The sequence below is a fragment of the Saccharothrix sp. DSM 118769 genome (genome assembly GCF_052936295.1).
Window position 1 is genome coordinate 8,580,229 of sequence record NZ_CP193627.1, and the last position, 114,755, is coordinate 8,694,983.

Genomic DNA, 114,755 nt, shown 5'->3' on the forward strand with positions numbered 1-114,755 from the left:
CCGCCGTGCGTCGGCAGGGGGTGCAGCAGCACCAGCGTGGCCCGGGGTTCGCGTGCGGCGGGCAGGGACAGCTCGCCGACCAGCGACAACCCGTCCTCGGTCCGCAGCACCACCGCCTCGCGCCGCGCGGGCAGCACGGTGCTGCCCGTGATGGGCACCTCGCTCACGCCTGCTCCCTCCCGCTCCACGGTCCGCCCTCCGATCCGCCACCATCCACGCCGCAGCCCGATCCCGCAGCTCCGAGCCCGCAGCCCGCAGCCCGAGCGGGGTCCGCACGCGGCGGGTCAGACACGCCCTTCCGCGAGAGCGCTCTCACCACCGACGCGCCGTGGGTCCCCGACGCCCTCGTGCCGTCCAGCAGCCCTGGTGCCAGTGCCGCCGGTCCTCGATCGAGCCGTGGTCGGCGGCCGGCCAGGCGACGACGTGCGGGGTGCCGGGCCGGATCTCGTGGTCGCAGCCGGGGCAGCGGTAGGTCTTGGTGGTCGCGGCGCCCGGGACGGACCGGACCACCCACTCGCCGTCCGGTCCGCTCTCCGCGCGCGCCCACCCGTGGCCACCGACGGGTGACGGTTGCTGGGGGCGCTGCGGGCGGTTGCGGCGGGGCACGAGGGACCAGGTTATCCGCCCGCCGGACGCCGATCGCCCACGGTTCGCGGTTCGCGGTCTGCGGTCTGTGGTCTGCGGTTCGCGGTCTGTGGTCTGCGGGATGAGCGCGTGGCCGGGCGGTGGTCGCGTCGCCATCGGTGATCCGCAGGGCTGCTGTCCGCCGTCGGGGTGCCCTCGCTGGTGCCGCCGCCGGGTCGGCGGGGAGAATGGGCGACGTGCCCACCTACGAGTTCCGCTGCAAGGCGTGCGGGTCCACCTTCGACGTGAAGCGCTCGATGAGCGACTCCGACGCGCCCGCGCCGTGCCCGCACGGCCACGACGACACCGTGAAGCTGCTGTCCGTGGTGGGGCTGGCCGGCAAGGCCGCCACCCCCGCCGGTGGTGGTGGCGGCGGGGGCTGCTGCGGCGGCGGTTGCTGCGGCTGACCGGGGCCGGGGCCCGGCTCAGCCGGCGGGCTCCTTCTCCAGCAGCACCTCGGCGACCTTCCTGCCCTGGTCGCAGATGCCGCCGAAGCGGGCGGTGCCGTCGATCACGATGATGCCGATGCCGCCGCCCGCGTAGTCCATCACCAGCACGCACGACGGCTGGACGGTGGTGTCCGTGGTCCGGTCGAAGTAGGTGACCTTGCGGTCGCCGACCTCGAACTCGCCGTTGCTCTGCTCCAGCGTGATGGTCTTGCCCTCGCGGAAGCGGAGCGTGACGCCGACGTCGAGCGAGCCGACGGACGTCTGCCACTTGCACGACTGGTCGAACGTCGTGTCGTAGCCGGTCTCGGTCGGCTCGGCGTTCTTGTCCTCGACCTCGTAGGGCAGGTCCTTCCAGCTGATCAGCGCGCAGATGTCACCGACCTGGCCCGCGTCGGGGTCGGACGTGGACGACGGGTCGTCCTCGTCCGTCGGTGTGGGCTCCGACCCCGAGGTGAAGGGCGGGTCGACGTCGAGCACCTGTTCCGCGACCGGGGTGCCGTTGACCGTGTACGCACAGGCGCCCGTCAGGCCGAGCACCGCCACCAGGAGCGAGATCACCACACGCCGCATGGTGCCCACGATGCCAAACGCCGGGACCGGACACGCACTCAGGCCGCGTAATCGCGAAAACCCTTCCCCGTCTTCCGGCCCAGGCGACCTGCCTTCACGAGGTGCTCCAGCAGCGGCGCGGGGGCGAACCCGGCCTCGCGGAACTCCAGGTAGAGGGTGCGCTCGATGGCGAGCGACACGTCCAGGCCGACCACGTCGAGCAGCGCGAACGGCCCCATGGGCAGGGAGCAGCCGACCTTCATGGCCTCGTCGATGTCGTCGGCGGAGGCGTAGTGGGCCTCCAGCATCTTCACCGCGTCGTTGAGGTACGGGAACAGCAGGGCGTTGACGATGAACCCGGCCCGGTCGCCGCAGTGCACCGGCACCTTGCCGAGGTCGAGGCACACGCGGCGGGCGGTGGCGACGACGTCGGCCGAGGTGGAGATGGTCTCCACGACCTCGACGAGCTTCATCACCTGCGCCGGGTTGAAGAAGTGCAGGCCGACGACGTCGCCGGGCCGCGAGGTGGCCGCCGCGCACTCGATGACCGGCAGGGACGACGTGGTGGTCGCGAGCACCGCGCCCGGCTTGCACACCTCGTCCAGCGCCGCGAACACGTCCTTCTTGACCGACAGCTCCTCGGCGACGGCCTCGACCACCAGGTCGCAGTCGGCGAGGTCGACGAACTCCACGACGGGCGTGACGCGGGCGAGCGCGGCGTCCCGGTCGGCCCCGGACAGCTTGCCGCGCGACACCGCCTTCTCCAGCGACTTGCGCACCGCCCCGACCGCCGCCGACGCCTTGTCCCGCGACCGCGCCCGCAGCACCACGTCGTACCCGCGCTTGGCGAACACCTCGACGATGCCGGTGGCCATGGTGCCGGTGCCGATCACGCCGACCCGCCGCACCTCGCGCGACGGCGTGGCGTCGGCGGTGGCGACGGGCGTGTGCACGTCCGGCACGACGACCGGCGAGTCCGGGCCGTCGTAGGTGTAGAAGCCGCGCCCGCTCTTGCGGCCCAGCAGGCCCGCGGTGATCATCTGCTTGAGCAGCGGCGCCGGGGCGTGCAGCCGGTTGCGCGACTGGTGGTACATCGTGTCCAGGATCTCGTAGGCGGTGTCCAGCCCGATCAGGTCGAGCAGCGCCAGCGGGCCCATGGGGTAGCCGCAGCCGTGCCGCATGGCCGCGTCGAGGTCCTCCCTCGTCGCGTAGCGGGACTCGTACATGCGCACGGCGTGGTTGAGGTAGCCGAACAGCAGCGCGTTGGCGATGAACCCGGCGCGGTCGCCGATCACGACCGGGGTCTTGCCCAGCGACTCGGCGAACGCGACGACGTCGGTCACCACGTCCGGCTCGGTGACGACGGTGCGCACCACCTCGACGAGCTTGAGCACCGGCGTGGGGTTGAAGAAGTGCAGGCCGACGACCTTGCCCGGCCGTCCGGTGTGGACACCGATCTCGGTGATCGACAGTGAGGACGTGTTGGACGCGAAGACCGCGTCGGGGCGGCAGATCCGGTCGAGCGCGGTGAACACCCCGGCCTTGAGCTCCATGCGCTCCGGCACGGCCTCGACGACGAGGTCGGCGTCCGCGAGGGCGTCCAGCGAGGTGGCGTACGAGATGCGGCCCAGCAGTTCGGCGCGCTCGTCCTCGGTGAGCTTGCCGCGCGCCACGGCGCGCCCGGTGGAGTGGTCCAGGTGGCCCCGGCCGCGGGCGAGGCCGTCCTCGTCCACGTCGACCGCGACGACGGTGAGCCCGGTGCGGGCGAGCACCTCGGCGATGCCCGCGCCCATGGTGCCCAGGCCGACGATCCCGACCGTGCTGAACTGGCGCGTCACTGCGTACCTCCCACTCACCGGAGTGGCTACCAGACGGTAACTTGTGGCCACTGTGCCACGGTCGTCACGCGTCGTTCGCGTGAGCTTCACCATCGGTATCGAGCAAGTGACCGGTTCAGCGGAAGGCCGGGGACCTCACCCCGCGAACCCCCTCGCGACCAGGTCCTCGACCCTGCGCACGGCCTCCGCCGCGTCCGGTCCGGACGCCTCGACCCGGACCTCCGCACCGCCCGGGATGCCCAGCCCCATCAACGCCAGCACGCTCTTGGCGTCGGCCTCGGCGGCGCCGAACCGCACCACCACCAGGGCGTCCAGCGCGGTGAGCGCCTGCACCAGCAGCGCCGCGGGCCGGGCGTGCATGCCCATCTCGTCGGTCAGCACGACCGAGGTCCGCACGACCTCGGCGCCGGCCGCGGCGGGGACGTCCTCGGGCACGAGGGCCGACGACGCGGCCGCCGCCACCTCCTCCAGCCCGGCGCCGCCCTGCGCCCGCACCGCCGCCGCCACCGCGCCCTCGACCAGCGGCGCGTCGACCACGAGCACGGTCACCCCGGCCTCCTCGGCGGCCATCTCGGCGACCATCCGCGCGCTGCCCAGGTCGAACAGCACGACGACGCCGTCACCGGAGTCCGCGCCCGCGACGGCCTCGGTGACCGCGACGAAGTCGGTCCCGAGCCCGCCCGCGCCGTCACCGCCGACCGCCGCGATGGTCACCGACGGGGCCATCTGCCCGGCCAGCTCGGCGACGCCCTCCGCCAAGCGCCGGCTGTGCGACACGACGACCAACCCGATCACGACGCCTCCAGGTTCGCGGCGCCGCCCACGCGGCGCGCGGAGCAGTCCACGGCCGTCACCGACGGCCCACCACCGGACGCGGTCACCGCGCGGCCCGCCCGGCGAGCGCGCGCAGGATCAACGCCGTCGAACGGGCGCCCGGGTCGAGGTGACCCGCGCTGCGTTCCCCCAGGTAGGAGGCCCGCCCCTTGCGCGCCACCAGCGGCGTGGTGGAGGTCGCGCCCTCCTCGGCCGCGTCCGCCGCCGCCGTCAGGACGGCCGCCGCGTCGCCACCGGACGCCGCCGTCGCCTCGGCGGCCACCACCGCCGGGGTCAGGGCGTCGACCATCGTCTTGTCGCCCACGGCCGCCTTGCCGCGCGCCACCACGCCCTCCAGCGCGGCCTGCACGGCCCGCGCCACCGCCGCCCCGTCGAGCGTCGCCACGTCGCCGACCGAGGTGGCCGCGCGCAGGAACGCCGTGCCGTACAGCGGGCCGGCGGCACCGCCGACGGTGGAGATCAACGTCGTCGCCACGAGCCGCAGCACGCCGCCGGGCGAGGAGGGCACCTCACCGTCCAACTTGGACACCAGCGCGGTGAAGCCGCGGGCCAGGTTCTCGCCGTGGTCGCCGTCGCCGATCTCGCGGTCGAGCCGGACCAGCTCCTCGCGGTGCTCCCGCACCACGGCCGCCACCGCCCGCAGCGCCCGCGCCACGTCCTCCGCCGCGCACGCCATCAGGCACCCCACCGCAGCGCCGGGGTGTGCACGGGCGCGTCCCACAGCTCGACCATCTCGTCGTCGAGCTTCAGCAGGGTCAGCGACACGCCCTGCATCTCCAGGCTGGTGACGTACGGGCCGACGAGCCGTCGTTCCACCGCGATCCCCCGTTCCGCGAGCAGCCGCTCCGCGATGCCGTGCGCCAGGTACAGCTCCATCAGCGGCGTCCCGCCCATCGAGTTGGTGAACAGCAGCACCCGGTCGCCGGCGCCGAACGGCAGGTCCTCCAGGACCGGGTCGAGCAGGGCGGGCACCAGGTCGTCGGCGGGACCCACCGGCACGCGGTGGCGCCCCGGCTCGCCGTGGATGCCGATGCCCAGCTCCATCTCGTCGTCGGCGAGGGTGAACGACGGCTCGCCCGCGTGCGGCACGGTGCACGCGGTCAGCGCGAGCCCCATCGAGCGGACGTTCGCCACGACCCGCCGCGCCAGCGCCTCGCAGCCGTCGAGGTCCGTCCCGCGCTCGGCGGCGGCCCCGACGAGCTTCTCCAGCAGCACGGTGCCGCCGACGCCGCGCCGCCCGGCCGTGTAGAGCGAGTCCTTGACCGCCACGTCGTCGTCGACCACGACCGTGCGCACGTCCACGCCGTCGGCCGCGGCCAGCTCGGCGGCGGTCTCGAAGTTCAGCACGTCACCGGTGTAGTTCTTGACCACGAGCAGCGCGCCCGCGCCGCCGTCGGTGCGCGCCACGGCCGCCGCGACCTGGTCGGGCGTGGGCGAGGTGAACACCGCGCCGGGGCACGCCGCGTCGAGCATCCCGCGCCCGACGAACCCGGCGTGCAGCGGCTCGTGCCCCGACCCGCCGCCGGACACCAGGGCGACCTTGCCCGGCACGGGCGCGTCGGCCCGCACGACCACCGCCGGGTCGTACGAGACGTCGAGCAGGTCCGCGTGCGCGAGGGCCATCCCGCGCAGCGCGTCCGCCACGACGGTCGCCGGATCGTTGATGATCTTCTTCACGGCGGTGACCTCCCGATCGACGCTGATCACCCATTCCTACCCCACTCCCCGCTCCGGGCGCCGACCGACGGCATCGAGGACGGTGACCGTCCGCTATTCGCGCGAGGATGGCGGCGTGACCCACCCGATCCACCCGATCCACCAGGAGGCGAGCTGACATGGCCCGCGACGTCCAGTTCACCTTCGACTGCGCCGACCCGGCCGCGCTCGCCGCGTTCTGGGCCGAGGCCCTCGGCTACCGGGTGCAGGACCCGCCCCCGGGCTTCGCGTCGTGGGACCAGGCCCTCGCGGCGATGGGCGTGCCTCCGGAGCGGCGCAACGACGCCTCGGCCGCGGTTGACCCGGACGGCTCCGGGCCGCGGCTGTACTTCCAGCGGGTGCCGGAGGGCAAGCCGGGCAAGAACCGCGCGCACCTCGACGTGCGGGCCGCGCCCGGGCTGCGCGGCGACGAGCGGATGGCGGCCCTGGAGGCGGAGGCCGAACGGCTCGTCGCCCTCGGCGCCACCCGCCTCTCGCGCCACGAACCCGCCCCGCCGCTCGGCGCCGGCCACCTCGTGCTGGCCGACCCCGAGGGCAACGAGTTCTGCCTGGACTGACGGTCCGGGCCGCTCAGCGGCCGTGCAGGAACCGGACCATCCGCAGCACGTGGCGGACGGTCCGGGAGCCGCGCTCGTAGGTCATGGGGTTGAGCAGCGCCGAGAACCGCTTGCGCGCCACGGAGTGCGCGAACGTGAACTCGCGCAGGCCGTCCTCGCCGTGGATGCGGCCGAACCCGGAGTCGCCGACCCCGCCGAACGGCAGCGCGCCCACCGACGCGTACGCGAGCACCGAGTTCACCGACACCATGCCGCAGCGCAGCCGGTCGGCCAGCTCCTCGCCGCGGTTGCGGGAGAACACCGACGCGCCGAGCCCGTACTGGTGGGCGTTGGCGCGGCGCACGGCCTCGTCGGCGTCGGCGACCCGGGTCACCACCAGGGTGGGGCCGAACGTCTCGTCGGTCGCGGCCTTCGCGTCGTCGGGCACGTCCACCAGCACGACGGGTTCCACGTACGGCGGCCGGATCGACTCCAGCCCGCCGACGACGGCCCGCGCGCCGCGCTCCAGGGCGTCGGCGACGTGCGACTGGATGACCTCGACCTGCTTGGGCATGGTGATCGGCCCGAAGTCCGCGTCGGGCTCGCCGCCGGGGCGCAGCTTCGCGGCCTTCGCGGTGACCAGGGCGACGAACTCGTCGTAGACGGCGTCCGCGACCAGCGCCACCTCGACGCCCGCGCACGTCTGGCCCGCGTTGAAGATCCCGCCCCACACGGCGGCCTCCGCGGCGGCCTTCACGTCCGCGTCCTCGGCCACGATCAGCGGGTCCTTGCCGCCGCACTCCAGCAGCACCGGCGTGAGGGTCGTCGCGCACGCGGCCATGACCTTCTTGCCGGTGGCCGTGGAGCCGGTGAACGCGATCTTGTCCACACCGGACGCGCACAGCGCCGCGCCGGTCTCGCCGAACCCGGTCACCGCCTGCAGCACCGGGTACTCGGGGACGACCTGGGCGAACGTGTCGGCGATGAACACCCCGACGCCGGGGGTGAACTCGGAGGGCTTGAACACCACGGCGTTGCCGGCGGCCAGCGCGTAGCCGATCGAGCCCACGGGCGTGAGCGCCGGGTAGTTCCACGGCCCGATGACGCCGACCACGCCGAGCGGCCGGTACTCCAGGCTGGCCGCGAAGTTGTACATGAGCAGGCCGGAGGGCACCTTGCGCTTGCCGAGCACCTTCGCCGCGTGCTTGCCCGCCCAGTGCAGGTGCTCGATGACCAGCGCCAGCTCGGTGCGGGCGTCGTCGGCGGACTTGCCGGTCTCCGCGCTGATCAGCTGCTGGAACTCGTCGAGGCGCTTGACCAGGAGCTTCCGCCACGCGTCGAGCCGGGCGCGGCGGCCGTCGAAGCCGAGGCCGGCCCAGAACACCGCCGCGTCGCGGGCGGCCCGCACGGCCTCGCGCACGTCGGCCTCGGAGGCGATGGGGTGGTGCGCGACGACCTCGCCGGTGCGCGGGTCCAGGGAGGCGAACCGCTTCTGCTCGTCGTCGGCCCGCGCGCTGGTGGTCGGAGCGAGCTGCGTCATCGGGCCCTCCAGGGTGGTGCGCGGGGTGTTACCGAACAGTAACGGGTAACTGGCCGTGATGTCAGCCCCCGTTCAGCCCTTCGGGATCTTGACCAGCAGGGTCTTGGCGAAGGCGACAGCGGTGGCGCAGCGGTCGAACTCCGCGTCCTCCGGGCCGGCCGACTTCACCTCGACGACCTCGCCCTCGTCGTCGCCCGTCTCCCGCTGCACCCACTTCACCTCGCACGAGGGGAACGCCGTGGAGCTGGACTTCTGGTACCCCTTGACGCCGCCGCCCAGGTCGACCTCGGTCTGCCCCTCGTCGAACTCGCGGTCGGCGGGGACGTAGGTCTGCCGGAAGTCCACCGTCAGCTCGGGGCCGTCGCCGACCCACGCGCAGTTGTGCAGCCCGTACGGGTACACGCGGTGACCGGTGCCCACGGCCGCCTCCACCGCGGCGGCGTCCGGCAGCGCGCACGGGTCGAGCGTGATCAGCGACCCCTTGGCGGGCGTGATGACGCCCTCGCGGTCCCGGACCTGCGCCACCACGGACTCGGCCACGGTGCGCCCCGGCGCGCACGCGTCGCCGTCCTTGTAGCCGATCTGCACGGTGATGCCCAGGCCCGGCTTCTCCTGGGTGATCACCGAGACGAAGCACGCGCTGTTGTCCAGCGTCTGCTCGAAGCTGCGCAGGCCGGCGAGCTGCTTGTCGGCGTTCTTGACCTCGGAGGTCATCGTCTGCCCCAGCTCGACGGTGACCGCGAGGTCCTTGCCCGCCTTGTCGGTCATGAAGTTCGAGCACCGGCTGTAGCCGCTGCGCGACCGGTCGCCGGGCGTGCCCAGGCCCTTGAGCACGTCCTCGTCGAGCAGCTCGCACGGGTCGGTGAGCCGCAGCCTGTCCGGCGCGAAGGCCGCGTCGACCGGCTGGCCCTGGCCGGTGGGCGACGCCTGGCTGGTACCGGTCGGGTCGGCGACGTTCTCCGCGTTCGCCGGGATGGTCGTACGGGGGAACCGCTGCTTCGCCAGGTCCGTCCCGGCGCAGCCGGCGACCAGGACGACCGCGCTGAGGACCGCGCTCAGGACGACGACGGGACGCTTCACGAGGTGCACGGTAGCGACCGGTTCCCCCATTCGTGGCGGGAACCCTGTGTTCGGCCTCACGGGAGCCTTCGGGAACGATTCAGAGAGCCGGGGCGCTGACCCTGGTGCGACCAACGAAAGGAGCACCGAATGCGCCACCGCGTCCGACGCGCCCTCCGCCGGTTCGACACCTGGACGGTCGAGGCGTTCAACCCGCTCTACCCCCGGCGCTGAGCCCCCTCGGCCGAGCCCTCGCCCGCGGGCTCGTCCGGCACGACGACGGGCCGCAGGGTCGCCCAGGCGGCGAAGAGCGCCGCCACGACGACCATGCCGACACCCGACCACAGGTTGATGTTGAGCCCGTCCGCCTTGGCGAGGTCGGACTCGTCGGTGAAGCCGAGTCCGACCACCACCAGGACCACTCCGTAGATCGCGAAGAGCACCGCGATCACCAGCCGGAGGTCGAAGAGACCTGCCTTGTGCGCCGCCATGACGACCTCCCTCAGGCGAAGACGATGTTGAGCACGACGGTGATGACCAGGACGCCCGCGCCGAGCACGGCGGGCGAGCGGTACCAGCCCGCGTCCTCACCGGTGGTCGAGTGCTTGCGGTCCTCCTTGGGCGTCAGGCTGTAGACCAGCCCGCGCAACCGCTCCTCCGGCACCGGCCGGGTGAACAGCGTGACCGCGACGCTGACCGCGATGTCCACCACGAACGCGACGCCCGCGCCCAGGAAGCTCGCGCCCTGGCCCGGCAGGTCGAGCACGCCGGTCTCGGCGAGCACGAAGACCGCCACCGCGGCGAGCGTGCCCGCGACCAGGCCCGACCAGCCCGCCGCCGCCGACATCCGCTTCCAGAACATGCCCAGGATGAACGTCGCGAACAGCGGCGCGTTGAAGAACGAGAACAGCGCCTGGATGTAGTCCATGATGTTGCCGTAGCCGGCGGCCAGGAACGCCGTGCCGATGGCGATGACCGTGCCGCCGATCGTGGCCAGGCGGCCGATGCGCAGGTAGTACTCGTCGGGCCGGTCCTTCTTGACGTAGTCCTGCCACAGGTCGTACGTGAAGACCGTGTTGAAGCTGGACACGTTCGCCGCGACACCGGCCATGAACGACGCCAGCAGACCCGTGATCGCGATGCCGAGCATGCCGTTGGGCAGCAGCTCCTCGATCAGCGCGGGCAGCGCGTTGTTGTAGGCGATGCCGCCGCCGTCGCCGCCCGCCTTGAGCTCCGCCAGCTCCGGCACGACCAGCGCGGCGATGATGCCCGGGATGATGATGACGAACGGGATGAGCACCTTGGGGTACGCGCCGATGATGGGCGTGCGCCGGGCCGCGGACATGGACTTCGCGGACAGCGCGCGCTGCACCTCGGCGAAGTTCGTCGTCCAGTAGCCGAACGACAGCACGAAGCCCAGGCCGAACACGATGCCGATGACGCTGAGCACCGGGTTCTCGATGCCGGTCAGCTCGGTGGCGGGCCACGACGACAGGTTCTCCGGACCGCCGGGGCCGGCGGTGACCTTCTCGACCAGGCCGTCCCAGCCGCCGACCTTGTGCAGGCCCACGATGGTGAGCGGCAGCAGCGCGGCGACGATGACGAAGAACTGGAGGACCTCGTTGTAGATCGCCGCGGACAGGCCGCCGAGGGTGGTGTAGGCGAGGACGATCAGCGCGGCGGCGACCACCGAGAACGGGATCGGCCAGCCGAGCAGCAGGTTCAGCAGGAACGCCAGCGCGTAGAGGTTTACGCCGGCGATCAGCACCTGGGCCGCGGCGAAGCTGAGCGCGTTGACCAGGTGGGCGCCCTTGCCGAAGCGGCGGCGGAGGAACTCGGGGACGCTGCGGACCTTCGAGCCGTAGTAGAAGGGCATCATCACGATGCCCAGGAACACCATGGCCGGGATCGCGCCGATCCAGTAGTAGTGCATCGTGGCCATGCCGTACTGCGCGCCGTTGGCCGCCATGCCGAGCAGCTCGATCGCGCCGAGGTTGGCCGAGATGAACGCCAGGCCCGTCACCCACGCGGGGAGCGACCGGCCGGAGAGCAGGAAGTCCAGGCTCGACGACACCGACCTGCGGGCCAGGAAGCCGATGCCGAGCACGAACACGAAGTAGACCGCCAACAGCGTGTAGTCCAGCGGTCCGGCGTCAAGCCGCAGGTCCGCCTGCGCGAGCACGGGCACCCTCGCCCACCTCCCCGATCCAACAACCTCAAACATCAACGAACACTACTCCACAGCGATCACGCTGACCGTAGTGCACTTGGCCGCGGTTCGCCGGTTTGAACTACCCAGGTCTAAACCTCCGGGTGCACGAGGGTGCACGACCCGGAAGAACGGGACATATCGCCCGGTGGGAGCTGTCGCATGAGGACGAACGGCGTGTCCGCGCACGCCGTGGGCGCGCACACCGCCATGAGCGCCGGGGCGGGGGGCAGCACGGGCGGGGCGGGTCTTCGTCGTCGCACGCTCGTTCCCCGGGCGCTCGAACGGGGACGTCGGCGCGGGTCGCGGGCAACGCCTCGCCACGCGCCCCAACGGGGCGCCGGGGACCGCCGAACGCGGGTCAGAACAGGCGGAACTCGTCGGATTCGATGCCGCGGAGCGCGTCGTAGTCCAGGACCACGCAGCGGATGCCGCGGTCCTCGGCGAGGGTGCGCGCCTGGGGCTTGATCTGCTGCGCCGCGAACACGCCGCGGACCGGGGCGAGGAGCGGGTCGCGGTTGAGGAGTTCGAGGTAGCGGGTGAGCTGTTCGACGCCGTCGATCTCGCCGCGGCGCTTGATCTCGACCGCCACGGACGTGCCGGTGGCGTCGCGGCACATCAGGTCGACCGGGCCGATCGGCGTGGGGAACTCGCGGCGGACCAGGGTCCAGCCCTCGCCGAGGGTGGTGACGTGCTCGGCCAGCAGCTTCTGGAGGTCCGACTCGACGCCGTCCTTCACCAGGCCCGGCTCGGGGCCCAGCTCGTGCTTCGAGTCGTGCAGGACCTCGGCCAGGGTGATGATCAGCTTCTCCCCCGCCTTGTTCTGCACCACCCACATGTCCGGGTCCTCGATGAGCCAGCACGGCGGGCTCATCCAGTTCAGCGGCTTGTACGCGCGGTCGTCGGAGTGGATCGACACGGACCCGTCCGCCTTGATCAGCAGCAGCCTCTGGGCCATCGGCAGATGGGCGGTGAGGCGTCCGACGTAGTCGACCTGGCAGCGAGCGATGACGAGGCGCACGGCCGACAGGCTACGGGGTGCGTGCGCCGGGGCACCGACAGGTACCGTCGCCCGACGTGTCCCCGCCGCGCCCCCGTGCCGCGGGCGCCCGCCCGGGTCGGCGGGCGCGGGCGGCGGTCGGGCGGGTGGTGTACTTCGCCCGCGGGCGTCGTCGTTCGCGCTCGGGACAGGCACAGGCAGAGGCACAGGGAGAGTGATCGTGGAGACCCTCGGATCGCGTGAGGTGTACGCGAACCAGTGGATGGTGGTCCGGGAGGACGCGATCGGGCGCGCCGACGGGACGACCGGGATCTACGGCGTGGTGGACAAACCCGACTTCGCGTTGGTGATCCCCATGGACGGCGAACGGCTCCGGCTGGTCGAGCAGTACCGGTACCCGCTGGGGATGCGGCGCTGGGAGTTCCCGCAGGGCACGGCGCCGGAGCGCGCCGACCTCGACCCGCTGGAGCTGGCCGCGCGCGAGCTGCGCGAGGAGACGGGGCTGCGCGCGGGCCGGCTGGTGCAGCTGGGGCTGCTGGACGTGGCGCCGGGCATGTCGAGCCAGCGCGGGCGGGTGTTCCTGGCGACCGAGCTGGTCGAGGGCTTCCACGAGCGGGAGCACGAGGAGCAGGACATGCGCTCGGCGTGGTTCCCGCGCGCGGAGTTCGAGGCGATGGTCGCGCGCGGCGAGATCACCGACGCGCAGTCGATCGCCGCCTACACCCTGCTCCTGCTGCACGAGCACGCCCAGCCGTGAGCACCCCCGGCGACGGCGACGGGGCAACGGCGACGGCGCGGGTCACGAGGTCGCGGAGCTGACGTCGGCCGGGCTGCCGGCGAACGCCGACGTGCTCACCGACGTGCGCTGGACGGCGCGTCGGTGGGCTTCGTCAAGCCGCTGTCGCGGGCGGCGGCCGGCGGCCGGGGTCAGTCGGTCCACACCGCCGGGCGCTTCTCCAGGAACGACGACATGCCCTCCTTCGCCGCCGGCGTCTGGGACGCGGCCGCCATGACCTCCACGGCGATCGCGTACGCGTCGGCCTCGGGGCGGTCGAGCTGGGCGTAGATCGTCTGCTTGCCGAGCGCCTTGCTCGACCGGCTGCCGCGGGTGGCGCGGCGCACCAGGTCGTCCACGGCCTCGTCCAGCCCGTCGGCGGGCACGACCCGGTTGACCAGGCCCCACTGCTCGGCGGTGCGCGCGTCGACCGGGTCGCCGGTGAGCGCCAGCTCCATCAGCCGCTTGCGGCCGATCGCGCGGGCCACCGGCACGGCCGGGGTGTGGCAGAACCAGCCGCCCTTGCCGCCGGGCAGGGCGAAGGCCGCGTCCTCGGACGCCACGGCCAGGTCGCAGGAGGCCACCAGCTGGCAGCCGGCCGCGGTGGCCAGGCCGTGCACGCGGGCGACCACGACCTGCGGCACCGACTCGATGGTGCGCATGAGGTCCGTGCACAGCGTCAGCAGCTCGCGCACGCCCTCCAGGTCGCGGGACGACACGTCGGCGAAGTCGTGCCCGGCGCAGAACACCGGCCCCTCGCCCGCGAGCACCACGCCCACCGCGTCCGACGCGGCGACGTCGCGGAACGCGGTCAGCAGCTCCACCAGGTGCTCGCCGGACAACGAGTTGCGCCGCGCGGCGCGGTCCATGGTGATGCGCACGACGTCACCCGTGCGCTCGACGCGGACGTGCTGGTACTCGGCCATGCTGCGACCGTATCCGGCCGAGCAACCCGTGTCCGGTCACGACCCTGCACGGTCACGCCCCTGCACGGTCACCGCAGCAAGGTCACGACGCGGGGCGGACGCGGAACGTGCGGCGGTAGGCGTCCGGGGTGACGCCCAGCTCGCCACGCAGGCGGCGGCGCAGGTTGGCCGGCGTGCCCAGGCCGGAGCGCTCGGCCACCCGCTGCACGGTCAGGTCGGTGGTCTCCAGCAGGCGCCGCGCCAGCCGGACGCGCTGCACCTGGAGCCAGCGGCCCGGTGTGCTGCCGGTGGCGGCGAGGAACGCGCGGTGGAAGGTGCGCTCGCTCATGCCCGCGTGCGCGGCCAGGTCGGCCACGCCGACCGGGGTGGCCAGGCGGTCCACCGCCCAGTCGACGGTGGCCGCGACGCCGGCGCGGGAGGGCCGGGCGGGCAGCGGCGGCTCGACGTACTGGCGCTGGCCGCCCTCCCGGCTCGGCGGCATGACGAGGCGGCGGGCCAGGCCGGCGGCGACGTCCGCGCCGTGCGCGCGGCGCACGAGGTGCAGGCACAGGTCGAGGCCGCCGACGACGCCCGCCGACGTGAACACGCCGTCCTCGGTGTAGAGCACGTCCCGCAGCACGCGGGCGCGGGGCGCGGCCCGGGCCAGGTCGTCCAGCAGCCGCCAGTGGGTGGTCGCCGCACGGCCGTCCAGCAGCCCCGCCGCGGCGAGCGTGAACGCGCCGGAGCACAGCGCGGCGACCGCGCCGCCGAACGACCGGAGCGCGCGGACGGCCGCCGGCGGGACCGGGGCGGACGAGTCGGCGCGGCCGGGCACGACGACGAGGTCGCAGCCGGCCAGGCCGGACAGGCCGTGCGTCGCGGGCAGGGCGCCGAGCGGCGACAGGGGCGTGGCGGCCCGGCCGGGCGCGCACAGCCTCAGCTCGAACGGCCCGATCCCGGTGTCCGAGCGGTCCACGCCCCACACCTCGCCGGCCACGGCGACGTCGAAGGACCGGCTGCCCGGCAGCAGGAGGACACCGACCACGCGCATGGCAGGAAAGTACCCCGGCGCGCCGGTTCCGCCACTCACGTCGGCGGGCGGCCGGGCGGCAGTCTCGGTGCCATGACGACCAGCGCCCTCGTGGTGATCGACGTGCAACGCGGCTTCGACGACCCCGTCTGGGGCAAGCGCGACAACCCCGCGGCCGAGGCCAACACCGCCCGGCTCCTGGCCGCCTGGACCGGCCCGCTGGTGCTGGTGCGGCACGACTCGACCGAGGCCGGCTCCCCGCTGCGGCCCGGCCGGGACGGCAACCGGTTCAAGCCCGAGCTGGACGGCGCCGTGCCCGACCTGGTGTTCGCCAAGACCGTGAACTCCGCGTTCCACGGCGAGGTGGACCTGCACGCGTGGCTGCGCGGGCGCGGCGTCACGGACCTCGTGCTCGTGGGCATCCAGACGAACATGTGCGTCGAGACGACGGCCCGGGTCGGCGGCAACCTCGGCTACCGGGTCCGGGTGGCGCTGGACGCCACGTTCACGTTCGACCTGGGGGGCCTGAGCGCCGAGGAGCTGTCCCGCGCGACCGCCGCGAACCTGAGCGGGGGCGGGTTCGCGGAGATCGTGACCACCGACGAGGTGCTGGCCGGGCTCTAGAGCCCGTTGACCTCTCGGACGACGGTGACGATCTCGTCCATGATCCCCGTCAGCTCGTAGTCCTTGGGCGTGAACACGCGCGCCACGCCGCGGTCGCGGAGCTTCGCGGCGTCGTCGGGCGGCACGATGCCGCCGACGACGACCGGCACGTCGCCCGCGCCCGCGGCGCGCAGGCCGTCGACCACGGCGGGCACGACCTCCAGGTGCGAGCCGGACAGCACCGACAGGCCCACCACGTGCACGTCCTCCTGCACGGCGGCGGCCACGATCTGCGCCGGGGTGAGCCGGATGCCCTGGTAGACGACCTCGAAGCCGACGTCGCGGGCGCGCACGGCGACCTGCTCGGCGCCGTTGGAGTGCCCGTCGAGACCGGGCTTGCCGACCAGGATGCGCAGCCGCTCGCCCAGCTCCTCGCCGGTGGCCCGGACGCGGTCGCGCACGCGGGCGATCTCCGCGCCCGCCTCGCCGGAGGCGGACGCGGAGGCGGCGGACACGCCCGTGGGCGCGCGGTACTCGCCGAACACCTCGCGCAGCGCGGACGCCCACTCGCCGGTGGTGACCCCGGCCTTGGCGCACGCGATCGTGGCCCCGACGAGGTTCGCGTCGGTCTTCGCGGTGGCGCGGAGGTCGTCCAGGGTGGACTTCACCAGGGCGTCGTCGCGGCCGGCCCGCCAGGCCCGGACCGCCTCGACGGCCTGCCGCTCTACGACCGGGTCGATCTGCTCGATCGCGTTCGCGCCCTCGGCCTGGAGGGGGGACGGCTCGGTGGTGGCGAACTTGTTCACGCCCACCACGACGTCCTCACCGGACTCGACGCGGCGGCGGCGCTCGGCCAGCGAGGAGACCAGCGCGGACTTCATGTAGCCGGACTCGACGGCCGCGACCGCGCCGCCCATCGCCTGCACGCGGTCGATCTCGGCGCGGGCGGCCTCGACGATCTCGGCGACCTTGGCCTCGACGACGCGCGAACCGTCGAAGACGTCCTCGTACTCCAGCAGGTCGGTCTCGTACGCGAGGACCTGCTGCATGCGCAGCGCCCACTGCTGGTCCCAGGGCCGGGGCAGGCCGAGGGCCTCGTTCCACGCGGGCAGCTGGATCGCGCGGGCGCGGGCGTCGCGGGACAGCGAGACGGCCAGCATCTCCAGCACGATCCGCTGCACGTTGTTCTCCGGCTGCGCCTCGGTGAGGCCGAGGGAGTTCACCTGCACGCCGTAGCGGAAGCGGCGGTGCTTGGGGTCCTCGATGCCGTACCGGTCCCGGGTGATCTCGTCCCACAGCCGGACGAACGCCCGCATCTTGCACATCTCCTCGATGAAGCGGACGCCCGCGTTCACGAAGAACGAGATGCGCGCGACGACCTCGCCGCGCCGCTCCTCCGGCACCTGGCCGGAGTCGAAGACCGAGTCCAGGACGGCGATGGCGGTGGAGAGCGCGTAGGCGATCTCCTGCGCCGGGGTCGCACCGACCTCCTGGAGGTGGTACGAGCAGATGTTGATCGGGTTCCACCTCGGCACGTTCGCCACGGTCCACGCGACCACGTCGGTGGTCAGGCGCAGGCTCGGGCCGGGCGGGAACACGTACGTGCCGCGGGACAGGTACTCCTTGATGATGTCGTTCTGCGTGGTGCCCGCGAGGGTCGCCGGGTCGGCGCCCTCCTCCTCCGCGACGGAGGCGTAGAGCGCGAGCAGCCACATGGCGGTCGCGTTGATCGTCATCGAGGTGTTGGCCTCGCCGAGCGGGATGCCGTCGAACAGCTGCCGCATGTCGCCGATGTGGCTGATCGGCACGCCGACCTTGCCGACCTCGCCCCGGGCCAGCTCGTCGTCCGGGTCGTAGCCGGTCTGCGTCGGCAGGTCGAAGGCCACCGACAGGCCGGTCTGCCCCTTGGCCAGGTTGCGGCGGTAGAGCGCGTTGGAGGCGGCGGCGCTGGAGTGGCCCGCGTAGGTCCGCATCACCCACGGGCGGTCCCGCTCACGATCGGCCGGGTACGGCACGGCAGCCTCCTCGAACGGCGTCGTTCCCCGCGGTCTCGGGTTGCCCGTAGCGTACTGACGGGTAACTCACGCGCGGGGTGCCGTTGCTCACTGAATCGTGCCCGGGGGACGATGGTCGGCGTGACCGCGCTCACGCCGTTCCTGCTGCTGGTGCTCGTCTTCAGCCTGCTCGGGCTCGTCCTCTACTGGGCCTTCGGCAACGACCGGAGGGGCGTGCCCGACCACACCGGGAGCGATTTCGGGCTGCTGCGGCAGGTGGCGGTGACGCCCACGCCGGAGGCCGCCGACGTGCTCGCCCGGCGCCTGCGCCAGGCCGGGATCAAGGTGACCGTGGTGCGGCGCGGCGGGGCCCACCTGCTGCTGGTGTTCCCCGCCGACGTGCCGGACGCCAAGCTGCTGCTGCGGTGAGACCGGGGCCGCCGGGCCCGAACCGCCGGCGCGCCGACCGCCGGCGCCGACCGCTAGGCGCTGACCCGGTCCACGGTCGCGCCCAGCTTGCGCAGGTTCTCCACGAAGCCCGGGTAGCCGCGCTCGATGTGGAAGATCTCGTAGACCTCGGTCACGCCTTCCGCGCACAGGCCGGCCAGAACCAGGCCCGCGCCCGCGCGGATGTCCGAGGCCCACACCGGCGCGCTGGAGAGCCTCTCCACACCCCGGACGACCGCGTGGTGGCCGTCGGTGCGGGCGTCGGCGGACAGGCGGATCATCTCCTCGATGAACCGGAAGCGCGCCTCGAACAGGTTCTCGGTGATCATCGACGTGCCCTCGGAGACGCTGGAGAGGGCGATGGCGAACGGCTGGAGGTCGGTCGCGAAGCCCGGGTAGGGCAGCGTCACGAAGTCCACCGACCGGGGCCGGTCGTGCTGGACCACGCGGAAGCCGTCGTCGTGCGTGGTCACCTCCGCACCGGCCATCCGCAGCTTCTCCAGGACCAGGTCGAGGTGGTGCGGGTCCACGCCGCGCACGGTGATGTCGCCCCGGGTCATGACGGCGGCGAACGCCCACGTGGCGCCGACGATGCGGTCGCCGATGACGCGGTGCTCGGTCGGCTCCAGGGACTCCACGCCGTGCACGGTGAGGGTGGACGTGCCCGCGCCCTCGATCCGGGCGCCCATCTCCTGGAGCATCACGCAGATGTCGACGATCTCCGGCTCGCGGGCGGCGTTGTCGATCACCGTGGTGCCGTTGGCGAGGACGGCGGCCATCAGGATGTTCTCCGTGGCGCCGACGCTCGGGAAGTCGAGCCAGATCTGCGCGCCGTGCAGGCCCTCGGCCTCGGCGACCAGGCAGCCGTGCTCGATCTCGCTGTGCGCGCCGAGCTTGCGCAGGCCGTTCTGGTGCATGTCCAGCGGGCGGGAGCCGATCGCGTCACCGCCGGGCAGCGCCACGACGGCGCGCCGGCAGCGGCCCACCAGCGGGCCGAGGACGCAGACCGAGGCGCGCAGCTTGCCCATCGCCTCGGAGTCGGCGCGGTGGTTCAGCTCCGCCGGCGTCGTGATGGTGACGACCCCGCCGTCGAGGGTCACCTCGCAGCCGAGGCTGCGCAGCACGTCCGCCATCAGCGGCACGTCCAGGATCTCCGGGCAGTTGGTGATCGTGGTCGTGCCCTCCGCGAGGAGGGCCGCTGCCATCAGCTTGAGCACGCTGTTCTTCGCGCCGACGACGTCGACCTCGCCGACCAGCCGCGCACCGCCCTGAACACGGAAGTGCTCACTCACGTGGGGAACTCCTCGCTCGTTGTGCCGCAATCCTACGTACGCGCTGAATCGTGTCCGTGCGCGGTGCTCTGTCTAGAGTGCGTGGCATGGCCGTGCACCTGACGAAGATCTACACCCGGGTAGGCGACGACGGGACGACGGGGCTGGGCGACTTCTCGCGCGTCCCCAAGACCTCGCCGCGCATCTCCGCCTACGCGGACGTGGACGAGACGAACGCGTCGCTGGGCGTCGCCCTCGCGCTGGGCGGCCTGGCCGACGACGTCGCCGCCGTGGTCCGGCAGGTGCAGAACGACCTGTTCGACGTGGGCGCGGACCTGTGCACGCCGATCGTGGAGAACCCCGAGCACCCGCCGCTGCGGGTCACCCAGCCGTACGTCGACCGGCTGGAGTCGTGGTGCGACGAGTTCAACGCGCGGTTGGGGAAGCTGACGTCGTTCATCCTCAACGGCGGCACGCCGGGGGCCGCGCTGCTGCACCAGGCCCGCACGATCGCGCGGCGGGCCGAGCGGTCCACGTGGGGGCTGGTCGAGGCCGAGGCGGACACCACGAACCCGCTGACGGCCAAGTACCTCAACCGCCTGTCCGACCTGCTGTTCATCCTGGCGCGGGTGGCCAACCCCGACGGCGACGTGCTGTGGCAGCCGGGTGGCGGTCGGGAGCGCTGACCCCGGTCGGCTGACCCCGGTCAACGGACACGGTCGGCGGACCCCGGTCGGCCGGGGGGAACCAGGTGGCCGGGGTCAGGAGGCCCAGGGGATGGAGCGGCCCGGGGGGGCCGACTCCAGCCACGACAGGAAACCCGTCAAGGCGTCCGGGCCCATCGCGATCTCGACCTCGCCCTTGGCGCCGCGGCAGCGGAGCACCACGGCCCCGGCCGGCATCGCGTACGCCTCGGGCGGGGACGGCTCGCGCCGGTCGTCGATCTCGAACCCGTCCCGCGAGATGATCACGTCCGGCCCCGGGCTCAGGCTCAGCACCCGGTACCAGACGAACTCGTCACCCCGGTAGTGGCCCACGCCCAGGTGCCAGCCGCGGCCGGTCTCCTCCAGGCGCGACCTCAGCGCCACGTGCACGCCCCCGGCGCGCAGCAGGCGGACGCGGCGCCACGCGGAGTACGCGAGGACCACGACCGCGACGAACAGGACCACCCCGACGACTTCGGCGATCCCCACGGCGTTGTCCGCTCGTCCGCGTCAGGCCGTGTGCCCGGCGGCGCGGAGCCGTGCGGCCGCGCGTGCTCGTTCGGCCTCGTCGGAGCTCCCGGCGTTCGACCGGGCCCGCTCGACGTCGATCTCGTCCGCCAGCTCGGCGTTCTCGGCGAGGATGCTGACGCCCTCGCCGGTGACGGAGAGGAAACCCCCGTGCACGGCGGCGGTGACGACCTCGCCCTCGGTCGTCCGGACGCGGACCACGCCGCCCTCGACGAGCTGGCCGAGCACCGGCTCGTGGCCGGGCAGGATGCCGATCTCGCCATCAAGGGTCTGCGCGACCACCGAGGTGGCGGTCCCGGACCACAGGCGGCGTTCCACGGCGACCAACTGGACGGTCATCTCGGCCACGCGCATCTCCCTCGTCGACTGGAGTCCAGTGCAGTCTAAACGGTGGCCACCGGGGTGCGCCGCACCAGCCACCCCCTGCCGCGCTCTACGTGCGGTACCACCCTGGTGGCGGGCGCCCCGGCGGTGGCGGTCGCGCACCCGCGGTGGGCACCCACCCTTCCGGTCAGTGGAAGACTGGTGGCCGTGACGACCCCGAAGTCGCTGCTGGACCGGGCGTTCTCGCTGCTGTCGGTGTTCACCGTGGACCGGCCCTCGGCGACCCTGTCGGAGCTGAGCCGCCACTCCGGGCTGCCCCTGAGCACCACGCACCGCCTCGTGGCGTCCCTGGTGGACCTCAGGGCCCTGGAGCGGGGTGCGGACGGCCGCTACTCGGTGGGGCTCAGGCTGCTGGAGCTGGGCGCCCTGTCGCCGGGCAGCCTCGACCTGCGGGACGGCGCCGTGCCGTTCCTGGAGGACCTCTACGAGGTGACGCGGCACAACGTGCAGCTCGCCGTGCGCGACGGCGCGGAGGTCGTGTACGTGGAGCGCATCTCGGCGCGCGACGCGGTCAACGTGGTGACCCGGGTGGGCAGCCGGATGCCGCTGCACTGCACGGGCGTCGGACTCGTGCTGCTGGCGAACGCCCCCGCGGACGTCCAGGAGGCCGTGCTGGCCCGGCCGCTGCGCCGGTTCACCCCGAGGACGATCACGTCGGCGGCGCGGCTGCGGGAGGTGCTGGCGCGGGTGCGGCGGGACGGCTACGCGATCAGCGACCGCCAGATCGAGCTGATCACGTACTCGGTGGCGGCGCCGGTGCGGGACGCGACCGGCGAGGTGGTGGCCTCGGTGTCCGTGGTGGTGCCCACGGGCACGCGGCGCGACACCGTGGTGCCCGCGGTGCGCACGTGCGGGCTCGCGGTCTCGCGGGCGCTGGGCTGGGCGGCCTGAGGGCACCCGACCGGCCTGGGGACACCCCACCGGCCTGGGGGCACCCGACCCCGGACGGCCGGGGGCGGGAACGCCGGAGGGCCGCCCCCGCGAACGGGAACGGCCCTCCGTGACGACCCGGCTCAGTTGCCGGCGAGCTTCTTGGCGTTGGCCTCGACGTCGTCGAGCCCGCCGCAGGAGAAGAACGCCTGCTCCGGGTAGTGGTCGAACTCGCCCTTGCAGACGCGGTCGAACGCCTCGATCGTGTCCTTGATCGGCACGAACGAACCCGGCTGACCGGTGAACTTCTCGGCCACGATGAAGTTCTGGCCGAGGAAGCGCTCCAGGCGACGGGCGCGGCCGACGAGGACCTTGTCCTCTTCGGACAGCTCGTCCATGCCGAGGATGGCGATGATGTCCTGGAGTTCCTTGTACTTCTGGAGGATGCGCTTGACCTCCTGCGCCACCCGGTAGTGCTCCTCGCCGACGATGGTCGGCTCCAGGATCCGGGAGGACGAGGACAGCGGGTCCACCGCCGGGTAGATGCCCTTCTGGGAGATCGGACGGGAGAGTTCCGTCGTCGCGTCCAGGTGGGCGAAGGTGGTGGCGGGCGCCGGGTCGGTGTAGTCGTCCGCGGGCACGTAGATCGCCTGCAGCGAGGTGATCGACTTGCCTCGGGTCGAGGTGATCCGCTCCTGGAGCTCACCCATCTCGTCCGCCAGCGTCGGCTGGTAGCCCACGGCGGACGGCATGCGGCCCAGCAGGGTCGACACCTCCGAGCCCGCCTGGGTGAAGCGGAAGATGTTGTCGATGAACAGCAGCACGTCCTGGCCCTGCACGTCGCGGAAGTACTCCGCCATGGTCAGGGCGGACAGGGCGACGCGCATGCGGGTGCCGGGCGGCTCGTCCATCTGCCCGAACACCAGGGCGGTGTCGTTGAGCACACCCATCTCCTCCATCTCGAGGAGGAGGTCGGTGCCCTCACGGGTGCGCTCGCCGACGCCGGCGAACACCGACGTGCCGGAGAACTCGCGGGCGATACGGGTGATCATCTCCTGGATGAGCACCGTCTTGCCCACGCCCGCACCGCCGAACAGGCCGATCTTGCCGCCCTTGACGTACGGGGTCAGCAGGTCGATGACCTTGATGCCCGTTTCCAGGATCTCGGTCTTGCCCTCGAGCTGGTCGAACGACGGCGCCTTGCGGTGGATGCCCCACTGCTCGCCGTCGCGGCCGAGGCCGGGCTCGTCGAGGCAGTCGCCCAGCGCGTTGAACACGTGGCCCTTGACGACGTCGCCGACGGGCACGCTGATGGCGGCGCCGGTGTCGGTCACGGTCGCGCCGCGGACCAGGCCGTCCGTCGGCTGCATCGAGATGGTGCGGACCAGGTTGTCGCCCAGGTGCTGGGCGACCTCCAGGGTCAGCGTCTTGGCCACCGCTTCGTAGGTGATCTCCACGTGCAGGGCGTTGAACAGCTCCGGCACCGCGCCACGCGGGAACTCCACGTCGACGACGGCACCGATCACCCGGACCACACGGCCGGTGCGGGTGGTGGTGGCAGTAGCACTCATGTCACTCATCACTTCCTGCGCCCCCGGTAAGCGCGGAGGCGCCACCGACGATCTCGCTGATCTCCTGGGTGATCTGGGCCTGGCGGGCCGCGTTCGCCTGGCGGCTGAGGTTGCGGACCAGCTCGGTGGCGTTGTCCGTCGCCGCCTTCATCGCGGTCCGGCGGGCCGCCGACTCCGAGGCCGCCGCGTCCAGCAGCGCCGAGAACAGGCGCGTCTTGACGTACTTCGGCAGCAGCGAACCCAGCAGCGCCTCGGCGCTCGGCTCGAACGAGTACACCGACTGGAGCTTCGGCGCCTCCGGGTCGTAGTCCACGACCATCGGCGCGATCCTCTTGGCGACCGGCGTCTGGCTCAGCATCGACTCGAACTCGGTGTAGACGACGTGCAGCTCGTCCACCCCGAGAACGCCGTCGGCACCGGGCTTGTCCCCGTCGTCGTCGGCGCCCGCGGTGAACGCCTGCACCAGCGCGTCACCGGCCTCGCTCGCGTTGACGTAGTGCGGGAGCTGGGAGAAGCCGGTCCACTCGCCCGCGATCTCGCGCCGGCGGAACCGGTAGTAGCCCGCGCCCTTGCGACCGACGACGTAGAGCACGGGCTCCTTGCCCTCGGACCGCAGGAGCGAGAACAGCTCCTCGGCCGCCTTCAGCACGTTGGCGTTGTAGCCGCCGCACATGCCCTTGTCGCTGGTCACGACGAGCACGCCGGCGCGCTTGGGCGCCTTGCGCTCGGTGAGCAGCGGGTGGTCGAGGTTCGCGGATGCCGTCGCCAGGCGGGAGAGGACGCTGGTGATCTCCTCCGCGTAGGGCTTCGACGCCGCGACCCTGGTCTGCGCCTTGGCGAGACGGGACGTGGCGATGAGCTCGTACGCCTTCGTGATCTTCTTGGTCGAGTTGACCGACCTGATCCTCTGGCGCAGCTCTCGGATCTGTGCCGCCATGCCTACGTCACTTCTCGGTCGGAGCCGGTCGGTTGACCTTCACCGACTCCTGCCCGACCTTGTCGGCGTCCATCGCGTCGGCGGGGACGTCGACGACCGACGTGCCGTTCGAAGCGGTGAACTGCTGCTTGAAGGAGTTGACGGCGTCCACGATGCCCCGCTCCGCGTCGTCCGACAGCTTCTTGGACTCGCGGATGTCGGACAGCACGGCCTCGTGGGAACGCCGCAGGTGGTCCAGGAACTCGGCCTCGAAGCGGCGGACGTCGCCCACCGGGATCGAGTCGAGGTGCCCCTTGGTGCCGAGGTAGATGGAGACGACCTGCTCCTCCATCGGCACCGGCGAGTACTGGCCCTGCTTGAGCAGCTCGACCAGGCGGGCGCCGCGGTCCAGCTGGGCGCGCGAGGCGGCGTCGAGGTCCGAGGCGAAGGCGGAGAACGCCTCCAGCTCGCGGAACTGCGACAGGTCGAGGCGCAGCGAGCCGGACACCGTCTTCATCGCCTTGGTCTGCGCGGCGCCACCGACGCGGGACACCGAGATGCCCACGTTGACGGCCGGGCGCACACCGGCGTTGAACAGGTCCGACTCCAGGAAGCACTGGCCGTCGGTGATGGAGATGACGTTGGTCGGGATGTACGCCGACACGTCGTTGGCCTTGGTCTCGATGATCGGCAGACCGGTCATCGAGCCGCCGCCCATGTCGTCGGACAGCTTCGCGCAGCGCTCCAGCAGGCGCGAGTGCAAGTAGAAGACGTCGCCCGGGTACGCCTCGCGGCCCGGCGGGCGGCGCAGCAGCAGCGAGATGGCGCGGTACGCCTCCGCCTGCTTGGTCAGGTCGTCGAAGATGATCAGGACGTGCTTGCCCTGGTACATCCAGTGCTGGCCGATGGCCGAGCCGGTGTAGGGCGCGAGCCACTTGAAGCCGGCCGAGTCGGACGCGGGGGCGGCGACGATGGTGGTGTACTCCAGCGCGCCCGCCTCCTCCAGCGCGGCCTTGACGCCCGCGATGGTGGAGCCCTTCTGGCCGACGGCGACGTACACGCAGCGGACCTGCTGCGTCGGGTCGCCCGAGTCCCAGGCCTTCTTCTGGTTGATGATCGTGTCGATGCAGACCGCGGTCTTGCCGGTCTTGCGGTCGCCGATGATCAGCTGGCGCTGGCCGCGGCCGATGGGGGTCATCGAGTCGATGGCCTTGATGCCGGTCTGCATCGGCTCGCCCACCGGCTGCCGCTGCAGCACGGACGCGGCCTGGAGCTCCAGGGCGCGGTTGTCGTCGGCCACGATGTCGCCGAGGCCGTCGATCGGCTGGCCGAGCGGGTTCACCACGCGGCCCAGGAAGCCGTCGCCCACGGGCACGGAGAGCACCTGGCCGGTCCGCTTGACCTCCTGGCCCTCTTCGATCTTGTCGAAGTCGCCGAGGATGACCGCGCCGATCGTGCGCACTTCCAGGCTCAGGGCCACACCGAGCACGCCGCCGGGGAACTCCAGCAGCTCGTTGGTCATGGTGCCGGGCAGACCTTCGACGATGGCGATGCCGTCGTAGGTCTCCGCGACGACGCCGACCTCTTCCCGGGTGACCTCCGGGGAGTAGGTCGAGACGTACTTCTCGATCGCACTGCGGATCTCGTCCGACGAGATCGTCAGCTCCGCCATGTCGTTCCTGCTCTCACTTCGTTCTGGGAAAGGGGCTTGTGGGCCGCGGTTCCGGTTGGTCAGCCGGCGAGTTCGCGGCGCAGTGCCGCCAGCCGACCGGCCACGCTTCCGTCGATGACTTCGTCGCCGATCTTGATCAGCAGACCGCCGCGCAGCGTGGGGTCCACCTCCACGTGCAGTGCGATCGGCCTGGAGTAGATGCGGGTCAGCGTGGCTTCGAGGCGGTCCTGCTGCGCCGCGTCCAGTTCGACAGCGGAACGGACGTGGGCGACGGAACGTTCCCGGCGCTTGGCCGCGAGCGACGCGAGTTCGGCCAGGCCGTTGACGACGCCCTGGCCGCGCGGCGTGCGCACGAGCTGGTCGACCAGGGTCTTCGTGGTCCCGTCGACCTTGCCCGCGACGAGCGAGTCGATCAGGGCCACCTTGCCGGCGGACGACGCGGACGGGTCGGACAGCGCCAGCTCGAGCTGGTGGTTGCCCGCGATGATGCGGCCGAGCCGGAACAGCTCGTCCTCCACCGCGTCGAGCTCGCCGTCCCGCTCCGCCCGCACCAGCAGCGTGGTGCGGGCCAGCGACTCGACACCGTCGACCAGTTCGCGGGGCGTCGACCAGCGCGTGGTGACGACCGTGCCCAGCACCTGGAGTGCCTGGTCACCGACCTTGCCGTCCAGCAGGCCGCGGAGCAGCTGCTCCCGGCCCGCGGGCTCGGTGGAGTTGTCGGCCAGCGCGCGCCGGAGCGCGGGCCGGCCGGACAGCAGGCCGACGACCGCGAACAGCTCGTCACCGAGCGTGCCGAGGGCCGTGCTGTCCTTCGTGCCGTCGACGACCTCCAGCAACCGCAGCTCGGCGGCGGCCAGGGCGTCACGGCTTGCGGCGTGCAGAGTCATCGGCGTTCCCTCACTTGGCGGCGGCCGGAGCCGACGTGCCGTCGAGCTCGGAGAGGAAGCGGTCGACGGTGCCCCGACGGCGCACCTCGTCCTCCAGCGACTCGCCGACGACCCGGTCCGCCAGGTCGATGGCCAGCCGGCCCAGCTCGCCGCGCAGCTCCGCGACGATCTGCGCGCGCTGCGTCTCCAGCTGGGTCTGCCCCTGCGCGACGATCCGCGCGGACTCCTCCTGCGCCTTGGTGCGCAGTTCGGTGATGATCTGCTCGCCCTCGATGCGGGCGTCGTCCCGGATGCGGGCGGCCTCCGCACGCGCTTCGGCCAGCTGCGCCTTGTAGTCGTTGAGCAGCTTCTGGGCCTCGGCCTGCGCCTGCTCCGCCTTCTCGATGCCACCCTCGATCTTGGCGGCGCGCTCCGCGTACAGCGTCTCGAAGCGCGGCGACACGAACTTCTTGATGATGAAGAGCAGGATCAAGAACGCGACGAGACCCAGGACGATCTCGGACGTGTGCGGAAGGACCGGGTTGATGGTCTCGCCTTCCGCAGCCAGGATGAGGGTATTCATCAAGGACCTCTCCTACTTGCGGCTGATCCGGGGATCAGGCGATGGCGAGGAAGTAGACGACGAAGCCGAGCAGGGCGAGGACCTCGACGATGGCGAACGTGGTCCAGGCCAGGCCGAGCAGCACGCCACGGGCCTCGGGCTGACGGGCGGTGCCGCTGATGACCGAGGAGAAGATCAGACCCACGCCGATGCCGGGGCCGATCGCCGCGAGGCCGTAGCCGATCGCCGCGAGACCCGCGTTGGTGACACCGGTGGCGGCTTCCTGAGCAAGAACGATAGCGCTCACTTGTGCTGTTCCCTTTCACTTCGGTCCGCGAGGGACTCGCGGATCGGAGGCTTTGAGTGGTTTTCTCAGTGCTCTTCGGCCAGCGCCGCGCCGATGTAGTTGGCGGACAGCAGCGCGAAGATGTACGCCTGGAGGCACATGATCAGCGCCTCCAGGAACGTCAGCGCGATGGCGAAGGCGAAGGCGATCGGCGCGACCACCACGGTGACGCCGCCGGCGAAGAGGAGGTACTCACCCGCCAAGGTGAACACCATCAGGAGCAGGTGACCCGCGAACATCGCCGCGAAGACTCGGATGGCGAGCGTGAGCGGGTTCAGGATGAACTTCTGGAAGAACTCGATCGGGATCAGCAGGATGAGCACGAACCACGGCGCGCCGGGCGGCATGGTCTGGTGCTTCAAGTAGCCCACGAACCCGTGGCGCTTGAACCCGACGAAGTGGTAGACCGGGTAGATCACCAGCAGCGAGACCGCGAGCGGGAACCCGATGTGCGACATCGTGGGGAACTGGATGAAGGGGATGATCCCGAACAGGTTGTTCACCAGGATGAAGCTGAAGACGGTGAGGATCAGCGGCACGAAGGGCAGGAAGTCCTTGGCGCCGATCTGCTCGCGCGCGATCGAGTTGCGCCCCATGTCGTACGCCGACTCGGCGGCGAACTGGAACTTGCCGGGGACCAGCTTCAGGTTGCGGGTGGCGGCGATGAAGAACGCGCCGATGATCACGATCGAGAGCACCAGCAGCACCATGGGCTTGGTGACCTCGCCGAAGATCGGCGGGAGGAAGAAGTCCTTCGTGCCGGGAGCGACGAACTCATCGCCCGCGGCCAGCACCGTCATGGTCACTGTGTTCCTTCCGGTTCTCCCGGCCGGCGTTCACTCCGCCGGGGGAATCGTCACGATCGGGACTTAACGTACCTTACGGACCGCAAGCGCCCGCGAGAGGCACCCCGCCTAGCTGGGTGTCCCGTCCTGCGCGCACCGTACCAGCCGGTAGATCAGGTGTTGCCGGGGGTCGGGATGACCATCTGGCTGCGGCTGCGCTTGGACGCGCGCGCCTCCATGAAGGTGGCCACCACGATGGTCGCGGCCATGGTCAGCGCCAGCGAGTTGGTGTGCAGCACGGGGAACTGGCGCAGCAGCACCATCACCACGATGAGCACGATGAGCTTGCCGAGGAAGCCGCCGAGCGCGGCGACCATGATGAACTGCACCGGCAGCGAGGCGGTCTTGCGCATCACCACCAGCGTCGCGACGGACGACAGCAGCGCGACGGCGCCGCCGATCAGCGCGGCGACCAGCCCGGGGACGCCGGCCACGACGGTCGCGACGACCGCGCAGACCGCCACCGTGCCGAGCGCCGCCCACACCGCGCCGCGGAACATCTCGCCGGCGAGACGCCGCACGACCACCTCGTGCGTCCACTCCTGGTCAGCGTCGCCCATGACACCCCTTCCACCGGTTCGAACCGAGTGTAAGAGGGGGTTTTCGCATTCGACCGTGCGGGTCCCGTGCCGGGGCGCACCTGGTCAGGTCCGCGCTCGACCACCCGCGCTCCCCGCGCCCCGCGCGTACTCGCGCACGATCCGGTTGAGGGCGAAGAACCCGCGCTTCGAACGGCGCAGCAGGTTCACGGCCACCAGCCGGTCCAGGTGGCGCTCCGCGTCGCGGATCCCCACACCCGCGGTGCCCGCCGCGGCCACGGCCGTGAAGCCCATCGCCGGCAGCTGTCCCAGTGCCCGGAAGAACGCCTGCGACGCCTCGGGGAGCTTGCGGAACGACAGGTCCAGGGCGAGCCGCACCTCCGACCGCGCGTCGTCGTCCAGCACCAGCGACTCCAGCGCCCCCCGACTGCGCAACCCGTCGAGGTAGGCGCCGGTGCCCACACCGGAACAGCTGACCAGGTCGACCGCGGCGACCCGGATGGCCAGCGGCAACCCGCCGCACAGGCGCACCAGCTCGGCCAGGGCGGCCGGTTCGGCGGCTGCCCGCCGCTCGCCCAGGATTCGACCGAACAGCTCGTGCGCGTCCGCGTCCGCGAGCGGTCCGAGGGCCAGTGACCTGGCGTCGTCGATCGCCACCAGCCCCCGGAGGGTGTTGCGGCTGGTGACCACCGTGAGCGTGTCGGGGCCGCCGGGGAGCAGGGGCCTCACCTGCTCGACGGAGTCCGCGTTGTCGAGCAGCACCAGGACGCGGCGGTCGTTGAGCGCCGAGCGGTAGGCGGAGCTCGCCTCGTCGAGGTCGTCGAGCGCTCCCCCGTTGCCCACACCCAGGGCGCGCGTCATCCGCGCGAGAGCCGCGGCGGGGGTGAGCGCCTGCTCGACGGAGTACCCGCGCAGGTCGACGAAGAGCTGGCCGTCGGGGAAGAGAGGGCTCACGCGGTGCGCCCACTGGAGCGCGAGCGCGGTTTTGCCCACGCCCGGCGCTCCGACGACGGTGATGACCCGAGCCGCCCGCGGACCGCGGCGGAAGTCGTCGAGCTGTTCGAGTTCGGGAGCCCGACCGCAGAAGTTCATCGACCGCGGGGGCAGTTCGCGAACCCGGGCGGGGGGCGGGCCGTCGGGGCGGTGGTCATCGGCGTCACCGCGCAGGACCGCCTCGTGGACCGCGGTCGTCCTCGCCCCCGGCTCGACCCCCAACTCCGCGACGAACCGCCGGTGGGCGTCCCGGTAGGCCCCCAGCGCCTCTGCGGACCGTCCCGCGCGGTGGAGGGCCAGCATCAGCTGGCGGAGGAAGACCTCGCTCAGCGGGTACCGCGCCACCAGTGCCCGCAGCTCACCGACGACCGCCTGGTGCCTGCCGGTGGCCAGTTCGAGCTCCATCCGGCGTTCCAGCGCCCCTGTCCGCTCGTCCTCCAGCCGCGCTGCCTCACCGCGCTGGAGCTCATCGGAGGGCACCCCCGTCAGCGCGGGTCCCCTCCACAGCGCGAGGGCTTCGCGGAGGCGGTCGAGTTCGCGCTGCGGGTCACCGGAGTCCTCATCACCCCCTTGCGGGAGCAGCGCCCGGAAGCGCAGTGCGTCCACCTGCCCGGCATCGACCTCGATGCGGTAACCCGACGTGCTCCTGCTGATCACGGGCGCCCCGGCGCCCCCGGCGGCCAACGCCCGCCTGAGGCGCACGACGTAGACGTGCAGCGTCGACCGGGCCCTGAGCGGAGGTTCGTCCCAGAGCCGCTCGACCAGTTCTCCCTCCGAGACCGGTTGTCCCGCCCGGAGGAGCAACGCGCCGAGCAGCACCCTCAGCTTCCCGCCGGGCAGCGGGACGGGGTGGCCGTTCCGGGACACCGAGAACTCGCCGAGCACACCGAATGACCACTGTTCCACTGATCGCCATCCCCCGAATCGCGAACGCCTGGCAGCGCAACGTGCACAGGCAGTCACAAGCAGTACTCAAAACGATTACGGGACGTGTAGGCGAACCGCAAGCAGTTTGGCGCGGCGCATCCCTAACGTCATCGGCGTCGATCCGAATGCGGACGGCTGACCAGGAACAACACGACACAGGGGAACTCATGGGTGATCGACGAGCGAACAGCGGGCGACCGGGCGTGCGGGTGCTGCTCGCCGCGGTGGCGACCGCCGCGGCATCGCTGACGGTGTTGGCGCCGACGGCCGGCGCCGAGGACGCCACCCCGCGGACGACCGCGGTGGAGGTGGGCCTGCCCGCGGCCGGCACCGAGGACGTCGGCGCGATGGACGAGAGCGGCACCAGCGGTGGCATCCGCGTCGCGGCCGTGGGCAGCGGCGGCTACGTCGGCAGCGTCAACGCCACGGTGAGCAGCCTGAGCCCGTACCTGTCGTTCCACGGCTTCTACGTGCTGTTCGGACCGGACTACCGGTACACCTCGGAGACCCGGAGCTGGGGCACCAGCACCGCGTTCGTCAGGAACGTCGGCCGCAGCTACGCGAACGGTCAGCTGCACTGCGCCGAGGGCTGGAAGAGCAACGGCGACGGCACGTTCAGCCTGCTCGGCAGGCCGTGCGTCGACAACCCGATCTAGGCCGGCGCACCGGTGCCGGGTGGCGGTTCGCACCGCCACCCGGCACCGGGGTCAGGATCGGCGCACTTCGCGAAGTCTGGGGATCGCGGAGACCAGCAGGGCGAGGAGGAGCGCGATGCCGAAGCACCAGGCGACGACCGAGACGTCGAAGATCGTCAGGGCCACCGCGCTGAACGCGAGCACGCCCGCCCACAGGTAGATGAGCAGGACGGCGCGGCGCTGGGAGTGGCCGATCTCCAGCAGGCGGTGGTGCAGGTGCATCTTGTCCGCGGAGAACGGGCTCTCGCCGCGCCGGGTGCGCCGGACCACGGCCATGAGCAGGTCGAGCATCGGCACGAACAGCACGGCGGCGACGACCACGAGCGGCGAGAGCAGGCCGAGGACGTCCTCGGCGCGCACCGACTCGTAGTTGATCTTGCCGCTGGCCGAGATGGTGGACGCGGCGAGCATCAGGCCGATGAGCATCGACCCGGAGTCGCCCATGAAGATGCGCGCCGGGTTGAAGTTGTGCGGCAGGAAGCCCAGGCACGCGCCGGCGAGCGTGGCGGCGATCAGCGCGGGCGGGTACGCGCCCACGTCACCGCCGTTGTTGGACAGCAGGCCGATGGAGAACACGCAGGTCGCGGCGGCGGCGATGAGGCCGATGCCGGCGGCCAGGCCGTCCAGGCCGTCGACGAAGTTCATCGCGTTGATCATCGTCACGGCCAGCAGCACGGACAGGATCGCGCCCTGGTTCTGGTCCAGCGACAGCAGCGAGCCGGTGCCCTCGCCGTCGTCGCCCCACGGCACCCAGAACAGCAGCCACTGGAGCCCGAACAGCACGAGGATGCCCGCCGCGGTCACCTGACCGGCGAGTTTCGTCAGGGAGTCCAGCTCGAACCGGTCGTCCAGCACGCCCACCAGGACGATCACGCCGCCGCCCACGATGACCGCGTACGGGTCGTAGGAGAAGTCGAACGCCGAGCGCAGCACCGGGAGCTGGTGGGCGAGCAGCATGCCGCCGAGCACGCCGCCGTACATCGCCAGCCCACCCATCCGGGGCATGGGTTTGACGTGCACGTCCCGCGAACGGGGGTACGCGACCGCGCCGATCCGGAACGCCAGCGCGCGGACCAGGCCGACCAGCAGGAACGTCACGACGGCAGCGGTCAGGGCGACGAGCAGGTACTCCCGGACCGGGAGGACGTTGGACACGGCAGGCAACTGGCCCACGGCAGGCTCAGCCCTTCGAAGCCGGGAGATCGGGCGGTGCGGGCACCACGCTACTCCGATCGGGAAGATCCACTAGCGGGCGACCTCGACTTCGGCGCCCAGCGCCTTCGAGACCTCCGCGACCGGCACCGCGCCCTCGCGCAGCACCACGGGGTCCGGACCGGTCAGGTCGACGATCGTGGAGGCGACGTTCTCGGCCGCCGGGCCGCCGTCGAGGTACACGCCGACGTCCTCGCCGAGCTGGTCCCACGCCTCCTGCGCGGTGCCCGCGGGCGGGAAGCCGGACTTGTTGGCGCTGGAGACGGCCATCGGGCCGACGTCGCGCAGCAGTTCGAGGGCGACCGGGTGCAGCGGCATCCGCAGCATCACGGTGCCGCGGGTCTGCCCGAGGTCCCAGGCGAGCGACGGCGCGTGCTGGAGCACGAGCGACAGGCCGCCGGGCCAGAACGCCTCGATCAGGGCGCGGGCCTGCCGGGGCACGCTCAGCACCAGGCCGTCGATGGTGGTCCAGGAGCCCACGAGGACGGGCACCGGCATGTCCGGGCCCCGGCCCTTGGCCTCCAGCAGGGCGCGCACGGCGGCGGCGTCGAACGCGTCGCAGCCGATGCCGTAGACCGTGTCGGTGGGGAGTACCACGAGGCGCCCGGAGCGCACCGCGCCCGCCGCGGCGGCGAGGCCGGCCGCGCGGTCGTCCTGCACTGCGCAGTCGTAGATCGTGCTCACCCGCCTGATCCAAGCACAGCACGGGCCGTGCCCGGCGGCGGAGGTCAGAGACCGGGTCTGCGCACGGATCGGGTGTCGAGCGCCCAGCCGCGCCTGCGGTGTGCGAGGACGAACCCGAAGACGAGCGCGGCGCCCAGCGCGACCCCGCCCGCGGTGACCGCCGCGCTGCCCACCGCGCCGCCGACGAACGGCAGCACGAGCACGGCCAGCGCGACGACGGCGGCCTGTCCGACGCCCGGTTCGACCCACCGCCACCGCTCCGCCTCCTCGGTGCGCCCGCGCAGGTCGAGGGCGAGCGCGACCAGCCCGGGGTCGGGCCGCAGGGCGAGCACCTCGTCGGCGAGGGCGTGGCACTCGGCGGCCTGTTGCCGAGTGCGGATGGCCAGGCCGCCGTCGTCGGTGACCGCGCGGACCTCGGCGCTGCGCGCGACGAGGGCGAGGGCCAGGTGCCCCCGCAGCACGTCGGCCGTGCGGGGGTCGGCGGTCGAGCGCAACTCCCGACGCACGTGGGCGACGACCCGCTCGGCGTTGCCGTCCTGCAACACCGTGCCGAGGGCGGCGAGCGAGCGGCCCACCCCGTCGTCGACGGGGTCCGGGGCGCGCGCGACGCGATCGGCCACCAACGCCCGCAGGAGGCGCCACTCGTCGGGCGGCCGTTCGAGCGGTTGCTTGACACGCATCGCCGGTGCTCCGATTTACTCGCCGGAGGTGGACGTCGCAGATTATCCCGTGGGCGAGGCGGCAGGTGCGCGTGAAGAACCGGTGGGGTGCGTTCCCGGTGGCGCTGTGCGCGGCCGTCGCGTACGCGGTGATGGGCGGCGCGGCGGGCGTCCTCGCGCTGCACGCCGCCACCCCGGTCACGCCGACGCCCGCCGCCGAGGCTCCCCCGCTTCCCGTGGTCACCGCGGCTCCGTCCCCCGCCCCGACGACCGCGGCCCCGTCCTCCGCCCCGGCGACCGCGGCGACGCCCGTGCCACCGGGGTTCCGGGCCATCAACGCGCCCGGTGGCCTGAGCACGGTCGTCCCGGCGTCGTGGCCGGCCTCGACGGGCACCGCGGTGACCACGCTGGTGGCCGCTGACCCGGCGGACGCGCGCCGCGAGGTGCGGCTGGGCGGGGCCCCGGTCACCGACCCGGCGAAGACCCTCCCGGCTCGCATCACCGAGGCCGCGGTGGACCGGGAACGCGAGGCCGGCCACTCCCGGATCGTGCTGTCGGAAACCTCGACCCGCGGTTTCCCGGCGGTCCGCTGGGAGTTCGAGGAAGGCTCCGACCGGGGTCCGAAGCGGGTCGCCGCGATTTTCTGGGAAGTGGGCGGTGTCGAGTACGTGCTCTATTCGGCAGGCCCACCGGACGAGTGGGGGACGACCCGTGAACTGCTGGACACGATGATCCGGCACGCCACCCCGTGAACGCGACCGCGCCGGCCCGGGTGGAGTACCCGGCCCGGCGCGGGTCGGCGTCCGATCAGCAGAGCTTGCCGTTGTACCAAGCGTCGATGTACTGCGGCCGGGGACCGATTTCGGTCTCACCGGGGCCGACGCACATCTCGAAATCCCGGAAACCCCCGACGTTGATCTGGTCGACCCAGATGACGACCCGAGTCGTGCCGCAGTGGTTGTAGTAGAGGCTGAGCACCCCGAACGAACCGCAGGGCGCGGGTGCCGCTTCCTGCACCGGGGCCTGGGCCCGAGCCGGAGCGGCGGCGGCCGGAGCCGTCAGGCCGACGGTCAGCGCGACCGCCGCACCCACCGTCGCGAATGCCGCGGAAAATGCCTTGCGCATGCGTTCCCCCTTTTTTCTCGTTCCACGAACTCATTACCACGTGCCACTCCACGCTAAGGCCGACGTTTTTTCCGAGCAAGCTTCACACTGCGAATCACGCGAACGGAGCAGCTCGGGAAGGCTTTTCCGAGGCCCTTCCAACCAGCCCCGCGGTGGAACCGCGCGGAATTACCGGAGATCAAGACCGGTCCTTTGAGGACCGAGCAGGCGGACGGAGGTCGGCGGCCCGGCCGCCCGCCGGCGGGACGCGTGTGTCCCGCCGGCGGGATACGCGCCGCGCAGCCTCCCCGGGAATCGCTCCCGGGTCCGGGAGCGATTCCCGCCGCGGGCCCCGCACCGCACCGGGCGGTCAGGGGCGCGGTCCCCGCGGTGGTCGGGGCGAGCGCAGGCTGGTCGCGGCGAGGACGGCGAGGACGCCGATGATCACGCCCGGGGAGACGGGGGTGGGGGTCCTCGGTGATGCCGTAGACCGCCGGCACCGAGTCGACGGCGAACACCACGTCGGTGGCGAACGCCGCGACCGCCGGCGGCGTGAGCGGGCGTCACCCGTGCTCGCGCACGGTCAGCCGCGCGCCGCGGTAGTAGTCGGTGGCCGGCATCAGCCGGCGCAGCAGCCGGACGCCCGCAGCCGGGAGGCGTCGTGCTCGGCACCGCCGCCGGTCGACACCTCCCGCAGCAACTTCACCGCCGAGGCGAGCAGGACCAGCCCGAACACGAGGAACGCCCGGGTGCCGGCCGCCGGCATCGCGGCGCCGGCCGTGATGAACACGCCCCGCAGCACCAAGGCACCGACGATGCCGTAGAGCAGGACGCGTGGTCGCACGTCGGCCGGCACGGCGAAGGCCCCACCGCTTCGCGCGCCGACACCTGGTGCGAGCGGTGGGCGACCGCGAAATCCGCGAGGAGCAGCACGACCAGGCGCACCGTCGTAACGCTGCGTGCACACGAGGTCGCTGATGGCGGGCTCACACCCGCCGGGCGGTGGCGAAGCGGGGGCGGCCGGCCAGGTCGGTGTGGTCGGCCACGTCGGTGAGCACGCGGCGCGCGGACAGCAGGGCGGGGACGCTCTCGCCGTGGGTGTCGTCGTGCTCGATCGCCACGTGGCCGCCGGGGCGCAGCAGGCGGGCGGCGAGGGTGACGACGTGCCGGACCACGTCGAGGCCGTCCGGGCCGCCGAAGACGGCCTGGCGCGGGTCGTGGTCGGCGACCTCGGGCTGCACCTCGGTCGCGTCCGGCACGTACGGCGGGTTGCACAGCACGAGGTCCACCTGACCGTCCAGGTCGGACAGGACGCCCGGCGCCGTCACGTCGCCCGCGTGCAGGGTCACGGGGGTGTCGCCGGCGGCGCGGCGGGCGTCGGCGTTGCGGCGGGCCCAGGACAGCGCGGTGTGGTCGCGCTCGACGGCGTGCACGGTCGCACCCGGCCGGTGGTGGGCGAACGCGAGGGCGAGCGCGCCGGACCCCGTGCACAGGTCGACCACGACCGGGTCGGGGGCGTCCACGGCGGACAGCGCCCAGACGAGCAGCAGCTCGGTCTCCGGGCGCGGGATGAACACGCCGGGGCCCACGGCGAGGTCGACGCCGCCGAGGTGGGCCCAGCCGGTGATGTGCTGGAGCGGGACGCGCGCCACCCGCCGCCGCACGACCCGGTGCAGCGCGTCGACCACCGGCGGGTCGACCAGCGGGATCAGGGGCAGGCGCGAGCGCTCGACGCCCAGGACGTGGGCGGCGAGCAGCTCGGCGTCCACCCGGGCGCTGTCGACGCCCGCTGCGGCCAGCATGCGTTCCGCTTCGAGGACGGCCAGCCGCAGCGGGTGTCGGGTCATGCGGGAAAGGGTAGGCCGATCAGAAGTTGATCATGTGCCCGGCCAGGCCGTGCACGGCCTCCTTGACGGCTTCGCTGAGCGTCGGGTGGGCGTGCACGTTGCGCGCCACCTCGTGCACGGTCAGGTCCCACTGCTGCGCCAGCGTCAGCTCCGGCAGCAGCTCGGTGACGTCCGGCCCGATCATGTGCGCGCCCAGCAGCTCGCCGTACTTGGCGTCGCTGATCAGCTTCACGAAGCCGCCCGGGTCGGCGAGGCCGTGCGCCTTGCCGTTCGCGGTGAACGGGAACTTCGCCACCTGGACGTCGTAGCCCTTGTCCCGGGCCTGCGCCTCGGTCCACCCGAACGAGGCGATCTGCGGCTGGCAGAACGTGGCCCGCGGGATCATCTGGAAGTCCAGCTCCATGGTCTCCGCGCCCGCGATGGTCTCCGCGGCGACGATGCCCATGGACTCGGCGGCGTGCGCCAGCATCAGCTTCGCGGTGACGTCGCCGATGGCGAAGATGTGCGGCACGGTCGTGCGGCCCCGGCCGTCCACCGCGATGGCGCCGCGCTCGGTGAGCTGCACGCCGGTGTTCTCCAGGCCGTAGCCCTCGGTGCGGGGCTGGAAACCGATGGCCTGCATGACCTTGTCGGCTTCGAGCACCTCCTCCTCGCCGTCCTTCGACACGGTGACGCGCACCTTCTCGCCGGAGTCGTCGATGGACTCCACGCGGGTGCCGGTGCGCACGTCGATGCCGAGGCGCTTGTAGCGCTTGGCCAGCTCGGTGGAGACCTCCACGTCCTCCAGCGGCACCACCCGGTCGAGGAACTCGACGATGGTGACCTTCACGCCGTAGTTGTGCAGCACGTAGCCGAACTCGACGCCGATGGCGCCCGCGCCGGCGATGACGATGCTGCCGGGCAGCTCCTTCGACAGGATCTGCTCCTCGTAGGTCACCACCCGGTCGGACAGCTCGGTGCCCGGCAGGAGGCGGGTCTTGGCGCCGGCGGCGATGATCGCGTGGTCGAACGTGACGGTCTCGTCACCCACCCGGATGGTGTTCGCGTCGACGAACGTCCCCCACCCGTTGAGCTCGGTGATGCCGTTCTTCTTCATCAGGAAGTGCACGCCCTTGACGCGCCCGTCCGCGACCTTGCGGCTGCGGTCGTGGGCGGCGCCGTAGTCGAACGTCACCTTGCCCTCGACGGTGATGCCGAACGTCTTCTGCTCGTGCGTGAAGAGGTGCGCCAGCTCGGCGTTGCGCAGGAGGGCCTTCGACGGGATGCAGCCCACGTTCAGGCAGACGCCGCCCCAGTAACGCTCCTCGACGACCGCCGTCTTCAGGCCCAGCTGAGCCGCGCGGATGGCGGCGACGTACCCGCCGGGCCCCGCACCGAGGACCACGACGTCAAAGTGTGCGCTCATGGGCACAACATTAGGCGCGCAGCTGGTCCGACAAGAACTCGACGGTGCGGCGCCACGCGTCGGCGCGGGCGGCGGCGGTGGCGGCCGGCGTGCCCCCCGCGCGGAGGCGCGCGCCGGGCCCCGGGACGACGGTGTCGGTGGCCGGCCGGTGCGGCGGGCCCGCGATCAGGTGTCCCGCGCCGGGGTACACGACGTGCTCGTGCGGGAACGGGTGGTCGTGCTCGGTGAGGCGCCGCTCGGCGACGGCGGCCAGCTCCTCGGACGGCCACGTCGCGTCGTCGCCGGGTGAGAGCAGCAACACACCGCCGTTGATCCGCTCGACCGGGATCTCGACGTCCTCGGGGATGCCGTCGGACAGGTCGAACGCGAGCCGCAGCGGCACCGGTTCACCGTCGACGACGCACGCCCTCAGCTCCTCCGGGACCGAGCGGGGCAGGTAGGGCAGCGGCCTGCCGCCCAGCGTCCACGGCGCGGCCTCGTGCTCCAGCACCTGGAGCAGCCGCGGGCCGGGACCGACGCCCTGCGTCACGACCCCGCTGCCCGCCACGCTCACCACGGCCTTGACCCGGGGGAACGTCGCACCGGCCAGGAGCGCCAGCTCACCGCCGCGCGCCGCGCCCAGGAGACCGATTTCACCCGTCCGGGTGGCGAGCCAGTCCAGGGCCGCGCCGACGTACTCCAGCGGGACCTCGACCGGGTCGTCCGGCAGGCCCGGCGCGCCGGAGCAGGCGAGGGCCAGCGCGGCGAACCCGTGCCGGGCGAGCAGCGCCGCGTCCGCCTCGCGCGAACCGCCCCCGAGGCCGTCCAGCACCGAGCCGTCCGGCAGCGGACCGCCCGGCAGCGGGCCGCCCGACGCGGAACCGCCCAGCACCGGACCGCCGAGCACGACGACGCCGGGGTGGGTCTCGCCGTCGCCGGGTTCGAACAGCGCGCCGACCAGGCCGTTCCCGGTGACCTCGGTGCGCCGGACCCCGTCGGGCACGACCTGGCGGTCCACCTCGACGCGGCCGATCCCGGCGGCCTCCACGACCGTGCCGGACGGGGTGCCGCCGGTCGGGGCCAGGGACCAGAACAACCCCATCGGGTCGACGCCGGAGTAGCCGCCGGACACCGGGGCGTGCCGGGTGAGGTCGACAACGCCGCGGTCGTCGGCGCGGAACACGGCCTCGGCCGCCCGGTCGCCGGTCGAGGCGCACAGCGTGACCCGCGCGTCGGGCTCCAGGCCCTCCACGCGGATGGCCAGGGTCGCGTCCAGGGGCGCTGTCCGGGGGGTCACCAGGAGTTCCGCCATCGCGCGCCCCTCTCGTCGATCACCCGCCGGCGAGTCGCTCCGCCCGGTCGGCCGCCGCCAACGCGTCGAGCACCGCGTCCAGGTCGCCGTCGAGCACTTGGTCCAGGTTATGGGCTTTGTACCCAACGCGGTGGTCGGAGATGCGCGATTCCGGGAAGTTGTAGGTGCGGACCCGCTCGGAGCGGTCCACGGTGCGGATCTGCGTGCGCCGGGCGTCCGACGCCTCCTGCTGCTGCTTCTCCTCGGCCAGGGCGGTCAGCCGGGCCTGGAGCACCTGCATGGCGCGGGCCTTGTTCTGGAGCTGGCTGCGCTCGTTCTGGCAGGACACGACGATGCCGGTGGGCAGGTGCGTGATGCGCACGGCCGAGTCGGTCGTGTTGACGCTCTGCCCGCCCTTGCCGGAGGAGCGGAACACGTCGACGCGCAGGTCGTTCTCGTCGACCTCGACCTCGACGTCCTCGGTCTCCGGGAACACCAGGACGCCCGCGGCGGACGTGTGGATGCGGCCCTGCGACTCGGTCACCGGCACGCGCTGCACGCGGTGCACGCCGCCCTCGTACTTCAGGCGGGACCACACGCCGTCTGGGGTGGTGTCGCGGCTCTTGATGGCGACCGTGACGTCCTTGAAGCCGCCCAGGTCGGAGTCGGTGCCGTCGAGGACCTCGGCCTTCCAGCCGTGGCGCTCGGCGTAGCGCAGGTACATGCGCAGCAGGTCGCCCGCGAACAGCGCGGACTCCTCGCCGCCCTCGCCCGACTTGATCTCCAGCACCACGTCCGCGCCGTCGTGCGGGTCGCGCGGGAGCAGCAGCTCGGTGAGCTTCTCCTCCAGCGCGGGGAGCGCCCGGGCCAGCGCCTCGGCCTCCTCGGCGAACCCGGCGTCCTCGGCGGCCAGCTCGCGCGCGGTCTCCAGGTCGGACCTGACCTGCTCCAGCTCGCGGGCGGTCTTCACGATCGGCCCCAGCTCGGCGTAGCGCTTGCCGAGCTTCCGCGCACCCGCCTGGTCGGCGTGCACCGAGGGGTCGGCGAGCTTGCGCTCCAGCTCGGCGTGCTCGGCCAGCAGGGCGTCCAGCGTCACGGTCTTGGCTCCGGTCTACGGGTACTTCTGGAGAGGTGCGGAGACGACAACGGCGCCCACCCGCGCATCGGGGTGGACGCCGTTCTGGCAGCTACTTGGCGCGCTTGCCGTAGCGGGCCTCGAAGCGCGCGACCCGACCACCGGTGTCGAGGATCTTCTGCTTGCCCGTGTAGAACGGGTGGCAGTTGGAGCAGACCTCGACGTGGATGGAACCGGACGACTTGGTGCTGCGGGTGCTGAAGGTGTTGCCGCAACCGCAGGTGACCTCGGTCGTCACGTACTCGGGGTGAATGCCGGTCTTCAACGTCTCGTCCCTTTCCTCGGTGGCCGCCGGGTCCTCTGCTGATCAGGAGGTGAACCGGAGCCGGACTCGACCCGACAGTGTGCCAGATCGGCGTTACGGTCACTGCAACACGATGCGGCACGGCGTTGTTCCCGTGGCACGGGTCACTACCGCTCGCCGATAGCCGTCGACCATTCGGCGCAGGGGGTGACCGCTGGTCTACGGAGAGCAGCACCGGGCGTTGCGGGGCCGCCACACTTCTCGCGTGCTGTGCGCTGCCGGACGCCCGCTGCGGTTGACCACGTGGCTGGTCCTGCCCTTCCTGTTCGGCGGGGCCGTGCTGGGCCTCACCGGGCTCGGCGGCCTGCTGCTGCGCGCCCCGTGGCCGCTGGCGCTGTCGAGCCCGCTGTTCGGCGCGGGCGCGGCCGTCACCCTGGTCGCCTCGGGCACGGTCGCGTGGACCTCCCGCCGGCAGCGGACGTGGCTGCGCTGGTCGTACCCGGCGCTGGTGCTGGCCCTCGGCGTCGCCCTGGACGGGGTCCTGGTGCCGCTGTGGACCGGCGTGCTCGTCGGCGTGCCGGTGACGGCGCTGCTGGTGGCCCACTACGTCGTCGAGCGCCGGCACGCCCCCGCCCCGGCCGAGCCCGGGTTCGCCGCGTCCTGCTGAGGCCCTCCCCCGGGACGACGAGGGCCCGCCCAGCCTGAGCTGGACGGGCCCCGCCTGCCGGGTGGGCGGTCAGTCGCTGTCGCCGCCCGGGGTGGTCTTCGCCACCTGCATCAGGAACTCGATGTTCGTGCGGCTCTTGCGCAGGCGGTCCAGCAGCAGGTCGATGGCCTGCTGGCTGTCGAGGGCGTGCAGGACGCGGCGCAGCTTGTGCATCACGGCCAGCTCGTCCGGGGACAGCAGCAGGTCCTCCTTGCGGGTGCCGGACGAGTCCACGTCCACCGCCGGGAAGGTCCGCTTGTCCGCGATCTTCCGGTCGAGCTTGAGCTCGGCGTTGCCGGTGCCCTTGAACTCCTCGAAGATCACGCTGTCACCGGCGGACCCGGTCTCGACCAGGGCCGTCGCGATGACGGTCAGCGAGCCGCCGCCCTCGATGTTGCGCGCCGCGCCGAGGAACCGCTTCGGCGGGTAGAGCGCCGTCGAGTCGACACCACCGGACAGGATGCGGCCCGACGCGGGGGCGGCCAGGTTGTAGGCACGACCCAGGCGGGTGATCGAGTCCAGCAGCACGACCACGTCGTGACCCATCTCGACCAGGCGCTTCGCCCGCTCGATGGCCAGCTCCGAGATCGTCGTGTGGTCCGACGGCGGGCGGTCGAAGGTGGAGGCGATGACCTCGCCCTTCACCGACCGCTGCATGTCGGTGACCTCTTCGGGGCGCTCGTCCACCAGCACCACCATCAGGTGACACTCGGGGTTGTTCGTCGTGATCGCGTTCGCGATCGACTGGAGCACCGAGGTCTTGCCGGCCTTCGGCGGCGACACGACCAGCGCGCGCTGGCCCTTGCCGATCGGCATCACCAGGTCGATGACGCGGGTCGTCAGGATGTGCGGCTCGGTTTCGAGGCGCAGTCGCTCGTTCGGGTAGAGCGGCGTCAGCTTGGTGAAGTCGGGCCGGTTGCGCGACTCCTCCGGGTCCAGGCCGTTGATCTTGTCGACGCGGACCAGCGGGTTGAACTTCTGCCGCTGCTGCTCGCCGTCGCGCGGCTGGCGGACGGCGCCGATCAGGGCGTCACCGCGGCGCAGGCCGTACTTGCGGACCAGCGACAGCGAGACGTAGACGTCGTTCGGCCCGGCCAGGTAGCCCGACGTGCGGACGAACGCGTAGTTCTCCAGCACGTCGAGGATGCCCGCCACGGGCAGCAGGACGTCGTCGTCGCGCACCTCGGTGTCGGTGGTGCCGCCGACGTCGTCGCCCCGGCCACCGCGGCGGCGGCGGTCCCGGAAGCGACGGCCGCGACGGCCGCCCTCCTCGTCACCGTCGTCGCCCGGCGCGTTCTGCCGGTTGCGGTCCTGGTTGCGGTCGCCGCGGCCACCCCGGTCGTCCCGGTTGCGGTCACCCCGGTCGCCGCGCTCGCCCCGGTCACCGCGCTCGCCCCGGTCACCGCGCTCGCCGCGGTCACCCCGGTCGTCGCGGTTGCGGCGCTCGCCCCGGTCCTGGCGCTGTTCGCGCTGCTCGGAGCGGTCGCCGCGGTCCTGACGCTCGGCCCGGTCGCCCTGCTGGCGGTCGCCCTGGGGACGGTCCCCCTGCTGGCGGTCACCCTGCTGGCGCTCGGCCTGCTGGCGCTCGACCTGCTGGCGGTCGGCCTGGGGGGCGCGCTCCACCTGCTGGACGTCGGCGGCGGGGGCCTCGGGGCTGCCCGTCGGGCGGTTGGCGGAACGACGACGGCGGTTGCCGCGCCGACCACCCTCCTCCTCGGCGGGGGCGGCGGGGCGCTCGGTCACGTCGAGCTGCTGCTGGGTCGGCTTGTCCACCGGGGCGGGGGCCTCGACGGCCTTGGCCGGCGCGGGCTTCTCCACGACCGGGGCGGGTGCCCCGGCCGTCGCGGCCTTCTTCTCGGCCTTCGGCGGCGTCGCGGCACTGCCCCGACCGGAGGTGCCGCCCTGCCGCTCCTTGATGGCCGCGATGAGGTCGCCCTTGCGGAGACCGGCGGTGCCGGTGATGCCGAGCTGGCCCGCGAGTTCGCGGAGTTCGGCGAGCACCATGCCGGAGAGACCGGCGCGCTTGCGCGGCGGGGCGCTGCCGTTCGAAGGGGTGGTCAGAGCGCTCTCCTCAGCTCCGGAACTGGCAGCGGCGTTGGGAGCAGCAGGAGCTTCGCTGCTCAACACATCGGTGTTGCTCACACATGTCCTTCCTGACCGGACCGCGCCTCCTACGCGGCCCAGCGGACCTGCCGTCCGGCGGAACGCGGACCGGCAGTTTCGCCCCGCTTCAGGTGGACCTCGTCGGCGCGGAACGCGCGCGGAAGCGGAGTCCTCCGGTGCGGGACTTTCGGTCACACGGCGAGCGGGTGCCTACCAGTGCCGACCCCGTCCGTACGGCACAGGGCCAAGTCACTGGAGGAATGCGATCCGGAACGAACGTCCGGGCACCACACCGGCGCCCGTGCGCGCGGTGACTGATGACGCCGAGGGTAGACGCAGGTGCGACCGGAGGCAACAACCGGGGTTCGGCGAGTCGCACCGCTCAGCCGAGTGGCGCAACCCGCACGCCCGCCGCGTCGACCGGCAACCGGCGCGCCCGGAACCCCGCGAGGTCGAGCCCGGCCGGCGGTTCGCCGTGCGGCGGGAAGGCCAGCACGGTCGGTCCGGCACCCGACACCGCGGCCGGCACGCCGGCCTCGCGCAGGGCCGCGACCAGGCGCGTCGTCGCAGGCCAGGCGGGTTCCCGGTACGGCTCGTGCAGCCGGTCGACCAGGGCGTCGAGCAGCAGCGAGGGGTCCGCGGTGAGGGCGTGCACGGCGAGCGCGGACCGGCCCGCGGCGAACGCGGCGTCCTCGTGCGGCACCTTCGAGGGCAGCAGGCCGCGGGTCGTCCGGGTCGACGACTCGCCGGCCGGCACGAACACGACCGGCGCGAGCGAGGGGTGCGGTTCCGCACGCACCGCGCGGAAGCGGTCACCCTCCGTCCAGGCGATCACGACGCCGCCGAACATGCTGGCCGCGGCGTTGTCGGCGTGCCCGTCGAACTCGGCGGCGAGTTGCAACGCGGTCGTGTCCGGCCCGCGACCGACCAGGCCGTACGCCGCCGCCACGCCCGCCACGACCGCGGCCGAGGAGGACCCCAGGCCGCGGGCGTGCGGGATGGCGTTGCGGCAGCGCAGGCGCAGGCCGGGCACGTCGAGCCCGAGGTGGGCCGAGGCCGCGCGGAAGGCCCGCACGACCAGGTGGGACTCGTCCGGGGGGACGACGCCGGCGCCCTCCCCCGCCACCTCGACGCGCAGGCCGTCCGCGACGACCTCGAACTCCAGCTCGTCGTGCAGGCCGAGCGCCATGCCCAGCGCGTCGAACCCGGACCCGAGGTTGGCGGTGGAGGCCGGGACGGTGACCCGGACCCCGGTGGGGGTGCCGGTCACGCCAGCTCCAGGGCGGTGGCGACGGCCCCGGGGTCGACCGGCACCGGCGACACCTCGGGCATCCCGAGCAGCGCGGTGCCCGGGTCCTTCAGGCCGTGGCCGGTGACCGTGCACACGACCGTGGAGCCCTTCGGCAGGCGGCCGTCCGCGGCGGTGGCGAGCAGGCCCGCCACGCTGGTCGCGGACGCCGGCTCGACGAAGATGCCCTCGGTCGAGGCGAGCAGCCGGTACGCCTCCAGGATCTTCTCGTCCGTGACCGCCTCGAACAGGCCACCGGACTCGTCCTTGGCGGTGACCGCGCCGGTCCAGGACGCCGGGCTGCCCACCCGGATGGCGGTCGCGATGGTCTCCGGGTCCGCCACCGGCGCGCCCAGCACCAGCGGCGCGGCACCCGCGGCCTGGAACCCGAACATGCGCGGCGTCGTGGCCACCACCCCGTCGGCGCGGTAGTCGGAGTAGCCGCGCCAGTACGCCGTGATGTTGCCCGCGTTGCCGACCGGCAGGCAGTGCACGTCGGGCGCGCGGCCCAGCACGTCGCAGATCTCCCAGGCGGCGGTCTTCTGGCCGACCAGCCGCACCGGGTTCACCGAGTTGACCAGGGTGATCGGGTACTCGGACGCGGTCTTGGCGGCCAGTTCGAGGCAGTCGTCGAAGTTGCCGTCGATCTGGAGGATGCGGGCGCCGTGCGACACGGCCTGGGCGAGCTTGCCGAGCGCGATCTTGCCGCGCGGCACGAGCACCGCCGCGGTGAGCCCGGCCTTCGCCGCGTACGCCGCCGCCGAGGCCGACGTGTTGCCGGTGGAGGCGCAGATCACCGCGCGGATGCCGCTGGCCAGGGCGTGCGTCATGGCCACGGTCATGCCGCGGTCCTTGAACGAGCCGGTCGGGTTCGCGCCCTCGACCTTGACGTGGACCTCGCACCCGGTCAGCTCGGACAGGTGCTCGGCGTGCACCAGGGGCGTGCCGCCCTCGTGGAGGGTGACGACCCGCGCGCCCTCCGGGAGTCCGATCCGGTCCGCGTAGGCGTGGATGATGCCGGGCCACCCCGGCCGCACGCCTGCATGGGTCGTCATCACTCTTCGCCTTCCACCCGCATCACACTGACCACTTCCCTGACCACGGGCAGGCCGCCGATTTTGTCGACGGTCGACCGCAGTGCCGCGTCGGTCGCGGCGTGGGTGACGATCACCAGGCTGGCGTCGTCGACCCGCCCCTCCTGCCGCACCGCCGCGATGCTCACGTCGTGTTCCGCGAACACCGCCGCGACCTGCGACAACACGCCCGCCCGGTCGGCGACGTCGAGGCTGATGTGGTAACGCGTGGGGGTTTGCCCCATCGGCCGCACGGGCAGCGCCGCGTACGCCGACTCGCGCGGGCCGCGCCCGCTGTGCACGAGGTTGCGGGCCGCCGCGACGAGGTCGCCGAGCACCGCGCTGGCCGTCGGCGCGCCGCCGGCGCCCTGGCCGTAGAACATCATCTCGCCGGCCGCGTCGGCCTCGACGAACACCGCGTTGAACGCGCCGCTGACGCCCGCGAGGGGGTGTGACCTGGGGATCATCGCCGGGTGCACGCGGACGGCCACGGACTCCTGGCCGTCGTCCCCGGTGACCCGCTCGCAGATCGCGAGCAGCTTGACCGCGCGGCCGAGGCCCTTGGCGGCGGCGATGTCGGCGGCGCTCACCGCGGCGATGCCCTCGCGGTGCACGTCGGCGGCGGTCACCCGGCTGTGGAACGCCAGCGAGGCGAGGATCGCGGCCTTGGAGGCGGCGTCGAAGCCGTCCACGTCGGCCGTCGGGTCGGCCTCGGCGTAGCCCAGGCGGGTGGCCTCGTCCAGCGTCTCGGCGTAGCTCGCGCCCGTCGAGTCCATGCCGGAGAGGATGAAGTTCGTCGTGCCGTTGACGATGCCCATCACGCGCGTGATGCGGTCACCGGCCAGCGACTCGCGCAGCGGCCTGAGCAGCGGGATCGCGCCCGCGACGGCCGCCTCGAAGTACAGGTCGGCGCCGGAGCCGTCGGCCGCCTCGAACAGCTCGGCCGAGTGCTCGGCCAGCAGCGCCTTGTTCGCGGTGACCACGGACTTGCCCGCGCGCAGCGCGGCGAGCAGCAGCGTCCGGCTGGGCTCGATGCCGCCGATGACCTCGACCACCACGTCCACGTCCGAGGCGACCAGCGCCTCGGCGTCGGTGGTGAGCAGGTCGGCGGGGACCTCGCGGTGCTTGTTCGGCTTGCGGACCGCGATGCCCGCCAGCTCGACCGGCGCGCCGATGCGCGCGGTCAGGTCGGCCGCCTGCCCGGTGAGCAGGCGGACCACCTCGGTGCCGACCGTGCCGCAGCCCAGCAGCGCGACCCTGATCGGTTTCCGGCTCGGCACGTCATACCTCCAGGCGGAACAGGTCTTCCTCGGTCTCCCGGCGCAGCAGCAGCCGGGACTCGCCGTCGACGACCGCGGCGAGCGCGGGTCGCGGGAGCCGGTTGTAGCCGCTGGCCATGGAGTAGCAGTACGCGCCGGTGGCGGCGACCGCGATCAGGTCGCCGGGCGCGAGGTCGTCGGGCAGCCAGCAGTCGCGCACGACCACGTCGCCGGACTCGCAGTGCTTGCCGACGACGCGGCACAGCACGGCCGCGGCGTCCTCGGGGGCGTCGCGGGAGACCAGCCGGCAGTCGTACACCGCGTCGTAGAGGGCGGTGCGGATGTTGTCGCTCATGCCGCCGTCCACGCTCACGTAGCGGCGGATCGCGCCCGCGTCGAGCTGGACGTCCTTGATGGTGCCCACCTCGTAGAGGGTCACCGTGCCGGGGCCGACGATGGCCCGGCCGGGCTCGACGGCGATCGTCGGCGCGGGGAGGCCGGCGTGCTCGCACTCCTTGCCGACGATGTCGCGCAGCTGCCTGGCCAGCTCGGCGGGCGGCGGCGGGTCGTCGTCCGGGGTGTAGGCGATGCCGAGGCCGCCGCCGAGGTCCACGGTGGTGACGTGGTCGAGGAGGCCGTCGCCGTGCTCGTCGCGCAGCTCGGCCAGCAGGCCGACGACCCGGCGCGCGGCGACCTCGAAGCCGCTCGCGTCGAAGATCTGCGAGCCGATGTGGCTGTGCAGGCCGACGAGCCGCAGGCCCTCGGACTTGAGCACGCGGCGGGCGGCCTCGGCGGCGTCGCCGGAGGACAGCGAGAAGCCGAACTTCTGGTCCTCGTGCGCGGTGGCGATGAACTCGTGCGTGTGCGCCTCGACGCCCACGGTGACGCGGATCATCACCGGCTGCACGCGACCGCGCTCGCGGGCCACCTGGTCCAGGCGGGCGATCTCCAGGAACGAGTCGAGCACCACCGCGCCGACGCCGACGTCCACGGCCGCGGTCAGCTCGGCGAGCGACTTGTTGTTCCCGTGCAGCGCGATGCGCTCGGGCGGGAAGTCGGCGCGCAGCGCCACCGCCAGCTCGCCGCCGCTGGCCACGTCGATGCTCAGCCCCTCCTCGGCGACCCAGCGGGCCACCGCGACGGAGAGGAACGCCTTGGACGCGTAGTGCACGCGCGTCGGGTCGCCGAACGCCTCGGCGTGCTCGCGGCAGCGGGCCCGGAAGTCGGCCTCGTCCATCACGAACAGCGGCGTGCCGTGCTCCTCGGCGAGCGCGCGCACGTCGACGCCGGCGAGGCGGACCGCGCCGTCGGCGCCGCGCTCGGCGTTGCGCGGCCACACCTTCGGGTGAAGTTCGTTCAGCTGGTCGGGCGAGGAGGGGCGGCTGCCCGCGGTGCTCCCGGGCAGCAGGACGTCGGCGTGCCGGGGACCGGCCGGGTGGGCGCGCATCACATCCGCTCCGGGGCGGTCACGCCCAGCAGGGCCAGGCCGTTGGCGAACACCTGGCGGGCCGCGACGCACAGGGCCAGGCGGGCGCGCTGCACCTCGGTGACCTCGTCGTCGCCGCGCGGCAGCACGCGCAGCTCCTTGGTGTCGTAGAACCGGTGCAGGGTGCCCGCCAGCTCCTCCAGGTAGCGCGCGACCCGGTGGGGTTCGCGCAGCTCACCGGCGGTGGCGACGACGCGCGGGAACTCGCCGATCGTGCGGATCAGGTCGCCCTCGCGGTCGTGCGACAGCAGCTCGTAGGACTCGTTCGGCGTCACGCCCAGCTCGGCGGCGTTGCGCAGCACCGAGGAGATCCGCGAGTGCGCGTACTGGACGTAGAACACCGGGTTGTCGTTGCTGCGCTTGCGCAGCAGGTCCAGGTCGATGTCCAGGGACGAGTCGACCGAGGAGCGGGTCATCGCGTACCGGGCCGCGTCCACGCCCACCGCCTCGACCAGGTCCTGCATGGTGATGACGGTGCCCGCGCGCTTGCTCATCCGCACCGGCCTGCCGTCGCTGACCAGGTTCACCATCTGGCCGATCAGCACCTCGACCGAGTCGGGGTCGTCGCCGAGCGCGGCGGCGGCGGCCTTGAGCCGGCCGATGTAGCCGTGGTGGTCGGCGCCGAGCATGTAGATGCACAGGTCGAAGCCGCGCGACCGCTTGTCCACCAGGTACGCGATGTCGCCGGCGATGTACGCCGGGTCGCCGTCGCTCTTGATGACCACGCGGTCCTTGTCGTCGCCGAACTCGGTGGAGCGCAGCCACCAGGCGCCGTTCTCGAAGTACAGCGAGTCCGAGCCCTTGAGCTGCTCGACGGCCTTGGCGACCGCGCCGGACTTGTGCAGCGAGTCCTCGTGGAAGAAGACGTCGAAGTCGGTGCCGAAGTCGTGCAGGTCCTTCTTGATCTCCTCGAACATCAGCCCGACGCCGACGCGGCGGAAGACCTCGTGCGAGTCCTCCGAGGTCAGGGCGCTGGGCTCCTGCCGGATCACCTCGGCGGCGATGTCGCTGATGTAGCCGCCGGCGTAGCCGTCCTCGGGGGCGGGCTCGCCCTTGGCGGCGGCGATCAGGGACCGCACGAACCGGTCGATCTGCGCGCCGGCGTCGTTGAAGTAGTACTCGCGGGTCACCTCGCCGCCGTTGGCCGCGAGGATGCGGCCCAGCGCGTCGCCGACCGCCGCCCAGCGGGTGCCGCCGAGGTGGATCGGGCCCGTCGGGTTCGCCGAGACGAACTCCAGGTTGATCTTCTTGCCGGTCAGGGCGTCGCCGCGGCCGTAGGCGTCGCCGCCCGCGAGCACGTCGCGCACGATCGCGCCCTGCGCGTCGGCGGCGAGCCGCAGGTTGAGGAAGCCCGGACCGGCGACCTCGACGGTGGCGATGGCGTCCGTGCCGGTCAGCGCCTCGGCCAGCCAGCCGGCCAGGTCGCGGGGCGGGACGCCGGCCTTCTTCGCGGCCTGGAGGGCCACGTTCGTGGCGTAGTCGCCGTGCTCGGGGTTGCGCGGTCGCTCGATCGTGACCGCCGTCGGGAGGGAGGCGGGGTCGAGGCCGCGGGTGGACAGCACGTCCACGGCCGTCGCGCGGACCAGTTCAGCGAGCGCAGCGGGAGTCACCCGACAAGTCTAGGGAAGCGTTCCCGCTGGTCTGCGCCGGGATGGACGTCCCGGACAGTGAGATGGGTCAACTGTTGACGACCACCCGGCGTGACGGGGAGTTGACGGTGATCAGACACGGTGTCCCTACACTGACCGGCGGCACGGGCGTACGACGAGATCTGAGGCGGACATGACCAGCGGCAAGAAGACGAAGGCCGCGCGCTCCAGCGTTGCGGCGGCGCGCTCCTCGGTGGTGGCGAAGAAGCCGAAGCCCTGGGGGACCATCATCGCCGTGATCGCGGTGCTGGCGCTGGCGGGCACCGTGTTCGGGTACGCGTACTCGCAGATCGCCGACAAGAACGCCAAGGAAGCCGCGCTCGCCCAGTGGAACCCGTCCGAGGAGAACAAGGACCCCTCGGACAAGATCGAGGGCGTCGTGAAGAAGGAGTACGCCGAGGGCAAGCACGTCACGGCCGAGCAGCGGGTCGCCTACGACCAGTCGCCGCCGTTCGGCGGGCCGCACGACGGCGTCTGGGCCGCGTGCACCGGCGTGGTCTACGAGAGCGCGGTGCGCACCGAGAACATGGTCCACGGCCTGGAGCACGGCGCCGTGTGGATCGCGTACAACCCGGACCAGGTGACCGGTGACGCGCTGACCAAGCTGCGCGACCGGGTCGAGGGTCAGCAGTTCACGATGATGTCGCCGTACCCCGGCCTGGACAAGCCGGTCTCGCTCCAGTCGTGGGGCCACCAGCTCAAGGTGGAGAGCGCCGACGACCCGCGGATCGACCAGTTCATCCAGTCGCTGCGCCGCAACCAGTGGACCTACCCGGAGATCGGCGCGACCTGCGACTCCAGCACGTTCGACGTGACCAACCCGCCGCCGTTCGTGGCGGAGGCCCCGGGCCCGGACGCCGTCCCGATGGACGGTGGCCAGACCGACGCGGCGGAGACCGGCCAGACCGGCGCCGTCGACCCGAGCGCCCCGGCCGCCGACCCGAGCGCGCCCGCCGCCGACCCGTCCGCCCCCGGCGCGCCGAGCACCACGCCGTCCAGCTGACGACCCGGCCATGACCGAACCGATCGAACCCGAGCAGCGGCGCGGCGCGACCGCGACCCGCGCCGCCGTCGTGGCGGTGGCGGTGGTCGCCGTGCTGCTGCTCGGCGCGGCGGTCGGCCTGCTGATCAAGCTGCCGGGGCAGGACAACACCTCGTCCACCCCGGCGGCGGACTCGGTCGACGTCGGGTTCCTCCAGGACATGGCCGCCCACCACCTCCAGGGCGTCACGATGGCCAACCTGGCGCGGGACAAGACGACCGACGCGACCATCCGCCAGCTCGCCTTCGACATCCAGTCCACCCAGCTGGAGCAGGTGGGCCGGATGAAGGGCTGGCTGAGCCTCTGGGGCTACCAGGAGCAGTCGGTCGACGGCACCCACATGAAGTGGATGACGAGCGCGAGCCACGACCACACGGCCGCGGCGGACGCCGGCACCACGGGCCTGATGCCGGGCATGGCGACCACGCAGGAGCTGAACAGGCTGCGCGGGCTCTCCGGCCCGGAGTTCGACGTGTACTTCCTCCAGCTGATGCTGCGCCACCACCAGGGCGGCTCGCCCATGGCGCAGTACGCCGCCACGCACGCCGGCCAGTCCGTCGTGCGGACGCTCTCGGACAACATGCTGGGCTCGCAGAAGAGCGAGAGCGCCTACATGGAGCAGCTCATCCGCGAGCGCGGCGCGTCCCCGCTGCCGTAGCCCGCGCCGCCGTAGCCCTGCTGCCGTGACCCGCGCCGCCGTAGCCCTGGCTCGGGTTGCCGAAGTGCCGGTGTGTGCGCGTCACCCGATTGGGGCTACCCGCCGGTAGTAGCGTGGGAAGCCCGGCGCCTGGAGGTCAGCGATGACCGCAGTGGACCCCGAACGAGCGGACCCCGAACGAGCGGACCCCGGCACGGCCCCTCCCGGGCGGCGCGTGGACGAGCGCACCGCGCGGAAGGTCGCCGAGCAGGCGCGCGAGACCCGCTGGCGGGACCCCAGCTTCGGTCGCGACCTGTTCCTCGGCCACTTCCGGCTCGACCTGATCCACCCGCACCCCAGCGGGTCGGCGGAGGACCGCGAGCGCGGCGAGACGTTCCTGGAGGCGCTCCGCGAGTACTGCGAGAGCACCGTCGACGGCCTGCTCATCGAGCGGCAGGCGCGCATCCCCGACCACGTGCTCACGGGCCTCAAGCAGCTCGGCGCGTTCGGCATGAAGATCAAGCCCGAGTACGGCGGCCTGGGGCTCTCGCAGGTCTACTACAACCGGGCGCTGATGCTCGTCGGCTCGGTCAGCCCCGCGCTGAGCGCGATGCTGTCGGCCCACCAGTCCATCGGCGTGCCGCAGCCGATCAGCCTGTTCGGCACCGACGAGCAGAAGAGGACCTACCTGCCGCGCTGCGCGACCGGCGAGATCAGCGCGTTCCTGCTCACCGAGCCCGACGTCGGCAGCGACCCCGCGCGCCTGGGCGCCACGGCCACGCCCACCGAGGACGGGTACCTGCTCAACGGCGTGAAGCTGTGGACCACCAACGGCGTGGTGGCCGACCTGCTGGTGGTGATGGCGCAGGTGCCCGGCAAGGGGATCAGCGCGTTCGTCGTGGAGGGCGACTCCCCCGGCATCACCGTGGAGCGGCGCAACGAGTTCCTGGGCCTGCGCGGCCTGGAGAACGGCGTCACCCGGTTCCACGACGTGCGCGTGCCGCGGGAGAACCTGATCGGCGAGGAGGGCGCGGGCCTGAAGATCGCGCTCACCACGCTCAACACCGGCCGGCTGTCGCTGCCCGCGCTGTGCGCGGGCGCGGCCAAGTGGTGCCTGAAGATCGCCCGGGAGTGGACGGGCGCACGGGTGCAGTGGGGCCTGCCGGTGGGCAGGCACGAGGCCATCGCGGGCAAGGTGGCGTTCATCGCGGCCACCGCGTACGCGCTGGAGGCCGTGCTCGACCTGTCGAGCGAGCTGGCCGACGCGGGCGGGCACGACATCCGCATCGAGGCCGCGCTGGCCAAGCTGTACGGCTCGGAGATGGCGTGGCTGGTCGCGGACGAGCTGGTGCAGCTGCGCGGCGGGCGCGGTTTCGAGACGGCCGACTCGCTGGCCGCCCGCGGCGAGCGCGGCGTGCCGGCCGAGCAGGTGCTGCGCGACCTGCGGATCAACCGGATCTTCGAGGGCTCGACCGAGATCATGCACCTGCTGATCGCGCGCGAGGCGGTGGACGCGCACCTGGCCGTGGCGGGCGACATCGTCGACCCCGAGGCCGACGTGCGGCGCAAGGCGCGCGCGGCGGCGAACGCGGGCCGGTTCTACGCGAAGTGGCTGCCGACGCTCGTGGTCGGCAAGGGCCAGGTGCCCCGGGCGTACGCCGAGTTCGGGCCGCTCGCCGGGCACCTGCGGTTCGTCGAGCGGGCCTGCCGCAGGTTGGCGCGGCAGACGTTCTACGCGATGTCCCGCTGGCAGGGGCGGATGGAGCGCAAGCAGCGCTTCCTGGCGCGGGTGGTGGACATCGGCGCGGAGCTGTTCGCGATCAGCGCGACCTGCGTGCGGGCGGCGGCGGACGGCGACCGGGCGGTGGGGCTCGCCGACGCGTTCGCGCGGCAGGCCCGCGTGCGGGTGGACGAGCTGTTCGACCGGCTGTGGCGCAACTCGGACGACTCGGACCGGCGGCTGGCGGAGCACGTGCTCGCCGGGCGGTTCACCTGGCTGGAGGAGGGGGTGCTCGACCCCTCGGTGCCGGGGCCGTGGATCGCGGACTCGGCGCACGGGCCGTCGACCGCGGCGAACGTGCACCGCAAGACCTGAGGTGCCGCGGGGTGTCGCCGCCCGGTACGGGGTGTTGCTGCCCGGGGCAGGTGGTTGCGGGCGCGGCACCTGCCCCGGGCGACGGTCGGGAGGGGACCACGTCCCCCGTACTCCCTTCCCGACTCCCCGGTACTGCAACGGAAGGACACAACACCCTCCAGGAGGAGGTGACGTAACGCTATGTCATTACCGGCCGGTTTACACCTACTACAAACGAGTGAATTAGCAGGTGAGGCACTCTCGACTACGCCCGGAGTGTGACCGCATCCCGGGCACGAGGGGCGCGCCCCCGACGACGGGCGTGGATCGGTTGGAGCAGCGGTCGGACAGGCTTGCGGACAAGTTGACGGGGCACCCTTGACAACGATGTCACAAGGGCCTTTTGCTTCGCTAAACATCGGCCGGGTACGAGGCGAGAGGCGTGCGCGATGAGGCACATGCGAAGTAGACGACCGCTGGTGGTCCTGGCGACCGCTGCGCTGGCGCTGGGGGGCGTGGGAGGCTATTCCCCCGCGACCGCCGCACCGGAGCCGGGGGAGCCAGCCGTGAGCGAGACCCTCTTCGCCTCGTCGTTCGAGGACGGGCAACCGCAGCCGACCTGGCTGAGCACGGTCGAGACCGCGCCGGACGGCACCCCGAAGACCTCGGGCGTCGACGGCTCCGACTCCACCGGCATCCCCGGCAACGTCACCGACCGCGTGGTCGACGTGGTCGCGAACTCCGAGAACAGCGGGTCCGGCGAGGTCGCCGGGAACCTCGTCGACGGCGCCACCGCGTCGAAGTGGCTGACCTTCACGCCGACCGGCTGGGTGCGGTTCACCTTCGCCGAGCCGGTGGCCGTGAAGCGGTACGCCCTGTCGTCCGCCAACGACGCGCCCGAGCGCGACCCCCGGGACTGGGTGCTGCGCGGCTCGGACGACGGCACGACGTGGACCGACCTCGACACCCGCACCGGCGAGGCGTTCGCCGAGCGCTTCCAGACCAAGGGCTACGACCTCGCGAACACCACCGCGTTCCGGCACTACCGGCTCGACATCGCCGCGAACGCGGGCGGCGTGAACCTCGTGCAGCTGGCCGAGGTGCAGTTCTCCGACGGCTCCACCACCCCGCCCGCGCAGAACATGCGCACCACCGTGGGCAAGGGCGCCAACGGCGGCTACAACGCCAAGGCGGGCGCGGGCTTCACCGGCGTGCGCGCGCTGCGCTACCAGGGCACGCACACCGCCGAGGGCCGCGGCTACTCGTACAACAAGGTGTTCGAGGTCGACATCCCGGTCACGGGGACCACGGAGCTGTCCTACCTGGTGTTCCCGTCGTTCACCACGGACGACCTGAACTACCCGGCCACGTTCGCCGCGGTCGACCTGGCGTTCTCCGACGGCACCTACCTGAGCGAGCTCGGCGCGCGCGACCAGCACGGCTTCGAGCTGTCCCCGAGGGGCCAGGGCGAGGCGAAGTCGCTCTACACGAACCAGTGGAACCGCGTCGCGTCCGTCATCGGCTCGGTCGCCGCGGGCAAGACGATCGAGCGCGTCCTGGTCGCGTACGACAACCCGGACGGCCCGGCCGGGTTCAACGGCTGGTTCGACGACATCGCGGTCAAGTCCGCGCCCGCCGTCGTGGAGCGCGCCCGCCCGTCGGACTGGGTGCTGACCACGCGGGGCACGAACTCCAGCGGCTCGTTCTCCCGGGGCAACAACTTCCCGGCCACCGCGGTGCCGCACGGCTTCAACTTCTGGTCGCCCATGACGAACGCGGGCTCGATCAGCTGGCTCTACGAGTACGCGAAGAACAACAACCGGGACAACCTGCCGACGCTCCAGGCGTTCACCGCGAGCCACGAGCCCAGCCCGTGGATGGGTGACCGGCAGACGTTCCAGGTCATGCCGACGATCGGCGCGCCGACCGCGGACCGGGCGCTGCGCGCGCTGCCGTTCAAGCACGAGAACGAGGTCGCGCGGGCGCACTACTACGGCGTGTCGTTCGAGAACGGCATGAAGACCGAGATCGCGCCGACCGACCACGCGGCGGTGTTCCGGTTCACCTTCACCGAGGGCTCCTCGAACCTGGTGTTCGACAACGTCAACAACAGCGGCGGCCTGTCCCTCGACCCGGCGACCGGCGTGGTGACCGGCTTCTCCGACGTCAAGAGCGGCCTGTCGACCGGCGCGACCCGGATGTTCGTCTACGGCGTCGTGGACAAGCCGGTGACCGCGAGCGGCAGGCTGACCGGCGCGGGCCGCGACGACGTGGCCGGCTACTTCTCGTTCGACACCTCGTCGGACAAGACCGTGACGATGCGGATCGCCACCTCGCTGATCGGCGTGGACCAGGCGAAGAAGAACCTGGAGCTGGAGGTGTCCCCCTCGGACACGTTCGACTCCGTGCGCGACCGGGCGCAGGCCGCCTGGGACGACGTGCTCGACACCGTCGAGGTCGAGGGCGCCACCGAGGACCAGCTGACCACGCTGTACTCGAACCTGTACCGGCTCTACCTCTACCCGAACTCGGGCTTCGAGAACACGGGCACGGCCGCCGCGCCCGCGTACCGGTACGCCTCGCCCGTGCAGCCCTCCGGACCCGGCACGCCGACGCGGACCGGCGCGAAGGTCGTGGACGGCAGGATCTACGTCAACAACGGGTTCTGGGACACCTACCGGACCACGTGGCCCGCGTACAGCCTCCTGACCCCCGGCAAGGCCGCCGAGCTGGCCGACGGGTTCGTGCAGCAGTACCGGGACGGCGGCTGGATCTCCCGCTGGTCCTCCCCCGGCTACGCCAACCTGATGACCGGCACCAGCTCCGACGTGGCGTTCGCCGACGCGTTCGTCAAGGGCGTGGACCTGCCCGACGCGGTGGCCGCCTACGACGCCGCCGTGAAGAACGCGACCGTCGCGCCGCCGAACGCGGGCGTGGGCCGCAAGGGCCTGGAGACCTCGATCTTCACCGGCTACACGTCCACCGCCACCGGCGAGGGCATGTCGTGGGCGATCGAGGGCTACGTCAACGACTACGGCATCGCCAACATGGCCAAGGCGCTGCACGAGCAGACCGGTGAGGCCCGCTACCTCGCGGACCACGAGTACTTCACCAACCGCGCGCAGAACTACGTGCACATGTTCGACCCGGCGACCGGCTTCTTCCAGGGCCGCGAGCCGGACGGCACCCGGCGCGAGTCCCCCGAGGACTACGACCCGCGCGAGTGGGGCCACGACTACACCGAGACCGACGGCTGGAACATGGCGTTCTCGGTGCCGCACGACGGTCGGGGCCTGGCCAACCTCTACGGCGGTCGCGACGGCCTGGCGTCGAAGCTGGACGAGTTCTTCGCCACGCCCGAGACGGCGAAGTTCACCGGCTCCTACGGCGGCGTGATCCACGAGATGACCGAGGCGCGGGACGTGCGGATGGGCCAGCTCGGCCACTCCAACCAGGTCTCGCACCACATCACCTACATGTACGACTACGCCGGTCAGCCGTGGAAGACGCAGGAGAAGGTGCGCGAGATCCTGTCCCGGCTCTACCTGGGCAGCGAGATCGGCCAGGGCTACCCCGGCGACGAGGACAACGGCGAGCAGTCGGCCTGGTGGCTGTTCAGCGCGCTCGGCTTCTACCCGCTCCAGATGGGCAACGACACCTACGCGATCGGGTCGCCGCTGTTCACCAAGGCCACCGTGCGGATGGACAACGGCAGGTCGCTGGTCGTGAACGCGCCGAAGAACAGCTCGGAGAACATCTACGTGCAGTCGCTGAAGGTCAACGGTCAGAAGTGGGACAAGGCGTACCTGGACCACTCCTCCCTCGCCTCCGGCGGCGTGCTCGACTTCGAGATGGGCGCCTCGCCGTCCCGCTGGGCCACCGGCGCCGACGCCGCGCCGCCGTCGCTGACCACCGGTGACGAGGCGCCCAAGCCGCTGCGGGACGTGCTGGTCGCGGGCGCCGTCACGTCCTCGGACCCGGTCGCGCCGCTGGTGGACGACACCTCGGCGACGTCCGGCCCGCTGTCGTGGCTCCAGGTGGCCGCGCCGTCGGTCCGCGAGCAGGCGGAGTTCTACACGCTGACCTCGGCGAAGACCGCGGGCGGCGACCCGTCCGCGTGGGTCCTCAAGGGGTCCTACGACGGCACGACGTGGGTGGACGTGGACTCGCGGTCGGGTGAGGTCTTCCGGGACCGGCAGCAGACGCGGTCGTTCAAGGTCGCCAGGCCCGGCCACTACGCCCACTACCGGCTGGAGTTCCCGGCCCCGGTCGTGCTGGCCGAGGTGGAGCTGCTGGCCAAGCCGTTCGTGACGTGCGCGGCCACCGTGACGGGGACGCACACCGGGCCGCTGCAGGTGCGGTCGGGCGTGACGTGCGTGGACGGCGCGACCGTGACCGGTCCCGTGTCGGTGTCGGCGGGCGCGTCGCTGTACGTGTTCGGCGGCGAGCTGCGGGGTCCCGTGTCCGCGGCGGGCGCGGCGGCGGTCGTGCTCGTCGGCACCCGCGTCGGCGGCCCGGTCAGCATCACCGGCGCCTCGGGCCCGGTGGCGCTGGAGCGGACCGACGTCCGCGGCCCGGTCAGCCTGATCGGCAACAAGGGCGGGTCGCTGCTGGCCGGCAACACCGTCGGCGGGCCGATGTCGTGCCTGGCCGGCAACCCCGCGCCGGTGAACAACGGCTGGGCGAACGACGTGCGCGGCCCGCGTTCGGGGCAGTGCTCGGGACTGTGAGGTGACGGGTCACCAGGAGATTTCGCGGCACCTCTGCGCGGAATCTCCTGGTTCGACCTGGAGCGTGGCGTGCTCGATCCGGTACCGCTGCGCGAGCAGGTCCTGGGCGGCTTCGAGCACGTCGGCGGGGTCCGCGCCCCGGCACGTCGTGAGGTGGGCGGAGGCGACCTCCATGCCCGAGGTGAGCGTCCAGACGTGCAGGTCGTGGGCCTCCGCCACCCCCGGCAGCCGGTTGAGGTCGGCCAGTACCTCGCTCACGTCCAACCGCTCCGGGGCGTGCTGGAACAGGATGCGCAGCGCGCTCGCCGCCAGCTTGTAGGTCCGGGGCAGCACCCACAGCCCGATGGCGACACCCGTGACCGGGTCGGCGTAGCGCCACCCGAAGACCAGCGTGACCGCGCCGCTGACCAGCACGGCGACCGAACCCACGAGGTCGGCCAGCACCTCCAGGTACGCGCCCCGGACGTTGAGGCTCTCCTTGGCGCCCTCCCGCAGCACCGCGAACGACACGAGGTTCGCGACGAGCCCGGCCGCCGCCGCCAGCAGCACGGGCAGGCCCGGCACCTCGGGCGGGTTCCCGAAGCGGCCCACGGCCTCGTGGACGACGTACCCGGCGACGCCGAACAGCAGCACCGCGTTGGCCAGCGCGGCCAGCACCTCGGCCCGGTAGAGCCCGAACGTCCGGCTCCCGCTCGTGCCCGCCTTGTTCGCCAGCGCGATCGCGGCCAGCGCCATGCCCACGCCCAGCACGTCGGTCAGCATGTGGGCGGCGTCGGAGATCAGCGCCAACGAGCCCGTCGTGATGCCGACGACCCCCTCGACCAGCATGAACACCGCTCCGATGGCGAACGCCACCCAGAGCCGCCGGAGGTGCCGGGCACTGCTGCTGGCGTGCCCGCCCCCGTTCCCGCCGCCGGCCGACACCCCGTGCCCATGCCCGTGACCCATGGTTCGGAAAATATAGTCACATGCGCATGAGTGCAACCCGTCGATCACGGTCCGATGGCCGCCCCGATGCGCTCGGCGACGAGATCGGGGTGCGTCCGGAGCGCCCAGTGCCCGGCGCGCACCCGACTGCGGGTCAACCGCCGAACCCAGGGCTTCGCGGCGTCCAGGTGCCCGGGACCCACGAAAGGGTCCCGAACCAACTCGACCTGGTGAACCGGAACCTCGACCGCCACCGGCTCGAACCGCCGACCCACGTTGGCCCGGTACAGCTCCAACCCGTTGACCAGCTCCCGCCGCCCCGCGCGCAGCAGCCGCCGGACCCACCCGACCCGCCACACCGCCTCCGCGACCCCGGGCACCAGGAACACCCCGACGTACCAGGACCGCGCCTTGGTCCGGACCGGCACCCGCCCCAGGTGCGCCAACCCGGGCCCGGACAGGCTCACGAACGACCGGAACAAGCCGGGGTGCGCCGCCACCGCCGCCCACCCCTGGACGGAGCCCCAGTCGTGCCCCACCAGGTGGACGGGCGCCCCCGCCTCCCGCACGACCGCCAGCAGGTCCTCCACGAGCACCTCGACCCGGTACCCGTCCCGCTCCCCGGGAGCCTCCGACCCACCGCACCCCCGCACGTCGTACCGAACGACCCGGAACCGCCGCCCGAGCCGCTCGGCGACCTCGTCCCACACCGAGGACGTGTCCGGGTACCCGTGCACCAGCACGACGGGCACCCCACCGGGCACCCCACCCTCGACAACCCGAAGCCGCAGGTCAAAGCCCTGAACCACCCGTTCCACAACCCAAAAGGGTAGGGGGTGAAACCGGCGTGCGGCAGTGCGCTAAGCTTCCCCCCGTAGCTGCGGCCCCCGTAGCTCAGGGGATAGAGCACCGCCCTCCGGAGGCGGGTGCGCAGGTTCGAATCCTGCCGGGGGCACCAACGAAAAGGCCCGCTGACCAGCATGAATGCTGGTCAGCGGGCCTTTTGCTTGTCCGGCTGCGCCCGGCCGGAACCGGCCGTTCACGGGCGTCTGTGCCGATGGTGTGCCGACGAGATCCCGTCGAACTTGATCAAGAAGGCCGATCGGTCCTCGCCGGCGGTGAACTCGCTCACGTCACCCTTCGTCCGCCCTGCGAGTGGCCGTGCCCGTTGTTCGCCGGAAGCCGGTCGTACTGCCGGCGGTTGCGGCACAGAGCGGTTGAGGAATGGGCCATTGTCGGAAGTGTCGCGGGCGCGGTTGTCGCGGTTGTCGCGGTGACAGCACTGCACGATTCACCCACCTTTTCCCAGGCGACCCCCGACTTACCCGAGCCCGGTCGACCGGGCTCGGGTAAGGAGCACTCCGCTCCTGTCGGGTCCCGCGGGCGGGTTGTCGGCGGGTGACCGTGCGGGCGCCCGGGGTGGTTCAGCCGCTGATGACCCCGATGGCGATGCCGAGCATCGCGGTGTTGTAGATGAACGAGAGCACGCCGTGCGCGAGGACCCGCAGCCGCATCCCGGAGGTGCGCGACTCGACGTCGGAGACCGCGAACGTGGTGCCGACGGTGAACGAGAAGTACGCGAAGTCGATGAACGTCGGGTGCTCGGTGCCGGGGAACACCAACAGCTTCTCGGGCAGGGCGCTGTAATAGGCCTGCGCGTAGCGGTCGGCGTAGCCGAAGTGCAGGATCGCCCACGCCAGCAGCACGGCGGGCACGCCGACGACCTTGCCGAGCAACCCCGCTTGGGTGCCTTCCTCGACGAGCACGATGGTCAGGCCGGACGTGATCCCGATGAGGCTGGTGAACAGGGTGAACAGGGTGCCGCTGCGGCGGCCCAGCGCGTTCTTGACCCACGCGCCCTGGTCGTCGCCCGCCCGCTTGCCGCGGCTGAGGCGGATTACGCGGATCGCGAGGTAGACGACGGCGATGAGGTCCCACAACGCGATCCACCTGATGTCCTCCACCTCCGCGAAGAAGATGGGGACGCCGAGCAGGACGAGCACGCCCTCGATGATCCGGGACAGCACGATAGACGGTCTGGAGCGCATGACTTTCCTTCGTCGGAACGGCAGGGGGGTCGTCGCCCACCTCGTCCGGACGACGACGGCCATTCCGCGGGAGCGACGCCGAGAAAGGCTATAGGCCGCTTGTGGCCCGAGCTCGTGCGCACCCTGAAAAAGGTCTGTCGATGAGTTTGGCGGTCCCCGCGAAAGCGGGAAGTCGCGAGCCGCGGCGGCGCGCAGGGTCAGGCGGCGGGCCAGGCGGCGGGTCGGGCGGCGGGCCGGGCGGCGGGTCGGGCGGCGGGCCGGGCGGCGGGTCGCCTTCAGGCGCGCGGTAGGCGCGGGTGCTGTCCACGTGCCGGGCGCGGTCCGTTCACCCGCCGCGGTCGCGGTTCACCGTCCTGCGGGCACGGCGAGGACCGGGCGGGCGCGGAAACCCGCGCCCGGCCCGGTCAGCCCTGCTTCAGGGACCGAAGCCCTCGGTGCCTTCGGACCACGTGGTGGTTCCTCCGGTCAGCGACGTGCTCCGCCGGTGGACCGGAACGCACCCTGCACATCGCGGTGCGGGCCGTTCACGGGGCGGTCCTGGCGTGCGGGAGCGGGCTTGTCCGCGCTCCGGGCCGACAGGCCCAGCATGGACAGCAGCTCACGGCAGTCGCTCACGTCGAGCGAGTGGTCCGCCACGGTGCGGGCCGCCTGGAACTGCTGGGCGGCCTCGGCCACGTCGGTGGCGGCGCGTGCTTCCGCGAAGCCGACGGTGGTGCCGCCCGCTCGCATCGGACGTCCGGTGATCGTCATGCCTGCCCCAGTTCTGCGCTCGCGCGCGTTCCGAAGGTCGAGCTCGGGGTGAGTGGTGGGGCGAGCTGGTGATCCGGCAGCAAGCCGGTGCTCCCGTCCCCGGCCGGAGAACTCCTGGGCCGGACTGGGTCGGGGAACCGCGACGGCTGGGTGCCTGCACCTGGTAACCCGACTCGGGCGAATGTACCGCAGTCGACGCGTGCCGGACCCGTTCGACGCAGTACGGTTTCCAGATGACGGAAGAATCCGGCGGTCCCGCCCTGGGCCCCACCATGACCGAGTGGCTCAGCGCGCGCCGGGAGACCGAGCGGCACCTGACCCTCGGGGGGACGCCGCCGATCGACGTCGAGTGGGTGCAGAAGCTCGCTGACCTGCTGGCCACCGAGCGGTCGTGGCAGGAGCAGTACACGGATTTGATCGCGCTCGGCAGCAGTGGCGGGCGGTTCCCGCCCTCCAACCGCTGACGGGGATGCCGCTGACGGAGCGCTGGTGACGGGACGCTGGTGACAGGACGCTGCTGACGGGGCGCTGCTGACGGCCGTGCGCGTCGTCGGGCGGGGCCGGCGCGCACTACCCCGCCACCTCCCACCGCGCTCCGTAGGCGAGGCCCGGCGTGAGGTGGCGGAAACTCAGGTGGATCTCCCCCGCCTGGTCGACGGGGTGGCCGTGCCCGGCCCGGTCCGCGACGTCGCCGGGGTGCACGCCGTGCAGCGCCCACACGCGCGGCGGCTCGGGTGTCCTGCCGAAGCGGCCCCTCAGGTCCAGCAGGTCGCACGGGTGCCGCGGCACGTAGGCGAGGTGCGACCACTCCGCGTGCGCGGCGAGCGGGCGGAAGCGGATCGCGAAGTCGTGGCCCTGGCCGGCGGCCACCGGGGTCGGCAGGGCGAGGGTCAGGGGTGAGTGGTCGACCAGGGTGCCGCCGTAGAGCACCCCGACGTCCAGGCCGGTCCGGTCCAGCGGGAGCGGTGGCGTCAGGACCAGTTCGCGCAGGCCGTTCCGGTCGGCGACGACGCGGTGCCGCTCGATCACCTCGGGACGGGGCCTGTCCAGGGTCAGCACGGTGTGCAGCTCGGCGGTGCGCCAGCCCCGCGCCGACCCGCCCGACCGGTCATCCGGCCGGTCGCGGGGCACGACGACGGCCAGTTCGGCCAGGTGGTTGATGGCCTCGTCGACCCGGCGGCGGACGGTGCGCGGGTCGCGGTCCATCCTGACCGACGCCCAGCGCACCCGCTCCTGGTAGAGCGGGAGCCGCGCCTCGGCGTCGAGGCCGATGGCGAACGCCGCGCGCGTGGCCAGGCGCAGGTCGTCCGGCAGGTGCCCGGCCAGCTCGGTGAGCCGGGCGGCGACCTTGTGGCGGATGGTGCCGGGCTCGTCGCCCTCGGTCACCCCGCAGGTCGCGCGCAGGGTGGGGCCGACCCGGTCCCCGATGCTCCCGGTCAGCACGCCACGCCCCTTGCGCAGGGACTTCAACTCGCGGACCAGGTCCTGATACGCGTTCACCGGCTCGCCCCCGATCGATCTCCGCGGTGTTCTCCCGCACAGGGTGCGGCGGGCCAGTGGACCGGAAGTGGACACATCGTGGATGGCCTACAGCCGGTGCGGGCGCCGCGGCGTCGAGGTCACCGACACCGCCAGGGCGGCGCCCAGGCGGATGCCGTCCTGGCGGAGGAACACGCGGGACGTGCCGATGCGGTCGAGCGTGCCGTGGTCGGCGGCGCCGAGGCCGAAGGCGACCACGGTCGGGCGCGCCGGCCAGGCGGGGTCCTCCAGCGCGGCGAAGGCGGCCGGCCAGGTCGTCGGGTCGGTCGGCCGCCCGTCCGAGGCGAAGAAGACGACCGGGCGGTGGACCCGGAGGCGCTGCGCCCCGAGGGCGTGGACGTCGTGGGCGATGGTGTCGCGCAGGAGCGTGAACGCGGGGCCGAAGTTGGTGCCCGCGGCCGGCCCCGACGTGCCGACCTCGGTGAGCTCCGCCGCGGGCCGCAGCGGTTGCAGCACGGTGGGCGTCGCCGCGAAACCGACCACGCAGACCCGGACGCGCCCGGCGGCCGACGGGTCGGCGTGGATGGCGCCGCGGAACTCGCGGAGGCCGGCGTTCACCTCGTCGAGGTGGTCGGTCATCGAGGGCGACACGTCGCAGATCACGTAGCAGGGCACCACGTCGTGGCCCATTCGGTTCCTCCTCGGCACACCTTTTGCGGACAGGGCGCAGCGTGGCCGGTGCTTGTCTACCGAAGGTGGACCGGAGGCTGATTCGGACACACGGACGGCCGCTTGTGCGACATCTGCCGTAGACATCAAGCTCGCGGACCGGGAGGCGGCGTGGAATTTCGAGTACTGGGTCCACTGGAGGCGTGGCACGAGGGCGCCCCGGTGCCGCTGGGTGACCAGCAGCAGCGGTTCGTCCTCGTCGTGCTGCTGCTGCACGCGAACAGACCGGTGTCGACCGAGCGGTTGACCGAGATCGTGTGGGGCAAGCCGGACCGCCGCGTCCTGGTGCGCGGCTACATCAACAAGCTGCGCAACGCGTTCCGGGACGCGGACGACGTGGCGATCGAGACGACCGCGACCGGCTACCTGCTGCGGGTGGGCGAGGACCGGGTCGACAGCACCCGGTTCGCGCGGCTGCGCGCGGAGGCCGAGGGCGTGCGGGGGGAGGACCCGCGCCGGGCGATCGGGCTGCTGCGCGACGCGGTGGGCCTGTGGCGGGGGCGGTTCCTGGAGGACATCGACGTCGACCGGGTGGGCGGTTCCGACGTGGCCTTCCCGGAGGAGGTCCGCGTCGACGCGGTCGGCGACCTGGCCGAGCTGGAGCTGGACGCGGGCGACCACCGGTCGGCGCGGGACCGGCTGCGCCCCGTGGTGCGCGCCGACCCCGGCGGGCAGCGGCACGCGGAGCTGCTGATGCGCGCGTTGATCGCGGGCGGTGACCGGGTGGGCGCGATCCGCGTGTTCCACCAGACGCGGGAGGCGCTGGCCGGGGACGGCCTGGAGCCGGGCACGCTGCTGCGCAACCTCGCGGCGCGGGCGGAGCGCGGGGAGCCGGCGAGTTCGCTGCCGTCGCGGCCCGGCGGGTTCACCGGCCGCGGGGAGGAGCTGGCGGTGATCGCCCGGGCGGCCTCGGCACCCGGTGAGCGCCGGGCGGTGTGGGTCAGCGGCGCGCCGGGTGCGGGCAAGACCGGGCTGGCCGTGGAGGCGGCGCACCGGTTGCGGGACCGGTTCCCGGACGGGCAGCTGCTGGTGCGGCTCAACGGGTTCACGCCGAACGTGCCGCGGGTGACCGTGTCCGAGGCGCTCAGCCGGCTCCTGGTCGAGCTGGGGGTGCCGCCCGAGCAGATCCCGACGTCGGTGAACCGGAAGTTCACGCTGTACCAGACGGAGCTGTACGGCACGCGCACGCTGGTGGTGCTGGACAACGCGTACTCGCCGGAGGAGGTCCGGCCGCTGCTGCCGGAGGCGCCGGGCTGCCTGGCGATCGTGACCAGCAGGCGCGTCGGGGAGCCGGACACCGGCGAGCAGGTCCGGCTCTCCCCGTTGCCGCCGGAGGACGCCCTGGAGCTGTTCCGCGCGCTGGTCGGCGCGCCGAGGCTGCGCGGCCGGTCGGCGGAGGTGGGCGCGGTGGTCAAGCGGTGCGGGTACCTGCCGATGCCGATCCGGTTGGCCGCCGCGCTGTTCCGCCGGCACGACCGGTGGCCGCTGGAGCACCTGCTGCGGCTGCTGGAGGAGAGCGGGCCGTGGCACGCCGACACGCACGACGAGACGGGCGCGGCGGCGGTGCGCGTGTCCTACCGGGAACTCGGTCCGCCGCAGCGGGAGCTGTTCCGGCTGTTCGGCCACCTGCCGGGGCCGGACCTCGACGTGACCGGCGCGGCGGCGCTCGCGGCACGGGACGTCGCCTCGGTCCGCGCGCTGCTCGACGACCTGCACGAGGTGTGCCTGCTGGAGGAGACCTCGCCGGAGCGGTACCGGATGCTCGACCCGCTCAAGGAGTTCGCCGCGGCGGAACCGCCGCCGACCACGCCGACCGAGCGCGCGGACGCCCTGCTGCGGCTGCTGGACTTCTACCTGGTGGGCCTGGCGGAGGCGGTGGGGACCGCCTACCCGTTCGACCGCGCGCAGCTGCCCTCGGTGCACCGCACCAGCCCGGTGGTCCCCGCGTTCGCGGACGGCGCCGGGGCGGCCGGGTGGATCGCCGCCGAGCGGGACAACCTGGTGGCCGCCGTCCACTGCGCCGCCGGGTTCGGCCTGCCGGGGCACGCCTGGCGGCTGGCGGTGCTGATCTGGCGCCACTTCAACACCACGAGCCGGTTCGAGGACTGGGTCGGGACCATGGAGCTGGCCCGCGGGATCGTGTGCGCCGAGCCGGGCGACGACTACGGCCGGGCGCACGTGCTGCTCCGGCTGGCCACCGCCTACGACCGGCTCGGGCGGCTGGAGGAGGCGCTGGAGCTGGCCACCCGGGCGCTCGCGGCGTGGCGGCGGGTCGGCGACGTGGCCGGCGAGGCGGCCACGCTGTGCGCGATCGCCATCCCCCTGATGGAGCTGGGCCGGCACGACGAGGCGATCGGGCACTTCGGGGCCGCGCTGGCGGAGTACGAGCGGTGCGGGGACCTGCGCGGCCAGGGGCACGCGCTGAGCATGCTCGGCTACCTCAACGAGGAGCGCGGCGACCTGGAGGTCGCGCTGCGGCAGCACCGGGCCGCGGTGCCGATGCTGCGCGAGGTCGGTCACGTGCAGGGGCTGGCGCACGCGCTGAACAACCTGGGTTCGGTGCAGCAGCGCCTCGGGTTCCCGGACGAGGCGCTGGCCGCCCACGTGGAGGCGTACGAGCTGGCCCGCGGGCTGGGGGACGACTGCCTGGCGGCGTACGCGCTGAACTACGCCGGCAACGTGCACCGCTCGGCGGGCCGGCTGGCCGAGGCCGCGCGCCACCAGGAGCGGGCCAGGGTGGTGGCGGCCGGGGTGTCCGACGCCGACCTGCGCACGCAGCTCTACCGCGACCGCGCCACGACCGCCCTGGCCCGCGGTGACCGGGCGGAGGCGCTGCTCTCCTACCGGGCGGCGCTGGACCTGGCGACCGGCACGGGCAACCGCGCCCACCGGGCGCACGCCGAACTCGGCGTCGCGCAGGCCCTGCACGTGATGGGGAGGCACACCGACGCCGCCGCGCACTGGGACGCGGCCGAGACCGGGTTCGCCGAACTCCGCCGGCCCGAGGCGGACGGGGTCCGGGCGGAACACGCGGCCCTGACCTGCGGCTGCCGGTAGGACGGGCGCCGTCGGGGCAGGTGCCTTCAGGGCAGGTGCCGTCGGGGCGGGCGCCGTCAGGACGGCTGCCGTCGGGGCGGGCGCCCACCGGACGCCCGCGCGCCGTCAGTACCGCTGCTGGAGCACGCGCCGCAGCTCGGGGTAGACCTCCCGGACCGCGCCGTGGTTGTGCCACCGACCGAGGGTCCTGGCCAGTTCCCGCAGGTCCGCGCGCACGGTCGCCGAGTCGACGTGCGCGGCGTCGTCGAGCGTCCCGACCAGCGTCACGCAGCTCTGGTCGATCTCGCCCGACAGCGCGTGCGCGAGGGACCGGCGGGCGCCGAACCGGGCCCGGGAGCGGCGGGAGTGGGCGGGCAGCCCGACCAGCTCCCGGTCCAGGACGGCCGCCGACTCCTCCGGTCGCCCGACGTCGCACAGCGACCACCCCCGGGCCAGCTCCACCGGGTCGGGCGCGGTCGTGCCGAGCAGGGGGTACGCCCGGGTGTCCGGGGTGGACCGGTCGAGCAGGTCGACGGCGCGGTCCAGCGCGCGCTGGAAGGAGTCGCGGTCGCCCGCCAGGGCGTGCCCCTGCGCCTCGCGGCGGGCGGCCAGGGCGAGGGTGCGCGGGCTCGCGCCGCCGACCAGCTGGGCCTGCCGGGCCAGGTCGACGGTGTCGGCCGCGTCCTGCCGGTAGAGCGCGAGGCCGGCCTCCCGGACGAACGCGTAGCTCGCGATCTCCCGGTCCCCGCCCGCCCGCGCCAGCTCCGCGGCGTGCCGGGTCCACTCCAGCGCGCGCTGCTCGTCACCGGCCTCCTGGCTCATCCACCCCGTGTACTCGGCGATCCGCGCGGCGAGCAGCAGCAGCCGACCCCGGACCGGCTCGGGGTTCTCCTGCGCCAGCGCGTGCACCGTGCGCACCTGGGCGACCAGGGGTTCGAGGACCACCACCGGGCTCGTCTGCGTGCCGAGGGCGCGCAGGTGCTCGAACGAGGTCCGCATCCCGGCCACCACGCGCTCGTCCGCGACCGGCCGCGGTCCGCCCGCGAGCGCCATGCCGAGCACCGTGCCCGTGCCCGCGAACAGCACCTGGCGGCGGTCGAGCGCGAGACCCGCCTCGACGACGCGCTCCCGCGCCTCGCGGGCCGCCTCGATGAGCCTGCCGCCGGTGTCCAGCGCGCCGTCGCAGAGCCGGGCCACGGTCTCGTGCGGTGGCTTCAGGTCGTTCTCTATCTTGCTGAGGTAGCCCTTGCTGTAGTGCACGCGCTTGGCGAGCTGCCCGATCGACAGCCCCGCCGCGATACGACAGCCGCGCAATAACTCACCAAATGATCCGGTCACCCGAGCCTCCTGTTCCGGCTGGTGCGAGTACACCACCACTCCTGTTCGACCGCAATCGCCCGGCCGCTCGCGGAAAGGACCGCGAACGGCCGGGCGCGCATTCCGGGAACGGTCACCCGTGCCACGGGTTGCCGTCGGGGCCGACCGTGACCGTGGTGGGCGGCGGGCACTCCTCGAACGAGGCGGCGGAGCCGCTGCCGGGCGCGAACACCGCGACGACGACGCACAACGCGGCCAGCGACAAACCGACCTTGGCCGCGAGAACGGACGTGATCCTGGACATGGCGAATCCTCCACGAGAATTGTGCTGCGTGATTCGGGCGTTTATCCGACCATTTCGCCCTCACCACTGAGGATTCATCAGCGGCTGTCCTCGGACCAGGTGTTGACCGTTTCCCGGGCACGCGGGCAACGGGCCGCGGCGGCGCATCCACTCCTCGTCCACCTCTGGTCGACACCCATCCCGGACGCTGCGCCGCACGCGGGCAGCCGGTCACCGGGCCGGCGCGGACAGGGAGGTTCGGTTGTGAGCGAGTACGACGTCGCCGTGTCGTTCGACGAGGGGCAGCGCTCGGCTGTCGAGGGGGTGGTCGAGGCGTTCGAGCAGCGCGGGCTGACCGTGCTGCACGGGGCCGAGCAGACCCACGAGTGGTGGGCGCACAAGGAGGGCGGCGACCTCCCGGACGTGCGGGTGCGGTTCTTCGTCCCGTTCGTGTCGGCGGTGGACGAGTTCACCACCGCCCTGCTGCGCGCCGTGAAGGCCGGGGACGAGCACGTGCTGCCGGTGCTGCTGGGCGAGGTGGCCGTGCCGCAGGGGCTGCTGCACCCGCACGTGAGCTACGTGCGCGGCTCCGCGCACCGGCCGGACCAGCTCACCGAGGCCCTGGCCGCCCGGATCGAGGCGGCGGAGTCCGCCGGGTGGGACCGGGCGCCGGTCGCCGAGGTCGTGACCAGGGCGAAGGGGTTCGTCCCGGCGGAGGAGCCGGCGGAACCCGCCGTGCCCGCCTCCTTCAGCCGCTACGCCGAGCAGGACGCGACCCTGCGCTACCTGGGCGAGCAGTTCGCCGCGGCGCTGCCGGGGCTGGGCCGGCGCGGGTTCGTCGGCACCGCGCACGTCGGCGACGCGCGCATCGCCGTGCGGGTCGAGCGGGCGGGCGACACCGTGTACGCGCTCGACGTCCAGCGCGGCGGCATCGGCGGCGACGAGACGGTGAACTTCGTGGTCGGCGGGTCCGGGCCGGGCAGCGCCCTCACCAACGGCTGGGCGCGACCGGTCTACGACACCGGCGCGCGCGGGGTCGTGCTCGAACTGCACGACTTCTCGGTGCTCGGCGGCGGCGAACCGCGTTCCTACCGCCGCGAGGAGCTGTTCGAGGCGCTGTGGCGGCGGATCGACGCGCTGCTCACCTCGACCGTCGCCTGACCGCGCGGCGAAGCGCTCCCCGCCCTCGTGGGAGGGCGGGGAGCGCTTCGCCGTGCCGGGACCGGTGCCGCGTCAGGGGTCAGGGCCGGCCGTCGCGGGCCCGGTCGAGCACCTCCTCCAGCCGCAGCGGGCTGGGCGGGTGGTGGCTCAGGCACAGCGGGGCGCGCATCCGGCGGAACCCGAAGTCCTCCCCGGTGACGTAGAACCACCCGCGCTCCAGGCGCGAGATGTCCCCGACCGAGCTGCCCTTGGCCCTGGCCATCTCGGTCGCCGCGGCGACCTGCGCCGGGGTGTTCAGCCTGCCGTAGAACTGCGTCGTGGCGTTGCCGGTGACCTGGTTGTGCACGCCCTTCGGCGCCTGGGTGGCGAAGACCAGGCCCAGCCCGTACTTGCGCGCCTGCGACGCCAGCAGGATGGTGCTCCGCGTGCTCGCCGTCGCGGTGCCGGACGGCGCGATCGTCTGCGCCTCGTCCATCACGAGCAGCCCGCCGAGCGGCCGGTCCACCGCCGGGTGGCGCTTGACCCAGGCGAACACCTCCAGCTGGAGCTGGCTGGTGAACCCCTGCCGCTGCTCGTCGGACGGCAGCCCGACGAAGCTGATCACCGAGATCCGCGCCCGCTTGCCCGGCGTCGGGGTGAGCAGCAGGTCGGGGTCCGTGGGCTCGCCCCGACCGCCGAGCAGCGGGTCGTTGACCATCGCGGCCCGCAACGTCTCCGCCAGGTCGGCCGCCGTCGCCCGCGCGGTGGTCAGCTTGCTCACCCCGTCCGGCAGGTCGGCCAGCACGCCGATGAACTCCGACAGGTCCCGACCGCCCTTGCGGGCGTAGTGCGCCATGGCCTCGCGCAGCACCGCCTGGCCGCGGGCGGCGGTCTTCGTGGCGCCGCCGACCCTGGCGTGCGGGACCAGGCGGGCCACGGCGGCCTCGACCGAGGCGGTGAACTCGTCCTCGTCGTCCAGCACGCCGGCGAAGTCGGGCAGCGGGTTGAAGCTCATCGGGCGCCCGCCCGCCCGTCCCGGGGTCCACACCACCACCTCGGTGCTGCCGAGGTACTCGTCGGCGCTGCGGGCGTCCCCCGGCCGCCAGTCGGCCGGCGCCTGCGGCCAGGCGTCGCCCAACCGGGCCAGGTCGTTGTTCGGGTCCAGCACGATCGCCGACACCCCCCGCAGGGCGCACTCCTCGACGATCCGCCGCAGCAGCACGGTCTTCCCGCTGCCGGAACCCGCGAAGATCATGACGTGCTTGCGCAACGACTCCAGCTCGACCCGGACCTCGCCGTCCATGCCCAGCGCGATCCCCGTGGGGGACGGCTGCTCCCCCGACGCCCGTGACGGCGGCGGCCGGGTCTCCTGGTGGCTGGCCGCGGAACGCCCCTGGCCGGGCAGGATCTCCCGCAGGAACGTCGAGCTGCTGGCCGGTTTCCGCGCCACCAGCCACGCCAGCAGCTGGTGGCTCTGCATGGGCAGCATCTCCTTGAGGGCGCTGAACGTCCGCAGGTCGTCGTCCGAGACGTTGACCCGCCGACCCCCGGTCCGCTCCAGCTCGGCCACCTCGCCCCTGGTCTTCTGACCGGTCCACCCCCGGTTGCCGTTGACCATGAGCACCAGGTGCCGGTTGCGCGCGCCGGCGCGGATCTCCGCCGCGACCCGGGCGTCGCGCAGCCGGCGCAGCACCACGTTGCCGTGGGCGCTGGCGATGAACCGGAACCCCCAGCGCTCGGCGACGTCCAGCTCCTCGTCCACGGTGCGGCGCAGGCCGGCGTGCAGCTTGCCCCCGCCGGCGATGGACTCCACCTCCCACGCCATGTCGTCGTTGCCGACCTCGTTGATCCACGACTTCAGCCCGGCCAGCAGCAGCCCGGGCATCACCTCGTCCTCGTTGTGCTGCTTCAGCGCGGCGGCCGTGATCTCCGCCTTGTCCCGCAGCTCCGCGAACCGGGTGTCGAAGTCCCGGAAGTGGCCCGGCTCCGGACCGTCGGGCCCGGTCGGCCCGGGCAGTGGCTCGGGCGGTGGCTCGGACGACTCGTCGAACGACCCCAGTTCCCGGATCTCGCCGTAGAGGCAGGACTCGGCGTGCGCGTGGATGCGCCGGAGGAGCTGCCGCGGCGTCTGCGGCAGCCACGACGCGCCGAACGCGTCCGGCGACACCGGCCAGGTCGGCTGCGGCGGGGTGAACCCGGTGCGCTCGTAGACCACCCCGAGCCAGCGCTCCACCAGCGCCCGACCGAGGCCCGGGTCGACGATGGAGTTCAGGATCGGCGTCTCGGTGAACCGGTCGGACACCGTGTCGCTCGCGACCGAGTGCAGCTTCTTCCACGTGTAGGGCAGGCACGCCACGAGGGACAACGTCCGCCTGGTCGTCTCGCGGAGCTGCATCAGCCCGTCGGAGAACAGCGCCAGCTCCTGGACGAGCCCCGCGTTCGTCTCCTCCTCGTCGGTGAGGTCCTGGCTCTTGTTGACCAGCGTGTCCAGCTGGTCGATGGCGATGACGCTCGGACCGGTCAGGGCGAGGACGCGCGAGATGTCGCGCACCAGCGTGCGCGCCGACTTCGGCTTGACCGGCAGGCCCCAGTGGCGGCGTTCGTCGCCGGTGTCCTCGACCCCCTGGAGGTAGGTCAGGCCGACGTCGAAGTGCTCGGACCCGTAGAGCACCAGGGCCCGGATCGTGTCGCCGCACTCGACCGCCACCAGGCCGTCCAACCCGGACAGGTGGTGCAGGAAGGCGCGCAGGTCGTCGGGGGTGAGCGGCGCGGCGGCCGTGATCGCCCCCGCCACCACGCCGGGCACACCGGCCCGTTCGCACAACTGCCGCAGCAGGGTGGTGAGCTGCAGCGCGCCGTTGTCGTCGGGCCGGCGGAGCTGGCTGCGCAGGGCATCGGCCACGTCGTCCCAGAACACCGTGCCGTCGGTCAGCTCGACCAGGAAGAAGTAGCCACCCTGCCCCTGGACCACGCGGCGCACCGCGCCGAGCAGGTGGGTCTTGCCGACGCCCTTCTGGCCCTGGAGCACCAGGCCGACCGGGCTGGGGCCGGTGCTGGCCCTGGCGTCCGCGATGCCCGCCCGGATGCGGCGCTCCGCCCTGTCGTGCATGCCCTCCACGTGGGACGGCGAGGTGTGCCAGACGTCGTCGGGGGTCTCGGCGGAGTTGAAGCGGAGCGCGGCCAGCGCCTCGCGTTGGTCACCGGTCATGATTCCTCGATCGCCATGAGGTGCTTGTCCTCGCTGCCGATCCTGATCGCGGCGGCGTGGTCGGCGTCGGTCAGCGCCTTGCGGTTGGACTCGGGGACCAGGTGCACCTCACCGGCCCTGGCCATCCCCAGCAGCACCGCGTCCACCTCGGCCCGGTCCGCGCCGTTGAGCTCGGGGCGGAGCCTGGCCAGCCGGACCCAGTCCTGCGGCTTGACCGACAGGTCCAGGTAGGCGGAGCGGATCAGCGTCTCCAGGTCCCCGCCGGAGCGGATCACCTCGACCAGGGTGCCGTGCCGCCGGTGGTGCTCGATGAAGATCTTCAGCACCGCGAAGTGCGCCCGCGACAACGCCCCCGTCCTCGACGGCGGCCCGCCCGCGCGCAGGTCCTCCAGGCACCAGGTGATCCCCTCGTCGGTGATCCGGTGGACGAGCCGGTTCCCCACCTTCCAGGACCGGAGGAGCCCGTCCTCGTTCAGCCGTTCGCGGCCGCCCTTGCTGAGCCTGGCCTTGAGGTCTTTGTCCAACTCCGTGTTGGGCACGTCCCGGTTCTCCAGCATCAGCACGATCAGCGCGGCCCGTTCCTCGTTCGCGTACTCCCGCGGCATTCCGCCACCTTTCAGTCGGAGATCGAGTGGATTCGACGGTCGATCCGGGCGAGCAGGGCGTCGATCAGGGCGCGCAGCTCGTCCGGCACGGCGACCCGGCCGCCGTCTGCGTGCGACCTGAACAGCACCCCGAGGTCGAGCGACAGGTCGTGCAACAGCGGCAGGTCGCCGTCGTCGAGCGCGGCGGTCATGTCGCGCACGGTCTGCTCCACGAGCGGCACCCGCCGACGGGAGGGCACCTCCGCCGGTACGTCGCGCAGTGCGGCCGCCGCGTCCCGCAGGGCCTCCTGGTCGGGGCTCTCCGCGTCCGACGGCGTGCCGGTGATCAGGTCGAACAGCTGCCGCGCCACGTGCGCGGGCCGTGCGCCCGGCTCCAACCGCAGGTGCTGGAGGTTGCGCAGGAAACCCGGCAGGTGCTCGGGGTCGGTGCCGTGCGTCAGCACGCAGAACAACTGGCGTCGGCCACTGGCCGGGCCGATCGCGTGCCGGAGGAAGCGCTCCGCCTCGGTGACCTGCCAGCGGCTCGCGGCGCGGTCCACCACCAGGCACAGGTGCTCGGCGGGCTCGCGGCGCCGGTCGAGGAACTCCGGGTCGCCGGACAGCGACCCGCCGGCGCGGACGCCGAGCGCGCGCAGTTCGTCGATCAGCTTGGTCGCGACACCCAGGGCGGACCGCGGACTGGAGACCAGCAGGTCCAGGCCGAACTCCCGGCGGCGGTCGCGCGCCGCCGCCACGTAGGCGTCCCGGTTGTCGGCGAGCAGGTCTGTGCGGTCGAACTGCTGCGCGACGACGGCGGCCACCGTCTCCAGGGCGAACGAGATCTGGTCCGCCGAGGGGACGAGTTCCTCCAGCACGGACAGCTGCTCGCCGAAGCTCCAGTAGGAGACGTACGGCACCGTGAGGTGCTTCAGCATCAGGTCTTCCGGCACGCTCTTGACCAGCCAGTTGCCGAAGAGCGGCGCGACGACCCGGGCGCACCTGCGCCGCCACTCCTCGGCCCGCTCGTACTCCACCCGGTTGTCCAGCCGGGACAGGATGGGGAGCACCGTGTGCTGCGGTCGGTCGTAGGGCATCCGGTCCCGCGCGCGGTCGGCGCGTTCGACGACGTCCACGACGTCCTTGAGGTTCTGCTCGTTCGCGGTGAACACGACGGCCAGCCGATCCGGCAGGTGGGCGGTGCAGATGCCGCCGATGTCCGAGATACCGGTCCGGCTGTCGATCAGGACGAAGTCGTACTCCTCGGTCCACTCCTCCCGACAGCGCTCCAGGAAGGTGGCGAACCCCAGCTCGTACAGCTCCGCCCAGTTGATCTGCTGCATCCGCCCCATGTAGGACTGGTCCAGCCTGCCTGCGGCCAGCAGGGCGAGGGTGCCGCCCTCGACGTCGAGCCGGACCGCGTGGGCCCGGGGGCCCTGGGCACCGCCGAGGAAGTCGTGGGCGAGGTCGATCACGCCGCCTTCGGGCGCCGTGGGCAGCACCGACGCGAAGTAGTGGTGCAGGCCCGGCGCCTCCAGGTCCCAGTCGATGGTGAGGACCCGGTAGCCCCAGCGCGCCAGGAGGACCGCGATGTTGGCCAGCGTGAAGCTGCGCCCGACACCGCCCTTGTAGGAGTAGAACGTGATGACGGTGCCGGTCACAGCTCGAACCTCGGCAGCGGGGGCGGCGGTATGAGCAGCGGGTCCGGTTTCTCGACGATCGGCCAGTCGGGCTGCCACTCGGGTACCTGCTGCAACAGTTGGACCAGGTCACGGGCCAGCTCGTTGACCTCCCGGTGGAAGCGGTTGAACTTCCGGCTCTCCTGGAACACCAAGTCCGGCTGAGCCAGTTTTTTGAAGTCCCGCCAAGAACGCGTCCGACCTTCCATCGGAAAGTTTTCCGAGTCCGAGTAGAGGATGGGGTAGACCAGCCCCTGGGTCAGGTCCGAACCCGCCAAGCCGAGCATCTTCTCCCGCTCCTGCATACTCCGCCACTCCGCCACGCACCACTGCGACTCGAAGTAGGGCGGGGTGAGGAGCTGAATCATGATCTTGCTGCGGTGCAGGGCTTTTTGCAGGTTGGAGGGCCAGTCCACAGCACTCGGCATGGTCCAGTCGACGTACACCCTCGGCGCCGGCGCCACCTGGTCGGCAAGGCACTCCACGAGCTTCTGGTGGAAGTGGTTCTGGAGCCACTTCCGCACGCTGCCGTAACGGCTGTAGCTGATGAACAAATCGTACTTGTAGCCGGACACCCGGCAGATGATAGGCAGCCGACGGCCGCCGAAAACAGACAAAAAAGTGGGCAGTTATCGCGCCGCGGGCCAAATAGTGGACAAAAACGGGAAGCCGCGCGGCGCCGGCGTCAGTCCCGCACGCGGCGGCGGTAGAGGGCGGTGGCCAGGAGGAAGGAGGCGACCAGCAGGGCGAGCGACCAGGTGAGGGCCAGGGGGCCGCTGGTGCCGATCGGGGTTCCGGTCAGCAGGCCGCGGACGGTTTCGATGATCGGGGTGATCGGCTGGTGCTCGCTGATCGCCTCCAGGGCGGCGGGCATGGTCTTGGTCGGCACGAAGGCGCTGCTGAGGTAGGGCAGGAACAGCATGAAGAAGCTCAGGGCGCTGGCCGACTCGACCGAGCGGGCCACCGCGCCGAGGCCCGCGGCCAGCCAGGAGAGCGCCAGGACGTAGAGCAGGAGCAGGCCGGCGGTGGCGAGCCACTCCACCGCGGTGGCGTCCGGGCGGAAGCCCATGGCCACGGCGGCGGCCACGACGATCGCGGTGGACAGGGCGTTGCGGGCGACGCTGGCGACCACGTGGCCGGTCAGCACGACGAACGGGCGGATCGGCATGGAGCGGAGCCGGTCGACCACGCCGGAGGTCATGTCGTCGGCCACGGCCATCGCGGTGGACGCGGCGCCGTAGCCGGTGCACAGCAGGACGATGCCGGGCACCACGTAGTTCACGTAGGTCGTGCCGGTGGCGATGGCGCCGCCGAACACCTGCACGAACAGGGTCATCATCAGCAGCGGCAGGACGGCGGACATGACGAGGGTGTCGGTGTTGCGCCTGCTCAACCTGATGCTGCGGCCGATCATGGTGATCGAGTCGGCGACGGCGTGGCTCATGCGGGAACTCCCCTGCGGGCGGTCAGCGCGAGGAAGGCGTCGTCGAGGGTGGGGCGGTGCGAGGAGACCCGCTCGGGCGTCGCGCCGGCGTCGCGCAGGTCGTCCAGCACGGTGTGCAGGTGGGCGGCGGAGCCGTCGGACGGCAGGCTGAGCACCAGGTCCGACGCGCGGGAGCCGCCGAGGCGGACGTGGGCGGCGGCCAGGTCGGCCGGTGAGGCGAACCGGAGGTCGAGGCGTTCGCCGCCGACGCGGGACTTGAGGTCGTCGGCGGTGCCGTCGGCGACGACCTTCCCCTTGTCCAGCACGGCGATCCGGTCGGCGAGGCGGTCGGCCTCCTCCAGGTACTGCGTGGTGAGGAAGATCGTGGTGCCGGTGCGCACGAGGTCGCGGACGGCGTCCCACATCGTCGTGCGGCTCACCGGGTCGAGGCCGGTGGTCGGCTCGTCCAGGAAGACGACCCGCGGCGACGCGACGAGGCCCGCGGCGAGGTCGAGGCGGCGGCGCATGCCGCCGGAGTAGGTCTTCACGCGGCGGTCGGCGGCGTCGACCAGGTCGAAGCGCTCCAGCAGCTCGACCGCGCGCTTCCGGGCTCCCCCGCGCCCGAGGCGCATCAGCCGGCCGATCACCACGAGGTTCTCGCGGCCGGTCTGCTCGGCGTCCAGGGCCGCGTACTGGCCGGTGACGCTGATCGCGGCGCGCACCGCGGCCGGTTCGCGCACCACGTCGTGGCCCGCGACCCGCAGTTCGCCCGCGTCCGGCCTGGCCAGCGTGGACAGCACGCGGATGGTGGTGGTCTTGCCCGCGCCGTTGGGGCCGAGCAGCGCGAAGACCGACCCCTCGGCGACCTCCAGGTCCACCCCGTCCAGCACCGCTGTGGAGCCGTACGCCTTGCGCAGGCCCCGCACGTCGACGATCATCGCCGCCCCCTTTATGCGTATCGGATACGCAGATTAGCGTAGCTCATACGCAGTTTTCTGCGGAAGCCCTAGACTGCGAGCAGCGCGAGGAGGGGGCGAGGATGACCGACGAGGACGGCCTGCCGGACGAGATCGCCCTGCTCTGGGGGCTGCGGGAGGCGCCGAAACGGGGCCGCAAACCGTCCCTCACGGTCGCCGACATCACCCGCGCGGCGATCGAGGTGGCCGACGCCGAAGGGCTCGCCGCCGTCTCGATGGCCCGCGTCGCGCAGCAGCTCGACAAGTCGACGATGGCGCTCTACCGGCACGTGAACAGCAAGGACGAGCTGCTGGCGCTGATGGCGGACGCGGCGCTGGAGTCACCGCCCGAGCTGCCGGCGGGCGACTGGCGGGCCGGGCTGACCACGTGGACGCGCGCCGTGGTGGGCGCGTTCCGGCGGCACCCGTGGTTCGCGCTGATCCCGCTGGCCGGACCGCCCGTCGGGCCGCACAACCTCGCCTGGTTCGACAGCGCGCTCGGCGCGCTGGCCGACGAGCCGGTGGGCGAGGCCGAGAAGGTCGGCATCGTGATGGGCCTGCTCACCTTCGTGCACGGCGAGCTGCGGCTGGGCGTCGAGCTGTCCCGGGTCCACCGGGAGAACCCGGACGCGTTCAGCCGGTCGTACTCACGCGCGCTGAGGGTCGTCGTCGACCCGCGGCGGATGCCGGCGCTCGGCCGGGTCGTGGCCGCGGGCGTGTTCGACGCGGACGACCTGTACGTGCGGGAGGAGGTGGACGCGGACTTCGGCTTCGCGCTGGACCTCTACCTCGACGGCGTGGCCGCGCACCTGGCGCGCAGGTCAGGGACGACCGGGTGACGGCGCCGCGGGGCCGGTCGGGGCCCCGCGGCGCCGGTGATCACCGCCCGTCGACCCGCGACACCCGCTGCCGCACGGGTGCGTCGGCCGACATGACCGCCAGGGCGGCGGTGATCAGGACCAGGTTCTTCACCACGAACTCGCCGGTCATGGTGAGCAGCAACGGGTTGCCCGCCTGGAACGCGGCGGCCGGCTGCACGACCAGCACCAGGAAAGTCCCGGACAGGTGGAGCACGACGAGCAGCGCTACCCAGCGCAACCGCCGACCCACCACCAGGGCCACCCCCAGCACCACCTCCAGCAGCCCGAGCGCGAACACGAACGCGCCCGGGTCGAGCCACGGGACGGTCCGGGAGACCAGGTCGGCCACCGGTGTCGCACCGGCCACCTTGAGGGCCCCGAACCACACGAACACCACGCCGAGCGAGCCCCTGAGCAGGGGAACGCTCAACGCCCGCAGGGCATCCGCACGCGCGTCCAGACGGGACGAGAACTCGACCATCCGCATCACTTCCTTCGCGAGCGGGACCACGTCGGCCCGCCACAGGACGTCGGCCGATCCACTGGTCCACACTGACCGGAATCGACTGGGAGCGCTCCCAGAACTGTAACGGTGAGGAAACGCGCTGTGAAGACCCCGTGTCTCAGCGTGGTCCGAAAGGCCCAGCGGTCGTCAACCGGTCGGCGTGCCGAACCACGCGGCGACGGCCTGCGGCTCCAGCGCCTCGCCGTGGAGCGGACCGCTGCCGGCGACCGCGCCCGCCCGGTGCCACCACTCGGCCTGCTCGGCCGCGGTCAGGCCGTCCACGACCACCTCCGCGCCCGCCGCGCGCACCAGCGGCACGAGGCAGGCCAGGTGGTCGGCGTCCCCGGCGAGCTGCCGCGCCACCAGCCGCCGGCCCACCCGGACCTGGCGGACGGGCAGGTCCGCCACCGCGGCCAGGTCGTCCGGGCCGAGGCCGACGTCGTCGAGCGACGTGCCCACGCCGAGTTCGGCGAGCACGGTCAGGCCGTCCACGGCCTCGGGTTCGGCCGGCAGGCCCGCCGGCATCCCGACGACCAGCCGGTCGGCGGGCAGGCCCGTGTCGCCGAGCACCCGCCGGACCCGGCGCACCAGGTCGCCGTCGCACCACTGGTGCCGGGTCATCCCGACGTGCAGGGTGCCGGTGAAGCCCGACTGCCGCCACCACGCGACCTGCCCGCACGCCGTCGCCAGGTGCCACTCGCCCAGGTCCAGGACGAGGCCGGTCCGCTCGGCCAGCTCCGCGCACGTGTCGTGCCCGACCGGCTCGCCGCCGGGGCGCTCCCAGCGCAGGCGGGCGGACACGCCGACCGGCGCGCCGTCGGCGAGGGCCGCGACCGGGGCGTAGCGGGCGACCAGCTCGCCCTGCTCCAGGGCGCCGGGCATCCGCACGGCCAGCAGGTCGGTCTCGCGGTCGGCGAGGTCCTGGTCCGGGTGGTGCAGCTCCCACTGGCCGCGCCGGCCCGCCTTGGCGCGCCGCAGCGCCTGCTCCGCGGCCCGCAGCACCTCGGTCGGCGAGGAGTCGGGCGGTGGGCGGCGGACCACGCCGACGCTGACCGTGACCGCCAGGCCGTGCCCGTCGAGGTAGACGGGTTCGGACAGCTCGCGGTTGATGGCGGCGACCGCGGTGCCCACGTCGGACGTGGTGGCGGTGTTCTCCACCAGGACGGCGAACTCGTCGCCGTCGAGGCGGGCGATCATGGCCTTCTCGCGCGCCAGCACGGCCTTGAGCCGCTGCGCCACGTGCACGAGGAGGCGTTCGCCGGTGGCGCGGCCGAGGCTGTTGCACACCATGCCGAACGCGTCGAGGTCGAGGTGGAAGAGGGTGACGCCGCGGACCGGGTCGGCGCGGCGCAGCGCGCTCTCCAGGTGGGTGGTGAAGTACTGGCGGTTCGGCAGGCCGGTCGACACGTCGTGCAGGGCCTGCCGGTGCAGCTCGGCCTGGAGCAGCATCAGCTCGGTGCCGTCCTCGACGACGGCGACGAAGTGGCCGGGCTGGTCGGGTTCGGCGCCGCCGCGGACCAGGGACACCGTGAGCGAGGTCCGGGCGACGTCGCCGTTCGCGCGCAGCAGGCGCTGCGCCTGGCTCATCCGCTCCCGGTCGCCCGACACCAGGCCGCGCAGCCCCTCGGCGAGGTGCCGGCGCGAGTCGGGGTGCACCAGGTCGAGCAGGTCGCTGCCCACCAGCTCGTCGGTGGAGCGGCCGAGCATCTCGGCGAGGGCCGCGTTCACCCGCACGACGCGGCCGTCGAGGTCGGTGACGAGGACGCCGCTGGCCGACGACGTGACGACCTCGTCGAACCGGGCCTCGCTCTCCCGCAGGTTCCACTGGGCGTCGCGGACGGCCTTGAGCAGCGACAGCTGCATGGACTCCTGCTGCTCGAACACCGCGCGCCGGTTCGCCGCCAGGAAGCCGCAGGACAGCGCGCCGACGCCGAGCGCGACCCGCTGCGCGTGCGCCTCGGCGGGCTGGAACTCGGGCAGCGCGAGCAGCCCCTTGCCGAGCACGTCGACGGTGACGCGCAGCCCGGCCTCGCCGACGTACCCGAGCGAGACGAGCCGCTCGCCGATCCGCTCGACCGGCCGGGCCTCGAACGGCTCGGCGTGCAGGGCGGCGCACAGCGCGTCGAGCCGTTCGGTCAGCTCGCGGTCGAGGTCGGTCCGCGACAGCGGCACCACGACCGCACCGCTGAGCAGGTAGGACCACTTGCGCGCGAGCAGTTCCCGGCCGCGTTCCGGCTGGGCTGCCTGTGGCCTGCGAGTGGGCTGCGGCATTTCCGTTGCCTTGCTGTGATGTGACGAGTTCGCGGCAGTTTACCCACGCCCCAGCGGTCCGGGCTCGACCATAAGCGTGAAAAAAGATCACACTAATAGGTATTCGACCACTCGCCGTCACTTCATGAGCGTTCCTATGATTTCCTGCCGACGCCCGCGTAGACGAGCATGTTCATCCCCGGTTCCTCCGCGATGTCCGCGGGCCCTTCCGGACGCCACTCGCCGCACCCCACGAGACCGGGTTCCACGAAGTCGAACCCGGCGAACAATTCGGTCACCGCGCGGTGCGGGCGCAGGGTGACCTGGTCGGGGCTCTTGCTCCGCCGGATCACGTCGGTCGCCGCGGCGAGGTCGTCGCCCTGGTGGTCCGCGGTCACGTGGGTCAGCGCGAGGAAGCTGCCGGGCGCCAGCGCGTCCCGGTAGCGGCCGACGAGCGCGGCCGGGTCGTCCTCGTCCGGCACCCAGTGCAGCATCAGCAGCATGAGCAGCCCGACGGGCTGGTCGAGGTCGAGCAGCCGGCGCGTCTCCGGGTCGCCCAGGACGGCGTCCGGGTCGCGCATGTCGGCCCGCACGACACCCGCCAGGTCGTTCCCGACCAGCATCAACTCGCTGTGCGCGACGGCCACGGGGTCGCGGTCGACGTAGACGACGCGGGCGTCGGGCACCTGGGCCTGGGCCACCTCGTGGACGTTGCCGACGGTCGGGATGCCCGACCCGATGTCGAGGAACTGCCGCACGCCGCGCCCCAGCATGAACCGCACCACGCGCCCCAGGAACGCCCGGTTGACGCGGGCCGCGGTGCGCAGGCCGGGCATGGCCTCCTCGATCCGCTCGCCCACCGCGCGGTCCACCGCGAAGTTGTGCCCGCCCCCCAGCATGTAGTCGTAGGTGCGCGCCATGCTCGGCACGGAAATGTCCACACCGGGTGGAATCCATTCGCCTTGCTTCATTGTCCACACCTCTTCCCGGGTCACCGCCCCTTTTCCGGGGCGTACGGCGCGAACGGCCGACCGCAGCAGCGTCGCTCTACCGTCCGAGTGACAGTGACCCACCCGAACGGGCGCTGTCAACGTCCACCGAACGGGTCTTATCGTGGTCCGTCCCTTTCGGCGAGAACAGGAGCGACGATGGCCGTCCCGGTGGCACCCGGTCGACTGCCGTTGCTCGGGCACAGCCTGGAGATGTTGCGCAAGCGGCACGCGTTCACCTCATCACTGCGCGATCACGGCGAGGTGGTGCGGGTTGATCTCGGAAAGGTGCAGACCTATTTCGTGACGAGCCCTCGACTCGCGCACCAGGTGCTCGTCACCGACGGCGCGCGTTTCCGCAAAGGCGCGATGTTCGACAAGTTCCAGCCGTACCTGGGCAACGGGCTGCTGCTGTCGAACGGCCCGTTCCACCTGCGGCAGCGGCGGCTCGTGCAGCCCGCGTTCCACCGCGAGCGCCTGGAGCGCTACACCGGGGTGATGGCCGGCGCGGCGGCGGCGCTCACCGCGTCGTGGCGGCCCGGTGGGGTGCGGGTCGTCGAGCGGGACATGCAGGAGCTGGCCGCCGCCGTCGTCGGCGAGGCGCTGTTCTCCACCGAGCTGGGCGCGGCGGCCGTGGCCGAGGTGCGGCGGTCGGTGTTCACGGTGATCAAGCAGGGCATGGTGCGCGCCCTGTCGCCGTCGTTCGTGGAGGCGCTGCCGCTGCCCGGCAACCGGGAGTTCGACCGGGCCGTCGCCCGGATGCGCGCGGTCGTGGTGGACGTCATCGCCGCCTGGCGGGTCGAGGGCGTCGACCGCGGCGACCTGCTGTCCACGCTGCTGCTCGCGCGGGACGACTCCGGCGACGGCATGACCGACGAGCAGGTCCACGACGAGGTGCTCACCCTGCTCACCGCGGGCGTCGAGACCACGGCGCTGGCCCTGGCCTGGGCGTTCCACGAGGTCGCCCGGCACCCGGCGGTCGAGGAGCGGCTGCTCGCCGAGGTCGACGACGTGCTGGGCGGGCGACCGCCGGCGTTCGCCGACGTCGGGCGGCTCGTGCTCACCGGGCGGGTCGTCGACGAGGTGCTGCGGCTGTACCCGGTGTGGGTGCTGATGCGCCGCGCCACCGCGCCCGTCGACCTCGCCGGGGTCGCGGTGCGGCCCGGCACCGAGGTGATCGTCAGCCCGCACGCCCTGCACCACGACCCCGCCGTGTTCCCCGACCCGCACCGCTTCGACCCCGACCGCTGGGCGACCGCCGACGTGCCGCGCGGCGGGTACGTCCCCTTCGGCGCCGGTGCGCGCCAGTGCCTCGGCAACGCCTTCGCCCGCACCGAGGTCGTGGTCACCCTCGCCACCGTGCTCGCCCGCTGGCGCCTGGCGCCGGTGCCGGGCAGGCCCGTCCGGACGAGGTTCACCTCCGCCGCCTACCCCAGCGGCCTGCTGATGACGGCGGTCCCCCGCTAGCCCCGAACCCCCGATGGAGGTCGTTCAGTCGTGCGTTGGTCCCGTTCCCGGTCGTTCGCCGCCGTGCTGCTCGCAGCCGGGCTCTGCCTGGTGCCCACCCCCGCCGGCGCCGCGGTGTCGTGCGAGGAGGTCCGGGTGCCGGTGACCGTGGCCGGCACCGGCCAGTCGATGGCCGGGACGCTGTGCGCGCCCACCGGCGCGTCGACCGTGCAGGTGCTGATCCCCGGCGGCACCTACAACCGCTCGTACTGGGACGTCGCCTACGAGCCCGGCACCCGCTCCTACCGGCGGGCGATGAACGGCGCGGGCATCGCGACGCTGGCCGTGGACCGCCTCGGCACCGGCCGCAGCTCGAAGCCGCTGAGCGCGCTGGTCACCGCGACCACGCAGGCCCAGGCGGTGCACCAGGTGATCCGGACGCTGCGACCGCGGTTCTCCCGGGTCGTCGTCGGCGGGCACTCCATCGGCGCGGCCATGGCGCTGGTCGAGGCCGGGCTGCACCGGGACGTGGACGGCGTGCTCGTCACCGGGTTCACGCACCGGATGAACCTCATCACCGTGCTGCCCGTGCTGGCGGGCATGATCCCGGCGGCGCTCGACCCGGTGCTGCGCCGTGAGCACGGGCTGGACCTCGGCTACCTCACCACCGGGGCGGGCAAGCGCTACGGGTCGTTCCACGTCCCCGGCGCGCTGGTGCCCGGGGCGATCGACTTCGACGAGTCGACCAAGGACGTGTTCGCCACCACCGAGGCCGTGGACACGATCGTGCTGAACAACGTCGTCAGCCCCTTCACGCGGCTGGTCGACGCGCCGGTGATGGTCGTCGTGGGCGACGACAACCACTTCTGCGGGCTGCCGCTGGGCAGCGACTGCTCGTCCGGCGAGGCGCTGCGGGCGTCGGAGGCGCCGTACTTCTCGCCGGCGGCGCGCCTGAGCGCGTTCGTGCTGCACGGCTACGGGCACTCGATCAACTACGCGCCGAACGCCCCCGACTACCACCGCGCCGTCGTGGAGTGGACGCGCGGCCTGGGCGCATGACACGCGGGGCGTGAACGCATGACACGCGGGTCGCGAGCGCAGGACACGCGGGAGGGGGCGGGGCCCGTGCGGGTCCCGCCCCCTCGTCGTGCCCGGTCAGGCCGGGGTCAGCCGGTCAGCTCGGCGCACGTCTTCGCGTCCGGGTCGGCGGCGGCCTTGGGCACCCACCGCACGTTCGCGAACGACGCCTGGAACGCGCCCTCGGTGTAGACCAGGAACGGCGTGTTGACGTTCTCCAGGTCGAGCCCGCCCTGCTCGAAGCAGGCGACCGGGACCTTGACCGTGGACCTCACGCCCGTCGGCAGCCCGGTGAACACGTTCGTGGCGTTGACCTCGGCGAAGCACGGGTAGGTGCAGTGCGTGCTGATCACCGTCCGCGCCGCGGGCGCCTGGTGCACCACCACGTCGAACACCAGCGCCGCCTGGGCGTTGACGTACCCGCGCAGGTCGCTGCCGCCCGCCGGGTCCTGGAGGTAGAGCTGCCCGGCGCCGGAGCCGGTCCAGGTCGTCTTCAGGCCGTCGCCCTGCACGTTCACGTCCGCCGGCACCACGGTGATGTTGGTGTGCGCGGCCTCGGCGTCCGGGCCCAGCTCCGTGCCGCTCCAGTTGTCCGGGGAGCCGATGAAGCTCTTGTACGGCGCCACGTCGATGCGGTTGAACAGCTCCAGGTCCTCGGTCGCGACCCCGCCGCCACCGCCGCCGGAGCAGCCGAACTCCGGCGAGGACTCGTCGAGCGCGCCGATGTTCCGGTGCGACCAGCTCTTGAGGCCGTAGCCGGGCTTGAACAGCGGGTCGTAGCCCTCGTCACCGGGGTTGAGCGGCGTCTGGCACGCCGACTTGGGCCACGAGTAGGACAGCGTGCCGGTGTAGCCCGGGTAGGTGTGCCGGCCGCGGACCAGCAGGTCGACGACGCCGCCGCCCTCGGTGCCGGGCAGCCACGCCGCCACGAACGCGTCCGAGCGGTTCAGCTCCTTGTTCACGTACAACGGGCGGCCCGACACGTAGACGGTGACGACCGGGGTGCCCTTGCCGCTGACCTTGTCCAGCACGGCCAGGTCGTTCGGGTACAGCTTGGCGGCCTCCAGCGTGCGCTTGCCGATGTCGCCGACGCCCTCCGCGTACGGGGTCTCGCCGATCACCGCGACCACCGCGTCGAACCCGGCCGGGTCGACGTCGCCGGTCTCGCTGAACACCACGTTCGCCTCGCCGAGCGCCTCCTTGAGCCCGCCGAGGACGGTCTGGCCGTTCGGGAAGTCGGCGTTGGTGTTGCCGGTGCCCTGCCAGGTCAGCGTCCAGCCGCCGGTCTGGTTCTGCATCGAGTCGGCGGACTTGCCGACGACCAGCACCTTGGACCGCTTGCCCAGCGGCAGCGTGCGGTTGTTGTTCTTCAGCAGCACCTGCGACTTGCGGACGGCCTCGCGGGCGACCTCGCGGGCCTCCAGCGCGTCGGCGTCGCCGGCGTGGCGGCGCTCCGAGGGCTTCTCGCCGTCCAGCACGCCCGAGCGCAGCTTGACGCGCAGGATGCGGGTCACCGCGTCGTCGATCCGCGACATGGCGATCTGGCCGCCCTCGACCTGGGCGATCGTGTTGGCGATGAACGCCTTCCAGTCGTTCGGCACCATGACGACGTCGATGCCGGCGTTGATCGCCTGCGGGCACGAGGCGTTGGTGCAGCCCGCGACCTGGCCGATGCCGTTCCAGTCGGACACGACGAGGCCGTCGAAGCCCATCTTGCCCTTGAGGATGTCGTTCAGCGCGAGCTCGCTGCCGTGCAGCTTGCCCTCGGCGATGCCGGCCCCCTCGTTGTTCCACGAGTTGAACGACACCATCACGGTCTGGGCGCCGGCGGCGAGCGCGCCGTAGTAGCCCTGGCCGTGGACGTTGATCATCTCGGCGACCGAGGCCGGGTTGACGCCCTGGTCCTTGCCGCCGATCGTGCCGCCGTCGCCGATGAAGTGCTTGGCGGTGGCGAGCACGCCGACGTTCCGCCTGCTCCTGCCCTGGAGGCCGATGGTGGCCTCGTAGCCGTAGGCGCGGGTGATCCGCGGGTCCTCGGAGTAGCCCTCGTAGGTGCGGCCCCAGCGGTCGTCCAGCGGCACGGCCAGGGTCGGCGCGAACGCCCAGTCCTGGCCGGTGGCGCGGATCTGCTCGGCGGTGGCCTCGTGCACGTCGCGGATGAGGCACGGGTCGTGCGCCGCGCCCAGGCCGATGTTGTGCGGGAAGACGGTGGCGCCGTAGACGTTGTTGTTGCCGTGCACGGCGTCGATGCCCCAGATGACGGGCACCTTCGTGCGGGTGGCCCTGGAGGCGTCCCAGTAGGCGTCGGCCAGCGACAGCCACGCGTCGGCCGGGGCGTGCTTGTCGCGGTTCGGCCAGGAGCCGCCGCCGTTGAGCACCGACCCGATGCCGTACTCGCGGACCTCGTCCGGGGTGATCGCGGCGATCTCCGGCTGGGTCATCTGGCCGACCTTCTCGGCCAGGGTCATGCTCTCGACGATCTTCTTGACCCGCCGCTCGTCGGCCGCGCTGGAGTCGACGCGGCTGTCGACCCTCGGCCAGTCGGACAGGGTGGGCAGGGTCTTCTCGATGCGGGCGCAGCCGTGCTCGGTGCGCGGCTCCCCGATGACCGGCTGGCGGGGTTTCGGGTCCGGGGCGGCACTGGCCACGCCTCCGGTGAGGAGGCCGGCGGCGAGCACCGCGGCGAGCGCGGCGCTCAGGGATCTGCGGGACATCGGTGTTCCGTTCGTCAGGGCGACGGCTTTGTCGGGCCCGATCCTCGTTCCGGTACCGGTTCCGGTCAAGTGGGTGAGAGCGCTTCCGCGCAGGTAGTTGTTCCGGAACAACACGCGTCCCGGCATTCGTGATTCCTTTTCACATTCACCTTCTGCCGAGACGCCGAATCACGACTTCACCGGTTAAGTGACCACCGTTACTTGACTCTGGAGTAGATAGCGCGGCAGTATTCCACCTCGGGAAGCAACGTCCACTGAGGACTCATCCGCCAAGTCCTTCCCGATCGCGAAAGAGCACATCATGAGGTCACCCCTGTCCCGCCGCGCCCTGGTCCTGGCCGCGGCGGTCGCCCTCACCTCCCCCACCGCGGTCGCGCAGGCCGCCGACAACCCCTACGAGCGCGGTCCCGCGCCCACCACGGCCACCATCGAGGCCGCTCGCGGGCCGTTCGCCACCGCCCAGACCACCGTCTCGTCCCTGGCGGCGTCCGGGTTCGGCGGCGGCACCATCTACTACCCGACCAGCACCGCCGAGGGCACCTTCGGCGCGGTCGCGATCTCGCCCGGCTACACCGCGGCGCAGTCGAGCATCTCCTGGCTCGGCCCGCGCCTGGCCTCGCAGGGCTTCGTCGTGTTCACCATCGACACCAACTCCCGCTACGACCAGCCCTCGTCCCGCGGCGACCAGCTGCTCGCGGCCCTGGACTACCTGACCCGGTCCAGCTCCGTGCGCTCCCGGATCGACCCGAACCGCCTGGGCGTCATGGGCCACTCGATGGGCGGCGGCGGCGCGCTGGAGGCCACGAAGGACCGCCCGAGCCTCCAGGCGTCGATCCCGCTGACCGCCTGGAACACCACCAAGAGCTGGCCGGGCGTGCAGACGCCCACGCTGGTGATCGGCGCGGAGGACGACTCCGTGGCGTCGGTGACCACGCACTCCGAGCGGTTCTACACCGGACTGCCGTCCACCCTGGACAAGGCGTACCTGGAGCTGGCCGGCGCGAGCCACTTCGCGCCCAACACCTCCAACACCACCATCGCGAAGTACAGCATCTCCTGGCTCAAGCGGTTCATCGACGACGACACCCGCTACGAGCAGTTCCTGTGCCCGGCGCCGCGCGGCACGGCCATCTCGGAGTACCGGGACACCTGCCCGCACTCCTGACCGGTCCCGCCCTGTTCGACGCGTTCGACGACGCACGCGTCCACTGGTGCCGTTCGCCCTGTTCAGCGGGGTGAACGGCACCACGTGCCGTAGGTTGGAAAGCGCTTGCCGGCAGTGAAGGCAATGCGTTACCGTCCGACCTGGGAGCGTTCCCAGAATCCTGCTCGCAAGGAGGCGACGCATGACTCTGCGCAATTCCCGGGTCCTCCGCCGAACCCTGATCGCGCTGGCCGCGTCGCTGGCGCTGGGCGCGACCGCCCTGACCGGCGAGGCGCCGGCCGACGAGGCGCCGGCCGCTTACCCCAACCCCGGTGTCGTGACCGGCGACGTCGGCGTGCACGACCCGTCGTTCGTCAAGACCCCGGGCGGCACGTACCTCGTCGCGCACACCGGCGACAACATCGCCCTCAAGACCTCCACCGACCGCACCGCCTTCCGCGACGCGGGCCAGGTGTTCCCCGGCGGCGCGCCGTGGACGACCTCGTACACCGGCGGCAGCCGCAACCTGTGGGCCCCGCACCTGTCCTACCTGAACGGCCGCTACCACCTCTACTACTCGGCCTCCACGTTCGGCTCGAACCGGTCGGCGATCTTCCTGGCCACCTCCGCGACCGGCGCGGCCGGCTCGTGGACCGACCAGGGGCTGGTGGTCGAGTCGCGCACGTCGGACGACTTCAACGCCATCGACCCCGACCTGTTCGTGGACGACTCGGGCCGCTGGTGGCTGAACTTCGGCTCGTTCTGGTCGGGCCTCAAGCAGGTGCGGCTGAACCCCTCGACGGGCAAGCGCTACGACAGCGCCATCCGCTCGATCGCCGGGCGGGGCGGCGGCGCGATCGAGGCGCCGACCCTGGTCAAGCGCGGCTCCTGGCACTACCTGTACGTGTCGTTCGACCGCTGCTGCCAGGGCGCGGCGAGCACGTACCGGGTGGTGGTGGGCCGGTCGACCAGCCCGAACGGGCCGTTCGTCGACCGCAACGGGGTGGCGCTGACCTCGGGCGGCGGCACCGAGGTGCTGGCGGGCCACGGCGGCGTCCACGGGCCTGGCCACCAGGACGTGTTCACCGACAGCGACGCCGACGTCATCGCGTACCACTACTACGCGGACAACGGCAGGTCCCTGCTGGGCATCAACCTGCTCGGGTACGACTCGGCCGGCTGGCCGTACGTCTACTAGCAGGTCAGGACGTCCCGGCGGCGCACGGGCGGCGGGCGTTGCCGGGACCGGAGGGCCGTCGCCGGCGTGGACGGGCACCGCGTGAGCGCTCACGCGACGCCCGGGGACCTCAACGTCGAGGTCCCGCGCCGGCGGCGGCCCCACCCGGTCGTGCGGCCCGGGTGGGGCGGTCTGGCAACACTCCCCCTCCGAACGGGCACTGACGGGACATGACGACCGATGACCCCCGCGAGCGCGGGCCGGACGACAGGGCGCTCTGGGCGCAGGCCGCGGCCGGCAGCGGGCACGCCTTCGGGGTCCTGTTCGACCGGCACGCCAAGGCGGTCTACAACCACTGCTTCCGGCTGACCGCGTCGTGGACGGCCGCCGAGGACCACCTCCAGAACACCTTCCTGCTGGCCTGGCGCAAGCGCGACGGGCTGCGGCTGGAGCACGACTCGGCCCTGCCGTGGCTGCTGGCCGTGGCGACGAACGTGGTGCGCGGCGACCGGCGCGCGCTGGCGCGGCGGCTGCGGCTGTTCCGGCGCGCCCCCGCGGAGGTCCCGGTGCCCGACCACGCCGACCTCGTCGCCGAGCGCGTCGACGACCAGCGGCGGATGGCGGTGCTGCTGGCCGCCGTGGAGGAGCTGCCCCGCAACGAGCGGGAGGCGCTCGCGCTGTGCGTGTGGTCCGGGGTGTCCTACGCGGACGCGGCGGCCGTGCTCGGCATCGCGGAGGGCAGCGTGCGGGCCCGCGTCAGCAAGGCCAAGGCCAGGTTGACCCGCAGGCTCGGTCCGCAGTCGGTCGACACCGTCCCCGCGATGTCCCTGGAGGACCGATGAACAGCGCACTCCCCCCGGCCCGGGACCTGCCGCCCGGCCGGCAGGCCGAGATCCGCGCCGAGCTGGAGCGGGCCGTCGCGGGGGGCGGACGCCGCCGCCCGCGGTACGCGCCCCTGGTCACCGGGGTCGCGGTGGCGGCCGCGGTCGCGCTGGTCGCCGTCACGACGTGGCAGCGCCCCGGGAACCCGGGGGCCGCGTCCGGCACGACCGGGGTGACGACGGCCGGGCCGACGACGACGAGCACGCCCGCGAAGCTCCCCGGGGCCGACCCGGTGGTCACCGGTCTCCCGCCCGGCCGGGAGGCCGAGATCGGGGAGGGCTGCCGGGCCATCGCGGGCGTGGGCGGCACGCCGAGGCTCTACCAGTACCTGCGCGGCGCCCTCGGCGACTTCGCCCTGGTCTACACGGAGGACACGGCCCTCGACTGCACCGTCGGCGGCCCCTCGATGCCCTACAACTCGGGGATGGCGGCGGGGATCGACCTGCGGTTGGTGCGGGGGTCGCTGGAGCTCGACGTCAACAGCAGCCGGGCCGGGGGCGACGTGCCCGGCAACAGGGCCCAGTACCGCGGGGCGCCGGGCGTCGAGTACGTGGCGGGCCGCGTCTCGGCGGACGTCGCCTCGGTGACCTGGGAGCGCCGCGGCGAGACGGTGCCGGCGACCGTCGCCAACGGCACGTTCGTCGCCTACGTCGAGCACCCGAGCACCTGGGAGATCCCGGAGACGAGCACGATCGGCGCGGTCCGCGCCTACGACGCGGGGGGCAGGCTGCTGGCCGAGATCGGTCCGGGGGGGCGGTGCGCCGCGCAGCCCGCCGGCTGCGGGACCGTGACGCCCTGGCGGTGAGCCTCCTCCTACCGGGGCGCGTCCGGCGCCGACACGCCCCGGTAGGGCAGGGCCTGGCCGTAGACGACGTTCGTGGTGGTGCTGCCGAACGCCATCAGCTCGTCCACGACCCGCTCCAGGTGCGCCATCGACGTGGCGGCGACCTTGAGCACGTAGCAGTCGTCGCCCGTGGTGCGCAGGCACTCCAGCACCTCGCCGCGCTCGGCGAGCAGCGCGTGCAGCGGCTCGTGCCGGTTGCCGGGGTACTTCAGCCGCACCACGGCCAGCACGGCGTAGCCGACCTTCCCGAGGTCGACCTCGGCGCGGTAGCCGGTGACGACGCCGGCGGACTCCAGGCGGCGGAGGCGTTCGGTGGTCGCGGACGCGCCGAGGTTGACCCGGCGGCCCAGCTCGGTGAGCGCGACCCGGCCGTCGCGCTGGAGCTCGGCGAGGATCGCCCAGTCGGTCGGGTCGAGGTTCACGGTCATCCCGCGAAAGTACCGGGGTTCTCCCGGCGTCCGGCCCGAAGGACCGTGGACGATCCCTTCAGCCGACAGGGGTGCCGGGCCTAGCCTTGACCGGGTGCGGATCGGTGTGAACGTCCCGAACTTCGGCCCCGGAACCTCGCCGGAGGTGCTGCGGAGCTGGGCCCTGACGGTCGAGGGGCTGGGCTTCGACTCCCTCTTCCTGTCCGACCACGTGGTGATCACCCCGGACGTCGCCGAGCAGTACCCGGCGCCGTTCTACGAGCCGTTCACCGCGCTGGCGTGGCTGGCGGGGGTCACCTCGCGGCTGCGGCTGGGCACGAGCGTGGTCGTGCTGCCCTACCGGCACCCGCTGCTGGTGGCGCGGATGGCGGCCAACCTCGCGGACCTGTCCGGCGGGCGGTTCGCGCTGGGCGTCGGCGTCGGCTGGGCGCGGCAGGAGTACGCGGCGCTGGGCGTGCCGTTCGGGGCGCGCGGCCGGCTCACCGACGAGGGGCTGGCGGTGGTGCGGGAGCACGCGCCGGGGGTGCCCCTGTGGGTGGGCGGGCACTCCGACGCGGCGCTGCGGCGGGCCGTGCGGTTCGGCGACGCGTGGCACGGGCTGCGCATGACGCCCGCCGCGCACCGGGACGCGGTGGCGCGGCTGCGGGCGCTCGCCGAGGAGGAGGGGCGGCCCGCGCCCGCGCTCGCCCCGCGCGTCCTGCTGCGCCTCGCGCCCGAGCCGGCCGGGGAGGGCCGGCTGCTCGGCGAGGGCACGGTCGAGCAGGTCGTGGCCGACCTGGCGGCGCTGCGGGACGCCGGGGCGGAAGAGGTGGTGCTGGACCCGTTCGTCGGCGACCCCGCCGAGACGCGGCACCCGGAGGTCGCGTGGCAGGCGCTCGCGACCGTGCGGAAGGAGTTCGGATGAGCTTGCGGCGCGCGGTGGAGCTGGCCCGGGAGGCCCGTGCGGCGGGCGACCCGCCGTTCGGTTCCCTGCTGGTCGGCCCGGACGGCCGGGTGCTGGCCGAGGAGCGCAACACCAGCGTGACCGACGACGACATCACCGCGCACCCCGAGCTGAAGCTCGCCCGGTGGGCGGCGCGGGAGCTGGCGCCCGCGGTCGCGGCGGGCACGACGATGTTCACCAGCTGCGAGCCGTGCGGGATGTGCGCGGGCGCGATCGCGCGCTCCGGGCTGGGGCGCGTGGTGTTCGCGCTGTCCGGCGAGCAGCTGAACGCGCTCAAGCCGGGTGGTGGCTTCCCCGCCGTGCCGACGGAGGGACCGGACCTGTACGAGGAGGCGCGCGCGGCGGTCGAGGGCTACTACCGCTGACCGCCGGGGGCGTGGCCCGCCGGCTGCGGCAGGCGGGCCGGTGGGCCGTTCGGAGCACGCCGGCCGCGCAAATCCTTCGTGCGCGGATGGGGTTCACAGAACGTGCCCGGTTCGCTACCTTGGGATCTGGGAGCGCTCCCAGTCCGGTAGTCGTCAATCCTCAACGTGGAGGACACACATGACCTTCCGACGCGGTCTCCGCACTGTGCTCGGCGTCTTCACCTCGGTCCTGGCGGTCCTCGCCGCCACGGTCGTGGCCCTGATCGGCACCACCGGCGTGGCCAGTGCGCACGGGTCCGTGACCGACCCGCCCTCGCGCAACTACGGTTGTTACCAGCGTTGGGGCAGCGACCACCTGAACCCGAACATGGGCCAGACGGACCCGATGTGCGCCCAGGCCTGGAAGGCCGACCCCAACACGATGTGGAACTGGAACGGCCTGTACCGCAACGGCGTCGGCGGCAACCACCAGGGCGCCCTGGCGAACGGCCAGCTGTGCAGCGGCGGTCTCGCCGAGAGCGGCCGGTACCGGTCGCTGGACGCGGTGGGCGCGTGGAACACCACCACCAAGCCGCGCCAGTTCACGCTCACCATCACGGACCAGGCGAAGCACGGCGCGGACTACCTCCGCGTCTACATCACCCGCCAGGGCGTGAACACGGCCACCCAGCCGCTGCGCTGGAGCGACCTGGAGCTCGTGACGTCCACCGGTCGCTACGGCACCACCGGCCTCTACCAGGCCCAGGTCAACGCGGGCAGCCGCACCGGCCGGCACGTGGTGTTCACCATCTGGCAGGCGAGCCACATGGACCAGGCGTACTACCTGTGCAGTGACGTGAACTTCCAGTGAGTCCCCGCGCGGGTGCGGCGGTCCTCCCGGCCGCCGCACCCGCGCGCACCGCTCACCCCCCGACGGTGGCCCAGAACGCCTCGCCGTCGCCGGCCACCACCGCCGCGCTCCGCTCGTCGTGCGGCAGGAACACCGACTCGCCGCCGCGCAGCGCGACCGCCTCGCCGGCGCGGGTCACCACGACGGAACCGCCGGTGCACAGCAGGAGCTGCGGCCCCCGGCCGGGCAGCACGGCCCCCGCCCGCACGGCGTGCAGCCGGAACTCCGGGTCCGGCGTCCGGTACGTCCTCACCGGACCGTCGACCTCGCCGTCCAGCAGCCCCGCCGGTCCGGCGCGGTGGTCCACCAGCTCCAGCACCCCCGGCACGTCCACGGGTTTCGACGTGAGCCCGGCGCGCAGGACGTTGTCCGAGTTGGCCATCAGCTCCACGCCGACGCCGCGCAGGTGCGCGTGCAGCACCCCGGCCGGCACGTACGCGGCCTGGCCCGGTTCCAGCGTGACCGCGTCGAGCAGCAGGGCCGCGACCACGCCCGGGTCACCGGGGTGGACCCCGGCCAGGTCCGCGACGTGCCGGAGCGCGGGCACCCCCGCCGCCGCCCGCGCCACCTCGTCGACCACGTCCGCTCCCCCGTGCAGCGCCCGGCGCAGCGCTCCCGCCGTGTCGCCCGCGGCCAGCGCGTCGCGCACCGGGCCCAGCGCCGCGACGCCCAGGGCGTCGAGCAGCGCCACGGTCGCGGCGGGCTCGCGGAACCCGCACAGCGTCTCGAAGTCGGTGAGCGCCACCAGCACCTCGGGCTTGGCCCGGTCGTCGCGGTAGCCGCGCTCGGCGAACCCGGTCCTCGCCCGCTCGCGGTCCGGGTGCACCTGGAGCGACAGCGGCGCGTCCACGGCCAGCACCTTGAGCAGGAACGGCAGCCTCGGGCCGAACGCGGCCAGGCACTCCGGGCCGAGGAGCCCGGCCGGGTCGGCGGCGAGGTGGACGTCCAGCGGCACCCCGCAGTCCGCCAGGCGCGACGGGTCGTCGGGGTGCGCGCCGACCCACAGCTCGGCCTGCGGCACCGGGCTCGGCGACGGCTCGCCCCGCATCCCGGCCAGCGCGGTCCGCGAACCCCAGTGGTACTCCCGCACGACGGCGTCCAGCCTGCGCACAGCGCTCCCCCGCACGGTCAGATCACCACCGGCAGCGACGGGACCCGCCCGTCCACGCCACTCGCGCCGGCCGGGCCGGCCGCCCGGACCGCGTCGACGGCGCCCACCGCGCCCACCGCGCCCACCGCGTCGACCGCGTCGACCGCGAGCAGCGCGGCGGCCCCGATCAGGCCCGAGTCCACGCCGAGCGTCGCCGGGCGCACCTCGACCCGGCGCATGAAGTCCAGTCCCGAGTAGGCGGCCAGCGGTTCGACCACGGCGGGTCCCAGCAGGTCCCACGCCTGCGCCACGCCGCCGCCGATCACCACCCGGTCGATCTCGCACAGCGCCGAGGCCACCGTGACGACGCGGGCGACCGCCTCCCCGGAGCGCCGGAACGCGGCCCGCGCCGCGGGGTCGCCCGCCCGGGCCGACGCGGCGAGCGCGATGCCGTCGGCCGTGCCGCCGAGCGGTCGCCAGCCCTGCTCCAGCGCCCAGCGCACCATCGACGGCCCGCTGGCGACGGCCTCCGAGCAGCCCCGCGCGCCGCACCCGCACGGCGGGCCCGCGGGGTCGACCACGAAGTGGCCGACGTGCCCGGCGTTGCCCGTGGTGCCGAAGTGGGGTCGGCCGTCGAAGACGAACCCGCCGCCGATGCCCGTGGAGACGACCATGCCGAGCAGGCACGAGCTGCCGCGCCCGGTGCCGTGGCGGTGCTCGGCGAGGGCCATGCACAGCGCGTCGCCGCCGAGCCGGACCGGCAGGCCGGGGACGAGCGCGGCGACGCGGGCGGTGATCGGGAAGTCGCGCCAGCCCGGGATGTTGACCGGGCTGATGGTGCCCGTGCGCAGGTCCATCGGCGCGGCGGAGGCGATGCCCGCGCCCAGGACCTCCCGTCCGAGGGCGGCGGCGTGGTCGAGCACCTCGGTCGCGACCCCCGCGAGGCCGCGCCAGACGGTGTCCGCGTCCCCGGCGGGGGTCGGCGCGGCGCGGCGGGCGAGCACGGCGCCGTCCGCCCCGACCAGGGCCGCCGCGAGCTTCGTGCCGCCGATGTCGAGGGCGAGCGCGACCGGCTCGCGTGCGTGGCGCATGGAACTTAGTTAAGCGGTTAAGCAAAGTTACGTCAAGAGGGCCGACCGAGGCGGTTCCCGAGGTCATCAGCGCCGGTGACGGCCTGCTGAAGCGGTTGCGCGACGCCCTCGGCGGCGGTGCGCCCAGGACGGTGAACCCGGGACGGTGAGCCCGAGGCTGCGCACCCCCGGTGGCGGGACCACCCGGTCACCGCCTCACCCCGGCACGCGCACCTCGACGCGGGCGCCGCCCCGCTGGAGGCTGTCCCACGCCGCCAGCAGCGCGGCCAGCGTGCCCAGGTTCGCCCGACCGGACAGCGCCGACGCCCGGCCCTCGTGGACGGCGTCGGCGAAGTCCCGCACCACGGCCACCCGGTCGCCCACGCCCGCCTTCGACGGCAGCGCCTCCACCGGCACGGTCTCCGGCGGCAGGCCGGCCCGGTGCACCGTCACGCGGGACAGGTTGACCCGGCTCTCGCCCGACCACTCCACGGTGCCGCCGTCGCCCTCGACCACCCACTCGCCGGACCACGGGGTCGTCGTCGCCTGGCTGCTGGTCGACGCGCTGTACTCGACCAGCGCGCCGCCGGCCAGCTCCAGGGTCGCCGAGAACGACGACAGCAGCACGTCCGGGTCCTGGCCCCGCCGCCAGCGGTGGGCGGTGACGGCGGCGACCTCGCCCAGCAGGTACCTGACCAGGTCGAAGTGGTGGGCGGCGACCTGGTGCAGGACCGAGGTGTCCGGTGACGGCCCGAGCGCCTGGAAGCGGTGGTCCCGCCGGAAGGACACGCGGGCGTTGCGGACCTGCCCGACGTGCCGCAACGCCTCCTCCGCGACCGCGGCGGCCGGGAAGAAGCGGTGGTTCTGGGACACCAGCAGCACCAGGCCGCGCGATTCGGCCAGCTCGACCAGCGACACCGCCTCGGCCAGGTCCAGCGCGAGCGGCTTCTCCAGCAGCACGTGCCGGCCCGCCTCCAGGGCGGCCCGCGCCACCGGGGCGTGCGCGCCCAGGGAGGTGGTGACCAGGACCGCGTCGAAGTCGGCCGACCAGTCGACGGCGGCCGACGCCGGCGTGCCGGTCAGCGCGGTGAACTCCGCGCGCCGCAGCGGGTCGGTGTCCACGAAGCCGACCGCGGCCAGCTCCGGCGCCTCGGGCAGCACGCGCACGGCCCAGTCGGTGCCCCACGCGCCCAGTCCGACCTGGACGGTCCTGATCACCACCGCGCCGTCACCACCGCGCCGTCACAGGTGGCGCTCGATCTCGGCCAGCTCGTCGGCGTCGAAGTCCAGCCGGGCGGTGGCCGCCACGTTGTCCTCCAGCTGCCGCACGCTCGACGCGCCCACGAGGGCGGACGTGACGTTGCGCAGCACCCAGGCGATGGCGAGCTGCGCCAGCGTCTGGCCGCGCCCCTTCGCGATCCCGTCCAGCGCCCGCACCTTCGCCAGCGTGGCCTCGTCGAGCCGGTCGGCGCTGAGGAACGGCGACGGGCCCGCCGCGCGCGAGCCGGACGGGATGCCGTCGAGGTAGCGGTCGGTCAGCACGCCCTGGGCCAGCGGCGAGAACGCGACGCTGCCCGCGCCGACCTCGTCCAGCACGTCCAGCAGGCCGTCCTCGACCCACCGGTTGAGCATCGAGTACGACGGCTGGTGGACCAGCAGCGGCGTGCCCAGGCGCCGCAGCACGGCCGCGGCCTCCCGGGTCTGCTCGGCCGAGTAGTTGGAGACGCCGACGTAGAGCGCCTTGCCGGAGCGGACGACGTGGTCGAGCGCGCCCATCGTCTCCTCGATCGGCGTGTCCGGGTCCGGCCGGTGGTGGTAGAAGACGTCGACGTGGTCGAGGCCGAGCCGGCCCAGCGACCGGTCCAGCGAGGACACCAGGTGCTTGCGGGAGCCCCACTCGCCGTACGGGCCGTCCCACATCAGGTAGCCGGCCTTGGTGGAGACGACGATCTCGTCCCGGTGGGCGGCGAGGTCCTGCGCGAAGACCCGGCCGAAGTTCTCCTCGGCGCTGCCGGGCGGCGGGCCGTAGTTGTTGGCCAGGTCGAAGTGGGTCACGCCCAGGTCGAACGCGCGGCGCAGGATGGCCCGCTGGCCGTCCAGCGACCGGTCGTGGCCGAAGTTGTGCCACAGGCCCAGGGACACGGCGGGCAGCTTCAGCCCGCTGCGGCCGGACCGGCGGTAGGGCATGGACTCGTAGCGCTCGGCGGCGGGCTGGTGGGTCATGGTCTCCCTCTAGAGCGGTGCGGCGGTGCTGGAGCGCGGGACGAGCGTCGCGGTGGGCGACCAGCGCTCGGCGACGTCGCCGCCGCCGACCAGCTCCAGCACCGACTCCGCGACGGTCACGCCGAACTGGTGCACGTCCACGCTCATCGTGGTGAGCGCGGGCGAGGCGAGGCGGCACAGCGACGAGTCGTCCCAGGCGACGAGGCTGAGCCGGTCGGGCACGGCGAAGCCCAGCTCCTTGGCGACGCCGAGGCCGGCCACGGCCATCACGTCGTTGTCGTAGAGGATCGCGGTGGGCGGTTCGGCGGCGCCCAGCAGCGCCGCGGTGAGCTTGGCCCCGGACTCCTCGGAGTAGTCGCCCTCCAGCACGACGGGCTCGACGCCCGCCGCCGCGCAGCCCTCCAGCAGCGCGGCCGTGCGCGCCCTGGTGTGCAACAAGGTCCGCGGGCCGGTGACCCGCGCGATGCGCCGGTGGCCCAGCTCCAGCAGGTGCGCGAGGACCTCGCGGACCGGCCCGGCGTCGTCCGAGCGGACGGCGGGCACGGCCAGCTCGTCCGGTTCGCCGACGAACAGCGCGGGCAGGCCCATCTCCCGCAGCACGGCCGGGCGGTGGTCGTCGACGGTGCGGTTCACGACCACCACCGCGTCGACCACGCCGCCCGCCGCCCACCGGCGGTAGGCGGCGATCTCGGCGTCCTCGGTGGCCACGACGTGCAGCAGGACGGAGCGGTCGTCCTCCGCCAGGCGTTCCTCGATGCCCGCGATGAACTCCATGAAGAACGGCTCCGCGCCCAGCAGCCGCGCGGGCCGGGCCAGGACCAGGCCGACCGACCCGGTGCTCGCCTGGCCGGGGCCCGCCGGGTCGCCGGGGGCGGAGCCGGCGGTCACGTCCGCACCGCGCCCAGGTCGTTGGCGCAGCGCAGCACCAGCGGACCGGTGAGCGCGGCCGGGTCCTCCAGCTCGGCGGAGGTGCGCACCAGGAACGAGTGCGACTCGCCGGCGGCCAGCGGGACCAGGGCGTCGTCCACGACGGCGTCCTCGGCGACCCGGTCGGGCAGCAGCGCGACGTCGCGGGCGAACGAGGAGGCGGCGACGTCCACCCGGTAGCCGCCGTCGACCCTGGTGACCTCGGCGGTCAGCGGGGCGGGGTCGTAGGCCAGTTCCAGGTCCTCCCGGAACACGTGCGCGGCGCGCGCGTCGGCCGTGCTCACGACCAGCACCTCTCCCTTCGGGTCGGCGGGTGTCACGAGGTCCTCCGCCAGCTCCAGCGTCGCCACCGACCGCGCCGGCACGTCGAGCGGAATCGTAGCCGTCGCCAGGGCCTCCCCCGCGAACGTCTGCCGCGTGACCGCCACCTCACCGGTCCAGACCGCGTCGGTGTCGTTGACGGCGACCAGCGCGTCCCGGCCGGCGCGCGGCTGCACGGTGAGCAGGCGCGGCGCGAAGGCGTGCTTCAGCGCGTAGTAGAGCGGCTTGGGGCGCTCGTCGCCGTCCACCGCGGCCCACGACGTGACCGGCCAGCAGTCGTTGAGCTGCCACACGACCGCGCCGGCCGTGCGCGGCCAGTGCGAGCGGAAGTGCTCGACGCCGAACGCGACCGCGCGCGCCTGGTTGAGCTGGGTCGCCCAGTGCCAGTCCTCGAAGGACCCGGGCGCGGGCAGGTGCGGCGCGAGGCCGCGGTCCAGCTTGCCGTTGCCGTCCTCGGCCTTCTGGTGCAGCAGGAACGCGGGCGAGGTCGGCGTCGTCGGCTCGTCGTGCACCCACCTGGTCAGGGTCGCCCAGGTGGGCGGGCCCTGGAAGCCGAACTCCGAGCAGAACCGGGGCGTGTGGTCGCGGTAGTGGGTGTAGTCGACGCGGTTCCACACCTCCCACTCGTGCCGGGTGCCGTGGGTGTCCTCGTTGGGGTGCAGGTCGCCGGGGCTGTACGGGCTGCCCGGCGAGTACGGCCGGGTCGGGTCCAGCTCGGCGACGATCGCGGGCAGCAGCTCCTGGTAGAACCCCAGGCCCCAGGTGCGGCCCTGGAGCTGCTCCTGCCAGCCCCAGTCCCGGTAGCCCCACAGGTTCTCGTTGTTGCCGTTCCACAGCGCGAGGGAGGCGTGCGAGGTGAGCCGGGCGACGTTCTCGCGGGCCTCGGCCTCGACCTCCTCCCACATCGGGGACTCCTCGGCGTAGGCGGCGCAGGCGAACGGGAAGTCCTGCCAGACCAGCACGCCGCGCTCGTCGCAGACGTCGTAGAAGTCCTCGGTCTCGTAGATGCCGCCGCCCCAGACGCGGAGCAGGTTCATGTTCGCCGTCACGGCCTGGTCGACGCGGCGGGCCAGGCGGTCGCGGGTGATGCGGGTGAGGAAGTGGTCGTCGGGGATCCAGTTGGCGCCCTTGGCGAACACGCGCGTGCCGTTCACGACGAAGGTGAACGGGGTGCCGACCTCGTCGGGCTCGGTGTCCACGGTGACCGTGCGGAAGCCCACGCGGCGGTGGTGCGCGTCGACCTCGGCGCCGTCCGCTTCGAGGGTGACGCGCAGGTCGTAGAGGGGGTGGTCGCCGTAGCCGACCGGCCACCAGAGGTCGACGCCCGGCACCTCGACGGTCACCGAGGCGGTGTCGCCGGTCACCGCGACCCGCCGCTCCGCGCCGCCGACGGAGACGACGACGGCGAGGTCGGCGTCCCGCGCGCGGTCGACGGCGACGTGCACCTCGACCCGGCCCGTGCCGTCGGCGTCCACCGCGACCAGCGGGCGGACCTCGCGGAAGCGCGCGTCGGACCAGCGCTCCAGCCGCACCGGCTTCCAGATGCCCGCGGTCTGGAGGTCGGGGCCCCAGTCCCAGCCGAACGAGCAGGCCATCTTGCGCACCGCGTTGAACGGGTGGCCGTAGGCGCGGTCGCGCGCGCCCAGCGCCTTCTCCTGCTCCTCCGCGTGGGTGAGGGCGGAGCGGAAGGTGACGACCAGCTCGTTGGCGCCGTCGCGCAGGGCGTCGCGCACGTCGAACCGGTACGAGCGGTGCATGTTCGCGGTGCTGCCGAGGACGTGGCCGTTCAGCTCGACGGTCGCCACGGTGTCCAGGCCGTCGAACGCCAGCTCGACCTGCTCGCCGTCCCGCGCCGCGCCGGCCTCGAACGTCGTGGCGTAGCGCCAGTCGGCGCGGTGCATCCAGGCCAGCTCGGCCTCGTTGGTGTCGAGGTAGGGCTCCGGGATGAGGCCCGCCGCGAGCAGGTCGAGGTGCGTGCTGCCGGGGACGGCGGCCGGGACCTCCCGGTCCGCGACGCCGTCCGGGACCGGCCCGCCCACCGCGCGCAGGCGCCACCCGTCGTGCAAGGTCGTGCGGATCATCGTTCCTCTTTTCCCGGCGCTTCCCGGCGCGGCGGTGGGTTTCCGCCTTGTGAACATCAAGGTATGGCGATTCTTACGCCAGCAACTAAAGTAAGTCAACGAGCTTCATCGTCGACGAGGGAGGCCACGAGTGGCGGACGTGACGCACCTGCGGGCGGCGGGGGTGAGCGTGGTCCTCGACTTCTCCGGGGGCACCCTCCCCCGCGTCCGCCACTGGGGCGCGGACCTGGGCGAGCTGACCGACGCCGAGCTGGGCGCGGTGGTGCTGGCGCAGGCGCCGCACCCCATCGGGTTCTCCGTGGACGGGGCGGTCGACGTGGCCGTGCTGCCCGAGCAGTCGGCCGGCTGGCTCGGCACGCCCGGCGTCACCGGCAACCGCGACGGCCGCGACTTCTCCACCGCGTTCCGCGTCGTGTCCGTGGACGGGCCGCTGGTGCGCGCCGTCGACGAGGCGGCCGGGCTCGGGCTGGAGCTGGTCGTCGAGCTGCTGCCGTCCGGCCTGCTGCGGCAGCGGGCGTCGCTGACCAACACCGGCTCCGGGCCGTTCGCGGTGGACGCGGTCTCGCTGACCCTGCCGGTGCCCGCCGAGGCCGTGGAGCTGCTGGACTTCACCGGTCGCTGGACGCGCGAGCGCAGCCCGCAGCGCACCCGCTTCACGCAGGGCCTGCGCGTGCGCGAGAACCGCACCGGCCGCACCGGCTACGACTCGGCGTACCTGCTCGCGGCGGGCGTCGAGGGCTTCGGCAACCGCACCGGCGAGGTCTGGGCCGTGCACACGGCCTGGTCCGGCAACCACCGCACGTTCGCCGAGCGCACGTACCACTCGGTGTCGCTGCTGGGCTCGGGCGAGCTGCTGCTGTCCGGCGAGGTCGTGCTGGCGCCCGGCGAGACCTACACCTCGCCGTGGCAGTACGCGTCGTGGGGCGTGGGCCTGGACGAGGTGTCCGCCCGGTTCCACCGGCACCTGCGGTCGCGCCCGACGCACCCGGTGTCGCCGCGCCCCGTCGTGGTCAACACGTGGGAGGCCGTGTACTTCGACCACGACCTCGCGCGGCTCACGGCGCTGGCGGACGCGGCGGCGGCGATCGGCGCGGAGCGGTTCGTGCTCGACGACGGCTGGTTCGGCTCGCGCCGCGACGACAAGCGCGGCCTGGGCGACTGGTACGTGTCCGACGAGGTGTGGCCGGAGGGGCTGACGCCGCTGACCGACCACGTGACCGGCCTGGGGATGCAGTTCGGCATCTGGGTCGAGCCGGAGATGGTCAACCCCGACTCCGACCTGGCGCGGGCGCACCCCGACTGGCTCATGGCGGCGGGCGACCGGCTGCCGGGCGCGGCGCGGTCGCAGCAGGTGCTCGACCTGGCCCAGCCGGGCGCGTACGCGTACGTCCTGGAGCGGTTGGACGACCTGCTGTCCACCTACCCGGTGTCGTACCTGAAGTGGGACCACAACCGGGACCTGGTCGACGCGGGCCACCGCCCCACCGGCCGCGCGGGCGTGCACGGGCAGACGCTCGCCGTCTACCGGCTGCTCGACGAGCTGCGCTCCCGCCACCCCGGCGTGGAGGTCGAGTCGTGCTCGTCCGGCGGCGCGCGGGTGGACCTGGAGGTCCTGGAGCGCACCGACCGGGTGTGGGTGTCGGACTGCATCGACGCCCTGGAGCGGCAGTCGGCGCAGCGCTGGACGAACGCGCTGATCCCGCTGGAGCTGATGGGCACGCACGTGGGCGCGGCGTCGTCCCACACCACGCACCGGCGGCACCCGCTGGACTTCCGGGCGGGCACGGCCCTGTTCGGCCACTTCGGCGTCGAGTGGGACCTGACCGCGGCCACCCCGGACGAGCGGGCCCGCCTGGCGGAGTGGGTGGCGCTCCACAAGTCGCTGCGCGGCCTGCTGCACACGGGCACCTCGGTGCACGGCGACCACCCCGACCCGGCGTTCGACGTGCACGGCGTGGTGGCCGAGGACGGCTCGGACGCCGTGTTCGCGATCGTGTCGGTGGCGACGTCCGCCTCGTACCCGCCGGGCCCGGTCCGCCTGCCGGGCCTGTCCCCCGACCGCCGCTACCGCGTGCGGCCCCTCGCGCCGGGCGACGTGCCGGACGGGAACGCGGACGACTGGGGCGTGCGGCTGCCGTGGTGGACCCCGGAGGGGGTCGTGCTGCCGGGCCGGGTGCTCGGGTCGGCGGGCGTGCAGGCCCCGGTGCAGTACCCGGAGCGGCTGGTGCTGCTGCGGGCGACGGCGGTGTGACTCACGCCCCCAGCGCCACCACGACGGCGGCCGGTGCGGTGCCGTCGTGGTGGGCCCGCAGCACGCCGCCGGCGGCGTCCCAGCCGAAGTCCCACGACGGCGCCGACAGCGGGAACACCGGGGTCACCTCCGCGGACCGCCCGCGCAGGTGCGGCACGGGGAGGGCGACGTCGGGCGGCGCGTCCGGCAGGCGCCACAGGGCCAGGTGCGTCGCCGCGCCCCGCAGGCCCGCCGCCACCCACGGGCCGGGGCGGGAGGTCAGGCCCAGCGGCCAGAACGGGGTGGAGCGGGCGATCTCCGGCCTCAGCGCCTTGTGCGCCGCCACGGCCTCGCGGACCAGGGCCCGCCGGTCCTCGTCCATCAGGTCCACCCGGCCGGCCAGGTAGAGGCGGCCCAGCACGCCCGTCGCCAGGGTGAACACCGCCTCGTCCGGCGTCATGCCCGGCTGCGCGTACGCCCAGTTCCCGCACTGCTCGGGCAGCACGGACGCGGGCGCGGCGGCGGCGATCCTGGGGTACAGCAACGGGTTCTGCTGGTCCGACGTGGACTGGAGGTGCAGCCTGGACAGCAGCGCGTAGTCCATCCGCATCGCGCCGGACGCGCAGTTCTCCAGCAGCAGCCCGGGGTGGCGGGCCAGCACGGAGTCCAGCCACGCCAGGTGGGCGCGGTTGTGGCCGAGCAGGCCGTCGCCGGGGGCCAGGCCGCCCACGTCGGTGCCCGCGCCCGGCATGATGTTGTAGTCCAGCTTCAGGTAGCCGACGCCGAGGTCGCCGACGAGCCGGTCGACCACCTCGTCCAGGTGCGCGACCGCGGCCGGGTGGCGCAGGTCCAGGTGGAACCGGCCGTGCTCGCCGACGCGCGCGCCGTGCCGCTGGAAGAACGCGTCGTCGGGCAGGGTCCGGGCGAGCGACGAGCGGGTGCCGACGACCTCGGGCTCCAGCCACAGGCCGGGCACCATGCCGCGCGACCGGATGTGCTCGGTGACCTCGCCGAGGCCGCCGGGGAAGCGGGTGCGGGACGGCCGCCACTCGCCGACGCTGTCCCACCAGCCGCCGTCCTCGTCGTACCAGCCGGCGTCCACGCAGAAGCAGTCCGCGCCGACGTCGGCCGCCGCGTCGACCAGCGGCAGCAGCTTGTCCGTCGTCGGGTCGCCCATCAGCGTGTTCATGTAGTCGTTGAAGACCACCGGGAGGTGCGGGGCGCGCCGGTCGCGCCGCGTCGCCCGCCGCTGCCGGGTCAGGGCCGCGAACGCCTCGTCGACCCCGCCGGCGGCGACGGCCACCGACACGGGCACGGTGGTGAAGCCCTCGTCGGCCGTCACGACCCGCGCCCACTGGTGCTCGCCGTCCGCCGGGCCGAGCAGCGCCAGGTAGGCCCCGTCGACGGTCTCGCCGACCTCCCAGTGCCACGCGCCGTTGTGCTCGACCTGCCACGCCAGCGCCCAGCTGTCGTCGCGGGCCACGAGCGCGCCGGACGGCAGGTGCTCGCCGGTGGACCACGAGCTGCGCGAGGTCAGCGCGAACCGGCTGCGCGAGGCGTGGTGGTGCGCGGCCGGGTCCATCGCGACCAGGCCGGCCTCGCGCAGCGGCGTGCGGTGCCAGCGGGACTCGGCGACCCAGTCCGAGTCGCCGTGCACCAGGTCCACGTCGTCCACCGCGCGGCCGGAGTCGACCAGGAACGCCCCGGTGGACAGCGACGTCACGGCCTGGAGGTGCACCGGGTCGCCGGTGGCCGCCACCTCGGTCCACGTCCGCACGGCGGGCACGCCGGCCACGCCCCGGAACACCGACGTGACGACGAGGCCGGTCACCTCGTCGTGCTGCACGACGCGCAGCTCGTCCGCCGACGCCCGGTGCTCCCGGTAGCGCAGCCGCGCGCCGATCGTGGTGTCGGCGTAGCGGTGGCTGCCGGGGAACCGGCCGTGCCCGAGCGCCTGCACCTCGACCAGCGGCACGCCGACGCCGTCCACCGGGCCGTCGGGGCGCAGCGACAGCAGGCTCACGGGTCCGTCGCCGGTGCGCAGCACGAGCCGCACCGCGCCGGTCGACCAGGTCAGCGTCACGGGGTCGCCTCCTCCCACCGGCGGGTGCCGTGGTCGTACGCGGCGGCGGCGCCGGCCCGTTCGACCTCGGCCGGGTCGATGTCGAGCACGCGACCGCGCGCGTCGGGGTTCGGCGCGGCGGACGCCAGGATCTTCGTGTACGGGTGCTGCGGGTTCAGGATCACCTCGTCGGCGGGCCCGCGCTCGACGACCCGGCCCTTGTAGAGCACCAGGATGTCGTCGGAGAAGTGCCGGGCGGTGGCGAGGTCGTGCGTGATGTAGAGGACGGCGAGGTCCTCCTCCCGCTGCAACCGGGCCATCAGGTTGAGCACGCCGAGCCGGATCGACACGTCCAGCATGGACACCGGCTCGTCGGCCACCACGACCTTCGCGCCGGGCGCGAGGGCGCGGGCGATGGCGACGCGCTGCCGCTGGCCGCCGGACAGCTCGTGCGGGCGGCGGTCGGCGATGTCGCGGCCGGGCAGGGACACCCGGTCGAGCAGCCGGACCACCTCGTCCCGGCCGTGCGGCCGGCCGTGCAGCCTGAGCGGTCGTTCGAGGTGGTGGGCGATGGTGTGGAACGGGTTGAGCGAGGCGAACGGGTCCTGGAACACCATCTGCACGTGGTCGCGGTAGCGCCGGTCGGGCACCCGCCGCCCGGCCTCGTCGGTGACCGCGATGTCGCCGCCGGTGGGCTTCTCCAGCCGGGCGATCATCCGGGCGATGGTGGACTTGCCGGAGCCGGACTCGCCGACCAGCGCCACCGTGCGGCCCGGGGTGAGGGTGAACGACACGCGGTCCACCGCGCGCAGCTTCACCCGCTTGAGGCCGACCCGGACGTGGAAGTCCTTGACCAGCCCCTTCGCCTCCAACGCGGTCATCGGACGCCTCCGGGTGCCGTGGGTTCGCCGGACCGCACGAACGCGCCGCGCTCGCCGGTCAGGCTGGGGAACGAGTCGAGCAGTTGCCGCGTGTACGGGTGGGACGGGTTCTCGTGCACCTCCCGCGCGGTGGCGTACTCGACCACCTCGCCGTCCTTCATCACGGCGATGCGGTCGGCCAGCTCCAGCAGCAGCGGCAGGTCGTGCGTGATGAACAGGACGGCGAAGCCGATCTCGTCGCGCAGCCGCAGGATCTCGCGCAGGATGCCGCGCTGCACGACCACGTCGAGGGCGGTGGTCGGCTCGTCCATGATCATGACCTGCGGGTCGAGCAGCAGCGCCATGGCGATCATGACGCGCTGCCGCATCCCGCCGGACAGCTCGTGCGGGTAGGACGTCAGCCGCCGCACGTCGACGCCGACGAGCTCCAGCACCTCCTCGCACCGGGCCCGGCGCTGCTCCCGGGTCATCCCCGGGCGGTGCGTGGTGAGCACGTCCTCCAGCTGCGCCCGCACGGTGATGACCGGGTTGAGGGCGTTCATCGCGCCCTGGAAGACCATGGACAGCTTCGACCAGCGGAACGCCCGCAGCTCGCCCGGTGCGAGCGCGAGGACGTCCACGTCACCGCCGTCGCGGTCGTGGAACGTGACCGAGCCGGTGCTCACCTCGGCGGGCGGCCGGTGCAGCCGGTTGACCGCGTAGGCGAGCGTGGTCTTGCCGCAGCCGGACTCGCCCGCGAGGCCGAGGATCTCGCCGCGGCGCAGCGTGAGCGACACGCGCTCGACCGCGTGCACGGGCCGGTCGACCCGGTAGACGACCGACAGGTCGCGCACGGTCAGCACCACGTCGTCGTCCGGGCGCGCCACGGGCTCGGGCGCGCGGACGACGTCGGCCGCCCGGCGGCGGGGGATGTCGCGCAGCTTCGGGTTGATGATCTCGTCGATGCTGAAGTTGACCAGCGACAGGCCGCAGCCGAACAGGGCGATGATCAGGCCCGGCGGCACGAACCACCACCACGCCTCGCGCTGGAGGGCGAACCCGTTCTGCGCGTAGTAGAGCATCGTGCCGAGCGTGGACGAGTTGGACGCGCCCAGGCCGAGGAACGACAGGCCGGCCTCGCTGAGGATCGCGTAGATGACCGAGAACACGAACTGCGAGGCCAGCAGCGGCAGCAGGTTCGGCAGGATCTCGACGGTGATCACGCGCCACGGCTTCTCGCCCGCCACCCGTGCCGCGGCCACGTAGTCGCGGTTGCGCAGCGACAGGGTCTGGGCGCGCAGCACGCGGGCGGACGCGGCCCAGCCGGTGATGGCGAGCACCACCGCGATCGTCCACGACCCGCGCTGGTCGGCGGGCACGAACGCGGAGATCACGATCACCAGCGGCAGGCCGGGGATGACCAGCATGACGTTGGAGAACAGCGAGAACGCCTCGTCGACGTACCCGCCGACGTAGCTGCCGACGATGCCGAACAGGGCGGACAGGAACGTCGCCATCACGCCGACCAGCAGGCCCAGGTACAGCGAGCCGCGGGTGGCGTGGGCGATCTGGGCGAGGACGTCCTGGCCGGTCAGCGTGGTGCCCAGCCAGAACTCGCCGCCCGGCGGGGTGAGCCCGGTGTCGCGGATGGCGTTCGGGTCGCCCACCAGCAGCGGCCCGACCAGGCCGAGGAGGGTGATGGCGGCGATGAGCCCGAGGCCGACGGCCAGCTTCGGCGACCAGCGCGGCAGCATCGAGCGCCAGCCCGACCGGCCGCGCGGCGGTGCGACGGTCACGGGACTGAGGTTGGTCACGGTGTCCGCTCTCCTTCTCAGCCGCTGACGCGGGTGCGCGGGTCGATGACGGCGTAGAGCAGGTCGACCACGAGGTTCGCGCCGAGCACGGCGACCGTGATCACCAGGAAGATGCCCTGCATGAGGGCGTAGTCGTTGTTCTGCACGGCCTGGAGCAGCTTCGAGCCGATGCCGGGGTAGGAGAACACCTGCTCGGTGATCACGGAGCCGGACACCACGAACCCGAGCGAGATCGCGAAGCCCGCCACGGACGGCAGCACCGCGTTGCGCGCCGCGTACTTGATCATGATGCGGGAGTCGCGCAGGCCCTTGGCCCTGGCGGTCAGCACGTAGTCCTCCGCCGTGGCGGAGACCATCATGTTGCGCATCCCCAGCAGCCAGCCGCCCACCGAGGAGAGGACGATGGTCAGCGCGGGCAGCGTGCCGTGGTAGATCGCGGAGCCGATGAAGTCGGCGTCCCAGCCCGGCGACAGGACGACGTCGTAGCCGCCGAGCAGCGGGAACCAGCCCAGCGCCGAGGCCAGCACGGCGACCAGGATCAGCGCCAGCCAGAAGTACGGCACGGCGGCGAGCACGGTGGTGGCGGGCACCAGGCTGTCCAGCCAGGTGCCGCGCCGCCAGCCGACGAACGTGCCCAGGGCGATGCCGAAGACGAACGACAGGAACGTCGCGATGCCGACGAGCACGAGCGTCCAGGGCAGTGCTCCCGCGATGATCTCGGACACCGGCGTCGGGAAGGCCGACACCGAGATGCCCAGGTCGCCGCGGAACATGTTGCCCAGGTACGAGAAGTACTGGGCGACGAGCGGCTCACCGCTGTTCGTGCCGAGCAGCAGCTCGTACGCCCGGCGGGCCGACGGGTCCACGGTTCCGCCCCGTTGCGCGAGCTTCGCCATGAGGATGTCCACCGGGTTGCCCGGCATGAGCCTCGGGATGAAGAAGTTCAGCGTCAGCGCCGCCCAGAGGGCGACCAGGTAGAACGCGAACTTCCGTGCGTAGTACCTCATCGGTCCGCCTGTCCCCTAGTGCGCGGTCACCGACCGGCGGGCTTGAGCTTGAGGAAGATCTCCGAGTGCTCCGGGCGCGCCCAGACGGCCGGGAACGAGTACAGGTCGTCCCGGGTGGGCCAGCCGGTGAACTTCTTCGCGTTGAACTCGCTGGTCGTGCCGCCGGTCAGCACCGGGATGTACGGGATGGCCGCCTCGATCTCGGTCTGGATGGTGTCGAAGTGCGGCTGGCGGGCCGCCGCGTCCTTCGGGTCGATGCCCTTGAGCGCGGTCAGCGCGGCGTCGACGGCCGGGTTGGCGAAGCGCGAGAAGTTCGGGTTCGCGACCTCGCCGACCTCGGCCGTCGTGGCGGTGCTGAAGAAGTAGGACGCGTTGTAGTACGGGTCGGGGGCCGGGCCCTGGTGCAGGGCGTCGATCAGCAGCTCGAACTGGCCGCGACCGCGCGCGTCGGACCACTCGTTCCAGGACACCTGCTGGGCGGTGATCTTGATGCCGACCTGCTGGAGCTGCTGGGTCATCGTGTCGACGGCGGTGATGTAGTCGGTCCAGCCGGCGACGACCTTCAGCGTCATGGCCAGCGGCTCGCCGTCCTTGGCGAAGATCCCGTCCGCGCCCTTGGCGTAGCCCGCGCCCTCCAGCAGCGAGGTGGCCTTGGCCGCGTCCGGCTGCATGGGGGCGGTCTTCTCCCGGAGCTTGGCGGAGACGACGTCCTTGTCCCGCTCGACCAGCGCGGCACCGGGCGAGATCTCGCTGGAGGTGTTCTCGAAGGCGAGCTGGTTGACCTGGGTGCGGTTGATGGCGTAGTAGATCGCCTTGCGCACGGCCACGTCGGTCTGCGGGCCCTGGCAGCCCAGCGCGGCGTTCGAGCAGGTGAACAGGGCCGTCTGGTTCATCGGGACGGTGATGGCCTTGTACCCGGGGTAGTTCTTCTCGACGTTGGCGATGTCCGGCACGGGGCCGGTCTGCCAGTCGATCTGGCCCTGCCGCAGGGCGGCCTCGCCGGACTGGTTGCCGGACAGCGCGAGGTAGCGGACCTTCTTCAGCGCCGGCTCGCCCTCGTAGTAGGAGGGGTTGGCCTTGAGCGTGAACGCCTGGGCCTTGAAGTCCTCCAGCTGGAACGGGCCGGTGCCGACGGGCTCCTTCACCACGTCGGTCGCGGGCGTCGCGAGGTCCTTCCACCTGTGCTCGGGGACCATCCAGATGCGGCCCAGGACCTGCGGGCCCTCCAGGAACGACGGCTCGTCGAACGTGATCGTGACGTTCGCGTCGTCGACCGCGGTGGCGGTGCCCTTGTAGCCGGTGCCGTTCATGGCGGCGTTCTTCTTGACCATGTCGAGGGTGAAGACGACGTCGGCGGCGGTGAACTTCTCGCCGTCGGTCCACTTCGCGTCGTCGCGCAGCACGACGTCGAGCTTCGTGCCGTCCTCGTTCCAGGTGAAGCTCTTGCCCAGGCGCGGGCGCGGTTCGACGTCGCGGATGTTGTTGAAGAAGAACAGCGGCTCGAAGATCGTGCCCGGGCCTTCGAGCATGGTGGGCGAGAACGGGTTGAAGTTGACCTGCCAGTCACCGGACTGCCCGGTGTAGACGACCAGCGTGTCCTTGTCCGCGTCGTTCGCCGCGTCCGACCCGCCGCAGGCGGTCGCCAGGAGGGCGACCGCGGCCAGTCCGGCCGCCGCCGCACGCGCTCGGGAGGGGCGCCTTGCCTTCAGGAACATCGTTGATTCCTCTCGTGGCCCGAGACCGGCCGCGGTCCCGCGTTGACCGAGATTGTTAAGTCAACGAAGAAACGAAGTCAACACCTGGCCGTCATCTGCCGGCCAAGTTGCTACCCTTCGTCCGACGAACGAACTAAGACGGACGCGGGGTGCCTGGTGAGCGGACCGACGCGGGCGACGCAGCACGCGAGCAGCAAGGCAGCCGTGCTCGACGTGGTCCGGGCGGCGGGCACGATCAGCCGGGTCGGCCTCATCAACGCCACCGGCTTCACCGGCGCCACCATCTCCACGGTCGTCCGCAAGCTGATCGACGAGGGCCTGGTCGTGGAGACCGGGCGCGCGGAGTCCACCGGCGGCAAGCGGCGGGTGCTGCTCCAGCTCAACCACTCCGCCCGCTACGCGGTGGGCGTGCACCTGGACCACGCCGGCATCACGTACGTGCTGACCAACCTGGGCGGGTCCGTCGTCGCGCGCATCTCGCGGGCCGGCGCGGGCGCGGCCGAGCCGCGGACCGTCGTCGGCCGGATGGCGGCCGAGGTGAAGTCCCTGATCGACGGCGTGGGCGTGGACCACACCCGGGTCCTCGGCCTCGGCCTCGTCTCCCCCGGGCCGCTCAGCGGGACCACCGGCATGGGGCTGACCCCGCCGTCCATGCGCAAGTGGGAGGACTTCCCGCTCGACCAGGCGTTGCAGGGCGCCACCGGCCTGCCGGTGGTGCTGGACAACGACGCCACCGCCGCGGCGCTCGGCGAGCACTGGTCGGGCGGCATCGGCGGCACGGCCATCTCGGCGGCGCTCTACATGGGCACCGGGATCGGCGCGGGCCTCGTCATCAACGGCATCACCTACCGGGGCAGCAGCGGCAACGCGGGCGAGATCGGGCACATCTGCGTCGACGCGAACGGCCCGGAGTGCTGGTGCGGGGCGCGCGGCTGCGTGGAGGCCCTGGCGGGCCCGGCGGCCGTGGTGGCGGCGGCGCGCGCGGACCCGGTGCTGGCCCGCTCCGCCGGCCTGACCGGTCGGACGAGGTCGGTGTCGTCGGACTTCGCGGCGGTCAGCCGGGCGGCACGCCGGGGCGAGCCGTCGGCCCTGGCGATCCTGGAGCGCTCGGCCCGCTGCGTCGCCGTGGCCGCGCGGACCCTGGCGAACATCATGGACCTGGAGGTCCTGGTCCTCACGGGACCGAGCTTCGCCATCGCCGGCTCGGTCTACCTGCCGGTGGTCCGCGACGAACTGGACCGCGCCTTCTTCTCCCGCGCCGCGCACACCGTGGACGTGCGCCTGTCCCGCTCGGCCGCCACGGCGTCCGCGATCGGCGCGGCGGCGCTCGTGCTCCAGTCCGAGCTGGTCCCGCTGCACGAGGGGCTGCGGCTGCCGGAGAACCTGGCCGACTCCGAACCCGCCGCCCTGCCCGCCGACAGCGCCTGAACCGGGCGGCGCCGGAACCGGGCAGCGCCGGAACCGGGCAGCGCCTGGACCGGGCAGGGCCGGCCGGTCCCGGTCAGCCGGTCCCGGTCAGCCCTTGGCGCGGTCAGTCCTTAGCGCGGTCAGCCCTTGGCGCGGGCCGCCCACAGCAGACCGCGTTCCACGATCGTGCGCACCTCCGGCACGGCGAGGTCCTCGGGCGCGTGCCCGATCGTGCAGGCGAACACCCGCCCCGCACCCCACCGGCGCGTCCACACGGCGGGCACGGTGAGCGGCGCGTGCCACGGGTCCGCGGGCGCGAACGTCGTCGTCGCGTGCACGTCGTTGAGCCCGTCCGCCAGCACCCAGTACTGCTCGGTGCGCAGCGCGAACCCGGACAGGCCCGCCACCACCGGGTGGGTCGAGGTGATCTCCACCCGGTGGTCCACGAAGTCACCGGGGTGCGCGACGAACTGCC

General features: G+C 73.0%; 102 protein-coding genes, 1 tRNA gene and 1 pseudogene (2 of these 104 only partly in view). 30 read left to right on the top strand and 74 right to left on the bottom strand.

All coding sequences use genetic code 11. The annotated features are described in order from the left end of the window. Positions 1-167, bottom strand: the start of a protein-coding gene (locus tag ACRAKJ_RS36450; RefSeq protein WP_438926051.1) for an alpha/beta hydrolase. Its footprint begins 589 nt before the window's first position; the window shows 167 of its 756 coding nt (coding positions 1-167); its start codon is at positions 165-167; its stop codon lies off the left edge, out of view. A gap of 145 nt (positions 168-312) precedes the next feature. Next, positions 313-606, bottom strand: coding sequence for a hypothetical protein (locus tag ACRAKJ_RS36455; RefSeq protein ID WP_438926052.1), 294 nt, complete (start codon positions 604-606; stop codon positions 313-315). A 215-nt stretch (positions 607-821) separates the two neighbouring features. Between ACRAKJ_RS36455 and ACRAKJ_RS36460 the strand changes: the two genes are divergently transcribed. Continuing rightward, positions 822-1,031 carry an FmdB family zinc ribbon protein gene (locus ACRAKJ_RS36460; protein WP_438926053.1) on the top strand — a complete coding sequence of 70 codons (210 nt, stop codon included), beginning with the start codon at positions 822-824 and terminating at the stop codon, positions 1,029-1,031. Between the two features lie 18 nt (positions 1,032-1,049). Here ACRAKJ_RS36460 and ACRAKJ_RS36465 read toward each other — a convergent pair whose 3' ends face one another. The 5 genes from ACRAKJ_RS36465 to dhaK form a co-directional block, all read right to left on the bottom strand. Then, complete coding sequence (locus ACRAKJ_RS36465) at positions 1,050-1,643, bottom strand: DUF3558 family protein (RefSeq protein ID WP_438926054.1); 594 nt, start codon at positions 1,641-1,643, stop codon at positions 1,050-1,052. A gap of 38 nt (positions 1,644-1,681) precedes the next feature. Further along, complete coding sequence (locus ACRAKJ_RS36470) at positions 1,682-3,460, bottom strand: 3-hydroxybutyryl-CoA dehydrogenase (RefSeq protein ID WP_438926055.1); 1,779 nt, start codon at positions 3,458-3,460, stop codon at positions 1,682-1,684. Between the two features lie 135 nt (positions 3,461-3,595). Further along, positions 3,596-4,255, bottom strand: a complete 660-nt coding sequence (gene dhaM, locus ACRAKJ_RS36475; RefSeq protein WP_438926056.1) for a dihydroxyacetone kinase phosphoryl donor subunit DhaM — start codon at positions 4,253-4,255, stop codon at positions 3,596-3,598. An 82-nt stretch (positions 4,256-4,337) separates the two neighbouring features. Beyond that, on the bottom strand, positions 4,338-4,970 hold the full coding sequence (dhaL, locus tag ACRAKJ_RS36480; protein WP_438926057.1) for a dihydroxyacetone kinase subunit DhaL: 633 nt from the start codon (positions 4,968-4,970) through the stop codon (positions 4,338-4,340). Next, on the bottom strand, positions 4,970-5,971 hold the full coding sequence (gene dhaK / locus ACRAKJ_RS36485; protein WP_438926066.1) for a dihydroxyacetone kinase subunit DhaK: 1,002 nt from the start codon (positions 5,969-5,971) through the stop codon (positions 4,970-4,972). The genes dhaL and dhaK overlap by 1 nt, the downstream gene beginning before the upstream one ends. A gap of 158 nt (positions 5,972-6,129) precedes the next feature. Between dhaK and ACRAKJ_RS36490 the strand changes: the two genes are divergently transcribed. Further along, on the top strand, positions 6,130-6,567 hold the full coding sequence (locus ACRAKJ_RS36490; RefSeq protein ID WP_438926058.1) for a VOC family protein: 438 nt from the start codon (positions 6,130-6,132) through the stop codon (positions 6,565-6,567). 13 nt (positions 6,568-6,580) lie between these two features. Here ACRAKJ_RS36490 and ACRAKJ_RS36495 read toward each other — a convergent pair whose 3' ends face one another. The 5 genes from ACRAKJ_RS36495 to nucS form a co-directional block, all read right to left on the bottom strand. Beyond that, positions 6,581-8,086 carry an aldehyde dehydrogenase family protein gene (locus ACRAKJ_RS36495; protein ID WP_438926059.1) on the bottom strand — a complete coding sequence of 502 codons (1,506 nt, stop codon included), beginning with the start codon at positions 8,084-8,086 and terminating at the stop codon, positions 6,581-6,583. A 72-nt stretch (positions 8,087-8,158) separates the two neighbouring features. Next, positions 8,159-9,166, bottom strand: coding sequence for a hypothetical protein (locus ACRAKJ_RS36500; protein WP_438926060.1), 1,008 nt, complete (start codon positions 9,164-9,166; stop codon positions 8,159-8,161). A 197-nt stretch (positions 9,167-9,363) separates the two neighbouring features. Beyond that, positions 9,364-9,636 (bottom strand): hypothetical protein, encoded by a 273-nt coding sequence (locus ACRAKJ_RS36505; protein ID WP_438926061.1) that lies wholly within the window; start codon positions 9,634-9,636, stop codon positions 9,364-9,366. 11 nt (positions 9,637-9,647) lie between these two features. Next, positions 9,648-11,333, bottom strand: coding sequence for a sodium:solute symporter family protein (locus ACRAKJ_RS36510; protein WP_438926062.1), 1,686 nt, complete (start codon positions 11,331-11,333; stop codon positions 9,648-9,650). A 382-nt stretch (positions 11,334-11,715) separates the two neighbouring features. Further along, positions 11,716-12,375 carry an endonuclease NucS gene (gene nucS, locus ACRAKJ_RS36515; protein ID WP_438926063.1) on the bottom strand — a complete coding sequence of 220 codons (660 nt, stop codon included), beginning with the start codon at positions 12,373-12,375 and terminating at the stop codon, positions 11,716-11,718. A 199-nt stretch (positions 12,376-12,574) separates the two neighbouring features. Here nucS and ACRAKJ_RS36520 point away from each other — a divergent pair, with 199 nt between their 5' ends. Beyond that, complete coding sequence (locus tag ACRAKJ_RS36520) at positions 12,575-13,111, top strand: NUDIX domain-containing protein (RefSeq protein WP_438926064.1); 537 nt, start codon at positions 12,575-12,577, stop codon at positions 13,109-13,111. A gap of 170 nt (positions 13,112-13,281) precedes the next feature. Here the strand turns inward: ACRAKJ_RS36520 and ACRAKJ_RS36525 are convergent, their stop codons facing one another. Together ACRAKJ_RS36525 and ACRAKJ_RS36530 are read right to left on the bottom strand one after the other, a co-directional pair. Then, positions 13,282-14,055, bottom strand: coding sequence for an enoyl-CoA hydratase-related protein (locus ACRAKJ_RS36525; protein WP_447008809.1), 774 nt, complete (start codon positions 14,053-14,055; stop codon positions 13,282-13,284). A gap of 82 nt (positions 14,056-14,137) precedes the next feature. Then, positions 14,138-15,085 (bottom strand): helix-turn-helix domain-containing protein, encoded by a 948-nt coding sequence (locus ACRAKJ_RS36530; RefSeq protein WP_438923103.1) that lies wholly within the window; start codon positions 15,083-15,085, stop codon positions 14,138-14,140. A 72-nt stretch (positions 15,086-15,157) separates the two neighbouring features. On the opposite strand from ACRAKJ_RS36530, the gene ACRAKJ_RS36535 reads away from it, so the two are divergent. Then, positions 15,158-15,688, top strand: coding sequence for an isochorismatase family protein (locus ACRAKJ_RS36535; RefSeq protein ID WP_438923104.1), 531 nt, complete (start codon positions 15,158-15,160; stop codon positions 15,686-15,688). On the opposite strand, the gene ACRAKJ_RS36540 is transcribed toward ACRAKJ_RS36535, so the two are convergent. Beyond that, on the bottom strand, positions 15,685-17,682 hold the full coding sequence (locus tag ACRAKJ_RS36540) for a protein meaA (protein ID WP_438923105.1): 1,998 nt from the start codon (positions 17,680-17,682) through the stop codon (positions 15,685-15,687). The genes ACRAKJ_RS36535 and ACRAKJ_RS36540 overlap by 4 nt on opposite strands. 111 nt (positions 17,683-17,793) lie before the next feature. Here ACRAKJ_RS36540 and ACRAKJ_RS36545 point away from each other — a divergent pair, with 111 nt between their 5' ends. Further along, the gene (locus tag ACRAKJ_RS36545) at positions 17,794-18,090 is read left to right on the top strand and encodes a hypothetical protein (RefSeq protein WP_438923106.1); all 297 of its coding nucleotides are present in this window, start codon (positions 17,794-17,796) and stop codon (positions 18,088-18,090) included. Between the two features lie 53 nt (positions 18,091-18,143). Here the strand turns inward: ACRAKJ_RS36545 and murA are convergent, their stop codons facing one another. Then, complete coding sequence (gene murA / locus ACRAKJ_RS36550; RefSeq protein WP_438923107.1) at positions 18,144-19,400, bottom strand: UDP-N-acetylglucosamine 1-carboxyvinyltransferase; 1,257 nt, start codon at positions 19,398-19,400, stop codon at positions 18,144-18,146. An 86-nt stretch (positions 19,401-19,486) separates the two neighbouring features. On the opposite strand from murA, the gene ACRAKJ_RS36555 reads away from it, so the two are divergent. Then, positions 19,487-20,065, top strand: a complete 579-nt coding sequence (locus ACRAKJ_RS36555; RefSeq protein WP_438923108.1) for a cob(I)yrinic acid a,c-diamide adenosyltransferase — start codon at positions 19,487-19,489, stop codon at positions 20,063-20,065. Positions 20,066-20,140: 75 nt separating this feature from the next. Here the strand turns inward: ACRAKJ_RS36555 and ACRAKJ_RS36560 are convergent, their stop codons facing one another. Together ACRAKJ_RS36560 and ACRAKJ_RS36565 are read right to left on the bottom strand one after the other, a co-directional pair. Next, positions 20,141-20,572, bottom strand: coding sequence for a DUF2550 domain-containing protein (locus ACRAKJ_RS36560; RefSeq protein ID WP_438923109.1), 432 nt, complete (start codon positions 20,570-20,572; stop codon positions 20,141-20,143). A 21-nt stretch (positions 20,573-20,593) separates the two neighbouring features. Then, positions 20,594-20,959: a F0F1 ATP synthase subunit epsilon gene (locus ACRAKJ_RS36565; protein WP_438923110.1), complete on the bottom strand. Its 366-nt coding sequence runs from the start codon at positions 20,957-20,959 to the stop codon at positions 20,594-20,596. Between the two features lie 183 nt (positions 20,960-21,142). Between ACRAKJ_RS36565 and ACRAKJ_RS36570 the strand changes: the two genes are divergently transcribed. Then, positions 21,143-21,886 (top strand): IclR family transcriptional regulator domain-containing protein, encoded by a 744-nt coding sequence (locus tag ACRAKJ_RS36570; RefSeq protein WP_438923111.1) that lies wholly within the window; start codon positions 21,143-21,145, stop codon positions 21,884-21,886. Positions 21,887-22,008: 122 nt separating this feature from the next. Here ACRAKJ_RS36570 and atpD read toward each other — a convergent pair whose 3' ends face one another. The 9 genes from atpD to ACRAKJ_RS36615 form a co-directional block, all read right to left on the bottom strand. After that, entirely contained in the window at positions 22,009-23,445 is a 1,437-nt protein-coding gene (atpD, locus tag ACRAKJ_RS36575; protein WP_438923112.1) for a F0F1 ATP synthase subunit beta, read from the bottom strand. Then, on the bottom strand, positions 23,438-24,373 hold the full coding sequence (locus ACRAKJ_RS36580) for a F0F1 ATP synthase subunit gamma (protein ID WP_438923113.1): 936 nt from the start codon (positions 24,371-24,373) through the stop codon (positions 23,438-23,440). Before ACRAKJ_RS36580 ends, atpD begins: the two co-directional genes overlap by 8 nt. A gap of 7 nt (positions 24,374-24,380) precedes the next feature. Then, on the bottom strand, positions 24,381-26,024 hold the full coding sequence (gene atpA, locus ACRAKJ_RS36585; protein WP_438923114.1) for a F0F1 ATP synthase subunit alpha: 1,644 nt from the start codon (positions 26,022-26,024) through the stop codon (positions 24,381-24,383). A gap of 59 nt (positions 26,025-26,083) precedes the next feature. Then, on the bottom strand, positions 26,084-26,911 hold the full coding sequence (locus ACRAKJ_RS36590; RefSeq protein WP_438923115.1) for a F0F1 ATP synthase subunit delta: 828 nt from the start codon (positions 26,909-26,911) through the stop codon (positions 26,084-26,086). 10 nt (positions 26,912-26,921) lie between these two features. Further along, complete coding sequence (locus ACRAKJ_RS36595; RefSeq protein WP_438923116.1) at positions 26,922-27,473, bottom strand: F0F1 ATP synthase subunit B; 552 nt, start codon at positions 27,471-27,473, stop codon at positions 26,922-26,924. Between the two features lie 34 nt (positions 27,474-27,507). After that, the gene (locus ACRAKJ_RS36600; protein ID WP_438923117.1) at positions 27,508-27,759 is read right to left on the bottom strand and encodes an ATP F0F1 synthase subunit C; all 252 of its coding nucleotides are present in this window, start codon (positions 27,757-27,759) and stop codon (positions 27,508-27,510) included. Between the two features lie 65 nt (positions 27,760-27,824). Then, a complete protein-coding gene (gene atpB, locus ACRAKJ_RS36605; RefSeq protein ID WP_438923118.1) occupies positions 27,825-28,604 on the bottom strand; it encodes a F0F1 ATP synthase subunit A in 780 nt (259 codons plus the stop codon). A gap of 152 nt (positions 28,605-28,756) precedes the next feature. Continuing rightward, positions 28,757-29,203: a hypothetical protein gene (locus ACRAKJ_RS36610; RefSeq protein ID WP_438923119.1), complete on the bottom strand. Its 447-nt coding sequence runs from the start codon at positions 29,201-29,203 to the stop codon at positions 28,757-28,759. 84 nt (positions 29,204-29,287) lie between these two features. Then, positions 29,288-31,081, bottom strand: a complete 1,794-nt coding sequence (locus tag ACRAKJ_RS36615; RefSeq protein ID WP_438923120.1) for a BTAD domain-containing putative transcriptional regulator — start codon at positions 31,079-31,081, stop codon at positions 29,288-29,290. 188 nt (positions 31,082-31,269) lie between these two features. Between ACRAKJ_RS36615 and ACRAKJ_RS36620 the strand changes: the two genes are divergently transcribed. Beyond that, entirely contained in the window at positions 31,270-31,758 is a 489-nt protein-coding gene (locus tag ACRAKJ_RS36620; RefSeq protein ID WP_438923121.1) for a hypothetical protein, read from the top strand. 51 nt (positions 31,759-31,809) lie between these two features. Here the strand turns inward: ACRAKJ_RS36620 and ACRAKJ_RS36625 are convergent, their stop codons facing one another. The 3 genes from ACRAKJ_RS36625 to ACRAKJ_RS36635 form a co-directional block, all read right to left on the bottom strand. After that, positions 31,810-32,970, bottom strand: a complete 1,161-nt coding sequence (locus tag ACRAKJ_RS36625; RefSeq protein ID WP_438923122.1) for a glycosyltransferase family 4 protein — start codon at positions 32,968-32,970, stop codon at positions 31,810-31,812. Positions 32,971-33,042: 72 nt separating this feature from the next. After that, positions 33,043-33,693, bottom strand: coding sequence for an L-threonylcarbamoyladenylate synthase (locus tag ACRAKJ_RS36630; RefSeq protein ID WP_438923123.1), 651 nt, complete (start codon positions 33,691-33,693; stop codon positions 33,043-33,045). Between the two features lie 44 nt (positions 33,694-33,737). Beyond that, entirely contained in the window at positions 33,738-34,373 is a 636-nt protein-coding gene (locus tag ACRAKJ_RS36635; RefSeq protein WP_438923124.1) for a hypothetical protein, read from the bottom strand. 71 nt (positions 34,374-34,444) lie between these two features. On the opposite strand from ACRAKJ_RS36635, the gene ACRAKJ_RS36640 reads away from it, so the two are divergent. Beyond that, positions 34,445-35,104 (top strand): hypothetical protein, encoded by a 660-nt coding sequence (locus ACRAKJ_RS36640; protein WP_438923125.1) that lies wholly within the window; start codon positions 34,445-34,447, stop codon positions 35,102-35,104. A gap of 55 nt (positions 35,105-35,159) precedes the next feature. Here the strand turns inward: ACRAKJ_RS36640 and ACRAKJ_RS36645 are convergent, their stop codons facing one another. From ACRAKJ_RS36645 to rpmE, 7 genes and pseudogenes are all read right to left on the bottom strand, one after another. Continuing rightward, the gene (locus tag ACRAKJ_RS36645) at positions 35,160-35,477 is read right to left on the bottom strand and encodes a DUF6355 family natural product biosynthesis protein (RefSeq protein WP_438923126.1); all 318 of its coding nucleotides are present in this window, start codon (positions 35,475-35,477) and stop codon (positions 35,160-35,162) included. 443 nt (positions 35,478-35,920) lie between these two features. After that, positions 35,921-36,321 (bottom strand): annotated as a pseudogene (locus ACRAKJ_RS36650) (TerC family protein); the annotation flags it as partial. Positions 36,322-36,442: 121 nt separating this feature from the next. Then, positions 36,443-37,303, bottom strand: coding sequence for a peptide chain release factor N(5)-glutamine methyltransferase (gene prmC / locus ACRAKJ_RS36655; protein WP_438923127.1), 861 nt, complete (start codon positions 37,301-37,303; stop codon positions 36,443-36,445). Positions 37,304-37,322: 19 nt separating this feature from the next. Next, positions 37,323-38,708: a dihydrolipoyl dehydrogenase gene (gene lpdA / locus ACRAKJ_RS36660; protein ID WP_438923128.1), complete on the bottom strand. Its 1,386-nt coding sequence runs from the start codon at positions 38,706-38,708 to the stop codon at positions 37,323-37,325. Positions 38,709-38,718: 10 nt separating this feature from the next. Next, the gene (locus tag ACRAKJ_RS36665) at positions 38,719-39,999 is read right to left on the bottom strand and encodes an acyl-CoA thioester hydrolase/BAAT C-terminal domain-containing protein (protein WP_438923129.1); all 1,281 of its coding nucleotides are present in this window, start codon (positions 39,997-39,999) and stop codon (positions 38,719-38,721) included. A gap of 19 nt (positions 40,000-40,018) precedes the next feature. After that, the gene (gene prfA / locus ACRAKJ_RS36670) at positions 40,019-41,074 is read right to left on the bottom strand and encodes a peptide chain release factor 1 (RefSeq protein WP_438923130.1); all 1,056 of its coding nucleotides are present in this window, start codon (positions 41,072-41,074) and stop codon (positions 40,019-40,021) included. A 91-nt stretch (positions 41,075-41,165) separates the two neighbouring features. Beyond that, the gene (gene rpmE / locus ACRAKJ_RS36675) at positions 41,166-41,378 is read right to left on the bottom strand and encodes a 50S ribosomal protein L31 (protein WP_438923131.1); all 213 of its coding nucleotides are present in this window, start codon (positions 41,376-41,378) and stop codon (positions 41,166-41,168) included. Between the two features lie 244 nt (positions 41,379-41,622). On the opposite strand from rpmE, the gene ACRAKJ_RS36680 reads away from it, so the two are divergent. Next, the gene (locus tag ACRAKJ_RS36680) at positions 41,623-42,024 is read left to right on the top strand and encodes a hypothetical protein (RefSeq protein ID WP_438923132.1); all 402 of its coding nucleotides are present in this window, start codon (positions 41,623-41,625) and stop codon (positions 42,022-42,024) included. Positions 42,025-42,093: 69 nt separating this feature from the next. On the opposite strand, the gene rho is transcribed toward ACRAKJ_RS36680, so the two are convergent. The 6 genes from rho to argS form a co-directional block, all read right to left on the bottom strand. Beyond that, entirely contained in the window at positions 42,094-44,205 is a 2,112-nt protein-coding gene (rho, locus tag ACRAKJ_RS36685; RefSeq protein ID WP_438923133.1) for a transcription termination factor Rho, read from the bottom strand. Positions 44,206-44,548: 343 nt separating this feature from the next. Continuing rightward, positions 44,549-45,436: a homoserine kinase gene (thrB, locus tag ACRAKJ_RS36690; RefSeq protein ID WP_438923134.1), complete on the bottom strand. Its 888-nt coding sequence runs from the start codon at positions 45,434-45,436 to the stop codon at positions 44,549-44,551. Continuing rightward, positions 45,433-46,509, bottom strand: coding sequence for a threonine synthase (thrC, locus tag ACRAKJ_RS36695; RefSeq protein WP_438923135.1), 1,077 nt, complete (start codon positions 46,507-46,509; stop codon positions 45,433-45,435). Before thrC ends, thrB begins: the two co-directional genes overlap by 4 nt. Beyond that, positions 46,509-47,807, bottom strand: a complete 1,299-nt coding sequence (locus ACRAKJ_RS36700; protein ID WP_438923136.1) for a homoserine dehydrogenase — start codon at positions 47,805-47,807, stop codon at positions 46,509-46,511. The genes thrC and ACRAKJ_RS36700 overlap by 1 nt, the downstream gene beginning before the upstream one ends. A 1-nt stretch (position 47,808) precedes the next feature. Then, entirely contained in the window at positions 47,809-49,233 is a 1,425-nt protein-coding gene (gene lysA, locus ACRAKJ_RS36705; protein WP_438923137.1) for a diaminopimelate decarboxylase, read from the bottom strand. Beyond that, positions 49,233-50,882 carry an arginine--tRNA ligase gene (gene argS / locus ACRAKJ_RS36710; RefSeq protein WP_438923138.1) on the bottom strand — a complete coding sequence of 550 codons (1,650 nt, stop codon included), beginning with the start codon at positions 50,880-50,882 and terminating at the stop codon, positions 49,233-49,235. The genes lysA and argS overlap by 1 nt, the downstream gene beginning before the upstream one ends. Positions 50,883-51,054: 172 nt before the next feature. On the opposite strand from argS, the gene ACRAKJ_RS36715 reads away from it, so the two are divergent. The 4 genes from ACRAKJ_RS36715 to ACRAKJ_RS36730 all read left to right on the top strand — a co-directional run bounded on the left by ACRAKJ_RS36715 (position 51,055) and on the right by ACRAKJ_RS36730 (position 59,404). After that, a complete protein-coding gene (locus tag ACRAKJ_RS36715) occupies positions 51,055-51,924 on the top strand; it encodes a DUF3105 domain-containing protein (protein ID WP_438923139.1) in 870 nt (289 codons plus the stop codon). 10 nt (positions 51,925-51,934) lie between these two features. Then, entirely contained in the window at positions 51,935-52,621 is a 687-nt protein-coding gene (locus tag ACRAKJ_RS36720; RefSeq protein ID WP_438923140.1) for a DUF305 domain-containing protein, read from the top strand. A 142-nt stretch (positions 52,622-52,763) separates the two neighbouring features. Then, positions 52,764-54,695: an acyl-CoA dehydrogenase family protein gene (locus tag ACRAKJ_RS36725; RefSeq protein WP_438923141.1), complete on the top strand. Its 1,932-nt coding sequence runs from the start codon at positions 52,764-52,766 to the stop codon at positions 54,693-54,695. Between the two features lie 428 nt (positions 54,696-55,123). Further along, the gene (locus tag ACRAKJ_RS36730) at positions 55,124-59,404 is read left to right on the top strand and encodes a GH92 family glycosyl hydrolase (protein WP_438923142.1); all 4,281 of its coding nucleotides are present in this window, start codon (positions 55,124-55,126) and stop codon (positions 59,402-59,404) included. A gap of 9 nt (positions 59,405-59,413) precedes the next feature. Here ACRAKJ_RS36730 and ACRAKJ_RS36735 read toward each other — a convergent pair whose 3' ends face one another. Both ACRAKJ_RS36735 and ACRAKJ_RS36740 read right to left on the bottom strand, forming a co-directional pair. Beyond that, positions 59,414-60,352 carry a cation diffusion facilitator family transporter gene (locus tag ACRAKJ_RS36735; RefSeq protein WP_438923143.1) on the bottom strand — a complete coding sequence of 313 codons (939 nt, stop codon included), beginning with the start codon at positions 60,350-60,352 and terminating at the stop codon, positions 59,414-59,416. 44 nt (positions 60,353-60,396) lie between these two features. Continuing rightward, on the bottom strand, positions 60,397-61,083 hold the full coding sequence (locus ACRAKJ_RS36740) for an alpha/beta fold hydrolase (RefSeq protein WP_438923144.1): 687 nt from the start codon (positions 61,081-61,083) through the stop codon (positions 60,397-60,399). Between the two features lie 131 nt (positions 61,084-61,214). On the opposite strand from ACRAKJ_RS36740, the gene ACRAKJ_RS36745 reads away from it, so the two are divergent. After that, positions 61,215-61,289, top strand: a tRNA-Arg gene (locus ACRAKJ_RS36745). A 466-nt stretch (positions 61,290-61,755) separates the two neighbouring features. Here ACRAKJ_RS36745 and ACRAKJ_RS36750 read toward each other — a convergent pair. Together ACRAKJ_RS36750 and ACRAKJ_RS36755 are read right to left on the bottom strand one after the other, a co-directional pair. Continuing rightward, positions 61,756-62,379, bottom strand: a complete 624-nt coding sequence (locus ACRAKJ_RS36750) for a DUF1345 domain-containing protein (protein WP_438926621.1) — start codon at positions 62,377-62,379, stop codon at positions 61,756-61,758. A gap of 465 nt (positions 62,380-62,844) precedes the next feature. After that, positions 62,845-63,129, bottom strand: coding sequence for a hypothetical protein (locus ACRAKJ_RS36755; RefSeq protein WP_438926620.1), 285 nt, complete (start codon positions 63,127-63,129; stop codon positions 62,845-62,847). A 233-nt stretch (positions 63,130-63,362) separates the two neighbouring features. Between ACRAKJ_RS36755 and ACRAKJ_RS36760 the strand changes: the two genes are divergently transcribed. Further along, on the top strand, positions 63,363-63,593 hold the full coding sequence (locus ACRAKJ_RS36760; RefSeq protein WP_438926619.1) for a hypothetical protein: 231 nt from the start codon (positions 63,363-63,365) through the stop codon (positions 63,591-63,593). Positions 63,594-63,699: 106 nt separating this feature from the next. On the opposite strand, the gene ACRAKJ_RS36765 is transcribed toward ACRAKJ_RS36760, so the two are convergent. Both ACRAKJ_RS36765 and ACRAKJ_RS36770 read right to left on the bottom strand, forming a co-directional pair. Continuing rightward, positions 63,700-64,629: a hypothetical protein gene (locus ACRAKJ_RS36765; protein WP_438926618.1), complete on the bottom strand. Its 930-nt coding sequence runs from the start codon at positions 64,627-64,629 to the stop codon at positions 63,700-63,702. 87 nt (positions 64,630-64,716) lie between these two features. Then, a complete protein-coding gene (locus ACRAKJ_RS36770) occupies positions 64,717-65,298 on the bottom strand; it encodes a vWA domain-containing protein (RefSeq protein ID WP_438926617.1) in 582 nt (193 codons plus the stop codon). 150 nt (positions 65,299-65,448) lie between these two features. Here ACRAKJ_RS36770 and ACRAKJ_RS36775 point away from each other — a divergent pair, with 150 nt between their 5' ends. Continuing rightward, positions 65,449-68,394 (top strand): tetratricopeptide repeat protein, encoded by a 2,946-nt coding sequence (locus tag ACRAKJ_RS36775; protein ID WP_438926616.1) that lies wholly within the window; start codon positions 65,449-65,451, stop codon positions 68,392-68,394. A 105-nt stretch (positions 68,395-68,499) separates the two neighbouring features. On the opposite strand, the gene ACRAKJ_RS36780 is transcribed toward ACRAKJ_RS36775, so the two are convergent. Continuing rightward, positions 68,500-69,711, bottom strand: a complete 1,212-nt coding sequence (locus tag ACRAKJ_RS36780) for a helix-turn-helix domain-containing protein (RefSeq protein ID WP_438926615.1) — start codon at positions 69,709-69,711, stop codon at positions 68,500-68,502. Between the two features lie 112 nt (positions 69,712-69,823). Further along, positions 69,824-69,994 carry a hypothetical protein gene (locus ACRAKJ_RS36785; protein WP_438926614.1) on the bottom strand — a complete coding sequence of 57 codons (171 nt, stop codon included), beginning with the start codon at positions 69,992-69,994 and terminating at the stop codon, positions 69,824-69,826. A 243-nt stretch (positions 69,995-70,237) separates the two neighbouring features. On the opposite strand from ACRAKJ_RS36785, the gene ACRAKJ_RS36790 reads away from it, so the two are divergent. Further along, a complete protein-coding gene (locus ACRAKJ_RS36790) occupies positions 70,238-71,134 on the top strand; it encodes a hypothetical protein (RefSeq protein ID WP_447008810.1) in 897 nt (298 codons plus the stop codon). A 79-nt stretch (positions 71,135-71,213) separates the two neighbouring features. Here ACRAKJ_RS36790 and ACRAKJ_RS36795 read toward each other — a convergent pair whose 3' ends face one another. The 6 genes from ACRAKJ_RS36795 to ACRAKJ_RS36820 form a co-directional block, all read right to left on the bottom strand. Further along, positions 71,214-74,321 carry a helicase HerA domain-containing protein gene (locus ACRAKJ_RS36795; protein ID WP_438926666.1) on the bottom strand — a complete coding sequence of 1,036 codons (3,108 nt, stop codon included), beginning with the start codon at positions 74,319-74,321 and terminating at the stop codon, positions 71,214-71,216. Next, positions 74,318-74,926 (bottom strand): hypothetical protein, encoded by a 609-nt coding sequence (locus ACRAKJ_RS36800; RefSeq protein WP_438926667.1) that lies wholly within the window; start codon positions 74,924-74,926, stop codon positions 74,318-74,320. The genes ACRAKJ_RS36795 and ACRAKJ_RS36800 overlap by 4 nt, the downstream gene beginning before the upstream one ends. 11 nt (positions 74,927-74,937) lie before the next feature. Further along, positions 74,938-76,563 carry a tyrosine-protein kinase family protein gene (locus ACRAKJ_RS36805; RefSeq protein ID WP_438926668.1) on the bottom strand — a complete coding sequence of 542 codons (1,626 nt, stop codon included), beginning with the start codon at positions 76,561-76,563 and terminating at the stop codon, positions 74,938-74,940. Continuing rightward, on the bottom strand, positions 76,560-77,156 hold the full coding sequence (locus ACRAKJ_RS36810) for a TIR domain-containing protein (RefSeq protein WP_438926669.1): 597 nt from the start codon (positions 77,154-77,156) through the stop codon (positions 76,560-76,562). Before ACRAKJ_RS36810 ends, ACRAKJ_RS36805 begins: the two co-directional genes overlap by 4 nt. A 110-nt stretch (positions 77,157-77,266) precedes the next feature. Continuing rightward, complete coding sequence (locus ACRAKJ_RS36815; RefSeq protein ID WP_438926670.1) at positions 77,267-78,025, bottom strand: ABC transporter permease; 759 nt, start codon at positions 78,023-78,025, stop codon at positions 77,267-77,269. Then, positions 78,022-78,942: an ATP-binding cassette domain-containing protein gene (locus ACRAKJ_RS36820; RefSeq protein ID WP_438926671.1), complete on the bottom strand. Its 921-nt coding sequence runs from the start codon at positions 78,940-78,942 to the stop codon at positions 78,022-78,024. Before ACRAKJ_RS36820 ends, ACRAKJ_RS36815 begins: the two co-directional genes overlap by 4 nt. A gap of 101 nt (positions 78,943-79,043) precedes the next feature. On the opposite strand from ACRAKJ_RS36820, the gene ACRAKJ_RS36825 reads away from it, so the two are divergent. Beyond that, positions 79,044-79,799 (top strand): TetR/AcrR family transcriptional regulator C-terminal domain-containing protein, encoded by a 756-nt coding sequence (locus ACRAKJ_RS36825; protein ID WP_438926672.1) that lies wholly within the window; start codon positions 79,044-79,046, stop codon positions 79,797-79,799. Between the two features lie 40 nt (positions 79,800-79,839). Here ACRAKJ_RS36825 and ACRAKJ_RS36830 read toward each other — a convergent pair whose 3' ends face one another. The 3 genes from ACRAKJ_RS36830 to ACRAKJ_RS36840 form a co-directional block, all read right to left on the bottom strand. Then, positions 79,840-80,373 (bottom strand): DoxX family membrane protein, encoded by a 534-nt coding sequence (locus tag ACRAKJ_RS36830; protein ID WP_447008811.1) that lies wholly within the window; start codon positions 80,371-80,373, stop codon positions 79,840-79,842. 99 nt (positions 80,374-80,472) lie between these two features. Next, positions 80,473-82,596: a diguanylate cyclase domain-containing protein gene (locus ACRAKJ_RS36835; RefSeq protein WP_438926504.1), complete on the bottom strand. Its 2,124-nt coding sequence runs from the start codon at positions 82,594-82,596 to the stop codon at positions 80,473-80,475. 134 nt (positions 82,597-82,730) lie between these two features. Further along, a complete protein-coding gene (locus ACRAKJ_RS36840) occupies positions 82,731-83,546 on the bottom strand; it encodes an SAM-dependent methyltransferase (protein WP_438926503.1) in 816 nt (271 codons plus the stop codon). A gap of 177 nt (positions 83,547-83,723) precedes the next feature. Here ACRAKJ_RS36840 and ACRAKJ_RS36845 point away from each other — a divergent pair, with 177 nt between their 5' ends. Both ACRAKJ_RS36845 and ACRAKJ_RS36850 read left to right on the top strand, forming a co-directional pair. Then, positions 83,724-85,031 carry a cytochrome P450 gene (locus tag ACRAKJ_RS36845; RefSeq protein ID WP_438926502.1) on the top strand — a complete coding sequence of 436 codons (1,308 nt, stop codon included), beginning with the start codon at positions 83,724-83,726 and terminating at the stop codon, positions 85,029-85,031. Positions 85,032-85,061: 30 nt separating this feature from the next. Further along, a complete protein-coding gene (locus ACRAKJ_RS36850; RefSeq protein ID WP_438926501.1) occupies positions 85,062-86,069 on the top strand; it encodes an alpha/beta fold hydrolase in 1,008 nt (335 codons plus the stop codon). Positions 86,070-86,176: 107 nt separating this feature from the next. On the opposite strand, the gene ACRAKJ_RS36855 is transcribed toward ACRAKJ_RS36850, so the two are convergent. After that, positions 86,177-88,801 (bottom strand): glycoside hydrolase family 3 N-terminal domain-containing protein, encoded by a 2,625-nt coding sequence (locus ACRAKJ_RS36855; protein WP_438926500.1) that lies wholly within the window; start codon positions 88,799-88,801, stop codon positions 86,177-86,179. Between the two features lie 283 nt (positions 88,802-89,084). Here ACRAKJ_RS36855 and bdeA point away from each other — a divergent pair, with 283 nt between their 5' ends. From bdeA to ACRAKJ_RS36875, 4 genes are all read left to right on the top strand, one after another. Beyond that, on the top strand, positions 89,085-89,966 hold the full coding sequence (gene bdeA, locus ACRAKJ_RS36860) for a bis(hydroxyethyl) terephthalate hydrolase (protein WP_438926506.1): 882 nt from the start codon (positions 89,085-89,087) through the stop codon (positions 89,964-89,966). A 181-nt stretch (positions 89,967-90,147) separates the two neighbouring features. Continuing rightward, positions 90,148-91,143, top strand: a complete 996-nt coding sequence (locus ACRAKJ_RS36865) for an arabinan endo-1,5-alpha-L-arabinosidase (RefSeq protein WP_438926499.1) — start codon at positions 90,148-90,150, stop codon at positions 91,141-91,143. A 209-nt stretch (positions 91,144-91,352) separates the two neighbouring features. Then, entirely contained in the window at positions 91,353-91,964 is a 612-nt protein-coding gene (locus tag ACRAKJ_RS36870; RefSeq protein ID WP_438927014.1) for a sigma-70 family RNA polymerase sigma factor, read from the top strand. Then, entirely contained in the window at positions 91,961-92,809 is an 849-nt protein-coding gene (locus ACRAKJ_RS36875; RefSeq protein WP_438927013.1) for a hypothetical protein, read from the top strand. Before ACRAKJ_RS36870 ends, ACRAKJ_RS36875 begins: the two co-directional genes overlap by 4 nt. Positions 92,810-92,817: 8 nt before the next feature. On the opposite strand, the gene ACRAKJ_RS36880 is transcribed toward ACRAKJ_RS36875, so the two are convergent. After that, positions 92,818-93,276, bottom strand: coding sequence for an Lrp/AsnC ligand binding domain-containing protein (locus ACRAKJ_RS36880; RefSeq protein ID WP_438927012.1), 459 nt, complete (start codon positions 93,274-93,276; stop codon positions 92,818-92,820). Positions 93,277-93,370: 94 nt separating this feature from the next. On the opposite strand from ACRAKJ_RS36880, the gene ACRAKJ_RS36885 reads away from it, so the two are divergent. The 3 genes from ACRAKJ_RS36885 (at position 93,371) to ACRAKJ_RS36895 (ending at position 95,434) form a co-directional block, all read left to right on the top strand. Further along, on the top strand, positions 93,371-94,180 hold the full coding sequence (locus ACRAKJ_RS36885) for an LLM class flavin-dependent oxidoreductase (protein ID WP_438927011.1): 810 nt from the start codon (positions 93,371-93,373) through the stop codon (positions 94,178-94,180). Then, entirely contained in the window at positions 94,177-94,584 is a 408-nt protein-coding gene (locus ACRAKJ_RS36890) for a deaminase (RefSeq protein WP_438927010.1), read from the top strand. The genes ACRAKJ_RS36885 and ACRAKJ_RS36890 overlap by 4 nt, the downstream gene beginning before the upstream one ends. A 178-nt stretch (positions 94,585-94,762) precedes the next feature. After that, positions 94,763-95,434, top strand: coding sequence for a lytic polysaccharide monooxygenase (locus ACRAKJ_RS36895; RefSeq protein ID WP_438927009.1), 672 nt, complete (start codon positions 94,763-94,765; stop codon positions 95,432-95,434). 52 nt (positions 95,435-95,486) lie between these two features. Here the strand turns inward: ACRAKJ_RS36895 and manA are convergent, their stop codons facing one another. The 6 genes from manA to ACRAKJ_RS36925 form a co-directional block, all read right to left on the bottom strand. Continuing rightward, positions 95,487-96,584 (bottom strand): mannose-6-phosphate isomerase, class I, encoded by a 1,098-nt coding sequence (manA, locus tag ACRAKJ_RS36900; protein ID WP_438922940.1) that lies wholly within the window; start codon positions 96,582-96,584, stop codon positions 95,487-95,489. Between the two features lie 17 nt (positions 96,585-96,601). Beyond that, complete coding sequence (locus tag ACRAKJ_RS36905; protein ID WP_438922941.1) at positions 96,602-97,654, bottom strand: ROK family protein; 1,053 nt, start codon at positions 97,652-97,654, stop codon at positions 96,602-96,604. 195 nt (positions 97,655-97,849) lie between these two features. Further along, positions 97,850-98,854, bottom strand: a complete 1,005-nt coding sequence (locus tag ACRAKJ_RS36910; RefSeq protein WP_438922942.1) for a Gfo/Idh/MocA family oxidoreductase — start codon at positions 98,852-98,854, stop codon at positions 97,850-97,852. 21 nt (positions 98,855-98,875) lie between these two features. Next, complete coding sequence (locus ACRAKJ_RS36915; protein ID WP_438922943.1) at positions 98,876-99,856, bottom strand: aldo/keto reductase; 981 nt, start codon at positions 99,854-99,856, stop codon at positions 98,876-98,878. A gap of 9 nt (positions 99,857-99,865) precedes the next feature. Continuing rightward, positions 99,866-100,744, bottom strand: coding sequence for a substrate-binding domain-containing protein (locus ACRAKJ_RS36920; RefSeq protein ID WP_438922944.1), 879 nt, complete (start codon positions 100,742-100,744; stop codon positions 99,866-99,868). Then, the gene (locus tag ACRAKJ_RS36925; RefSeq protein WP_438922945.1) at positions 100,741-103,185 is read right to left on the bottom strand and encodes a glycosyl hydrolase 2 galactose-binding domain-containing protein; all 2,445 of its coding nucleotides are present in this window, start codon (positions 103,183-103,185) and stop codon (positions 100,741-100,743) included. The genes ACRAKJ_RS36920 and ACRAKJ_RS36925 overlap by 4 nt, the downstream gene beginning before the upstream one ends. 130 nt (positions 103,186-103,315) lie before the next feature. Between ACRAKJ_RS36925 and ACRAKJ_RS36930 the strand changes: the two genes are divergently transcribed. Next, positions 103,316-105,436 carry an alpha-galactosidase gene (locus ACRAKJ_RS36930; RefSeq protein ID WP_438922946.1) on the top strand — a complete coding sequence of 707 codons (2,121 nt, stop codon included), beginning with the start codon at positions 103,316-103,318 and terminating at the stop codon, positions 105,434-105,436. Between the two features lies 1 nt (position 105,437). Here ACRAKJ_RS36930 and ACRAKJ_RS36935 read toward each other — a convergent pair whose 3' ends face one another. Genes ACRAKJ_RS36935 through ACRAKJ_RS36955 form a run of 5 tightly spaced genes read right to left on the bottom strand, consistent with a single transcriptional unit; the run spans position 105,438 to position 112,873 of the window. After that, positions 105,438-107,498 (bottom strand): alpha-galactosidase, encoded by a 2,061-nt coding sequence (locus ACRAKJ_RS36935; protein WP_438922947.1) that lies wholly within the window; start codon positions 107,496-107,498, stop codon positions 105,438-105,440. Next, entirely contained in the window at positions 107,495-108,358 is an 864-nt protein-coding gene (locus ACRAKJ_RS36940) for an ATP-binding cassette domain-containing protein (RefSeq protein WP_438922948.1), read from the bottom strand. The genes ACRAKJ_RS36935 and ACRAKJ_RS36940 overlap by 4 nt, the downstream gene beginning before the upstream one ends. Further along, complete coding sequence (locus ACRAKJ_RS36945) at positions 108,355-110,151, bottom strand: ATP-binding cassette domain-containing protein (RefSeq protein ID WP_438922949.1); 1,797 nt, start codon at positions 110,149-110,151, stop codon at positions 108,355-108,357. The genes ACRAKJ_RS36940 and ACRAKJ_RS36945 overlap by 4 nt, the downstream gene beginning before the upstream one ends. A 17-nt stretch (positions 110,152-110,168) precedes the next feature. Next, positions 110,169-111,158: an ABC transporter permease subunit gene (locus tag ACRAKJ_RS36950; RefSeq protein ID WP_438922950.1), complete on the bottom strand. Its 990-nt coding sequence runs from the start codon at positions 111,156-111,158 to the stop codon at positions 110,169-110,171. A 26-nt stretch (positions 111,159-111,184) separates the two neighbouring features. Further along, on the bottom strand, positions 111,185-112,873 hold the full coding sequence (locus ACRAKJ_RS36955; RefSeq protein WP_438922951.1) for an ABC transporter substrate-binding protein: 1,689 nt from the start codon (positions 112,871-112,873) through the stop codon (positions 111,185-111,187). A 156-nt stretch (positions 112,874-113,029) separates the two neighbouring features. Between ACRAKJ_RS36955 and ACRAKJ_RS36960 the strand changes: the two genes are divergently transcribed. Then, the gene (locus tag ACRAKJ_RS36960) at positions 113,030-114,301 is read left to right on the top strand and encodes an ROK family protein (RefSeq protein ID WP_438922952.1); all 1,272 of its coding nucleotides are present in this window, start codon (positions 113,030-113,032) and stop codon (positions 114,299-114,301) included. Between the two features lie 119 nt (positions 114,302-114,420). Here ACRAKJ_RS36960 and ACRAKJ_RS36965 read toward each other — a convergent pair whose 3' ends face one another. Beyond that, positions 114,421-114,755, bottom strand: the 3' portion of a protein-coding gene (locus ACRAKJ_RS36965) for a ThuA domain-containing protein (protein WP_438922953.1). 304 nt of this gene lie beyond the right edge of the window; 335 of the gene's 639 nt are visible here — the last part of the coding sequence; its start codon lies beyond the right edge, outside the window — the gene reads right to left on this strand; it ends in the stop codon at positions 114,421-114,423.

Coding starts and splice junctions, on each gene's coding strand:
- ACRAKJ_RS36465 (WP_438926054.1), bottom strand. CDS start 1,643: ATGCGGCGTGTGGTGATCTCGCTCCTGGTGGCGGTGCTCGGCCTGACG.
- dhaL (WP_438926057.1), bottom strand. CDS start 4,970: ATGGCGTGCGCGGCGGAGGACGTGGCGCGGGCGCTGCGGGCGGTGGCG.
- ACRAKJ_RS36490 (WP_438926058.1), top strand. CDS start 6,130: ATGGCCCGCGACGTCCAGTTCACCTTCGACTGCGCCGACCCGGCCGCG.
- ACRAKJ_RS36495 (WP_438926059.1), bottom strand. CDS start 8,086: ATGACGCAGCTCGCTCCGACCACCAGCGCGCGGGCCGACGACGAGCAG.
- ACRAKJ_RS36505 (WP_438926061.1), bottom strand. CDS start 9,636: ATGGCGGCGCACAAGGCAGGTCTCTTCGACCTCCGGCTGGTGATCGCG.
- ACRAKJ_RS36525 (WP_447008809.1), bottom strand. CDS start 14,055: ATGGCCGAGTACCAGCACGTCCGCGTCGAGCGCACGGGTGACGTCGTG.
- ACRAKJ_RS36530 (WP_438923103.1), bottom strand. CDS start 15,085: ATGCGCGTGGTCGGTGTCCTCCTGCTGCCGGGCAGCCGGTCCTTCGAC.
- ACRAKJ_RS36535 (WP_438923104.1), top strand. CDS start 15,158: ATGACGACCAGCGCCCTCGTGGTGATCGACGTGCAACGCGGCTTCGAC.
- ACRAKJ_RS36545 (WP_438923106.1), top strand. CDS start 17,794: ATGGTCGGCGTGACCGCGCTCACGCCGTTCCTGCTGCTGGTGCTCGTC.
- ACRAKJ_RS36555 (WP_438923108.1), top strand. CDS start 19,487: ATGGCCGTGCACCTGACGAAGATCTACACCCGGGTAGGCGACGACGGG.
- atpD (WP_438923112.1), bottom strand. CDS start 23,445: ATGAGTGACATGAGTGCTACTGCCACCACCACCCGCACCGGCCGTGTG.
- ACRAKJ_RS36580 (WP_438923113.1), bottom strand. CDS start 24,373: ATGGCGGCACAGATCCGAGAGCTGCGCCAGAGGATCAGGTCGGTCAAC.
- atpA (WP_438923114.1), bottom strand. CDS start 26,024: ATGGCGGAGCTGACGATCTCGTCGGACGAGATCCGCAGTGCGATCGAG.
- ACRAKJ_RS36590 (WP_438923115.1), bottom strand. CDS start 26,911: ATGACTCTGCACGCCGCAAGCCGTGACGCCCTGGCCGCCGCCGAGCTG.
- ACRAKJ_RS36595 (WP_438923116.1), bottom strand. CDS start 27,473: ATGAATACCCTCATCCTGGCTGCGGAAGGCGAGACCATCAACCCGGTC.
- ACRAKJ_RS36610 (WP_438923119.1), bottom strand. CDS start 29,203: ATGGGCGACGCTGACCAGGAGTGGACGCACGAGGTGGTCGTGCGGCGT.
- ACRAKJ_RS36620 (WP_438923121.1), top strand. CDS start 31,270: ATGGGTGATCGACGAGCGAACAGCGGGCGACCGGGCGTGCGGGTGCTG.
- ACRAKJ_RS36635 (WP_438923124.1), bottom strand. CDS start 34,373: ATGCGTGTCAAGCAACCGCTCGAACGGCCGCCCGACGAGTGGCGCCTC.
- ACRAKJ_RS36645 (WP_438923126.1), bottom strand. CDS start 35,477: ATGCGCAAGGCATTTTCCGCGGCATTCGCGACGGTGGGTGCGGCGGTC.
- prmC (WP_438923127.1), bottom strand. CDS start 37,303: ATGACCCGACACCCGCTGCGGCTGGCCGTCCTCGAAGCGGAACGCATG.
- lpdA (WP_438923128.1), bottom strand. CDS start 38,708: ATGAGCGCACACTTTGACGTCGTGGTCCTCGGTGCGGGGCCCGGCGGG.
- ACRAKJ_RS36665 (WP_438923129.1), bottom strand. CDS start 39,999: ATGGCGGAACTCCTGGTGACCCCCCGGACAGCGCCCCTGGACGCGACC.
- thrC (WP_438923135.1), bottom strand. CDS start 46,509: ATGACGACCCATGCAGGCGTGCGGCCGGGGTGGCCCGGCATCATCCAC.
- lysA (WP_438923137.1), bottom strand. CDS start 49,233: ATGCGCGCCCACCCGGCCGGTCCCCGGCACGCCGACGTCCTGCTGCCC.
- ACRAKJ_RS36715 (WP_438923139.1), top strand. CDS start 51,055: ATGACCAGCGGCAAGAAGACGAAGGCCGCGCGCTCCAGCGTTGCGGCG.
- ACRAKJ_RS36720 (WP_438923140.1), top strand. CDS start 51,935: ATGACCGAACCGATCGAACCCGAGCAGCGGCGCGGCGCGACCGCGACC.
- ACRAKJ_RS36725 (WP_438923141.1), top strand. CDS start 52,764: ATGACCGCAGTGGACCCCGAACGAGCGGACCCCGAACGAGCGGACCCC.
- ACRAKJ_RS36730 (WP_438923142.1), top strand. CDS start 55,124: ATGAGGCACATGCGAAGTAGACGACCGCTGGTGGTCCTGGCGACCGCT.
- ACRAKJ_RS36735 (WP_438923143.1), bottom strand. CDS start 60,352: ATGGGTCACGGGCATGGGCACGGGGTGTCGGCCGGCGGCGGGAACGGG.
- ACRAKJ_RS36750 (WP_438926621.1), bottom strand. CDS start 62,379: ATGCGCTCCAGACCGTCTATCGTGCTGTCCCGGATCATCGAGGGCGTG.
- ACRAKJ_RS36755 (WP_438926620.1), bottom strand. CDS start 63,129: ATGACGATCACCGGACGTCCGATGCGAGCGGGCGGCACCACCGTCGGC.
- ACRAKJ_RS36760 (WP_438926619.1), top strand. CDS start 63,363: ATGACGGAAGAATCCGGCGGTCCCGCCCTGGGCCCCACCATGACCGAG.
- ACRAKJ_RS36770 (WP_438926617.1), bottom strand. CDS start 65,298: ATGGGCCACGACGTGGTGCCCTGCTACGTGATCTGCGACGTGTCGCCC.
- ACRAKJ_RS36785 (WP_438926614.1), bottom strand. CDS start 69,994: ATGTCCAGGATCACGTCCGTTCTCGCGGCCAAGGTCGGTTTGTCGCTG.
- ACRAKJ_RS36795 (WP_438926666.1), bottom strand. CDS start 74,321: ATGACCGGTGACCAACGCGAGGCGCTGGCCGCGCTCCGCTTCAACTCC.
- ACRAKJ_RS36800 (WP_438926667.1), bottom strand. CDS start 74,926: ATGCCGCGGGAGTACGCGAACGAGGAACGGGCCGCGCTGATCGTGCTG.
- ACRAKJ_RS36815 (WP_438926670.1), bottom strand. CDS start 78,025: ATGAGCCACGCCGTCGCCGACTCGATCACCATGATCGGCCGCAGCATC.
- ACRAKJ_RS36820 (WP_438926671.1), bottom strand. CDS start 78,942: ATGATCGTCGACGTGCGGGGCCTGCGCAAGGCGTACGGCTCCACAGCG.
- ACRAKJ_RS36825 (WP_438926672.1), top strand. CDS start 79,044: ATGACCGACGAGGACGGCCTGCCGGACGAGATCGCCCTGCTCTGGGGG.
- ACRAKJ_RS36835 (WP_438926504.1), bottom strand. CDS start 82,596: ATGCCGCAGCCCACTCGCAGGCCACAGGCAGCCCAGCCGGAACGCGGC.
- ACRAKJ_RS36840 (WP_438926503.1), bottom strand. CDS start 83,546: ATGAAGCAAGGCGAATGGATTCCACCCGGTGTGGACATTTCCGTGCCG.
- ACRAKJ_RS36845 (WP_438926502.1), top strand. CDS start 83,724: ATGGCCGTCCCGGTGGCACCCGGTCGACTGCCGTTGCTCGGGCACAGC.
- ACRAKJ_RS36855 (WP_438926500.1), bottom strand. CDS start 88,801: ATGTCCCGCAGATCCCTGAGCGCCGCGCTCGCCGCGGTGCTCGCCGCC.
- ACRAKJ_RS36865 (WP_438926499.1), top strand. CDS start 90,148: ATGACTCTGCGCAATTCCCGGGTCCTCCGCCGAACCCTGATCGCGCTG.
- ACRAKJ_RS36870 (WP_438927014.1), top strand. CDS start 91,353: ATGACGACCGATGACCCCCGCGAGCGCGGGCCGGACGACAGGGCGCTC.
- ACRAKJ_RS36875 (WP_438927013.1), top strand. CDS start 91,961: ATGAACAGCGCACTCCCCCCGGCCCGGGACCTGCCGCCCGGCCGGCAG.
- ACRAKJ_RS36880 (WP_438927012.1), bottom strand. CDS start 93,276: ATGACCGTGAACCTCGACCCGACCGACTGGGCGATCCTCGCCGAGCTC.
- ACRAKJ_RS36890 (WP_438927010.1), top strand. CDS start 94,177: ATGAGCTTGCGGCGCGCGGTGGAGCTGGCCCGGGAGGCCCGTGCGGCG.
- ACRAKJ_RS36895 (WP_438927009.1), top strand. CDS start 94,763: ATGACCTTCCGACGCGGTCTCCGCACTGTGCTCGGCGTCTTCACCTCG.
- ACRAKJ_RS36905 (WP_438922941.1), bottom strand. CDS start 97,654: ATGCGCCACGCACGCGAGCCGGTCGCGCTCGCCCTCGACATCGGCGGC.
- ACRAKJ_RS36915 (WP_438922943.1), bottom strand. CDS start 99,856: ATGACCCACCAGCCCGCCGCCGAGCGCTACGAGTCCATGCCCTACCGC.
- ACRAKJ_RS36925 (WP_438922945.1), bottom strand. CDS start 103,185: ATGATCCGCACGACCTTGCACGACGGGTGGCGCCTGCGCGCGGTGGGC.
- ACRAKJ_RS36940 (WP_438922948.1), bottom strand. CDS start 108,358: ATGACCGCGTTGGAGGCGAAGGGGCTGGTCAAGGACTTCCACGTCCGG.
- ACRAKJ_RS36950 (WP_438922950.1), bottom strand. CDS start 111,158: ATGAGGTACTACGCACGGAAGTTCGCGTTCTACCTGGTCGCCCTCTGG.
- ACRAKJ_RS36955 (WP_438922951.1), bottom strand. CDS start 112,873: ATGTTCCTGAAGGCAAGGCGCCCCTCCCGAGCGCGTGCGGCGGCGGCC.